This window comes from Bilifractor sp. LCP19S3_H10 (genome assembly GCF_052119185.1).
Classification (GTDB): domain Bacteria; phylum Bacillota; class Clostridia; order Lachnospirales; family Lachnospiraceae; genus Bilifractor.
The window spans coordinates 1-115,343 of record NZ_JBQKFT010000002.1 but is presented as its reverse complement, the minus strand read 5'-3'; the positions used below and the strand labels follow the sequence as shown (position 1 = coordinate 115,343).

77 protein-coding genes and 2 pseudogenes are annotated in these 115,343 nt (G+C 50.1%); 14 read left to right on the top strand and 65 right to left on the bottom strand.

The genetic code is table 11. The features are described 5' to 3' along the window. Positions 1-20: 20 nt before the first annotated feature. Positions 21-1,121: a class B sortase gene (locus tag ACTQZS_RS02280; RefSeq protein WP_441474389.1), complete on the bottom strand. Its 1,101-nt coding sequence runs from the start codon at positions 1,119-1,121 to the stop codon at positions 21-23. A gap of 218 nt (positions 1,122-1,339) precedes the next feature. Further along, on the bottom strand, positions 1,340-15,367 hold the full coding sequence (locus tag ACTQZS_RS02275; RefSeq protein ID WP_441474388.1) for a VaFE repeat-containing surface-anchored protein: 14,028 nt from the start codon (positions 15,365-15,367) through the stop codon (positions 1,340-1,342). A 337-nt stretch (positions 15,368-15,704) separates the two neighbouring features. Here ACTQZS_RS02275 and ACTQZS_RS02270 point away from each other — a divergent pair, with 337 nt between their 5' ends. The 3 genes from ACTQZS_RS02270 to ACTQZS_RS02260 all read left to right on the top strand — a co-directional run bounded on the left by ACTQZS_RS02270 (position 15,705) and on the right by ACTQZS_RS02260 (position 19,012). Beyond that, entirely contained in the window at positions 15,705-16,820 is a 1,116-nt protein-coding gene (locus ACTQZS_RS02270; protein ID WP_441474387.1) for a hypothetical protein, read from the top strand. A 103-nt stretch (positions 16,821-16,923) separates the two neighbouring features. After that, the gene (locus tag ACTQZS_RS02265) at positions 16,924-18,039 is read left to right on the top strand and encodes a hypothetical protein (RefSeq protein WP_441474386.1); all 1,116 of its coding nucleotides are present in this window, start codon (positions 16,924-16,926) and stop codon (positions 18,037-18,039) included. Positions 18,040-18,139: 100 nt separating this feature from the next. Further along, positions 18,140-19,012: a hypothetical protein gene (locus ACTQZS_RS02260; protein ID WP_441474385.1), complete on the top strand. Its 873-nt coding sequence runs from the start codon at positions 18,140-18,142 to the stop codon at positions 19,010-19,012. Between the two features lie 121 nt (positions 19,013-19,133). Here ACTQZS_RS02260 and ACTQZS_RS02255 read toward each other — a convergent pair whose 3' ends face one another. From ACTQZS_RS02255 to ACTQZS_RS02235, 5 genes are all read right to left on the bottom strand, one after another. Further along, on the bottom strand, positions 19,134-19,820 hold the full coding sequence (locus ACTQZS_RS02255; protein WP_441474384.1) for a metallophosphoesterase family protein: 687 nt from the start codon (positions 19,818-19,820) through the stop codon (positions 19,134-19,136). Between the two features lie 99 nt (positions 19,821-19,919). Next, complete coding sequence (locus tag ACTQZS_RS02250; RefSeq protein ID WP_441474383.1) at positions 19,920-20,759, bottom strand: class C sortase; 840 nt, start codon at positions 20,757-20,759, stop codon at positions 19,920-19,922. 216 nt (positions 20,760-20,975) lie between these two features. After that, positions 20,976-23,135 carry a C40 family peptidase gene (locus tag ACTQZS_RS02245; protein WP_441474382.1) on the bottom strand — a complete coding sequence of 720 codons (2,160 nt, stop codon included), beginning with the start codon at positions 23,133-23,135 and terminating at the stop codon, positions 20,976-20,978. Positions 23,136-23,283: 148 nt separating this feature from the next. Beyond that, positions 23,284-29,472 (bottom strand): SpaA isopeptide-forming pilin-related protein, encoded by a 6,189-nt coding sequence (locus ACTQZS_RS02240; RefSeq protein WP_441474381.1) that lies wholly within the window; start codon positions 29,470-29,472, stop codon positions 23,284-23,286. Beyond that, on the bottom strand, positions 29,469-30,611 hold the full coding sequence (locus ACTQZS_RS02235; protein ID WP_441474380.1) for a DUF7601 domain-containing protein: 1,143 nt from the start codon (positions 30,609-30,611) through the stop codon (positions 29,469-29,471). Before ACTQZS_RS02235 ends, ACTQZS_RS02240 begins: the two co-directional genes overlap by 4 nt. A 408-nt stretch (positions 30,612-31,019) precedes the next feature. On the opposite strand from ACTQZS_RS02235, the gene ACTQZS_RS02230 reads away from it, so the two are divergent. After that, positions 31,020-31,217 (top strand): hypothetical protein, encoded by a 198-nt coding sequence (locus ACTQZS_RS02230; protein WP_441474379.1) that lies wholly within the window; start codon positions 31,020-31,022, stop codon positions 31,215-31,217. Between the two features lie 153 nt (positions 31,218-31,370). Here ACTQZS_RS02230 and vapB read toward each other — a convergent pair whose 3' ends face one another. From vapB to ACTQZS_RS02215, 3 genes are all read right to left on the bottom strand, one after another. Next, positions 31,371-31,604 (bottom strand): type II toxin-antitoxin system antitoxin VapB, encoded by a 234-nt coding sequence (gene vapB / locus ACTQZS_RS02225; RefSeq protein WP_441474378.1) that lies wholly within the window; start codon positions 31,602-31,604, stop codon positions 31,371-31,373. Positions 31,605-31,723: 119 nt separating this feature from the next. Then, complete coding sequence (locus ACTQZS_RS02220) at positions 31,724-32,149, bottom strand: hypothetical protein (RefSeq protein ID WP_441474377.1); 426 nt, start codon at positions 32,147-32,149, stop codon at positions 31,724-31,726. Further along, on the bottom strand, positions 32,146-32,805 hold the full coding sequence (locus ACTQZS_RS02215; RefSeq protein ID WP_441474376.1) for a DUF3990 domain-containing protein: 660 nt from the start codon (positions 32,803-32,805) through the stop codon (positions 32,146-32,148). The genes ACTQZS_RS02220 and ACTQZS_RS02215 overlap by 4 nt, the downstream gene beginning before the upstream one ends. 268 nt (positions 32,806-33,073) lie before the next feature. On the opposite strand from ACTQZS_RS02215, the pseudogene ACTQZS_RS02210 reads away from it, so the two are divergent. After that, a pseudogene (locus tag ACTQZS_RS02210) lies at positions 33,074-34,128 on the top strand (IS1182 family transposase); the annotation flags it as partial. 148 nt (positions 34,129-34,276) lie between these two features. Here ACTQZS_RS02210 and ACTQZS_RS02205 read toward each other — a convergent pair. Continuing rightward, on the bottom strand, positions 34,277-34,504 hold the full coding sequence (locus ACTQZS_RS02205) for a hypothetical protein (RefSeq protein WP_441474375.1): 228 nt from the start codon (positions 34,502-34,504) through the stop codon (positions 34,277-34,279). Between the two features lie 639 nt (positions 34,505-35,143). Here ACTQZS_RS02205 and ACTQZS_RS02200 point away from each other — a divergent pair. After that, positions 35,144-36,013 (top strand): hypothetical protein, encoded by an 870-nt coding sequence (locus tag ACTQZS_RS02200; protein ID WP_441474374.1) that lies wholly within the window; start codon positions 35,144-35,146, stop codon positions 36,011-36,013. Positions 36,014-36,170: 157 nt separating this feature from the next. Here ACTQZS_RS02200 and ACTQZS_RS02195 read toward each other — a convergent pair whose 3' ends face one another. From ACTQZS_RS02195 to ACTQZS_RS02070, 26 genes and pseudogenes are all read right to left on the bottom strand, one after another. Next, positions 36,171-40,787 carry a VaFE repeat-containing surface-anchored protein gene (locus ACTQZS_RS02195; protein ID WP_441474373.1) on the bottom strand — a complete coding sequence of 1,539 codons (4,617 nt, stop codon included), beginning with the start codon at positions 40,785-40,787 and terminating at the stop codon, positions 36,171-36,173. Continuing rightward, positions 40,784-42,055 (bottom strand): DUF7601 domain-containing protein, encoded by a 1,272-nt coding sequence (locus ACTQZS_RS02190; RefSeq protein WP_441474372.1) that lies wholly within the window; start codon positions 42,053-42,055, stop codon positions 40,784-40,786. The genes ACTQZS_RS02195 and ACTQZS_RS02190 overlap by 4 nt, the downstream gene beginning before the upstream one ends. Further along, complete coding sequence (locus ACTQZS_RS02185; protein ID WP_441474371.1) at positions 42,052-42,903, bottom strand: class C sortase; 852 nt, start codon at positions 42,901-42,903, stop codon at positions 42,052-42,054. The genes ACTQZS_RS02190 and ACTQZS_RS02185 overlap by 4 nt, the downstream gene beginning before the upstream one ends. 90 nt (positions 42,904-42,993) lie before the next feature. Further along, complete coding sequence (locus ACTQZS_RS02180; protein ID WP_441474370.1) at positions 42,994-45,201, bottom strand: SpaH/EbpB family LPXTG-anchored major pilin; 2,208 nt, start codon at positions 45,199-45,201, stop codon at positions 42,994-42,996. Between the two features lie 204 nt (positions 45,202-45,405). Further along, positions 45,406-46,350, bottom strand: coding sequence for a class B sortase (locus tag ACTQZS_RS02175; RefSeq protein WP_441474369.1), 945 nt, complete (start codon positions 46,348-46,350; stop codon positions 45,406-45,408). 518 nt (positions 46,351-46,868) lie between these two features. Continuing rightward, positions 46,869-48,092, bottom strand: a complete 1,224-nt coding sequence (locus tag ACTQZS_RS02170) for an NAD(P)/FAD-dependent oxidoreductase (protein ID WP_441474368.1) — start codon at positions 48,090-48,092, stop codon at positions 46,869-46,871. Between the two features lie 6 nt (positions 48,093-48,098). Beyond that, positions 48,099-48,167 (bottom strand): annotated as a pseudogene (locus ACTQZS_RS02165) (hypothetical protein); the annotation flags it as partial. Positions 48,168-48,281: 114 nt separating this feature from the next. Beyond that, positions 48,282-49,547 carry a methionine gamma-lyase family protein gene (locus tag ACTQZS_RS02160; RefSeq protein WP_441474556.1) on the bottom strand — a complete coding sequence of 422 codons (1,266 nt, stop codon included), beginning with the start codon at positions 49,545-49,547 and terminating at the stop codon, positions 48,282-48,284. 43 nt (positions 49,548-49,590) lie between these two features. Beyond that, a complete protein-coding gene (gene miaA, locus ACTQZS_RS02155; protein WP_441474367.1) occupies positions 49,591-50,574 on the bottom strand; it encodes a tRNA (adenosine(37)-N6)-dimethylallyltransferase MiaA in 984 nt (327 codons plus the stop codon). Between the two features lie 240 nt (positions 50,575-50,814). Continuing rightward, entirely contained in the window at positions 50,815-52,959 is a 2,145-nt protein-coding gene (gene mutL, locus ACTQZS_RS02150) for a DNA mismatch repair endonuclease MutL (protein WP_441474366.1), read from the bottom strand. Positions 52,960-52,965: 6 nt separating this feature from the next. Then, positions 52,966-55,629 carry a DNA mismatch repair protein MutS gene (gene mutS / locus ACTQZS_RS02145; RefSeq protein ID WP_441474365.1) on the bottom strand — a complete coding sequence of 888 codons (2,664 nt, stop codon included), beginning with the start codon at positions 55,627-55,629 and terminating at the stop codon, positions 52,966-52,968. 171 nt (positions 55,630-55,800) lie between these two features. Continuing rightward, entirely contained in the window at positions 55,801-57,267 is a 1,467-nt protein-coding gene (gene miaB / locus ACTQZS_RS02140) for a tRNA (N6-isopentenyl adenosine(37)-C2)-methylthiotransferase MiaB (protein WP_441474364.1), read from the bottom strand. A 116-nt stretch (positions 57,268-57,383) separates the two neighbouring features. Beyond that, complete coding sequence (locus tag ACTQZS_RS02135; RefSeq protein ID WP_441474363.1) at positions 57,384-57,947, bottom strand: 5-formyltetrahydrofolate cyclo-ligase; 564 nt, start codon at positions 57,945-57,947, stop codon at positions 57,384-57,386. A gap of 12 nt (positions 57,948-57,959) precedes the next feature. Further along, a complete protein-coding gene (proB, locus tag ACTQZS_RS02130) occupies positions 57,960-58,832 on the bottom strand; it encodes a glutamate 5-kinase (protein ID WP_441474362.1) in 873 nt (290 codons plus the stop codon). A gap of 196 nt (positions 58,833-59,028) precedes the next feature. Then, the gene (ybeY, locus tag ACTQZS_RS02125) at positions 59,029-59,550 is read right to left on the bottom strand and encodes an rRNA maturation RNase YbeY (RefSeq protein WP_441474361.1); all 522 of its coding nucleotides are present in this window, start codon (positions 59,548-59,550) and stop codon (positions 59,029-59,031) included. A gap of 44 nt (positions 59,551-59,594) precedes the next feature. Beyond that, positions 59,595-60,614, bottom strand: a complete 1,020-nt coding sequence (locus tag ACTQZS_RS02120; RefSeq protein ID WP_441100097.1) for a PhoH family protein — start codon at positions 60,612-60,614, stop codon at positions 59,595-59,597. A 214-nt stretch (positions 60,615-60,828) separates the two neighbouring features. Continuing rightward, on the bottom strand, positions 60,829-61,377 hold the full coding sequence (locus ACTQZS_RS02115) for a DUF2284 domain-containing protein (protein ID WP_441474360.1): 549 nt from the start codon (positions 61,375-61,377) through the stop codon (positions 60,829-60,831). Positions 61,378-61,421: 44 nt separating this feature from the next. After that, complete coding sequence (rlmH, locus tag ACTQZS_RS02110) at positions 61,422-61,901, bottom strand: 23S rRNA (pseudouridine(1915)-N(3))-methyltransferase RlmH (protein ID WP_441474359.1); 480 nt, start codon at positions 61,899-61,901, stop codon at positions 61,422-61,424. Positions 61,902-62,131: 230 nt separating this feature from the next. Further along, positions 62,132-63,535 carry an NADPH-dependent glutamate synthase gene (gene gltA / locus ACTQZS_RS02105; RefSeq protein WP_441100093.1) on the bottom strand — a complete coding sequence of 468 codons (1,404 nt, stop codon included), beginning with the start codon at positions 63,533-63,535 and terminating at the stop codon, positions 62,132-62,134. Then, the gene (locus ACTQZS_RS02100; RefSeq protein ID WP_441474358.1) at positions 63,535-64,422 is read right to left on the bottom strand and encodes a sulfide/dihydroorotate dehydrogenase-like FAD/NAD-binding protein; all 888 of its coding nucleotides are present in this window, start codon (positions 64,420-64,422) and stop codon (positions 63,535-63,537) included. The genes gltA and ACTQZS_RS02100 overlap by 1 nt, the downstream gene beginning before the upstream one ends. Positions 64,423-64,705: 283 nt before the next feature. Further along, complete coding sequence (locus ACTQZS_RS02095; RefSeq protein ID WP_441474357.1) at positions 64,706-66,151, bottom strand: FN3 associated domain-containing protein; 1,446 nt, start codon at positions 66,149-66,151, stop codon at positions 64,706-64,708. 3 nt (positions 66,152-66,154) lie between these two features. Continuing rightward, the gene (locus ACTQZS_RS02090; protein WP_441474356.1) at positions 66,155-69,256 is read right to left on the bottom strand and encodes a DNA translocase FtsK 4TM domain-containing protein; all 3,102 of its coding nucleotides are present in this window, start codon (positions 69,254-69,256) and stop codon (positions 66,155-66,157) included. Between the two features lie 26 nt (positions 69,257-69,282). Continuing rightward, complete coding sequence (locus ACTQZS_RS02085) at positions 69,283-70,152, bottom strand: undecaprenyl-diphosphate phosphatase (RefSeq protein ID WP_441474355.1); 870 nt, start codon at positions 70,150-70,152, stop codon at positions 69,283-69,285. A gap of 87 nt (positions 70,153-70,239) precedes the next feature. Next, positions 70,240-70,983 carry a YebC/PmpR family DNA-binding transcriptional regulator gene (locus ACTQZS_RS02080; protein ID WP_441474354.1) on the bottom strand — a complete coding sequence of 248 codons (744 nt, stop codon included), beginning with the start codon at positions 70,981-70,983 and terminating at the stop codon, positions 70,240-70,242. A gap of 321 nt (positions 70,984-71,304) precedes the next feature. Further along, on the bottom strand, positions 71,305-72,825 hold the full coding sequence (locus ACTQZS_RS02075) for an NAD(P)H-hydrate dehydratase (protein ID WP_441474353.1): 1,521 nt from the start codon (positions 72,823-72,825) through the stop codon (positions 71,305-71,307). A 165-nt stretch (positions 72,826-72,990) separates the two neighbouring features. Then, positions 72,991-73,632: a redox-sensing transcriptional repressor Rex gene (locus tag ACTQZS_RS02070; RefSeq protein WP_441474352.1), complete on the bottom strand. Its 642-nt coding sequence runs from the start codon at positions 73,630-73,632 to the stop codon at positions 72,991-72,993. Positions 73,633-73,817: 185 nt separating this feature from the next. Between ACTQZS_RS02070 and ACTQZS_RS02065 the strand changes: the two genes are divergently transcribed. After that, positions 73,818-75,854, top strand: coding sequence for an ABC-F family ATP-binding cassette domain-containing protein (locus tag ACTQZS_RS02065; RefSeq protein WP_441474351.1), 2,037 nt, complete (start codon positions 73,818-73,820; stop codon positions 75,852-75,854). Between the two features lie 110 nt (positions 75,855-75,964). Here the strand turns inward: ACTQZS_RS02065 and ACTQZS_RS02060 are convergent, their stop codons facing one another. The 12 genes from ACTQZS_RS02060 to ACTQZS_RS02005 all read right to left on the bottom strand — a co-directional run bounded on the left by ACTQZS_RS02060 (position 75,965) and on the right by ACTQZS_RS02005 (position 87,963). Next, positions 75,965-77,176 carry an NADP-dependent isocitrate dehydrogenase gene (locus tag ACTQZS_RS02060; protein ID WP_441474350.1) on the bottom strand — a complete coding sequence of 404 codons (1,212 nt, stop codon included), beginning with the start codon at positions 77,174-77,176 and terminating at the stop codon, positions 75,965-75,967. Between the two features lie 219 nt (positions 77,177-77,395). Further along, on the bottom strand, positions 77,396-78,610 hold the full coding sequence (locus ACTQZS_RS02055; protein WP_441474349.1) for an LL-diaminopimelate aminotransferase: 1,215 nt from the start codon (positions 78,608-78,610) through the stop codon (positions 77,396-77,398). A gap of 3 nt (positions 78,611-78,613) precedes the next feature. Next, positions 78,614-80,230 carry a CTP synthase gene (locus ACTQZS_RS02050; protein WP_441474348.1) on the bottom strand — a complete coding sequence of 539 codons (1,617 nt, stop codon included), beginning with the start codon at positions 80,228-80,230 and terminating at the stop codon, positions 78,614-78,616. Between the two features lie 142 nt (positions 80,231-80,372). Further along, a complete protein-coding gene (gene purF / locus ACTQZS_RS02045; RefSeq protein WP_441474347.1) occupies positions 80,373-81,806 on the bottom strand; it encodes an amidophosphoribosyltransferase in 1,434 nt (477 codons plus the stop codon). A 202-nt stretch (positions 81,807-82,008) separates the two neighbouring features. Continuing rightward, entirely contained in the window at positions 82,009-82,668 is a 660-nt protein-coding gene (locus ACTQZS_RS02040) for a CinA family protein (protein ID WP_441474346.1), read from the bottom strand. A 120-nt stretch (positions 82,669-82,788) separates the two neighbouring features. Further along, a complete protein-coding gene (pgsA, locus tag ACTQZS_RS02035) occupies positions 82,789-83,319 on the bottom strand; it encodes a CDP-diacylglycerol--glycerol-3-phosphate 3-phosphatidyltransferase (protein WP_441474345.1) in 531 nt (176 codons plus the stop codon). Positions 83,320-83,333: 14 nt separating this feature from the next. Next, entirely contained in the window at positions 83,334-84,695 is a 1,362-nt protein-coding gene (rimO, locus tag ACTQZS_RS02030) for a 30S ribosomal protein S12 methylthiotransferase RimO (protein WP_441474344.1), read from the bottom strand. A 4-nt stretch (positions 84,696-84,699) separates the two neighbouring features. Beyond that, positions 84,700-84,969 (bottom strand): DNA-directed RNA polymerase subunit omega, encoded by a 270-nt coding sequence (gene rpoZ / locus ACTQZS_RS02025; RefSeq protein WP_441100066.1) that lies wholly within the window; start codon positions 84,967-84,969, stop codon positions 84,700-84,702. Further along, on the bottom strand, positions 84,966-85,598 hold the full coding sequence (gene gmk / locus ACTQZS_RS02020) for a guanylate kinase (protein WP_441474343.1): 633 nt from the start codon (positions 85,596-85,598) through the stop codon (positions 84,966-84,968). Before gmk ends, rpoZ begins: the two co-directional genes overlap by 4 nt. Further along, positions 85,595-85,882, bottom strand: a complete 288-nt coding sequence (locus ACTQZS_RS02015) for a DUF370 domain-containing protein (protein ID WP_441474342.1) — start codon at positions 85,880-85,882, stop codon at positions 85,595-85,597. Before ACTQZS_RS02015 ends, gmk begins: the two co-directional genes overlap by 4 nt. 103 nt (positions 85,883-85,985) lie before the next feature. After that, the gene (locus tag ACTQZS_RS02010; protein WP_441474341.1) at positions 85,986-86,873 is read right to left on the bottom strand and encodes a YicC/YloC family endoribonuclease; all 888 of its coding nucleotides are present in this window, start codon (positions 86,871-86,873) and stop codon (positions 85,986-85,988) included. A gap of 190 nt (positions 86,874-87,063) precedes the next feature. Further along, positions 87,064-87,963 carry a TIGR01212 family radical SAM protein gene (locus ACTQZS_RS02005; protein WP_441474340.1) on the bottom strand — a complete coding sequence of 300 codons (900 nt, stop codon included), beginning with the start codon at positions 87,961-87,963 and terminating at the stop codon, positions 87,064-87,066. 452 nt (positions 87,964-88,415) lie between these two features. On the opposite strand from ACTQZS_RS02005, the gene ACTQZS_RS02000 reads away from it, so the two are divergent. Further along, positions 88,416-90,155: an Rqc2 family fibronectin-binding protein gene (locus ACTQZS_RS02000; protein WP_441474339.1), complete on the top strand. Its 1,740-nt coding sequence runs from the start codon at positions 88,416-88,418 to the stop codon at positions 90,153-90,155. A 96-nt stretch (positions 90,156-90,251) separates the two neighbouring features. Beyond that, on the top strand, positions 90,252-92,735 hold the full coding sequence (locus ACTQZS_RS01995; RefSeq protein ID WP_441474338.1) for a cation-translocating P-type ATPase: 2,484 nt from the start codon (positions 90,252-90,254) through the stop codon (positions 92,733-92,735). 446 nt (positions 92,736-93,181) lie between these two features. Here the strand turns inward: ACTQZS_RS01995 and ACTQZS_RS01990 are convergent, their stop codons facing one another. From ACTQZS_RS01990 to ACTQZS_RS01915, 16 genes are all read right to left on the bottom strand, one after another. Then, a complete protein-coding gene (locus ACTQZS_RS01990) occupies positions 93,182-94,597 on the bottom strand; it encodes an oxaloacetate decarboxylase subunit alpha (protein ID WP_441100054.1) in 1,416 nt (471 codons plus the stop codon). A 178-nt stretch (positions 94,598-94,775) separates the two neighbouring features. Continuing rightward, the gene (locus ACTQZS_RS01985) at positions 94,776-95,930 is read right to left on the bottom strand and encodes a sodium ion-translocating decarboxylase subunit beta (protein ID WP_441100052.1); all 1,155 of its coding nucleotides are present in this window, start codon (positions 95,928-95,930) and stop codon (positions 94,776-94,778) included. Between the two features lie 40 nt (positions 95,931-95,970). Then, positions 95,971-96,363: a biotin/lipoyl-containing protein gene (locus ACTQZS_RS01980; RefSeq protein ID WP_441474337.1), complete on the bottom strand. Its 393-nt coding sequence runs from the start codon at positions 96,361-96,363 to the stop codon at positions 95,971-95,973. 85 nt (positions 96,364-96,448) lie between these two features. Beyond that, positions 96,449-97,270 carry an OadG family transporter subunit gene (locus tag ACTQZS_RS01975; RefSeq protein ID WP_441474336.1) on the bottom strand — a complete coding sequence of 274 codons (822 nt, stop codon included), beginning with the start codon at positions 97,268-97,270 and terminating at the stop codon, positions 96,449-96,451. A 14-nt stretch (positions 97,271-97,284) separates the two neighbouring features. Beyond that, positions 97,285-98,718 carry an acyl-CoA carboxylase subunit beta gene (locus tag ACTQZS_RS01970; RefSeq protein ID WP_441474335.1) on the bottom strand — a complete coding sequence of 478 codons (1,434 nt, stop codon included), beginning with the start codon at positions 98,716-98,718 and terminating at the stop codon, positions 97,285-97,287. Positions 98,719-99,351: 633 nt separating this feature from the next. Beyond that, positions 99,352-99,621: a kinase to dihydroxyacetone kinase gene (locus ACTQZS_RS01965; protein ID WP_441100046.1), complete on the bottom strand. Its 270-nt coding sequence runs from the start codon at positions 99,619-99,621 to the stop codon at positions 99,352-99,354. A gap of 316 nt (positions 99,622-99,937) precedes the next feature. Beyond that, entirely contained in the window at positions 99,938-101,542 is a 1,605-nt protein-coding gene (locus ACTQZS_RS01960; protein WP_441474334.1) for an ABC transporter substrate-binding protein, read from the bottom strand. Continuing rightward, complete coding sequence (locus ACTQZS_RS01955) at positions 101,539-102,300, bottom strand: ABC transporter permease (protein WP_441474555.1); 762 nt, start codon at positions 102,298-102,300, stop codon at positions 101,539-101,541. The genes ACTQZS_RS01960 and ACTQZS_RS01955 overlap by 4 nt, the downstream gene beginning before the upstream one ends. Positions 102,301-102,335: 35 nt before the next feature. Continuing rightward, positions 102,336-103,121, bottom strand: coding sequence for an ABC transporter permease (locus tag ACTQZS_RS01950; protein WP_441100043.1), 786 nt, complete (start codon positions 103,119-103,121; stop codon positions 102,336-102,338). 101 nt (positions 103,122-103,222) lie between these two features. Beyond that, entirely contained in the window at positions 103,223-104,665 is a 1,443-nt protein-coding gene (gene potA, locus ACTQZS_RS01945) for a polyamine ABC transporter ATP-binding protein (protein WP_441474333.1), read from the bottom strand. Positions 104,666-104,703: 38 nt separating this feature from the next. Then, positions 104,704-105,261 (bottom strand): cupin domain-containing protein, encoded by a 558-nt coding sequence (locus tag ACTQZS_RS01940; RefSeq protein ID WP_441474332.1) that lies wholly within the window; start codon positions 105,259-105,261, stop codon positions 104,704-104,706. Positions 105,262-105,707: 446 nt separating this feature from the next. Continuing rightward, positions 105,708-108,029 carry a preprotein translocase subunit SecA gene (gene secA / locus ACTQZS_RS01935; protein ID WP_441474331.1) on the bottom strand — a complete coding sequence of 774 codons (2,322 nt, stop codon included), beginning with the start codon at positions 108,027-108,029 and terminating at the stop codon, positions 105,708-105,710. Next, positions 108,026-108,475, bottom strand: coding sequence for an accessory Sec system protein Asp3 (asp3, locus tag ACTQZS_RS01930; protein ID WP_441474330.1), 450 nt, complete (start codon positions 108,473-108,475; stop codon positions 108,026-108,028). Before asp3 ends, secA begins: the two co-directional genes overlap by 4 nt. Positions 108,476-108,544: 69 nt before the next feature. Further along, positions 108,545-110,044 (bottom strand): accessory Sec system protein Asp2, encoded by a 1,500-nt coding sequence (asp2, locus tag ACTQZS_RS01925; protein WP_441474329.1) that lies wholly within the window; start codon positions 110,042-110,044, stop codon positions 108,545-108,547. Next, positions 110,034-111,707, bottom strand: coding sequence for an accessory Sec system protein Asp1 (gene asp1 / locus ACTQZS_RS01920; protein WP_441474328.1), 1,674 nt, complete (start codon positions 111,705-111,707; stop codon positions 110,034-110,036). Before asp1 ends, asp2 begins: the two co-directional genes overlap by 11 nt. Before the next feature lie 25 nt (positions 111,708-111,732). Further along, positions 111,733-112,932 (bottom strand): hypothetical protein, encoded by a 1,200-nt coding sequence (locus tag ACTQZS_RS01915; protein ID WP_441474327.1) that lies wholly within the window; start codon positions 112,930-112,932, stop codon positions 111,733-111,735. A gap of 434 nt (positions 112,933-113,366) precedes the next feature. Between ACTQZS_RS01915 and ACTQZS_RS01910 the strand changes: the two genes are divergently transcribed. Genes ACTQZS_RS01910 through ACTQZS_RS01890 form a run of 5 tightly spaced genes read left to right on the top strand, consistent with a single transcriptional unit; the run spans position 113,367 to position 115,058 of the window. Beyond that, positions 113,367-113,840: a hypothetical protein gene (locus ACTQZS_RS01910; protein ID WP_441474326.1), complete on the top strand. Its 474-nt coding sequence runs from the start codon at positions 113,367-113,369 to the stop codon at positions 113,838-113,840. 57 nt (positions 113,841-113,897) lie between these two features. Continuing rightward, on the top strand, positions 113,898-114,140 hold the full coding sequence (locus ACTQZS_RS01905) for a hypothetical protein (protein WP_441474325.1): 243 nt from the start codon (positions 113,898-113,900) through the stop codon (positions 114,138-114,140). 57 nt (positions 114,141-114,197) lie between these two features. Continuing rightward, entirely contained in the window at positions 114,198-114,350 is a 153-nt protein-coding gene (locus ACTQZS_RS01900) for a hypothetical protein (RefSeq protein WP_441474324.1), read from the top strand. A 57-nt stretch (positions 114,351-114,407) separates the two neighbouring features. Next, the gene (locus ACTQZS_RS01895; protein ID WP_441474323.1) at positions 114,408-114,686 is read left to right on the top strand and encodes a hypothetical protein; all 279 of its coding nucleotides are present in this window, start codon (positions 114,408-114,410) and stop codon (positions 114,684-114,686) included. 57 nt (positions 114,687-114,743) lie between these two features. Next, positions 114,744-115,058 carry a hypothetical protein gene (locus tag ACTQZS_RS01890; RefSeq protein ID WP_441474322.1) on the top strand — a complete coding sequence of 105 codons (315 nt, stop codon included), beginning with the start codon at positions 114,744-114,746 and terminating at the stop codon, positions 115,056-115,058. Positions 115,059-115,343 lie beyond the last annotated feature (285 nt).

Genomic DNA, 115,343 nt, shown 5'->3' with positions numbered 1-115,343 from the left:
TTGACTGTCATCCACTTGTCTTACGACTCCTCCTGCCATACCCAGATCCCTTCTGCATCCGCTCCGTTTTCCTCTGCCTTTTCCGCTGATTTCGGGACTTTTTTCACCGCATATAAGTGGTTGTCCTGCGAATCCACGAAAAGGATGTAGGAAGAATTGTCCGTGCCATCCGCCGTGATCTGGAATCCGCGATCCGTCTGCTGCGTCGCGAAGGTGAAAATATTCATATCCGTTACCGCGTTCTCCACGAGCACGTCTTCGATTTTTTCCGCCTGCTTCTGCGTAAGGCCGATCTGCTTCAATTTTCGAATCGTCTTTTTTTGTGCGATGTTATATTTGGAATCCGTCTTTAGAACATACCAGCTTGCCGCATCCTGCGTTTGTTCCACCGCAGTTTCCGCTCCCTGAACGATCAGGCGCTGGCTGGTTCCTTCATATCCGTTACAGGTGGAAAGAGACACCAGACGGTTGTCTTCGCTTACGACAGGACCCGTCTCGTACAGCGATTTCTGCTTCATTTCCTTCTGATATTCCACAAACGATTCTTTTGACCCGAAGGAATACGTATAGGCCGGATCCTTTTTATTCACCGACAGCACGCTGAAAAAGGTATACGTATGACGGGTGCCGTCCGGAAGATACAGGTAAAACACATGATCCTTATACTTCGGATCCCGATATCGTTTCAGCTTTCCGAACATGGATCCGTCCGCCATGTTGTGGCCGTAAAGAAACGAATTCTCATCCGCAAAATACGGGTCATTGTCCGAATAAAGGAAAATGCTTCCGCCGTAGTTGTAAGATTTATCCGGAAGGTGATGCAAATACAGCGTATTATTATCCGTATGCATGACGGGATAGCTGATATCGTCCAGAACCAGCCATGCCACACAGTCCGTACCTTTTAACGCCTCCCAGTCGATATGCATCGCATCGGAAACCGTCGATTCATCGCTTGAAGAGGGCGGATCCGGTTCTTTCACCGCCTCTTTCCGGATACGCTTATACGTGTCCTTGCTTTCCTTGTATTCGTGTAATTTGGGTGTCATCTGCATCAGGCAGTAAACCAAAACCGCACCGGCTGCGGCAATCACAATGCCTCTGACAATCTTTCTTTTCATCGTTTTTCCCTTCTTTTTCTGGTTAAGGCTTCTTCTATATATTTGCCTGTTTTTCGAGGAGATTTTTAGAATTTTTTGCTTTTCCGCAGCATAGTCCGGGCGCACCTTTTCCAGCAGGACGCGCGCCCGGCAGGCTCACTGTTTGCACAAAAAAGGAGCGCAGCCAAAAGGTCTGCGCCCCTCTTTTTCAGCAGATTCTTTTCAGAATCCGCTTTTGTTTACTTTTCGTCCGTTTTCTTCTTTCTGCCAAGCAGCACGGCTGCGAGGATGGCAACCACCGCCACGCCTGCGGCAATCGGAAGTACCGGACTCATCGGACGATCCGATGTCTGGATTTCCGGTCTTGTCGGTACGGTTACGGTCTGAGACTTGTCGTTGATGTCTTCATGCTTTGCGATCTCCGCTTTGCTTTCCGCATCATACAGTTTCTCGAATACGACGTAATCTCCCGATGCAACACTGGTGACGTCGAAGGTGAACTCCATATTGATGGACCCGTTCGCCGCGTTCGGCGTAAAGGTGTTCTCAGAAGTTACTTTCTTGCCGTTCACTACCAGTGCCTCGCCGGTCTTCTTATCCATCAGAGTACCGGATACTTTATACTTCTTACCCGGAATCAGGTTCTTGAAGGAAACCTTGTCGTTAACGGTTACGGTGCCGCTTGTTGCAAGCGTCTTGTCGCCGTCCTTCTTGTCGGTTGCTGTCGTCTGGATCTCAATGTAGTGAACGCTCTGCGCCTCATCATTGATATCCTCGTGATGTGCAATCTCCTTCGGTGTTCCGTTCTCCGGATTGGTATACAGCTTCTCAAACGCTACCAGCGTATGTCCGCCAAGCTTGGATGCATCTACCGGGATGATCACGTATACGCTTCCGCTTACACGGCTCACTCCTGTTTCTGCATCTGCAGGTGTCTGATCTGCTGCTTTTGCTGTCTCCTCTGTTTCGGAAGCTGCGGTTACGGCGTCTTTTCCATCTTCGACGGAAGAATTAGTAACTGCTTCGTCAGCTGCCGTCTCTTTCTCCGGATCTTCCGGAAGATCTACGGTAACATCGGTATCTGCTTCCTTGGTCTCTGTTTCTTCAACGGTCTTATCCGTCTGGATATCCGCATCTTTCAGAGCCTTCATGTCTGCGTCATAGATTTCCTGCATCTGTGTTCCGTCATAGGAAGGAACCTCAACCTTGGAGTTCTTCTTCAGGGACACATTGAAGTATTCCAGGAACTGTCCATCGCTCAGCGTGATCGCTGTCTCCGGATTCTGGTCATTCACATCTGCTGCAAGAACCAGTTTGCCGCCATCTGCCGGGTCTTTGTCATAGACATGTACAAATCCCCATTTTCCTTCTGTCCACTCGTTCGGGGTCACCACGTAGGTTCCCTTCGCAATGCCGTTTCCAACTTCTGCAGCGGATACCGTAAGCTCTTCCTCTTCGGTCGGAGTCTCCGACGGATTCTCCTTTACCGGCTCTACGGCTTTTCCGTTCAGTGCTTTGTGAGAAGCACCGTTCGTTTCCGCTGTCAGCTGTTTTCTCACATCTTCCATGGTGCTGATGACAGTGCCATCTTTGGAGATAAACTGATTCTCCGTTCCTGCCACGAAAGATCCTTCAATCGTTACGTTGTCCACCGCTTTTCCGGTTGCCTTGTCCATAAGCTGTGCGTGCAGGGAGTAGGTTCTTCCTTCTTCCAGATTCTCATAGGAAACTTCATCAATGATGTAGTCTTTTCCTACGACGCCGTTATGGTTTCCGGTCACTGCGCTTGTCGCGTTGGTGTGAATGGACGGGATGTAGTCCGTCTGCGGGGTATCATTGATGTCGTGGTGTACCATGACATCCTGCTCCTCGCGGGTGAACTTCTCAAAGGCTACCGTTGTCTTACCCGCAAGGCTTACGCCCTTAAAGGTAAACAGTACCGGTACATAGCCGCTGACAGAATCCTGTCCGTCTTCGTCTTCCGGTGTCGTAAAGGTTACGGTCTGCGTAATCTCCTTGCCATCGTCATCCAGTGCGGGCTCCCACTTCACGGCTTTGCCGTTTTCGTCACGCTCGGTAACGGTCTGCAGAGCGCCGGTTACGGTGTACTCGGTTGCCGCGTGCAGGTTGCTGTAGGATACCATATCGAGAATCTTCATGGTATCGGTTGCTTCTGCCTCGTGGCTGTCAATGTCTACTTCGCTTTCGTGATCCGCAGCGATCTTCGCGAGATCTTCCTGCGTCAGCGCGGAAAGCTCTTCCTGTGTCAGTTTGCCATCCGTGTAGTCCGTTGCATGTGTGCGTCCCTTCGGGAACCGGATATCCTGCTCCTGATCGTCCACATCATGATGGACTGCGGTATGGTTGTTTTCGGATGTCTCTTCACCTTCCGGCACCTGGTAAAGGTCTTCGTAAACGACGATGGATTTTCCATCCAGAGTGCAGTTTCCGTCTTTGTCGATGAAGTCCGCCGCGTTCAGCGTGAAGGTTACATCGACGGTTCCGTTCTCTGCATCCGGTACGAAATGAACGGAAGATTCATATTCGTTGCCGTTTACATCGGTGATTGCCTTTCCTGTCGCCTTGTCAATCAGCTTTCCGGTCATGGTATATTCACCGGTCTCATTGATGTCATAGACAGGCGTATGGTCGGAAGGTACGATGATTCCGTTGTCTGTAATTGCAAGTCCTTCTTCATGGAGTTTATCCAGAAGCTCTTTTGTCCACAGATTCTCATAGGATACGGTATCGGTGATGGTGATCTCCTTCGGAGTGCCGTCTTCGTTATAAAGAGCGGTCTCGTCCAGTTCTCCGGCTTTCGCCGTTGTGCCGATCTTCGGAATCTTGATTGTCTGCGGAAGATCTTCCAGATCTTCATGTACGAAGATTTCTTTGCCTTCATTTGTAAACTTCTCGAACGCTACCAGCGTCTGGCCGGCAAGCTCGCTTGCGTCTACCGTGAAGGTAAGAGTGACATAACCGCTGATGGTCTTTGTTCCATCAAAGTGCTCCGTTACCTTGAGGTCGGACACTTTTGCGGGTTCTGCTGTCTGTTCGGTTTCGTCATTGTCATAGGCTGCCTGTGCAAGGTCTTCTGCTGCGGTAAAGGTGACTTTGCGTGTCGCTCCTTCATCGGTAAGGGCCTCGCCCGTTGCCTTGTCATGAAGGGTGCCTTCCACGCTGTAGGTCTTGCCTACAAGGAGATTCTGGAAGTACACCTTGTCTTCAATGGTGCGTGTTCCGTCTGCCACGGTGCTGTGGATGTTCTCCACACCGTCGGTTGCGTTGGTCTTGCCGGTCATGTAGTGAACGGTCTGTGATTTGAATTCCTCTTTATCCCATGTTTCGGGTGTGTTCTTCGCCGGATGGCTGCTGATCACGATTCCGTTATGGAGAATGTCTTCAAATACCGTTACATCTTTGCCCTGTACAAGGCTTCCGCTGACGGTCAGCTGAAGTTTATGGGTTTCTTCCGAAGCCTGTGCTTCAAACTCATCGCTTGTGACGGTAACTGCCTCGTCAATGTTGTCTGTTGCGGATCCGTCCGATTTCAGGTAAACCACTTTGCCGTTCTCAAAATCAGAATCGGTAAGGTCTACCAGACGTCCGCGGATCTGATACGCCTGGCCCGGAACCAGCTTTGCAAGTTCCACGGTATCCTCAATCACGCTGCTGGTAACATAGCTGTTCGGTACGACACCCTGGTCGTTTCCGGTTGCCAGATCAACGGCTGTGGTATGAATACCAACTTCGCTTACGCTCTGTCCGTCGTCATTTGTGTCTTCGTGTCTGTTGATAAGATGGGTCTCATCCTCCCAGTCCGGAGTCTGTGTATCGGAAGTGTAGCCATCTGCATGGTACAGTCTCTCGAATACGACGGTCTCCACACCCTGAATCTTCGAGGAATCCAGAGTAAAGGTCAGATCAACCGATCCGTCAACATCATGATTTGTGCTGTCAAAGTTGTCAAATACGGTCTTGCAACCGTTCGAGGAGCTGATTCCGTTTTCGCTTGCCGTGATGACTGTTGAAGCAGTAACTTCTTTTCCGTCAATCACAACCGCTTTTCCGGTATCTGCGTCCATCAGCTTTCCGCTGACGACATAGCTCTTTCCGGGTACAAGATTTGCCAGAGTTACGGTGTCTACAATGTTCTGCTGTCTGTCATCCGCAATTCCGTTGCCGTCCGCGTCGGTCTGACCAAACATCTTGCGAAGACCGTTGATCAAAGCACCAAAGATGCTTCCAACATGATCTCCTGTGGTCTTGTCAACCGCGGTGGTGTGGATTTCCGGATAATGCTCACTCTGGCTTTCGTCATAGATGTTGCTGTGTGTTGCTACCTTGACTCCGTTATGCTCCAGATCCTCAAAGGCAACGAGTGTCTTTCCGGCAAGGAGACTGGAATCAAAGGTAAAGGTCAGGTCAACCGTTCCGCTTACTGCGGTTCCGGTCTTGGTTACAGTTACTTTCTCGCCGTTCTTCGCGGTGATGTTCTTTCCATCTGCGGATACCGTGATTTCTGCCTTCTGTGTGACTGCGTTTCCGTCTGCATCCTTGAAGATGTCGCCGGACTTCTGGTCATGAAGGGTTCCGTTCACGGTGTAGTTCTTTCCGGGTACAAGGTTGGTCAGCTGTACCGTATCGACGATGACTGCGTTCTTGTGAACCGTACCAACATCATCCTTCGTATCTTTATCGATCGCGGAGGTCTTTACGTCCGGATAGTGCACGCTCTGATTCTCATCGGAGATATCGGAATGTGTGCTGATCTTGACGTTGTTGTGATACAGATCCTCGAATACAACGATCGTCTTTCCGGAAACAAGGCTGCTCTTTACCGGGAAGGACAGTGCTACGCTTCCGTTTGCAAGGCTGTTCGCCTGCTTCGTGAAGTTCTGCATGTTCTTTTCGTCCGCGGTGAAGGTCTTCGTTGCGGAAATTGCTTCGCTCTTGTTACTTGTGGTGTTTCCGTCCGCTTTCAGGTATACCGGATGATCCTTGGAAGATGCATCCTGTACCACCAGGTATCCCTTTACGGTATACTCTGCTCCCTGAACCAGTTTTGTCATGTTCACCGTATCGGTGATCACGGTTTCTTTTTCGTCTGCAACGGAGCTGTGGGTTTCTGCCTTTCTCGGGCTGTCACCGACATGATCACCGGTTCTGCTGTCAACCGCGGTGGTATGGATTCCCACATCGCCTACGGTCTGTCCCGCATCGCTGATGTCATGATGTACGTTTACCGTTACGCCGTTGTGAATCAGGTCTTCGAATACGACGATTGCTGCGCCGTTCTCAGATTCGCTTCCATACTTTACAAGCTTGGAGGAATCGAGTTTATATGTCAGGTCTACGTATCCGTCCACTCTGTGATTCTGTGCGTCATATGCCGTCACGCTGGTCTTCTCGCCGTTCTTCGCGGTGATCTTTCCGTCTGCGCTTGTGGTGATGACTGCGGTTTGTGTAACCTGCTTGCCGTCAATCTCGATGGCTTTTCCGGTACTCTGATCCATCAGGACACCGGATACTGTGTACTCTTTTCCAAGAGCAAGGTTCTCCAGTTTTACATGATCGACGATGGTCTGCTCTCTGCTGTCCTTGATGCCGTCTCCGGATACATCCTCGTCACCGAGCATTGCGCGTACCTTGTTGATCATCTCTCCAAAGATGGTTCCCACATGATCTCCCGTCTTCTGGTCGGTCGCTGTGGTCTGGATCTTCGGATAGTGCTCACTCTGACTTTCGTCATAGATGTTGCTGTGTGTTGCGACCTTGACTCCGTTATGCTCCAGATCCTCAAAGGCAACGAGTGTCTTTCCGGCAAGGAGACTGGAATCAAAGGTAAAGGTCAGGTCAACCGTTCCGCTTACTGCGGTTCCGGTCTTGGTTACAGTTACTTTCTCGCCGTTCTTCGCGGTGATGTTCTTTCCATCTGCGGATACCGTGATTTCTGCCTTCTGTGTGACTGCGTTTCCGTCTGCATCCTTGAAGATGTCGCCGGACTTCTGGTCATGAAGGGTTCCGTTCACGGTGTAGTTCTTTCCGGGTACAAGGTTGGTCAGCTGTACCGTATCGACGATGACTGCGTTCTTGTGAACCGTACCAACATCATCCTTCGTATCTTTATCGATCGCGGAGGTCTTTACGTCCGGATAGTGTACGCTCTGGTTCTCATCGGAGATATCGGAGTGTGTGCTGATCTTGACGTTATTGTGATACAGGTCCTCAAATACAACGATCGTCTTTCCGGAAACAAGGCTGCTCTTTACCGGGAAGGACAGTGCTACGCTTCCGTTCGCAAGGCCGTTGGCCTGCTTCGTGAAGTTCTGCATGTTCTTTTCGTCCGCGGTGAAGGTCTTTGCTGCGGAAATCGCTTCGCTCTTGTTACTTGTGGTGTTTCCGTCCGCTTTCAGGTATACCGGATGATCCTTGGAAGAGGCATCCTGTACCACAAGGTATCCCTTTACGGTATACTCTGCTCCCTGAACCAGTTTTGTCATGTTCACCGTATCGGTGATCACGGTTTCTTTTTCGTCTGCAACGGAGCTGTGGGTTTCTGCCTTTCTCGGGCTGTCACCGACATGATCACCGGTTCTGCTGTCAACCGCGGTGGTATGGATTCCCACATCGCCTACGGTCTGTCCCGCATCGCTGATGTCATGATGTACGTTTACCGTTACGCCGTTGTGGATCAGGTCTTCGAATACGACGATTGCTGCGCCGTTCTCGGATTCGCTTCCATACTTTACAAGCTTGGAGGAATCGAGTTTATACGTCAGGTCTACGTATCCGTCCACTCTGTGATTCTGTGCGTCATATGCCGTCACGCTGGTCTTCTCGCCGTTCTTCGCGGTGATCTTTCCGTCTGCGCTTGTGGTGATGACTGCGGTTTGTGTAACCTGCTTGCCGTCAATCTCGATGGCTTTTCCGGTACTCTGATCCATCAGGACACCGGATACTGTGTACTCTTTTCCAAGAGCAAGGTTCTCCAGTTTTACATGATCGACGATGGTCTGCTCTCTGCTGTCCTTGATGCCGTCTCCGGATACATCCTCGTCACCGAGCATTGCGCGTACCTTGTTGATCATCTCTCCAAAGATGGTTCCCACATGATCTCCCGTCTTCTGGTCGGTCGCTGTGGTCTGGATCTTCGGATAGTGCTCACTCTGACTTTCGTCATAGATGTTGCTGTGTGTTGCTACCTTGACTCCGTTATGCTCCAGATCCTCAAAGGCAACGAGTGTCTTTCCGGCAAGGAGACTGGAATCAAAGGTAAAGGTCAGGTCAACCGTTCCGCTTACTGCGGTTCCGGTCTTGGTTACAGTTACTTTCTCGCCGTTCTTCGCGGTGATGTTCTTTCCATCTGCGGATACCGTGATTTCTGCCTTCTGTGTGACTGCGTTTCCGTCCGCGTCTTTGAAGACGTCGCCGGACTTCTGGTCATGAAGGGTTCCGTTCACGGTGTAGCTCTTTCCAGGTACAAGGTTTGTCAGCTGTACCGTATCGACGATGACTGCGTTCTTGTGAACCGTACCAACATCATCCTTCGTATTTTTATCGATGGCGGAGGTCTTTACGTCCGGATAGTGCACGCTCTGGTTCTCATCAGAGATATCGGAGTGTGTGCTGATCTTGACATTGTTGTGATACAGGTCCTCAAAGACAACGATCGTCTTTCCGGAAACAAGGCTGCTCTTTACCGGGAAGGACAGTGCTACGCTTCCGTTTGCAAGGCTGTTCGCCTGCTTCGTGAAGTTCTGCATGTTCTTTTCGTCCGCGGTGAAGGTCTTCGTTGCGGAAATTGCTTCGCTCTTGTTACTTGTGGTGTTTCCGTCCGCTTTCAGGTATACCGGATGATCCTTGGAAGATGCATCCTGTACCACCAGGTATCCCTTTACGGTATACTCTGCTCCCTGAACCAGTTTTGTCATGTTCACCGTATCGGTGATCACGGTTTCTTTTTCGTCTGCAACGGAGCTGTGGGTTTCTGCCTTTCTCGGGCTGTCACCGACATGATCACCGGTTCTGCTGTCAACCGCGGTGGTATGGATTCCCACATCGCCTACGGTCTGTCCCGCATCGCTGATGTCATGATGTACGTTTACCGTTACGCCGTTGTGGATCAGGTCTTCGAATACGACGATTGCCGCACCGTTCTCGGATTCGCTTCCATACTTTACAAGCTTGGAGGAATCGAGTTTATACGTCAGGTCTACGTATCCGTCCACTCTGTGATTCTGTGCGTCATATGCCGTCACGCTGGTCTTCTCGCCGTTCTTCGCGGTGATCTTTCCGTCTGCGCTTGTGGTGATGACTGCGGTTTGTGTAACCTGCTTGCCGTCAATCTCGATGGCTTTTCCGGTACTCTGATCCATCAGGACACCGGATACCGTGTACTCTTTTCCAAGAGCAAGGTTCTCCAGTTTTACATGATCGACAATGGTCTGCTCTCTGCTATCCTTGATGCCGTCTCCGGATACGTCCTCGTCACCGAGCATTGCGCGTACCTTGTTGATCATCTCTCCAAAGATGGTTCCCACATGATCGCCTGTCTTCTGGTCGGTCGCGGTGGTCTGAATCTTCGGATAATGTGTTGTCTGTCCTTCGTCTTTGATATCGCTGTGCGCGGCGACTGTAACCTTGTTATGCTGCAGGCTCTCAAACGCTACAACGGATGTTCCGGCAATCGCGGAGCTGTCAAAGGTAAAGGTAAGGTCTACGGTTCCATCTACCCGGTTCTGATCTTTGTTCCATACTGCGGTTACTTTTTCTTTGTTTTTCGCTGTGAGTGTTCCATCTGCATTTACGGTGATGTCTGCACTCTGTGTCACGGTCTTCCCGTTCACGGTAAAGTCCGCGCCGGTCTTCTGATCTTTCAGAATTCCGTTTACGGTATAGGTCATTCCCGGTACAAGGTTCTCCAGTTTTACCGTATCCACAACCGTTGCTTTTGCACCGATGGTTCCTACGGAATCCTGTGTGTAACCGTCTTTTGCGCTTGTACCGACTTTCGGATAATGCACGCTCTGGTCTTCATCTTTGATATCGCTGTGGGTATCCACTTCAATATTCTTATGAAGAAGATCTTCAAACGCAACAACCGTCTGTCCCTCCAGAACACTGGAGTTGAAGGTGAAGGTCAGATCTACGGATCCGTCCACGCTATGATTGCTGTTCTTTGCGTTCAGCACTCCCTGTGCGTTGGAAGCGGAGCCTGTTACTTTTGCTTTGCCGCTTGCGTCGAAGGTTACGGTGCCTTCCGCGGTAATCTTCTTGCCGTTTTCAAGAACGGGTTCACCGGTCTGCTTATTCATAAGGGTTCCGCGAACCGCATATTCTTTTCCGACAACTACGTTGTTCAGCTTGACGGTATCCACCAGTTTTGCTGATTTACCGGATGTTCCAACATGATCACTGGTCTGTCCGTCTTTCGCGGTCGTTCCGATCTTAGGGAAGTATACGCTCTGTGCGGTATCTTCCAGATTCTCATGCTGATCCAGTTCGTAGAGGTCTCCGTCATCCGATACATGATACAGCTTTTCGTACGCAACGACTGTCTCGCCGGCAAGCCCTGTCGAATCGAACTTGAAAATTACATTCTTTGTTCCATCCATGGACTTTGCACCGACAGAGAATTCACCGGAATCTGCTGTTGCAAGGACTTTTCCGGTTGATTTCTGGATCAGCTGTCCTTTAATAAGGAAGTTTTCATGCGGAGCAAGATTCCAATACTGTACAGCATCAACAAAAGTATCTTCCTTGCTCTTTACTCCGACTTCATCTTCTACAGACTGATCGGTAAGGGTTGTCCTGAGTTTCGGAACATAAACTGTCTGGCTGGTGTCGCCCGTCTCTTCATGTTTCGCGATTTCGATTCCCTTCCAGTTCAGATACTCGAAAGCAACGAGTGTCTTTCCTTCCAGATTGGAAGCGCTGAAATGGAAAGTAACGTTTACCGTTCCGTCCTTCTGGGACGGGGTGAAGGAAGCCTGCGCTTCGGCGACTGCAACCGTCGGATTGTCTTTGTCTACGAGTTTTCCTTTCAGAATATAGGCATCCCCCGGAGTAAGATTCTCATAGGACACGGTATCCACAACGGTTGCGGTGTCTGTCAGAGCGATGTTCTTGGAATCAATGTCAGCATTTTTTGCCGTTGTTCCAAGTTTCACATCCGGGTTCTCCCATACTTCCGGATCAAGGCTTACATTCTTGCCGTTGGTGTCAATGACGACTCCAAGGACAGATCCTGCCTTGTTTTCCTTTGTGTCATTCTTGCGCACATTGGAAATGTTTTTGCCGTAGTTCAGGTTTTTCACGAAAACTTCGCTGATTGTGTACTTATCAAACAGCAGGGCCATCTTGCTGTCATCCGCAGGAGCCTCGCCGAACCAGATACCGGCATTGGCATCCAGCTTGGAAGGATCGTCGCAGACATAAGCGCCCTCTGCTGTTTTCCGAATCAGGGAATCATTTCCGTTGGTGTTGTTGGAGTGCTTGTTTGCCTCCGTATTCACACGTCCGTTCGCATCCGCAATAATCACGTGGCTTTCGCCGGTTGTTTCCGATGTGATCACGAACGGGATTCCTGCCATCGGCTTGTTGCTGGTGTCGTATTTCAGGAAATTCAGTCCGCCACGCTGCGGAGATTCCAGAGCTTTCACTTCATCAGCAGCGTCGTTGTCTGCATCAATTTTCTTTACGTCCGCCTGAACGTTTCCGTTTTCGTCAGGATTAAAGTGGATTGTATAAACCTTATTATTGAGCCGATATCCATCCGGAGCCTTGGTTTCCTGGATCAGGATGGTACCGATTGGCATGCCCGCCAATCCATCATCCATATAGAAATCGTCACCGGCAACTTTATATTTACTAGCAAGACGTGTCCTTCCCTTCGCATCAGTCACCAGTACCCATGTCCTGAGCGGGGTTTCGTCTTTCAAAGAAGCCTCATCGCCGTTCTGCACATCATAATATTTCACTGTGTACTGCGCTCCGGCAAGAGATCCAGCGCCCTGCGGAGTTTCTTTTCCGGTCTCCGCGTCTCTCTTATGCAACAGGATGGGTGACGGGTCGAGTGCGGGTTTATCCTGCACCTGGATATGGTATGGATTGTTTTTGACGTTATCCTCTGTTACTTCAATATCCGGAATGTCAGTGTTCTTCAGATACCCGTGTGGAGCAGTTTTTTCTGTTACATGATACGTGCCAATCTCTACCTGGATCGTCGGCGTATTGCCGTTCTCATCTGTCGTCACGGTATACGTCTTGCCGGTTTTGGTATTGGCGAGTTCAAAGATACCATCCTTCAGGCTGTAGCACCGATTGTTATGCGTAACATCCGTATTGGATGACGCTTTTGTCAGATATACATAAGTCTTCGGCGTATCACTGGTATTGACTACCAGCGGATTGCTGTTGCTGGTATGGTCTTTTATCTGGTCCGCCGTCACCTTATACCAGGTATCATCCAGTAAATAACTGCCATTACTTGGTGTGCCGCATTCGTGGTAATAATAGGTATGTCCCGGTTCCACCTTCACAACATTGGAATATTCATCGTTTCCAATTGTGAACTTCAGTCCCGTTCCTTTTCCGCCATCGGCTCCGCCTTTTCCGTCATACCAGATCTCGTACTCCGCTCCGGCTGTGCTTCCGGCTGCCTCTGTACCTGTTTTATGAATTCGGAGATAAACGTAAGGCGTATCGCTTGTCTGAAGAACCAACGGATTATTCGCATCGGTATGACTTGCGATTTGACTTGCAGTAAATTTATACCAGGTATCATCCAGCGTGTAATTGCCATTACTCGGCGCGGCGAATTCGTGGTAATAATAGGTATGTCCCGGTTCAAGGTCTACAACATTGGAATTTCCATCCTTTCCAATTATGAAGCTTTTTCCGGTTCCTTTTCCGCCGCCGGCTGTTCCCTTTCCATCATACCAGATCTCATACTGCGCTCCGGTGGTAGCGCCGTTCGAACCGCTCTTATGAATTTTGGCATAAACTTTTGATGAGCTCCAGCGATACAAAATGTATGCGCTGTCACTTTTTGGCGTTAATTTGGAAATAATATTTCCGCCTTTTCCAATAATTGTAGGAACATCAATGGTCTTTTTCCACTGGCTTCCCGGTGCATTTGCATTATCATGCGTCTTATACCATGTCGCATCTGCTTCATGAATAGCATAGGATCTATACTGATCTTTGCCATGTATCGAATGCCAGAACAGATCATCGCCAGGCGTATCTCCCCAGTAAATTCCAATGTGGCTGTCACCCAGGTTGCCGAACTGGTCCGTACCGGGCATCATATTCACATCTTTTCTGGGATTCATGATGATAATATCGCCTTTTTCAGGTTTTGCCGCAAGGAGTTCTGCTTTGGTTGCATACAGTTCTGCATGGATACCATTATCATGGAAATAATTCATATATGGAATAATCGTTGCCCAGTTTGGATAATTATACGAATTTGCTCCGATCGGTGCGTTTTTTGCTCCCGCATCGTGCAGTGCCAGTCCCACAAAAAAGCCGCAATTCATGGTCTTGAGGTTATAATCAGCAGGACCATACGGTACGCCAAGATATTTGGACTTGTGTGAATTCAGACTGTCAACAAATTGTTTTCTTGAAATCCCGTACAAATCGGACAATGTTTTTTTGGACGACCGATTATCATAATATGAAATGTTGCTCCATGATCCCTCAATGGTAGCCGCCTGAAGGTTTCCGGAAGCACTCTCTTCTGTTTTATCCTCGTCCTCCGCAGTACTATCCTTTGCGGATACAACATCTTTGAACACCTTTTTGTTGTCCGCTGTAATCTTTCCTTCTTTCGAGAAAATACCGGAAAGTCTTGCTGCGGCCTCGGAAGTGGATGCAGATACTACATAGTAATCTACGGTATCGCCATAGTTCGAGGAGGAAAGCTTCTTCCCTTCTCTATCTACGGATCCGGCAATCACTGCTTCCGCAATTTCTCCGGGAATGTAATACTTTGCATTCTTTCCGTTATTGCCCGCTGCGCCGATTACCGTGATTCCCGCATTCACGGCTTCTTTCACGGCTTCCTCTACTGCAGAAGACTCTGCGGTTTTGGTTCCGGAAAGGGAAAGGTTAATGACGCTTACTTTTCTTTCCATCGCGTAGTGGATGGCCGCTGTTACTGAAGAAGGAGTTCCGTTTCCGTTTGCGTCCAGTGCTTTGATGCTCAGGATTTTTGCATCCGGATCTTCTTCTGTAATATACTGCACCATCTGAGAACCATGTCCGTTATCGTCGGACGCGTCATCGCCGAGCATGGAAACTGCTTCTGTGACATTGCCTTCTTGGGATGCGCCGGTATCAATCAGGGCAATTGTTCCCTTTTTCACCTTATCGGTTGGCGCATTTGCCAGCTCGGTCAGAGGGTTGCTGTCCTGTGTCATCGCACTGGCTGCGGTGACGTCGGTGATATCCGCGTCATCTGCGGCACTCAGTGTTGCGTTATCGATATCGACAAAATCCGCTGTCTTTGCGTATCCGGCGTAAGCCACTTTTGCGAGCCTTACATCCGGGTACTGAATCAGGTACAGGCCGTCATAGGAAGAAAGGATGTATTCCTGATCTCCTTCTACCACAGAAGCATTGTCTGTACCAACCAGAAGTCTTGCAGATGTGAAGTCCATGTCGTCATATGCGCTGGTATCGATCTGCTTGTCTTCGGCTGCAGGCGTAGTTGTTTCTGTCTGTGCCTGTACTTCTGTCTGTGCCTTTGCTTCGTCTTTCTTTGCAAAGTCAACTTCGATGGTCTTGTCCTGATCCGCCGTCAGGTTGTACGAGAAGGTATCTCCGGATACAAACCCGGTATCTTCCGAACCGCCATCCATCGTTACCGTGTATGTACTTACCTCATACCCGTCGGAGGCTGCTGCTGTAACCGGCACCGTGGCCCCCTTTGTCTCTGTGAGGGTTAAGGCATAAGGATGCGTATTGTCAATAGCGGCAACCGTTTCGTTTCCTTCTGCATCCGTGGTCTTTACGGTACCATCGTCCTGCATCTGAACCGTCTTTTTGTCGCTATCATTTCCGACAGCCACGCTTCCACCCGCATTGTCAATCTTAACGTTAATCACTACGGTTTCTGCTGTCTGTTTTTCAGACGTGCTTGCCACATTTTCCGTCTGGACGGTTTCCGCCCATGCGGGAACTGTTCCGGCACATGTAGTGACCGCTGTCAGTACTGACAATGCCAGTGCCATAACCCGGTTTTTTAAACTACTCATTCTTTTCTCCTTTCCTAAGAATAAAGATAAACTCTTGTAGATATGTCCACGCTTTATATATGTCAGCTTTTGAATTTATTTTTTATTTTTTTTCCTTTTTTGCCCGGTCATCAGAAAAAAAGGTGAAAAAGTTATTGCTTTTTTCGTGTCTTCATTTTTTGCGCATACAAAACACACTTGAAAACACAAAAAAATCCTTATAATATAAGGCTGACAAGGCATAAAATCGTCGTGTGTCAAGTAAAAAGTTTTTTTGGATGCTTCGTCCATATTTGTGGTATGAAACGAAAAAGAACCTGCATTTGTTAAACGCATTATTTAATAGGAGAAAAAAGATATGAAGAAGAGAATGTTATATTTATTAGCGGCCGGGATCCTTTCCCTGTCCACGCTTGTCGGATGCGGCAGCGTCAAAACTCCGCCGAAGACGGAAACTTCTGCTTCGGTATCCACAGAGACAAACACAGAAAAAGACCGTCCTGCAACAAAGTCTGAAAACAAGTCCGATACAAAAACAACAAAGAAATCCGATACTTCTCTCAAAGCGGATTCCGTGAAAGATGATTCGTCCAAAAACAAGTCCGATACAAAACCGGATGTAAAATCTACAAGTACAAAATCCGATAGCGCAAAGTCTGATACAAAATCGGATTCGAAGACAGAAACAAAAACCACTTCATCTGGTGACAGCAAGGCTTCCGGATCGGACAACAGCAAGACCTCCGGATCCGCATCCAGCAACAACAAGACCACCGGATCCGCTTCCAGCGGAAGCAAAACCGGATCTTCTGCAGCTGCTTCGTCCGGCGGAAGCAAGACTTCCGGATCGACATCAGGCAGCAGCAAAGCCACCGGATCGACATCCTCAAAGGGAAATACGTCTTCGCAGCCAACGAAAAATACATCGTCCACGAATACGAACACGACGAAAAATACAGGGAAGAGCTCCGAAACAAGTTCGACGAAGAAGGGACATTACGTAACAGTTACTGTTACAGACAAACCCGCGTGGACCGAAACCGTCGTGGACAAGGCTGCGTGGGATGAAACCGTTGTAGATACGCCGGCTTGGGATGAAACCGTTGTAGATACGCCCGCAACAACGAAAACCGTTGTAGATAAAGAGGCGTGGGACGAGACAACGTATACGTCAGAATCGCATAATTTTTGCAATGAATGTCATCAGGATTTTCATGGATGGACAGAAGACCAGGTGATTGCCCATGAAGATGCCCATCTCGACGCTGGTGGATATGGCGGTTGGCATACAGAACTTGTTCAGGTTCCGACCACCGTTCATCACGATGCCGTGACGCATCAGGAAACCGTTCCTGCTGTCACGCACGTTGTCCATCACGATGCTGTGACACACGTTGTTCATCACGATGCCCAGACACATGTTGTTAATCATCCCGCAGAGGCGCACGGTGAACGGAAATGGGTAGAAGGGTGATTTTGCAAGAGTAAAAAGAAGGGAGCCGCTGGGAAAGTGGTTCTCTTCTTTTTTGCAGGAAAATCAGTGCGATGGAAAGCATTATTAATAGGAGAAAAAAGATATGAAGAAGAGAATGTTATATCTATTAGCGGCCGGGATCCTTTCCCTGTCCACGCTTGTCGGATGCGGCAGTGTCAAAACCCCGCCGAAGACGGAGACTTCCGCTTCTGTATCCTCAGAGACAAACACAGAAAAAGACCGTCCTGCAACGAAGTCTGAAAGCAAGACCGATGCAAAGACAACAAAGAGATCCGATACCTCTCTCAAAGCGGATTCCGTGAAGGACGACTCGTCCAAGGGCAAGTCTTCCACAAAACCGGATGTAAAATCTACAAGTACAAAATCCGATAGCGCAAAGTCTGATACGAAATCAGAATCGAAGACGGAGACCAAAACCACTTCATCCGGTGACAGTAAGGCTTCCGGATCGGACAACAGCAAGACCTCCGGATCCGCATCCAGCAACAACAAGACCACCGGATCCGCTTCCAGCGGAAGCAAAACCGGATCTTCTGCAGCTGCTTCGTCCGGCGGAAGCAAGACTTCCGGATCGACATCAGGCAGCAGCAAAGCCACCGGATCGACATCCTCAAAGGGAAATACGTCTTCGCAGCCAACGAAGAATACATCATCCACGAATACGAACACGACGAAAAATACAGGGAAGAGTTCCGAAACAAGCTCTACGAAGAAGGGACATTACGTAACGGTTACTGTGACGGACAAACCCGCGTGGACTGAGACCGTCGTGGACAAGGCTGCTTGGGATGAAACCGTTGTCGATACACCTGCCTGGGATGAGACTGTTGTTGATACGCCGGCTACAACAAAGACTGTGGTAGATCAGCAGGCATGGGATGAGACAACGTATACAACAATTGAACATGACATTTGTGATGGCTGCGGACAGGATCTTGCAGATATGTCAGAAGATCAAATTATCGCCCACACAGAAGCTCATCTCTTAGCTGGCGAAAACGCAAGTTATTATACTACTTATGAGCAAGTCCCCAACACCGTTCATCACGATGCTGTGACGCATCAGGAAACCGTTCCTGCTGTCACGCACGTTGTCCATCACGATGCTGTGACACACGTTGTTCATCACGATGCCCAGACACATGTTGTCAATCATCCCGCAGAGACACACACTGAACAGAAATGGGTAGCTGGTTGATTTTGCGAGAAGAAAAAGAAGGGAGCCGCTGAAAGGTGGTTCTCTTCTTTTTTGCAGGAAAATCGGCGTGATGGAACATATTATTGGTAGGAGAAAAATTATGAAAAAAAGAATGTTATATCTTTTAGCGGCCGGGATTCTTTCCCTGTCCACGCTTGCCGGATGCGGCAGTGTCAAAACCCCGCCGAAGACGGAAACTTCCGCGTCGGTATCCACAGAGACAAACACAGAAAAAGACCGTCCTGCAACGAAGTCTGAAAGCAAGACCGATGCAAAGACAACAAAGAAATCCGATACCTCTCTCAAAGCGGATTCCGTGAAGGACGACTCGTCCAAGGGCAAGTCTTCCACAAAACCGGATGTAAAATCTACAAGTACAAAATCCGATAGCGCAAAGTCTGATACGAAATCGGATTCGAAGACAGAAACAAAAACCACTTCATCTGGTGACAGCAAGGCTTCCGGATCGGACAACAGCAAGACCTCCGGATCGACCCCCTCAAAGGGAAATACGTCTTCGCAGCCAACGAAAAACACATCGTCCACGAATACGAACACGGCGAAAAATACAGGGAAGAGTTCCGAAACAAGCTCAACGAAAAAAGGACATTACGTAACAGTTACTGTGACGGACAAAGCCGCGTGGATCGAGACCGTCGTGGACAAGGCCGCTTGGGACGAAACCGTTGTAGATACGCCTGCAACGACAAAAACCGTGGTGGATAAAGAAGCGTGGGACGAGACAACGTACACGACCGAATTACACAATCTTTGTAGTGTATGTGGACAGGACTTTGAAGGATGGACAGAAGACCAAGTTGATGATCATAAGACCGCTCACCTTCTCGCAGGAGAAGGTGGTTGGCATATAGAACCTGTTCAGGTTCCGACCACCGTCCATCACGATGCCCAGATACATGTTGTTAATCATCCACGTGAGGTGCGTACCGAACAGAAATGGGTAGAAGGGTGAACTACCCGCAAATTGAATTTGCGGGTAGTTCACTCATTGACAAGCGAAGCGCCTGTTTGTAGAATCCGGGACGTATAAGGCGTTTTATATTATTCTGGCAGCATGTATGTGGAATGCGTATTTAGCCGTCCATTTCTCGCAAAAACGGCACCCACTCATCGGTTTTTGTGTTCAACATGGACGCGACATAGGTGCAGATGCAGTCGGTATGCCCGATCCTTTTCCTCCCGCTTTCGTGGAGATGTCCGAAGAGATGGTATTGCGGGCGACACCTCCGTATATACTGATCCAGGCAGTGATAGCCATGGTGCAAAGAATGTGTTTCTTTTTTTTGATAAGAATACGCGCAGGTATGCGTGCACAGGATATCGCAGGCCGGAAGCTGTCCGGCTATCGCGGCAGCCTCTTCCTCTGTCCGCATCACCCTTTTCGGGCTGTCCGAATACCGGTTTGACCCGGAAATCCCGCCGAAGCGGATGCCGTTGATCTCGATTACTTTGCGGTCCAGCGGCTGGAGACGGGGAATCCTCCTATATTCCGACCAGACATTGTGGTTTCCAAGAATGTACAGCATTGGGACATCCGGGGGTGCGGCTTCCGTCAGCGCCTTCGCGTCCGAATACCCGATATCCCCGAGCAGCAGGGCAATATCCGCAGACGGCAGCCGGGAGCGTATCTCGCCCCATTCCGCCCGCAGCCTGTAATGCCAGTCGGCGATGATAAGAATGTTGTTTTCCGGCAATTGACGGAACGGCAATGCCTGGCGCATGGCATTTGTGATTTTTCGCGGTTTGAGATCGTGGAACATTTGCTCTTTCCTTTGCTTTGCCTTTCTGTTTCGTAAGGCCCCTCCCGGGCTTGCTCGGTTGGGGCTGTGAAAGCGGTTCTCTTCTTTTTTTGTACAAAATCACCTTTTCCTTTTTCGCAAAATTGTAATTCCTATGACTGGTATTGCTATCGGAATCCCTGCAAACAGGATCGTTTCTATAACCGCCATGATACTGTGATCCCGCAGGGTCAACACGGTGTCGCCTTCGTTATTTTCCGTATCCTGCCTGACGCCTCTTACCAGTAGCCGATGATCATTTACGCCATACGGCGTACAGGTATAGAGGGTTACGTAATCTTTGCCGTCTTCTATCCCAAGATATTTGTCCGCGTCTTCTGGTAAAACCGTCCGAATGTCATCCACGACATACCGATGCGTTTCGCCAAGAACATAGATAAAAAACGCATCCCCGGTTTTCATTTTGTCCACATTATCAAACAGTTTTGCACTTTGCAGTCCCGTGTGTGCCGTGATCACGGCATGCGTGTTTTCCCCGCCGGTAATCAGACTGGTTTCATACATATGCCCTGCCATGACGTCCAGTGTCGAATCTGATGTGCCATGTCCGATTGGCAGATAAATATCCGCAGACGGAATCTCAATATACCCCATGATTCCGTCATGATCCGGGTTCAGCAAAGATTCGTATTCCGGATCCCGGTTCGTCTGGCTGCGGTAATGGAAAGGGCTTGTTTTCTGTTCTTTTGCGATTTTTTCATTATATTCGATGCAGGCATTCCACTGGTCGGAGATGTCCTGCTCTTTCATGCTTTCTACGTTATCCTGATATTTCTGCATAGACGCTGACTGTTGCATTCCGTGGACCGCGTTGGATAAAAACGGAAGGCAGAACCAGACAATTCTTACGGTAATGGCGGCCAAAAGTAAAACCGGAATTATTTTTTTCCATTTGCGCATGCGGTATTTCTCCTTCTACAAAAGAGTTTCCGAAATTTTCGCAACTTTTTTTAAAAAAACATCCGGGACGGACACCGTTTGCCCTCCAACAATCTGACGGATGGGTTTCCCTGTCTATCCCGGATGTATTTTTTTTGCAGCCCTCAAGTCTGATTCAGGAGGTCTGTATCCTGTCTCCGCCAGGAAGCGGGATCTTCCTTTTTCAGGAATTCGTGATTATCCAAGAATGTTGCCGTAGTTATATGCTTTTACCACGTGTTTTCCGCCCCATTCCGGATGATTGTCGGCATTGCCCGGATTACTCTTTTTTCCATACCAGGTGTCGCCATTTACGATAAACTCAATAACATTGGTTCCATTCAAATGACCGTACAGATTACACCCTGCGTCATTCTGGTTCTTGGCATCTCCCATGACCGTCTTGATTACGGTGCCGTCGTCGAGTTCGAAATCAATCAGGTCTCCGACGCGTCCGAAGGTTGTTGTGCAGGCGATCACATATCTGTCGCCAATTTTTCCAAAGCCTTCTTCATCATAATTCTCGTACTGATCGTGCAGGGCTTTCTGGTAGGTTCCCGCCGTCCAGTTGGTGTTCCACTTTTCGTAGCTGTACACCCCGCCAATCGTCTGCGTCGGAGTAATCTCCGCTGCGTCTTCCGTGTTGACGATATTCGGTACATTGGCCTGATCCAGTACCCTTACGGCATAATCCAGACCGCTGTTGTAGTCGTAGGTTCCGCTCACAATGCCTGTCGCGGAGCTCTGCGCTTCTACCGTCTTTCCGTTACCGGCATATATCATAACATGGTAGACGCCTTCTTTTGCATTGCTGTAGAAGACCAGATCGCCCGGCATGGCGTCCTTTATCGGAATGGCGGTCCCCGCCTGTGCCTGATCCGCGGCTACCCTTGGAAGGGAAACTCCGTACTGTGCGTAAATACTCTGCACAAAACCGGAACAATCCGCGCCGTTTGTCAGACTGGTACCGCCCCAGACATAAGGATTGCCGATGTAGTTCGACGCATACTCGACAACGGATTCCCCGATCTGCCCGTTCGGTTTCCCGGATTCACAAGAGGTCAGCGTGTAATAATACGCGCTGTTTTCTTCCGGTTTTACGATGGTTTCCGCTTTTTGATATTTGCTCTCTCCGTCGGCTTCGATCTTTGCGGTTACGGCGTCGCTGTCATCCACATACTCCTTATTGACGAATCCCCGCGCATCTCCGGATTCCACGTACAGCCATCCGCTTCCGTCGTCCAGAAGCACGTACATGTATCCGTTCTTGGGAATCTTTCCGACCGACTCCGCGTTTACGCTTTCCGCTTCCCGGATGTTGATATAGGACTGTACCTTCGCGTTGGGTTCCGCGTATTTCTTATCGACCACAACTTTCTGTGTCGTTGCCCGGTAATAGGTGTATGCTTTGTTCTCTGTTTTTGCCACTGTCGTCTTCGCGGTTCTGGAAGACCAGTCATAATTGGCCTTCTCCTCGTCCGTGGAAACCCCGGCGATCTTCATCAGGCGGTTTGCAATCTTGTCGGCCTTTTTCCCCTGGTATACCCTGGATGCTTCGACAAATCCCCGGACATCTCCGGATTCCACATACAGCCATCCGTCGCCCTCGTCCTTGATGCGGTACATCAGATCCAGCCGTTTTGCAGTCCCGACGACCTTTGCGTCCTCTTTTTTCTCTTCCAGGATGTTCAGATCCTTTTTGGCAAACAATTTTACTTTTCCAATCTGCCAGAAATGATCATCGGTAATGGTGGAAGGTTCCACAATCACGCGGGATCCCGTCCCGGGCTTCACTTCCGGTGCAGATGACGTTTCTTTTCCGTCCTTTGCTGCACTGGATGCGGATTTTCCTTGCGTGTTTCCTGTCGGTTTATTTCCCTGACCTGTGCCGCTTTTTTGATTATTCTTTGTGTCCGGCGTATTTATCTGCTGTCCGCTCTGGTTTGACGGCTTGTTTTCCGTCGGGTTGGACGGTGACGCGGGCTGTGTCGGCTCGGGTGCTGTCGGTTCTGTCGGCGTTGGCGTAGACGGCTGTGTCGGCTCCGGCGAGGGGGTAACGGACGGATCAGCTGTCTCGGAAGGTGTTGTTTCCGTTCCCTGTCCCGGGCTCTCTGCCTCCCCAGAGCCTGACGCCTCTCCTCCCGGCTCTGCCGCCGGAGCTTCCTCGGCGCTTTCCTGACTGCTCGCTCCGGAAGAATCCGTATTTACGGCCTGTTCGGAGGAAGGCGGCGATTCTGTACTTTGTGCCTGTCCTGCCGGCAGTTCATCCGCGTGAACAACCGCCGGTGTCCCGATTCCTGCCGCAACCGTGATGGTCACAGCCGTCATCAATAGTTTGTTTATAAATTTTCGTTTCACGAAAGGCCTCCTTTTCTATCCGAAAATATCTCAATTATGTCTAGCTCTTTTTCATATATGGAAGAAAACGAATTCATTTTTTATTTTTTTTGCAAAAACAGACGCCCCGCATACACGGAGCGTCGTGTTTCTCTTTCCTAATCGAACCTTACTTCCTCTTATAAATGAGTTTTTTGCTTGGTACGCTGCTAAACGCGCCTTTCTCAGCATCCCATTCATAAATATAGAATTCTGTGCCGTCCGGGAAGTCGTTCAGGTACTGCTCGGTTGTATCTTCCTTCAGAACCCTGAGCAGTGTCTGCCGTGTATTCACACGCGTCACCTTCTTGTAAGGCTTTCCTTCGATGGTTCCGTCCGGCGAAACCGTGAAGTCGTAAATGTTATTGTCTACGTTAAAGCCATGCGGAACACTGACCTCTTGATAGTGCCATGTACCCGGACGCAGCGCATACATTGCACAATCATTGTTGTCGTTGGTCTGCAGAATCACTTCGCCGTTGTCCGAACCTCCGTCAAGGGGATCCATCCATACGCGGAACTGACATCCGGCAACTTTGTTACCATTGGTATCAATCTTATTGATGGAGAATTCGTTCGTCGTATTGGTGAATCGTACTTCCCGCAAACGTTTATACTGATCCTGATCCGGTGCTGCCGGAATGGTCACGTACTTTGCGGAAGAATCCCGAAGATAGCCTGCCGTTGTGGCGGTTTCTTTCACCATGTATTTACCCTGATTGTCAGGCGTGTAGTTTATGGTAACTTCTTTCGGATTGTTTCCGCTTGCGGTCTGTTCATCGACAAACATTCCCGCTTTTTCACTGTACGACAGAACCGCGATCGGGGTTGTCTTGTAGCCGTTCCCATCCACGGATTTGCTCGTCTTGGAATATTCATAGACGGAGAATTTCATGCCATACGGGAATTTCTGACCGATTGTCCATGGCCGCTGACTCTTGATGCTTCCATCCTCATTGTAGGTATAGACAACACTGTTCAGTACAGCTTTTACACTGTCGTCGGTGATGTCTGCATACGTATCCTTTTTCACTGAAGGATCGTGCAGAACGTTTGCACCGTAGTCTGTTTCCCCGATCTTCTGCTTGTATCCATCCGCCGTAATCGTATACAGTTTCTCGCTCAGCTTCGCGTACTTGGTCAGGCGCAGCGGGTACTCCGCGTAGTTCGTCATGCGGAATACAAGATAGTTGCCCCATTCCGTATCAGTTGATCCGTTTTCCTTTTGTCCGTTCTTTCCAACCGAAATATTGCCGATCTTGTTGGTTCTCACCAACGTGCTTGACGCGCTTTTCAAAAGTCCGTCGCCGCTTACATAGAACTTGTTCCATGTATCATCCAGATGGTATCCGCCCGGATCACCGATTTTAGTTCCCTGATGATTTTTATCATACGCCTGGGCTTTTGATACGTCCGTTTCCTGGATCTGCCAGGTTCCGGCAGTGAGTCGCTGGATTTTGATAATGCCATCCATCATCGTATCCGCTTTTCCGTCCGCATCGGTATCTACTTTCATGGATGCGCTTGTTACGCTCTTGTATGTACTTTCATCACCGTTTGCGTCTCCATAACGGAATACAACACCATTCATCGGATTTCCGTTCGCGTCTACCTTCTGCATGTACACGCTTGTCGGCGCATTCACGGCAGACAGATTCGACAGCTGAATGACGGTTTTCGGTGTTTCCGTATTGCTGAAGCTTGCATCCCAATACCTGTATTTTACTCCGGTATCCGGATTTGCAAAGCCATCCGACGGATGCTCCGTCACGTAACCGGTTGGAGCCTTTTCCTCTACGACGACATACTTGCCGTTGTTGTAATGTCCGTAGTACTTATAAGCGGCATCGCTGCTGTCGTAATATCCCAACAGGTCTATTCCTTCCGGCAGTTCATACTGCTGTGTTGTCTTGTTCCAGACCATGGTTGTGTAATAAACCCACTTATTTGCCTTCAGGTCATGCTCATAAACCTTGAATGTCGCGCCCTCGATCGCGCTTCCCGATTCGATGTCCGTCTTTTTCATGACGATTCTCGCGTGCTGGGGCTCGATATGGTTATAGCATGTCCAGTTATACGTTTCCTGCGTCGAGGCAGAGCTGATCGTATGCTGCTGATCGACATGGCCGCTGTATTTGACGGGCAGTTCGTTCTTATCCTGAATCAGCTTTCCGTTTGACAGATGGCCTTCCACGATTCTGATCTTTCCTTCATTCGTTGTATCCGTCAGAAAATCGCATTCATAAACGCCGGTTGACGTCTCCTGTAAGGTGATCGCTTTGCTTTCATCAAATGCATTCTTCTGATTGTTCCACGGATACAATCTTAAAGTCGCTCCGGTAACTTTTGTTTCCGGATGAACCTCGTCCAGCTTTGTGATCTGGATATGAACCTTCGTATTCTTATTGTTGGCGGTAATATACGATACAACCTGATTCACATCTCCGGAAAGAGTGAATTCCTTCACAAACTGGGAATCGGACTCTTTTGCCAGGTTTATATTTCCGGCCTTGTCTCTGTGCGCGTATGGAGCCTTCGTCTCTACAATTTTATACTCCGATCCATATTTATTGTTGTTTGGGGTTTCATGGATCACATCGGTCCAGAAATGGTTGCCCTTGCTGTGCAGCAGTCCCCTGCTGTCCCATCCGCCGGAGCTGTTTCGCTCATACAGGGTAAATTCCGCTCCCGTAAGTTCATAGCCGGTAATCGCGTCTTTTTTGTACAAGTGAATCTGGCCGTGTTTATAATACGGTTCTACGCTGATGAAGGTTGCGCTTTGTCCGGCTTTGATCGTTAGCGTGTGCTTCGTCCCTGAAGGGCCTGCATTTGCATCCCGGCCATCATCCAGTCGGAATCCGTGTGGAGCAACCTGTTCTATCGCTGTATAGGTACCCGGTTTCAGCTTTATTTTCGAGGTATTACCGTTTTTATCCGTGGTAAGTGTAGCTACGCGGTTCCCTTTCCCGTCGTATACGTAATATACCGCACCTGCAAGCGAGTAATAGCTGTCTCCGTCTGTATAACGACTATTTGACGATCTTTTGGATAATGATGCGTATGTATCTATATTGCCTGACCAACGGATAACAGATGCCTGAATAGATGTTGTTTTTCCTTCCGGCTGAATTGAAATTTTGATACCCGCTGGATTTCCTGTGACGACTTGCGTATGTGCGGAATCACTGTTGTGCAGCCATGTATTATTGTACGTTTTTCCTGTTTTGGGGTCTGTGTAGGTTCCCCAATATATACCAATATGATGCAGGTTTGCCATAGAATTCCATGGTGTTGAAGAAGCTGATGAGCCATACACACCCGAATAGGATCCATCATATTGTGCGCTTGTCCAAAACCAGATAATATCGCCTTTTTGCAGCTGCCATGATGATACATCTGGTGCTACAGTATTAGGATTAATTGTATATGTATCTACATGGAGATCAGGATTTCGATTGATAAAACTGCCCCAAGCCTGACCGCTCTGCGCCCATCCGGCTGGTATTGTATTGTATGCGTTTGTCGGTCTGTGTCCTGTTGCTGCCATAGCATCTGCCATCACATTATGAACAAAACCATCACAAAACTGATTTGCCGCATATCCGCCACCCAGGTATTTATTCAGATGAGTATCAATATAATTGACAAACTCCGCCCGCGTCATACCTCCCATATAATCAGACAGGCTTTTTGTTCCTCGACTATATGTCGCATTATGGTCCGCAATTTCGAATCCTTCGGAATCTGATGTACTCACGTCAGATTCTTTAATATCTGTATGTTCAGACGGAAAAACTTCATTGTTCTTTTGTAAATGTCCGTCACGCGAATAAATGCCGCTGGCTTTTGCTGCTGCTTCCGATGTGCTTTTTGCCGTAATCCACCAGTCTACCAGATTACCGTAGTTGGAGCTTTCCAGTTTATTGCCATTCGTGTCTGCAGCACCGATTGTCTGTACTACTTCAAGGCTTCCCGGCAGATAGCCTGATACATTCGCACCATTATTTCCGGCCGCTCCTATAACCGTTATACCATTTTTATTGGCTTCTTTAATGATTTCTTCAATGACAGCGTTTCCACTCTGTTTTGCTCCTGAAAATGAAAGATTAATAATTCGTACCTTTTTCTCGATTGCATACTGAATGGCTGCATACACTGATGACGGTGTACCTTTTCCGTTCTTATCGAGCGCTTTAATACTGAGAATCCTGGCATTTGGATTTTCTTCAGTAATTAATTTTGCCATCCTTGTTCCATGACCGTTTTCGTCTTTTCCGTCATCGCCAAGCATAGACACGGATTCAACTACGTTGTTTCCAGACGCACCAGTATCGATAAGGGCAATTGTCCAGTCGTCTGATTTACCTTTATCCGTATGATTTAAAGCATTCAGTGGATTATTTTCCGCAGTAATATCAGAGACGTCGTCTGATATCTCTGCATTATCAGCAATAGAAAAGACTGCATCATCCATTTGAATCTGATCGCTGTCCGAAAGCGTTTCGGCTGCATCCGCTGCTTTTTTTTCTGTTTTGTACTGTATCAGATATACGTCATCATACTGACCAAGAATTTCACCGCGTGTTTCTTTAATCAGCTCTTCTGTAACAGCCTTGTCTTCTGCTTTTACAAGGATTCGTCCCTTCGTATTCGTTGTGTCGAGTTTTTCTGTTTCAGTCGTATCTTCCCCGGTACCATCCACATCCGTATTCGATGGCTGTGTATCGGAAGAATCAATACTTTTGGCATCTGTACTGTCAGATGTCGATGCAACATTTTCGTTGCTGTCTGATGTCGACGTACTAACGGAAGATGTAGTTTCCGTATTTGAAACAGATGATACTGATGAACTCGATTTAGTCGTGATATCAGAATCACTGCTGTACGTAATTTCCTTGTCGTCTTTAACATCTTTTTCTGTTTCGGCGGCATCTATAGAAACGGAGGCTCCGCCTTTTATATGCCTTGTATTAAATGTATAATCCGCTTCCGCCTGTCCCTTTTTGGTGTCGGCAGTTACATGGAAGGTGACTTCCGAATTTTCTCCGTCATTCTGGATTTCTGTCGGTGTAACCGTAATTTCTCCGGTTCCATTGCTTTCTGTCCCGTTCAGCTTTAATCCGATGACATTGGAACCGGTCCTGGATCCGGTTATGGTGAAGTTCTGTCCCTCCATACTGGAAGGCAGAGAAACCGCTGCATCCGCGTCAATGCCCGCGTACTGCTTTGCCGCGTCTTTCACACTGTCTGTCAGGTCCGCGTCAGAGGTAAAACCGGAAATCGAAACGCCTTCACTCAGTTCATCGACATCCGTATCGAGCAGGCTTCCGATCTTGTCGCCAGCGTCTGCTTTTTTCACCGCCTGACCGTCCGCGGAAAACACGGTTTTATTGTCAATTACCGCTCCGTTTTTGGAAACGTAGCCTGCCATTGTGGCTGCCGCTTCCGCGGTATTTCCGCCTACCACATTGTAATCCACGCTCTGCCCGTAGTTGGAAGAACGCAGCTTTTTTCCATTATCGTTGCAGGCCCCGACCACCAGTGCGGACTCATCGGATCCCGGCATGGTATACAGGGCTTCGATATCCTTGTCTCCTGCTGCGCCGATGACGGTGACTCCTTTTTCTGTCGCGTCCTTGATGGCTGCGTTGACCGCAGCGGTGCCCGGAAGATTTGTTGTGGAGAAAGGTAAAACGATCGTGCCGGCCCCTTTGTTGATCGCCGTCTCGATCGCGGCGTAGAGGGATGCGGAAGTTGCAGTCCCTTCTTTGTTGAACGCCTGTACGGAAATCAAATCAGCCTTTGGGTTCTGCTTGCGGATCAGCATCGCGAGCCTTGTGCCGGTCTCGGATTCTGTGTAATCATCGATGACGGAAACTTTGTCGGCTTCTCCGGTAATTCCGGTACTGATCATGGCAATGCTGTTCAGGGATCCGTTTTTACCGCCTTCGGTAATCTCTTTGAGCGTTTGGGAATCGTCCGGCGTTCCTTTGCTTCCTTCCAGATAGACATAAGCGTCGGTATCCACGAAGTTGGCGGAATTCTTATATTCTTCATAAGCGTTCCGCGTTTCTTCTTCGGAATCGAAGGAAAGCAGATAGGTATTGCCATATGCGCAGATCACATTTCCTCCTGCGCTCAGATTTTTTTTACTGTCAACGCCGACCAGCAGTTTCTTTGTGGAAAAGTCCGGCTCTGTGTCCGGTTCCCTCTGTTTCATACCAAAGAGGCAGAACAAAGTAATTCCGGTAAAGACAACTGCTGCGAGGGCAATCACAAGAAAAAGGCCAAGTTTTCTTTTCTTTATGCTCTTCATCATTTTTTCTCCTTCTTCCGGCTGCTTGCAAAAACAAAAAGAATCAGTACCGCTGCGGCGATTCCTGCAAGCATGTACCATGGATTGATCCGGTAATCCGAGGTCTGTACCTTCGGCTGATTTCGTTCATTTACGAAGGAAACCGTCTGGACATCTTTTTCACGGATCGTGCCGTTTCGCTTTGTAACATGCGTGGTATAGCCATCCTGATTGGCTTCTTTTTCCGACACATTGTAAGCCGTTCCAATCGGGATTCCCTTGATGGTTGCGCTCTCTCCGCCCTTCAGAGCAATGGTGTCCCCGGAACGGATGGTCCCTGTTTTTCCCGACGATGTTTCGTAGGTATATGCGGCAGACAGCCGGTCATAGGTCATCCCGTAATTCGGATTTGAGGAGGAAGCGATGTTGTTGGTATCAAACCGGGAATCCGAGGATACGGTTCCTGTTTTCCGTTCGGTACCATCCGGATTCGAATCCGCGAAAGCCTTGTCCAGAAAAACCGTGAAATGCCACTGCCGGTTTCTTTCGGTATGATCGCCTTTTAGTTTCTTTGTGATTTTCAGATCGCCAAGCGGGAGGACTTTCGGATAAACGGTAACATCATAGTTCCACGCGTCCGGACTTGTGTCTTCCTTGTTATTGAGTCCTTCCGGAACGGATACAAGGAACGGAATGGACGCCGCGTATTCATTTGCCGGATGGGTTTCTACCCCAAGATAGATGCCAAGATCCACCTGGTCGAGCTTCCCGATTCCGTCATTTTCGGTCATGACCGGGTAGATCGCTCCGCCTTCCGGGATTCCGTTCTTATAAGCGTTCTCCACGTATTCTTCAATACTTTCCGGATCGGTATCTGATGTGATTTCCAGATCGGGGAAAATGGATTTCACCGGGGTTCCCACGGCAGCCTGTCCTTCTGTCGTTTCCTGTATTTCTGAGGTAAAGGCCGCCACTTTATATAGGGTAAAGTTCGCGCCGCTTACCGGCGATTCCGCGTCGGCGTCTTTATAATCAATCGTTACGGATCCTGTCCGGTCCGGATTGAACGTAAATTCCGTCGATTCTGTGTCCGCCAACACCGGCTGCGGTATCAGAAGACACATGGATAGGACGGCAGCGATCATTGTCCTGATTTTTTTCATCTTTTTTTTCTCCTTCCACTACGACTGCTACTGTTGTCCGAATGGCCGCACAAAATGAGCCATGCATATTTTCCATCTTTTTTATATATGTCTGTTTTTGTTTTTATTTTTTTCTTTTTCTTGTAATAGGGAATTGTCGTGGGTTGTCATGGGCAAAATACTGAAAAAATGTGGACGGAATCCTTGCGTGAAAGGAAAAAGCGTTCTGTTTATGCGGGCTTTTGGGGAAACAGATGCGGAAACAAAATACGTGCCGGACTGCATTCGGCCGATATGAGTTGTGATAAAATTATAGAAAGACTGTCCACGTTTTTATCGAAGAAAATTACTCCGGAAGACAAAATACAGGATTTGGAAGAAAATCACGACATACCAGTCACAGAGGCAACCCGCAGGGAGGGGAACAGTATGTGTAACTACAGCAGTTATGTTTTCTCAGAAGGGGAAAAGAAAGGTCTGGAGCAAGGAATTATCCTTGGCGCAATCGACACGATGAGAGATTACGGGGTTTCGGAAGAAAAGATCCTGCAGCGGATCATGAAGAAATACCAGATCTTGGAAGAGGACGCAAAACATCTGATGGAGGAAGCAAAAAAGCTTGTCTGATCTACAAAGACATTGAAAAAGGCCGCCGCACTGTTTTTTTCGTGCGGCAGCCCTTTTCTTGTCTGCAACTATTCAAACCCAATTTTTTAATTTTGGTACATGCTCGAACTTATTGATGTTGTTCGTTACATTCGCCAAGCGTATACTCTGTGTTTATATTGATTCCCTTTTTTCGGCGATTAATTCCCCACGGCCGTCTTCCATAAAATCATCTGTAAACAGATCTAATGACTGAATCAGACCCTCCCATCTATTTTCTTTTGGGACAAGAATAACAATATCGCCTATACGATTAATATTCACTTCATCCGTGTTAAATCTGAAATTTTTAGGGAGGCGTACTGCCTGACTTCCGCCATTTGAAAAAACCTTTCCAGTTTCGACCATAAAATCACCTCCATTCGATTTTAGCATATATCTGTGTATATACATTTGCAAGGGGTATTTTATCGCATACAAAAACCGCCCCGGAAGGGACGGCTTTCGTTTTTTCATCAATGGATCGATTATACCTGTTTTTGCAATTCCTGCACTGCGTCTTCTTCGGCAATCGTGTGAAGCCCCGGATAAACGGCGCACATCGTCGATAGTGGAATTTTGTCCGCCAGGGCGGCGCTTGCTATGCCCGTCTGTATATACAATGCACGATACATGAACCCGATCCAATGCGCAGCGGCGTTGTCGAAGACCTGATCATTTTCTTTTGCCTCTGTCCACGGAAAGCCTGTCAGCTCCGGCAGGATAAAATCCAGGTTTTCTTCAGGAGTGTGCATCTGATATCGCGAATACTGCGTATCCCATTGCCGTTTGCAGAAGTCAGAGTGTAGATAAGCGGGAACAAACGCTACAAATGTATCGTATACATAATGATTGGCAACATATTCGAAAATGTTGCCCTGCACATTGCAGATTGCATATTCTACGCTTGTCATTCTTTTTTCTCCTCTTCGATAATTTCTGAAAGAAATTTGCCGGCACGATTATACCTTGCTGCCATCTCGTTCACGACGTTTTGGCCTTCCTTCCTTTTCTCATCCGAAAATCGCAAGGCGTTTTCTGCCTCTTTTCCGCAGATCACGCGTTCGGTCAATATTGTGATCTGTTGGCACGCGAAGGGTGTTTTTGCTACGGCCTGCTCTCCGTAATCAACGCTGTCCAGACAATGCATCAGTGCAACATCGGTTAATCCGTTTTCTTCAAAACGTCGAATTGCTTCATTCATCCGATCATCGGCAATTGGACCTACTACAAGGTCCACCTGCTCCAATCGTGCCTTCGCCTGCTTCGCCAACATTGATTTTGCAAATTCTTTCGATTGTCTTCTACATGCCAGAACTGTCCACAGCCAGTCTTTTCCGGTCAAATACAATCGACGGGTCGTTGGTATTTTTCTCAGATCGAATTTCAGCTCATAAAAAACCGGATTTCGATCTGAAACCACCAGCCCCTTAATCTGATTCGGATTTGTCCCCATGTAAAATCCGCGACCAAAATCACAACTCTCACGACTGCAAGGGCGAATTTCGCCCTTTAGTCCGCCACGTGATCCATGTATAAGAGAGAGCTCCTGTTTGTGGCAAATATCCATACTGTTTCCTCCCTCTCGAATTATACCATGTCTGCCGGTATGCCGTTCACGAATTTACATCAGGATTCTTTCTGTAATTTACCGCATACAAAAACCGCCCCAAAGGGACGGTTCAGACTGTAGACAAAGTCCGAAGCACAACGCCTCGGATTTTTGCTTTTTTGAGACAAATAAAAAGTTAAAATTGTCAGTATCCGTGCGGTTTGTTGGCGTTTCTATGGTAAAATATAAGTGTCGGATTTATAAAAATGTTCCCCACAATCAGGAGATGCAAATGCTGACACAGAATGCCGATAAGAAGCGCGAGCAGATTCAAATGTTTTGTATGGATGATCTCGTTCCACAGGATCATCTTCTGAGACTGATTGACAAATCCATTGACTGGTCCTTCATTTATGATCTTGTAGAGGAAAAATATTCCCCTGATCAGGGACGTCCAAGCATAGATCCTGTCATGTTGATAAAGATTCCGCTTATACAGTATCTCTACGGCATAAAAAGCATGCGTCAGACGATCAAAGAGATCGATGTCAATGTTGCGTATCGCTGGTTTCTGGGTCTGGACATGTATGATAAAGTTCCGCATTTTTCTACTTTCGGCAAGAATTACACACGTCGATTTCAAGATACAGATCTTTTTGAACAGATTTTTTCACAGATCCTTTCCAAATGTTATAAATACAAGCTGGTCGATCCGAATGAGATTTTTATTGATTCCACGCATGTAAAGGCAAGGGCGAATAATAAAAAGTGGAGAAAGAAGATAGCTGAACAGGAAACGTTATTCTATCAACAGCAGCTCCAGAAAGAGATTCAGGAAGATCGTGCAGTGCATAATAAAAAGCCCCTGAAAGACAAGGATGACAATGATCCTAACAGCCCTGGTTCTGGCACTGGACATGAGATCAAGGAAAGTACAACGGATCCGGAAAGCGGATGGTTTCACAAAGGCGAACATAAGCAGGTTTTTGCATAATCCGTAGAAACGGATGTGACAAAAATGGTTGGATTCTGGGATATGATGTAAGTCCCGGAAACCTGCATGACAGCAGAACTTTTAAGGGAATCTATGACAAGATAAGAGACCAGAAACCTGAAATGATAGTTATGGATGCAGGTTACAAGACACCGGCGATTGCCAAGCTGCTTCTTGATGATGGAATAAAACCGCTGTTTCCTTACAAACGGCCAATGACGAAAAAAGGTTTCTTCAGGAAAAATGAATACGTTTATGATGAAGCCTATGATTGCTATATATGCCCGAATTATGAAATCCTGAAATACAGCACCACAAACAGGGAAGGCTATCGAGAGTATAAAAGTAATCCATCCATTCTCTTTTTCCATCAGAATTCTGTTTCACATAATTTTTAACGATAAAACAGGCTCCAGGGGCTTGCCCCAAAGCCTGTTTGTCTACAGTCTGATCAAAATTTTTCTTTCTTTTTTGCGCGAAAAAAATGGTGTACTGTTATTCTTTCTCATGAGCATAATCGTGATTCGTTTTTTCTGTAACCCGGCTATCCTTCCCTTCTCTTTTTTTGAAATCAGATGCAAGGCAGAATTTAACATCCGGGGTACGAATGGCAGCAGGAAACAAATCCCGGCGCAGAACTTCTACATAGAATCTCGTGATCTTCGCGACGGAAATCTCTTTGCTCATGAGATCCAGCGGTCTTGTATCGTTTACCGCCCTCATTCTTTCTGTTGTTCACAAAAAATACACACTTATTATGCCACAAATATCGGAGATGGGCAATTGGCGGATGCGGATTTTTGTGACCTTTTACAGTGATTTTACAAGGTTTTGCGGTTTCGGAAATCCGGAATCTCTGCCTCAGATCTCGGAAGATTGCCGTCGTTTCATTCGCGCCATCTGGCGTTTCATGGCATATCATCTTCATCACTGTCTTTTACCTGTCAGTTGCGGCACGCCTGGTATTAAAGATCCGCTGCCCAGTTACAATTCCCATTTACAATTGCTCGAGATGCATGTGAAAACCTACTGCTTTTTGGGCGTTTCTTCTTCTTCTTTTTGGACGTTTATTCTTCTCTTGTAAAATCAGCAAAATTTTTATAAAATAAAATTATATTCTTTCACTCACGTTGCTGAGTGTGGCGTTATTTTATATCATTTTCACTCATTTCCTGAGTATCTGATTTATATCATTTCCACAATCGGATTATTTTCCACAGAGAACAAAAATGTATAAAAGGATTTACGGAACTTATTCCTGCGGTTCCCGCGGATGAAACCGTAACCAATTAGAAACTCGAAGAGCACTCACAATATTTCAAATTTCAAAAGAAAAATCTAAAAATAAGGAGAGGTTTGCTTATGGTAAGACGTAAGAAAAGAATGCTGGTGATTGCAATGGCAGCAGCGGCGGTGATGATCAGCTGTTGCGGTTCCCCGGTAAAAAAGAACACAACAGTGGATCAGAATGCCATTGTCAAAAACGGCAGTTTGGACAACAAATCAGAATCGGAAGAAACTGCCATTACGAAGGAAGTGACTGTTCCGGCATCTGTAGAAACCACTCGCGGAGACATCGGGAATGCTCCCACCTATAAGAAAGTTGAGGTGATGACCGAGGACAAGAAAGAAGAAACATCCGTCCAACCGTCTCCTGAAAGGACGGATACCGATATAAAAACAAAAGAGAAAAAATACGAAAAGAAAGATACTTTTCCTGAAAAGTCCGATACAAAGGTAGAGACGAATACCAACACCGATACACACAGCACTGATACATACAGCACTGATACACACAGCACTGATACACACATTGCCGCGAGTATGAATACAGATACTTTTAATGATATTCAGCCCAGTCATACCCACAACTGGGAAGCGGTCACGAAGAGCGTTCATTATAATGCTGTCACGTATCAGGAGCCTGTATACGAGCAGAAATGGGTTGAGGATACTCCGGCATGGGATGAGACAATGGTTGTTAGTAATTCATACTACAAATGCAATTATTGTGAATTTACTACCGCTGACGTAGAAATAATGGGAGACCATTCTATAGAAGAAGGTTACGGATATAGTTTTATACCAGAGCAGACACAGATGGTTCACCATGATGCAACCGGACATTATGAGCAGGTACAGACTGGAACAAAAACCGTTACAGATCAGCAGGCGTATGATGAAACCGTAACGATCGGATACAAATGTTCAATCTGTGGTGCAACAAAATAATCCTCAAAGTAACTTTTTCTTCATTAAAAAAAGCTGTCGCACTAAGTAATTAGTGTGGCAGACTTTTCTAACGTATGAAATCCGGCCAGCAGGCCGGATTTCTCACATAGAGCCAAAGGGTGCCGCGGCTTCTGATGCGATAGCCCCTCTTCGCTTGTTACTTTCTGTTTTCCATTTTTCTCTGTCGTTTCATAACCACGAGCAGTGCACATACCGCAAGGGCAATTACCGCAATGGACAGAATCGTCAGGATGGCTCTTCCGGGTCCTCCGGTCTGCAAAACCATTTTTCCACTGTTCGCGACCCGGAATACCGGATTTATGACTTTTGTATCATTGACGCTGACAACCTTATGGTCTTTCAGCACTACCTTGATATCAACCGACTGCAGTGCCTTTTCGGGCGGTGCCGCTGTTTCACGGATATAATAAGTTCCGTCTTCCAGTCCTGACCATTGAACATAGCCATCAGTTCCGGATACCTGTTCCGGATAATCCTTCGGATTTGCACCAGTGCTGTCATTTTGTTGATATCGGGACTTGTCCTCGTTCAGAAGAACAAATTTTGCTCCGGCAAGGGACTGATGGTTGTTGTCAATCTTCATGATACGTACAGATCCGGAAGCTACATGATCATTGCCATGCATCACGAGGACTTTTCCGAGATCATCCCAGCGGATTTCCACTGTATTCGGAATGTCTGCCCCATCTTCAGGTGTGATTACAGCTGTCTGGTTGATCAGCGTGTCAAAACGGAGTCTTAAATAGCCTATACCTTCATACTGCTTCTTGGAAATCTTTTCCAGTCCGCTGGTTGTCAGAACTACTTTCAGCGTTCCGCCTGCGGTTCCTTCTGTTGCTCCGGATACAGTATAATCCTCGTTACCCAATGTCAGAAGAACATTTGCGTTTGTTTCCTGCGAATCGATGACATCCACTCTTACATTTCCCTTGTAATCCAGACGGGAGTCAATTGCATCCGTGAAGGATGCTCCCCTCTGTTCCGGCCTGGAATCTTCCATTCCGGATGGGATCTTCGTTGTGATGCTCCATGTATGGATCTCATAACGGTTGTTGCTGACCTTGGAGACCACTTTCTTTGGTGTTGCCACCAGGATACGTATCCTCTGTGCCTCGATGTTTTCTTCTTCTCTCGCCGATGCGGCTTTACCGGAAAGATTCAGTGTTTCAAAAGCAACCAGCTGGCAGTTCTGATACTGCATGGCATCAAAGCTGTAATGAATGTCCACGCTTCCAGAAGCTGTAAGATTTCCGCTTGTCGCTGCTCCGGAGATAAACGAGGTTTCCTTTGAACGGATTCCGGTATCAGTGAGGCTTCCATCCGCATTCACTTTCATCAGCTTTCCGGTTACTTCGTATACCTTGGATGGAGCGAGGTTTTCATAGATTATCTGATCGGTCAGGGTGACGTTGGTATCAAATGCCTTCGTATCATCCGCTGTCTGTACCGGTTTTCCGTTCTTATCCAGATCAAAGGCGATCATTTTCTCTCCGTCACCCGAGGCCTTATCTCCATTGACATCCTGGTACAGAATGGTGCTGATTTTCGGGAAGAAAACCATCTGCTCCGTATCATTCAGATCTTTGTGAGATGCAACCTCTTTTCCATCGACAAAGATGGACTCTGTTGCCACCACGGTTTTTCCCGTCATGCCTGTCGCGTCGAACGTGAAGACGTTCTTCACTTCTCCGGTTTCGCTGGTTACATTCAGAGTTGTCGAAGCGGTTACCGTTTTTCCGTTAATGGTGAGCGGCTGTCCGGACTGTTTGTCGTACAGAGTTCCGGATACCGTGATCGTCTTTCCAATGTAGGAGTTCAGGTTCTTAATACTAATAGTATCTGTGAGTTTGACTTCCTTCTTTGCTTCTGTGTACTGCGACCCTTCCTCATCGCGAAGACTGGTGGACGGTACTGGAATCAGAGTATCGTTAACGTCCAGTGATGTATCAGATAGGCTGTTTCCTGTTTTCACGGAAACCAGTTTGCCGCTGTCATCGACTCTTGCCAGGACGACTGAGCCGTAGCTGGTTCCGTCGGATCCGGTGAATGAGGCGTTATTGTCATATCCGCTGGCGGCTTTGGTTTCCTGAATGGTAATTGTGCCGTAAGGGACCACTGTGTGTGTTCCGGAAGAATCAGTTACTGTGTACAGCGCATCACCACCAACCTTATAAGTATTGTCGAAAAGAACTCTGTATTTTTGTATATTTTGTCTCCACTTAGCCGCAAACACCCATGTTCTTGTTGCCTTCGCCGGGAGTTCCGCCTGGCTGCTGTAGTAATTATTGTAGTACTTTACAGTAAATTCTGTTCCTTCCAGTGATGGTATATTCGCAGCAGCATTCGGCGTATTTTTATTGATCGTAATACCAATCGGGTCGGTTCCGGGCAGATCTGTTACACCTACCAGCACGGGTACACTTGCCGTACTTCCTTCTGTCACCGTTCCGGGATAAACTGTACTTGATAAATTGTACCCTTTGGGAGCCGTAATTTCCTTAATGTAATAGGTCCCAAGAGGCATTTGCAAGGTATTGGAATAACCATTTTCGTCGAGGGTAAAGGATTTTCCTGTACCCTGTGTACAAGCTGCATTTTTCCAAATTCCATACCAACCTCCCTTAAAGGAATAGCAGGGGTTTCCATTTGTGATTTCCGGATTGGAAGATGATTTATGGATACGGATATAACCATATTTCGGGGTATCCGTCACGTTTAATGTTAAAGGCTGATTCGTTGTGGATCCGGCAGTTACCTTTAATGGATAAACAGTTCCTGAGTATTCGTATCCTTTCGGAGCTGTAATTTCTCGGATGTAATAAGTTCCGGCTGGAAGTTCAACGGTATTGGAATAGCCATTTGCGTTTAGTGTAAACGACTTTCCTGTACCTTGTGTGCAGGCTGCATTTTTCCAAATTCCATAAAAACCACCTGAGAAGGAATAATTGGAATTTCCATCAGTCGCACCGGGATCCGAAGAAGATTTATGAATACGAACGTAACCATTCTGTACTGTAGGTTCATCTTCCGCTACTGCATAAACGATTACGGTTGTTCCAAGGAATCCAGCTGAACTGCTGCGAACTTTGTTTAAACCATATTCATACAGCCACTGCCGCCAGTTCTGGTTGGTAGCCTGTCCATTATTGTAATGAACAGAATTCCATGAAATAGAATCAGGAAGCCCTGATCCGTCATCAGCACGCATGTTTGTTAATTCTTTCCACGAACCATAGTATCCCGCTGTCGGAGTCTCCGGAAAGCTGTGTATCGGATAGGCAGTGCTTCCGTCCAACCCTATCGTATAAATACCAATCGCACCGACGACTCTGGCTTTTTTGGTTTTGGAACGTTTGGCAGCATCCTTCAAAGCGGCCTGTGCTGCTGTCTTATACAGGGTGCGGTAATCTGTTACATCGCCGTCGTTTACGGAACTCAGTGCGCCGCTGATTGCATGATGTTCAATCTGCTGTGTCCTGAAATTCGTAATATTGCTGTTTATAGCATTGTCGTTAGATACGTCGACACTTGTATTCTTTCCGCTGTCATGCCATACAAAGAAACCATGCACGTTTCCAATTGCTCCGCCTCCGGTTGCTCCTGAACTTCCGGATCCTCCATTGGCTATTTTGATGTCATCGGATGTGCTAACCGTATTGTCTTCATCCGTCTCACTGTTGTCTGCTGCGACGGTTGTGAAGATCGTTTTGTTATCGGCTGTAATCTTTCCTTCTTTGGAGAAGATACCAGAAAGCCTTGCTGCTGCTTCAGAAGTCGATGCGGCTATCACGTAATAATCAACGGTATCGCCGTAGTTGGTATCCTTGATTTTCTTTCCTTCAGCATCAGCGGCGCCGGCGATTACGGCTTCGTCAATTCCGCCGGGAATGTAATATTTGGCATTTTTGCCATTATTGCCCGCGGCGCCAATCACGACAATTCCGGCTTGAACCGCTTCTTTGACGGCCTTTTCGACCGCGGAAGTCTCTGCGTTTTTTGTTCCGGAAAGGGACAGATTGATCACACTTACCTTTCGTTCCATGGCATATTTGATGGCCGCTGTTACCGAAGACGGGGTGCCGTTTCCGTTTGCGTCAAGAGCTTTGATCGAAAGGATTTTGGCATCTGGATTCTCTTCGGTGATATACCCCGCCATCTGTGTTCCGTGGCCGTTGTCATCGGAAGCATCGTCGCCAAGCATGGAAACTGCCTCTGTAACATTGACTTCTTTGGACGCGCCGGTATCAATCAGGGCAATTGTTCCCTTTTCGACCGTGCCGGATGGCGCATCGGCAAGCTCTGTCAGAGGGTTGCTGTCCTCTGTCATCACGTGATCTTCTGTGACATCTGTGATGTCCGTGTCTGCATCTGCGGCACTGAGACACGCATTATCGATATTTACAAAATCCGCCGTTTCCAGATAACCGTTATATGCCTGTTTCGCTGCTTCTTCGCTCGGATACTGAATCAGGTACAAACCGTCATACGAAGACAGGATATGATCCTGATCGTCCGCTACGACGGAAGCGTCGTCTGTTCCGACCAGAAGGCGGGAAGACGAAAGACCGGTTTTTTCCGTCACTGTATCCTCTGCCTCATCCGCGTTGTTCATAAGGATAGATGATCCCGATGCGGATGAAACGCTTGCGGAAGATGATTTTACTGATTCTCCCGCAAAGGTTGTCGCAGGAAAGCTTGTGACAGCCAGCGCAGCCGCCAGAATGACGTTCAGTGCTTTCTGTAATTTTTTCATTTTTTCTTCCTCCTGCGTGTAAAAAATAAGACGATTCCAATGACACACACCGAAGCGGCTGCAAGGATCATATACAGGATCGGCAGAGTATCACCCGTCGGAGTTCCTCCGGTTTTGTGCACTGTAGGCGTTGGCTGCTTGTCTTTGCGGTTAACAAACTTTACCTCTGCCGGGACTTTCCGCACGATGCGTCCGGACGCGCCCTCTGATGTGGTCTTGTATCCATCCTGGTTCGCTTCCACCTCGGTTACCTTGTAATCCGAACCGCATGGAATCATCGTAATGGTTGCGATTTCTCCGGATTTCAGCTGAATCTTGTCTCCGGTTTTGATCGTTCCTTTCGTTCCATTGGAAATCTTGTAGGGAACCGAAAGGTCCGCGTCCGTCGTCTTGAAGGTGACGACAAAGTTGAATTTCTGATTTGTGTCTCCGGCACTGCCGCTTACCTGCTTGCTGATGACAATGTCGCCTGCAGGCAGGGATTTTGGCTCCACTTTCAGCTCGTAGTTCCAGAAGGTACGGTCGATATCCTCGCCGTCACTATAGGGCAGCTGGAACAGGAACGGGGTTGACGCATAATGCTCCGGTGCCGGAGAAGTCTCCATCCCAAGGTAAACCCCAAGCTCCATCCCGCTGATCGCGAGTTTTCCATCCTCTCCTGTCTTGCCGGTATAACTCGGCCCGATTTCCGGATGATCCTTGTAATACGCCTGTACTTTTCCCGCAATGGCTTTTGTGTCCGTATTCTGATCGATTACAAGATCCGGAATGATGGAAATGTACTGGTTTCCTACGGACGTGACGGTATCTGATCCGGATGCAGATGGTTTTTCCGCCTCCTCTTCCGGTCTGGTATCCGTCACAGAACTGGAGCTTACCGCTTCCGTTTCCGTCTTTGCATCCGTATCTGCCGCAGAGTCTGTATCTGTGGCAGTCGCTGCGTTCACGCCTGTGTCCGTTTTTGTTCCTGATCCAGGAACCGCCGTGGCATTTTCGTCTGCCAACTTCTGGGGCAAGTCCGCGGCATCTTCTGCCGTGATCTGCATGTTCAGGTCCGCGATTTTGTAGAACGTGAATTCCGCGTCCGTGACCGGATCGTTTCCGTCTATGGTGTCCTGGTAGTCAATGACAACCGTTCCGGTCTGTGACGGATCAATAACGGATGACCGGCTGTCCGGATTCTGTTCGGCAGAAATCGGAACCGCTGACAGGCCAAGAGCCATACAGCAGGACAGGCAGAACAGTTTTTTCAGAAATGTTCCTTTCATCCTTCGCTTTCTCCTTTCTTTTTCTTCAGGATGCACACGCATCCGATCGTTCCAAGGGCAGCAGGAATCGAGAGTATCAGCGCCATTTTGATCCATGGAAGCTTATCGTTATTCTTCAGGAGAATTGTTTCTCCTTCGGATTTGACGGGGATGTCCGGATAAGCCCGCTTCCCGGTGACAAGAAGCCTGTGATCGTTGATGCCGTAAGGCGTACAGGTGTACAGCGTAATGAGATCCTTCCCGTCTTCTACCTGCATGTAGGGATCACAGTCGCCCGGCAAAAGGACACGGATGTTTTCCACCGTGTAGACATGTTCATTATCCAGAATGCGGATGTAGAACCTGTCGCCTTTTGCAAGCTTTGTCAGGTCGGTGAAAATCCGGTTGCTGATGAGGCCCGTGTGTCCGGCAATCACCGCGTGGGTGCTTTTTCCGCCATAGGGAAGACTTGTTCCATACATGTGCCCGGTTTTGTATTCCAGCTCACTGTCCTTTGTCCCATGCGCCACCGGAAGATAAACGTTGATTTTCGGAATAATGATGTAGGCCATCACGCCGTCTTTCTGGTTCAGGATGGATTCATATTCCGAATCCGTGGCATCCGCGCCCTGATAGCTGAAGAAGCTTTCCTGCTGCTGACTGGCGATTTTCTGGTTGTATGCTTTTATTTTATCTTTTTCTTCCGCAACCTCTGACTTGTTCATGCCATCAATTTCGCTGCTGTAGCCGGTATATTTCGTTACCGCAGTTGCCAGATGGTACTCGTCAAGGATCAGGGGAGAAAGAAGTCCTGCGACTCCCGCTGTAAGAATCAGCCATACGAAAAGGAGCAGTATTTTTCGCTTCATCAGGGTGTCCTCTCTTCTTTTCTCTTCTTCCCGCTGCAATTGGATGATCCGGCAGGGCATTTTCCATGCCCCGCCGGGCGCAGGATTGTGTCAGGACTTATACGGTTTTCTTTTCTTTCTGGCAGCCAGAACAAGAACGCTGCCCGCGCCGACAACAACCAGAAGCGTTGCGCCATAAACCATTGCACGTCCCTCGCCGCCGGTCCGAAGGTTCAGGGACTCATAGTTCTCGACATTGAAGGATGCGGCTCCCTTGTCTACCGTGATTGCGGCGGTATTTCCGTCCGCGGTAATGGTGGTCTTGTCTGTATCCAGAGCGCCGGTTACGCCATGGTTGGAGTTGGAATCGTCGGTCGGAACCGAAGTCAGGGCGATCGTCACCCTGGACTTCAGAAGCTCGTGGCTCTTTGCGCCGCTCTCATCTTCTCTTCCCTCGGTTGCGGTCTCGGTCATGATGTAGTGCTCTTCATCGAGACCCTTGATGTACAGCTTGCCGTCGGAGCCCGGATGTACGGTTGTCACAATGTTTTTCGCGTCGTCTGAGGTGCGGTCATACAGATGGTAGATGCCGTCTCCCTCTTTTACGAACTGCACATTGCTGTCCTTCACGTGATTCTCATTGCCGCCTGCTCCGGTTCCTTCTCTCTTGAAGGTGAAGGAAACACGGGTCGGATCCTTCACCCCGTTTTTCTTTACATTCAGCTTGTAGGTATAAACGCCAACCTTGTTGCCCTTGATGGAATGATCGGTATCCGTTTCGCCTCCGTTATCGGAAGTGTTCCAGGTCAGGGTCGGCTGGTTCTCTTCCTCCACCTGATCGCCGACATGTGTGGTATCCTTGTTCAGAACGGAATCAAACAGGATCATCACCTGACTGTCCTCGGTAATCGCGTTCAGCTTCTCAAGTCCGAAATTGGTCAGAGCAACCGTAAACGAACTGTTTCCGTCAGCATCTTTTGCTCCCTGCGTCAGGGTGTAATCGGTATCTTTTGTCAGCTCGACCGCGCTTCCGCTCTGAAGCTGGAAGCTGTCATTGAGGGTGCCGTAATCGGTCATCTTCTCCGGGTTTGCGATACGGGGAACGATATAGATGCCGTTGATCTTGTCAAAGGTAAGACCATTATCCATGGTATCGGTCTCGACAAATTTGGTGTACGCGTTGCCGTCCTGCAGCATCGGAGCTTCCGGAAGAAGGACCTGATGAACCGTCTCGCCGATTTCATAATCGCCGTGATCAATCAGTGTGTTCCTATCATCTTCCTTGATGATCCGTTTCGGGTTGTTGATGGTTTGGTTCTTCGGATAAACCGTGATGTCATACTGCCATGCGGTACCCGCCGCATTATTGCCGATGGCCGTCTGGTTGGTCATCGGAATGGAAACGAGAAGCGGGCTGGACTGGTTGGCAACGGCCTCGTCACGGGTGATTTCTCCAACTGTCTTGTCCTGACCGGTTGCGCTCTGGTGCGGATCCACGGTGATCTGGCCGCTCTTGTCGCTGTAAGTACCGCCAGATGCGATCTGAGCCGCTGTTGACTGGTCAGCTACGGTCTGCGGGTCGTACCCGGAAATGTCGGTCTCGCATACAAGGTACAGGCCGAGCGGAAGATTATCCAGTACGATTTCTCCATTTGCGTCGGTTGTTCCGGTATAAATAGATTTTGCCTTGTTGACGCGGTTGTTGATCACAAAATCATTCAGGGATTTCTCTCCGCCCTGCGCCGCGTTGATGGTGTCCATCACCTTCTGCATGGTTTCCGTGGTGTACGCCTGGGTATCGCTGCTTCCGTCCTGACGCTGTACAATCGGATCGGAACCGTTGGCTACGACTGTTCCATCCTCGTCTGCAGCGGCGGTAAGCTTGTCCTTTGCCGCGGAATTCAGAATCAGGCTCTTGAAATCCTGATCGAGGTTGTCGAAGTAAACGCCGGCGCCGTTCTTTGTGGTCAGGGTTTCGATGTCCGCTACCTTGATGGCGGAGAATTCCACTCCCTTCATCGGGGTCTGGGTAGAGCTTGTCGCTCCCTGTACTCCTTTGTTGTCGATGGTTTTGCCGTTGTTTTCCTTTACCTTGAAGATGGTGATGCTTCCGCTCTTCGTGGTATCAATGGTTGAAGCGGTGGTGATTGGGTTCGCGGAATCCGCAAAAGCCGGAGCCGCCATGGAGGTTATAGCCATTGTGGCGGCCATGCTGACCGCTGCCAGATAAGTGATTCTGGGCTTTGGATTTCTTACGTTTCTCATCCCTTTTGTTCGGGGCGTTGTATCTTCTTTGCTTGCCCCTTCTCCTTTCTTCATTTTTGTTTGCTGCCGCGATGAATATCGCTGTCAATACAATTTACGGGCTCTTGGCCCGTATCACCCATCTTTTTTTGCGTTCAGTCATGTTTCCTCCTTTTTGCAGCGGGTAGAATGGTGAAAAAATCTATGAGTATCGAAATCGTTGATCTTGAGAAATGGTTTTGGAATTGATTTATCCGTCAAAATGGTATTGGAATCAATTTATCCATAAAAATGATTTTGGAAAAGATTTTGCCTTATGAGTGTATTGATATTTTCAGTGGATCCGTGTCCGGGATCTTTCTTTTCCGGCGGTACGTACCAGGATGCCGGTTGCTGGATCGTTTCCAGGTCTGTTTCTTTTCCGATGATTACCAGACGGCGGGTTGTTCCAGCCATTCCGTCACAGGTGGAAAGAGAAACAAACCGTGCGTTTTTGTCCGGCTTTGGGGAATTTTCGTATCTGGTACTGCTCTTCAGCATGTTCTGCCAGTTCAGAAAAGAGGGGCTGTTTTCGAACGCATATGAATAAACCCGGGATCCTGCCTCTGTTGTCAGAACGGAGAAAAAAGTGTAGGTGCGTCTGGTACCGTCCGGCAGATACAGGCAGAAGGTGTGATCTCTGTATTCGGCATTGATATACCGGGAGTGAAATTTTCCAAACATCGATCCATCCGCCATGTTGTGACCATAGATGATGGAATTCCGGTCGCTTAAGTATCTGCTGTTTACAGAATCCAGAAGAATGCTGCCGCCGTAGTTATAGGTGTGGTCAGGAAGGGCGTGAAGGTATTCGCTGTTGTCATCGCCCTGAAGAACCGGATAACTGATGTCATCCAGCATCAGCCACGCGACAACATCCATGTCTTTGAACAATTCCCAGTCGATTGTGTCCGTATCAGGAAGAGTCTTATTCCCGGATCCTATTGAGCTTTGATCTGGAGAAGGTGTGATGACTGCATCTTCCCGGATCTCCCTGTAGATTTTCGCGGATTTGTGGTACTCTGCCGCCTTCGGCAGGAGCTTATACAGACAGAAAACAAGGACAGCGAGGCAGATGAGGATGAGGATAATTCCCGGCGGGGAAAATTTTCTCTCCTGGGAAGCTCTTTTCCTGTGCGAAGTCCCCCTCTGTGAACGTGTGAATTCAGGCTCTTTCGAATACATAGATTTTCCTCCGGAGCAGATGAAGAATTGAGAAATAAACTGAGAAATGCAGATTTTGAAATGAAAATATCCTGTAACAGAAAAAAGGTTATAACAGAAATCAGGATGCAGCAAAAAAATCATGAGTAAATAAAAATGACAAAGATTTAGCTGAGTATTAGAAAACGGATAGGCTATAGAACAGAAATGATCAGAAAAAAGACAGACCTGCAGAAAAGATGTTTGGAAAAAATATTGTGAAATGAAATAAAGAAAAACTGATCAAAGCAGATGATGCGGAAAATAAATACTGAAAAATGTGTGGTAAATATGAGCTTTGAAGAAATGAAGTTAAGAATTGTCTGTGAATATATGCATTATAGCATAACAATGTCTGCCTGTAAATATAAATGAGACTAAATTTATTTGATATCGTTTTGCCGTTTTGAAAGATTTTTCAAATTCACCACTTTTCACAAGGCACAAACCACAAGTCTGAACTACAGCCTTGAAAGGTTTTAAAACAGAGCTGAAAAATTTCAGCTCTGTCGGCTGCAGGCTTTTCCGGCTACATAACCGCTTGACCATGCCCATTGCAGATTATAGCCCCCACACTCTCCGTCTACATCAACGGCCTCGCCGGTGAAATACAGTCCGGGGATCTTGCGGCATTCAAGATGATCCGTCAGTTCTTCCAAGGGGATTCCTCCGGAACAGATCTGTGCCTGCTTCAGGGATGCGGTTCCGGTGATGGTAACGACGTAATGCTTGATGCGCCGGGCAATATCCGGATAATCGTTCTGTCTGTTTTCTGAAGAAGCGTTTTTGGACGCGTGTCCGATTTTGCCGTTGAACAATGGGATGAGCCTGTCGGGAAGAAGGCCGATGAGAAGCTCCGAAAGGGGCGCTCCCGGTCGCAGTGCGGCTCTTTTTTCCAAGTCGGCGGCAAGATCATGTTCCGAGAGATCCGGCATGAAATCGAGCACTGCCCTCACCTTACGTCCGCTGCTGATTTGCTCCGCCGCGTACCGGCTGACCTGAAATACGGGAATGCCGGAGATTCCAAAATCTGTGAGCTGGACTTCGCCGGTATCTGTAGCCACGCATTCCGAATCTGTCAGGATTGAAACAGAGGCGTGAACCCGGGTTCCTGCCCAGCGGTTCGTTACATCTTCGCGGATTCGGAGCGGTACAAGCGCAGGAAGAAACGGGACAGTGTCAAGGCCAAGATCGAAGGCAAATTGTATGGCATCACCGGAGGAACCGCGCACCGCAGACGCCGGGCTTCCCGTAGCGATGATTACGGAATCGGCCTCATAGGTCCAGGTGGATGTGGAGACAAGAAAATGACCATTCCGCCAGGCTATCGCCGTCACCTGCTCTTTTGACTTGATCTTTACCCGGTATTTCTCCGCCTCCAGCAGGAGCAGATGAAGAACCTGGGATGCCTGTTCGGTGTAAGGATAGACCCAGCCATTCCTGTCAATTGTCTTCAGACCGATTTCGTGGAAAAAGTCAAGCGTATCCCGGTTCGAGAAGGCTGTGAAAATGCGGCTGGTCAGACTGGAAGCTCCGCCCCGGTAGTGAGCGGGCGACAGATCCAGATTGGTCAGGTTGCATTTGCCATTTCCGGTTGCCAGAAGCTTTCTGCCCGGTTTTTCATTCTGCTCGAGAACGGTCACCTTCCGCCCGCTTCGCGCGGCGGTGATGGCAGCCATGAGACCGGAGGGCCCGCCTCCGATTATGATGAGCTGTTCATCCATTGAAATCCTCTTTTCTGCTTCAGGTCTGCTGTTTTTGTTCTGTATTGCACGGTAGTTGTCGGATCCTCTGACAATCTGACGATAATTCGCCTTTTGGGAAAATGTTCTGTATCACATGGTGGTTTGCGGATCTTGTGACGCATATCCCGAATTTCGCGGATATGATTAGCACCGAAGCTCCGCAGGCACTTACAGGCTCACAAGCCCCGCATCAATCACCTTCTGCAGGCTCATGATGATTCCCAGTTTACCGTGGGGCCAAGTGAGACCGCCCTGGAAGTAGACGGCGTAAGGCGGCTTGATTGGTCCGTCTGCCGAAAGCTCAATGGAGGAACCCTGTACAAAGGCTCCGGCGGCCATGATGACATCGGAATCATATCCCGGCATCGGCCAGGGTTCCGGAGTGACGTAGCTGTCTACCGGGGCAGCGGCCTGAATGCCCTGGCAAAAGGCGATGACGCCTTCCGGTTTTCCGAAGGTGACGGCCTGAATGATGTCGTGACGGTTCTCTGTCGCATTCGGAACCACAGGGAAGCCGAGTTTTTCATACACATTTGCGGCAAAAATCGCGCTCTTCAGCGCGCTTGCTGTGACTGTCGGGGCGAGGAAAAAGCCCTGATAGAAGGCAGGGTTGGTGCCGATGGAGGCGCCGACTTCTTTGCCCAGTCCAGGCGTGGTCAGACGGAAGGCGGCATTTGCCACACATTCTTTTTTTCCGACAATATATCCGCCGATGGGGGCAAGTCCGCCTCCCGGATTCTTGATCAGGGAACCGACCATCATGTCTGCTCCGACGTCCGTGGGTTCGATGCGTTCCACGAATTCTCCGTAGCAGTTGTCAACCATGCAGGTGACATCGGGGCGAATGGACTTGATGAAATGGATCAGATCGCCGATCTCCTTTACGGAGAAGGTATGCCGGGTCTGATACCCCTTCGAGCGCTGGATGGTGACAAGCTTTGTGCGTTCGTTCAGTGCGCTTCGGATGCCCTCGTAGTCGAAGGATCCGTCCGGGAGCAGATCCACCTGACGGTATGTGACGCCGTATTCCGCGAGGGAGCCCCGTGACGGGCGGATTCCGATGACCTCCTCCAGAGTATCATAGGGCTTTCCGACAGGGGACAGAAGCTCGTCTCCCGGTCGGAGATTTCCGGAGAGGGCGATTCCGAGGGCATGGGTGCCGCAGGCAATCAGAGGGCGGACCAGTGCGTCCTCGGTGTGGAAGGTGGAGGCAAATACTTTTTCGAGCGTGTCCCTGCCCAAGTCATTGTAGCCGTATCCTGTGGAGGGATAGAGGCAGGCTTCGCTGACACGGTTTTCCTGCATCGCGCGGATCACCTTCAGTTGATTATATTCTGCGGTTTCATCGATCTTCCGGAAACGTTCACGCAGAGAATCGGCGATCTCCGCGCAGAAAATTGCGGTTTTTTCGGCGATGCCGAAGCTTTCATACATCTTTATTTCTTCTTCTGTCATTCTTAACCTCTGTTTCTGATAATTAAAGTATCTGTTTGTCTTCGTTTAGTTTTTTGCGCCACAATGCCAGCATATAATTCAGAATGGTGTCATCCTTATAGTTGAATTCATTCTTATTGATCCAGATGATGCCGCTCTCCCGCTTGAACCAGGTGATCTGGCGCTTCGCAAAGTGACGGGTGTCACGCTTGATGATCTCCACCGCTTCGCTTAACGTGCATTTCCCGTCCAGATACGGAAACAGCTCTTTGTATCCGAGTCCCTTCATCGAGACATTGTTCTCCGTTAGACCCCTTGCCTTCAGACTGCGAACCTCATCGACAAGGCCGGCCCCGATCATCTGATCCACTCTCCGGTCGATCCGGTCGTAGAGCTGTTTCCGCTCGTCATTGAGTACAAAATAAAGGTAGCAGTAAGGGGAATCCTTCGCCCGCTGCTCCTCATTATGTCTGGATATCGGAGTGCCGGTCTGGTCATAAAATTCGAGAGCCCGGATGACACGCTTGAGATTGTTCGGATGAATCTCCCGTGCCGCCTCAGGATCCTTTTCTGCAAGGATAGCGTGAAGAGCCTGCGGACCTCTCTCTTCTGCCAGTTTCTCATACGCGGAACGGATGTCGGATTTTCCTTCGCTTTCGGAAAAATCGATGTCTCTCAGCACCGCCTGGATATAAAATCCGGTTCCACCGGTGATGATGGGAACCTGGCCGTTTTTCCAGATCTCCTGCATTGCGCGGAGGGCCATGGCTTTGAAAAGAGCAACATTGAAATCCTCTTCGGGTTCCAGAACATCGATCAGGTAATGCGGAATTCCCTGTCTTTCTTCCGGCATTATCTTCGCGGATCCGATGTCCATGCCCCGGTAGACCTGCATGGAATCGGCGGAGACGACCGCTCCGTTTACCGCCGCAGCCAGCTTCAGGGAAAGGGCGGTTTTGCCGACCGCCGTTGGACCGGTAAGTACAAGGACCGGTTTTTTCTTCAGCTTTCCGTAATCAAATGACATGGATGATTCTTTCCCTCTTAATATGAATGATTTATTTATCCTTGATCATAACTGCCAGATCACACAGATCTCCGGGATTCTTTTCGTGTATTGTGTCACTGGAATTTTCGGGATCCCAGTCGAATATCAAATCACACGATTTACCGGGAATCTATCAGCGTATCCTGTCACACGGTTCATGAGGAGCCTCACAGTGTGTCGGATTACGATGCACACCGGGGTTCGATGCGGCGTATCCAGTCACACGATACGCTTGAACTTTCTGTCCAGATCGTACTTTGTCATTTTGATGATCGTAGGACGGCCGTGCGGACAGTTATAGGGATTTTCCAGGGTCAGGAGTTCGTCGATCAGGGCATCCGCCTCCTTCAGGGACAGCATGCTGTTCCCCTTGACGGCTGCCTTACAGGACATGGAGGCAATTTTTTCCGGAATGCTTTCCGGAGCGGCGTCTCCGATCTCTGTCAGCTGATCCAGGATTTCCGTGAACAGGCGGTCGGACGCAATCGAATACAGATTATCCGGAACGGAATTGATCTTGAAGGAGTTTCCTCCGAAGGATTCAATTTCGAAACCGAGCTTTGCGAAAACGTCCAGGTTCTTCTCCAGAATCCCCGCTTCTTTCGCACTCAGATTCACGACAATCGCCGGATACAGCATCTGGGCATTGATTTTTTTCTCCCGGTAATTCTTCATCATCCGTTCATAATTGACTTTCTCGTGAGCGGCATGCTGATCGATGATGTAGAGAGCATCCTGATATTCGATGATCCAGTAGGTGTCAAAGATCTGACCGATGATGCGGAACTGCTTTCTGGAGCCGGGAGACAGAACTTTTTCCTTCGAGGTAAAGAAACTCATCTGCTCCGGGGCGGAAAAATCCTGTTTGCGGGGAGCAGCTGCCCCGGAGTTTGCCGCCGCAGGCTGTGACACAGCAGTCTCATCAGCAATACCCGGCGTCGCAGGCTGAGCCTCAGCAGTCGTATCGGCAGTACCCGGCGTCGCAGGCCGAGCCTCAGCAGTCGTATCGGCAGTACCCGACAGAGAGGACAGCGCCTCGGGAGATTTTGCGTTGTCGGCGGCAGCTGACTTGGGAAATCCGCCGACCGGGTCCGTGTCCTGGCGGGGCGATGCGTCCGTATTCGTACGGTCAGAAGTGTTCGTGCCAGAGACACCGTACGTGGGAATGTCCGTGCGGGGGGAACTTCGATAGTTCCCGTTCTCATCGCGGACCGATGACACGCCACCGACTTTCGTGGGTGCCGCACTTTCCGCAGCATCCATCCGCCGGACGCGTTCGAAGGGCTCCGGCGCAGATTTCGGAAGAACCGGAAGCTTTCCCGGCCGGTCTGCGCTGCGCCGCGGCTCATGTCCAACCGGAACCTCGGGGATCCGCTCGCGGTTCATGAGCGTATTTTGAATGGCCAGACAGAGCTGATGGTAGATGTCCTCCTGGCTGGAAAAACGAACCTCCATCTTCTGCGGGTGCACGTTCACATCCACCTTTTCTCCGTCAATATTCAGGTACAGCAGAGTGAAAGGATATTTGTGCTGCATGAGAAAGCCATGGTAGGCATCCTCGATTGTCTTTGCCAGAAGGCGGCTTTTCACATATCTTCCGTTCACAAAGTAATATTCATAGTTCCGGTTGCCGCGCGCTACATTCGGATTGCCGATGAATCCGTCGATTTCCATCAGGTCAGTCTGTGCGTGAATCGGGATCAGCTCTCTGGTGAGATCCCGGCCGAAAATCTGATAGACGATTTCCTTCAGATTTCCGTTTCCGCTGGTGTACAGACGGTTCTGTCCGTTCTGAATGAATTTGAACGAAATCTCCGGGTGAGACAGGGCAAGCTCTTCCACAAAGCTGCTGACATGATTTCCCTCGGACATGGGAGATTTCAGAAACTTCGCCCGGGCAGGGGTGTTGTAGAAGAGATTGCGGATGATGAAGGTGGTGCCCTCAGGCGCCCCGATCTCCTCATACTCCTTCTCCTCTCCGCCTTCGATCGTGTAGCGGATGCCGGTCAGTGCTTCCGGCGTTTTTGTGATGCATTCTACCTGCGCGACTGCGGCGATGCTTGACAATGCCTCGCCGCGAAAGCCCAGCGAAGATATGTTGGTGAGATCCTCCACCTTGCGGATCTTGCTCGTCGCATGGCGCAGAAAGGCTCTCCGGACCTGGTCGGCGGGGATGCCGGCTCCGTTGTCCGTGATCCGCATGAAGGTGGTTCCGCCGTCCCGGATTTCGATGGTGATTGCCGTAGAGGCGGCATCGATGGCGTTCTCCGTGAGCTCCTTGATGACGGAGGCAGGGCGCTCGACCACCTCTCCTGCGGCGATTTTGTCTATTGTAGCTTTATCCAGTAATTCGATTGATCTCATATGTGCTTACCAGCGGTTTTTCACCTCGTTCTGCAGATGGTTCAACATGTTCAGCGCGTCGAGCGGCGTCATGGTGGAGATGTCAATCTCCCGGATTTCATTGATGATCTTGTCGTTATCGGTCGTATCGAAGAGTGACATCTGCTGCATGTCGACCGTATCGTAATGGCGCGGCCTGCTTTTCTTTGCACGGGATTCCGTTAGATTCTTGATGGCTGCCGTGATGTCGGCGTCGGACAGCTGATCCAGAATTTCCTTTGCCCGCGCGAGGACAGCCTCGGGAACACCGGCGAGACGGGCAACCTGGATGCCATAGCTCTTGTCGGCACCTCCCTTTACGATTTTCCGGAGAAAAACGATGCCGTCTCCTTTTTCCTTCACGGCGACGCAGTAGTTGTTGACGCCCGCGATCTTTCCCTCCAGCTCGGTCAGCTCGTGGAAATGGGTCGCGAAGAGTGTCTTGGCTCCGATCTTTCTTGGATCGGCGACAAATTCGGTGATTGCCCAGGCCAGGGACAGCCCGTCAAAGGTGCTGGTCCCTCTGCCGATTTCATCGAGAATCAGAAGACTGTCGGAGGTCGCGTTCCGAAGAATGTTCGCCACTTCGCTCATCTCAACCATGAAGGTGGATTGTCCGCTTGCCAGATCGTCCGAAGCCCCGACACGGGTAAAGATACGGTCCACAAGACCGATATTGGCCGATGAAGCAGGAACAAAGGAACCGATCTGCGCCATAAGAACGATCAGGGCGGTCTGACGCATGTAGGTGGATTTTCCGGCCATATTCGGTCCGGTAATGATCGCGACGCGGTGCTCCTGCTGATCCAGGTAGGTGTCGTTGGAGATGAACAGATCGTCAGGGATCATTTTTTCAACGACGGGGTGACGGCCGTCCTGGATATCAATCTTCCCGCTTTTGTTCAGTTTGGGGCGCACATAGCGATTCCGTTCCGCCACATATGAGAAAGAACAGAAGACATCAAGACAGGCGATGGCCCTGGCGGTGCGCTGTACGCGGGCGACATTTTTTCCGATGGTGTCCCGGATATCGGAAAACAGCTCATATTCCAGGGAACCGAGCCGGTCCTCTGCTCCGGTGATCTGCTCCTCAATCTGACGGAGCTTATCGGTGCTGTAGCGCTCGGACCCGGTCAGGGTCTGTTTCCTCTGATAGTAGTCGGGGACTTTGTCCTTGAAGGAATTCGTTACCTCGATGCAATATCCGAATACCCTGCTGTATTTAACCCGGAGAGTGCGTATTCCGGTCTTTTCCCGCTCCTCAGCCTCCAGATCGGACAGCCATTTCTGTCCGTCTTTTTTTGCTGCCCGGTATTTGTCCACCTGCTCATTATAGCCGTCCTTGATGATGCCTCCGTCCTTCATGGCCATCGGAGGATCATCGATGATGGCGTCGTCAATCGCGTGAAACAGATCCTCCAGAGGATCCAGATCATTCTGAACATTTTTCAGAAGATCCCCCTGAAATCCGGTCAGAAGCTGACGGATAAAAGGAAGCATCTGAAGGGAGGACTTGAAGGCGATCAGATCGCGGGGGTTGGCTGTCTGATAGGCGATGCGGCTGGACAGCCGTTCAAGGTCATAGACCGGCTGCAGATATTCACGGATTTCATCCCGGATCATCGGCATGCCTGTGAGCTCCTCCACGGCGGTCAGACGCTTTTCGATTTCCTCTTTATTGATGAGCGGCTGTTCGATGATGCTTCTGAGCATTCGTGCGCCCATGGCGGTCTTGGTGCGGTCCAGAACGCCGAGAAGAGATCCCTTTTTCTGTTTTTCCCGAAGCGTCTCCACCAGTTCCAGATTTCTCCGGGTAGAGCTGTCGAGAAGCATAAAACGGTCGGAAAAATAAGGGGTGATGGAGGTCATCTGCTCCATGTTGTTCTTCTGCGTCTCATAAAGGTACTGGAACAGCGCACCGGCGGCGATTGTGCCGCAGCTGAAATCGTCAAGCCCCAGACCCTTCAGTGAGGAAACATGGAAATGCTTCTTCAGTATTTTCTGGCAGGAATCATCATCAAAATAATAGTCATCGAGCGCGGAAACAGAGATCCGGAGTCTGGTTCTGAGATCCTCGAGATCGAGACCGGACACCATCAGGCTCTGATTGCAGATGATTTCGGAAGGCATGAATTTCTGAATTTCATCCTTCAGCTTCTGCGCGGTGTCCGTCTCGGATACCAGGCACTGTCCGGTGGAAATGTCCGCAATGGACATGCCGTAGCGGTCGGAGGTACAGACGATACACATGAGATAGTTGTTTCTGGTCTCGTCCAGCTCCTCCTGACTGATCACGGTGCCGGGAGTGACGACCCGGATGACCTCACGTTTTACCAGGCCTTTGGCCAGCTTCGGGTCTTCAACCTGTTCACAGATCGCGACTTTGTGACCCAGGGCAATCAGTTTTGTGATATAGGTATCCGCGGCGTGAAAGGGAATGCCGCACATGGGAGCCCGTTCCTCCAGACCGCATTCCTTTCCGGTCAGCGTCAGTTCAAGTTCCTCTGACACCATTTTCGCGTCGTCATAGAACATTTCGTAGAAGTCGCCGACCCGGTAGAAAAGAACACAATCCTTGTATTCTTCCTTTGTGGCCAGATAGTTCTGCATCATTGGAGACAATGCCATTTTCGATAGAAACCTCTCTTTCATCGGACGAACGCCCCTGCTGCATGAGCACGAACCAGCTGTAATAAAAAAGCTGATCCTACTGCTATAAAAATCAGTCCGGCAGTTATAAAAAGTTGATCCGGCAGGATATAAAAGTTTATCCGGCAGGATCTAAAAGTCGGTCCGGCAGTTATATAGAGTCGTTTCGTTGTCTCAAACCGTTTCGATCCGGTGTCCCATATAATAGAAGCCGTGACATTCATCGAGATGAACGGTCACGATTTGTCCGATCAGACTGCCGTCACCGGGAAAATGTACGACAATGTTGTTGTCCATGCGTCCGGTTACAAGGCTCTCATCCTGTTCGTTGATCTGCTCCACGAGAACGTCCTTGTCCTGACCGGTGAATCGGGAGGTCTGTTCTCTTCCGGTTTTCTGAACCAGGGCGAGAAGACGGTCAAAGCGGTCCTTTACGACATCCTCCGGTATCTGATCTTCCATGGAAGCGGCAGGTGTTCCGCTTCTCCTGGAATAAATAAAGGTGAAGGCACTGTCATAGCGGACCTTCTCCACGACATCCAGCGTTTCGAGAAAATCATCCTCGGTCTCGCCGGGGTATCCGACGATGATGTCGGTTGTCAGGGAAATATCCGGAATCGCCGCCCGGATGCGGTCAACGAGTGCCAGATAGGACTCCTTTGTGTAGCGGCGGTTCATGTCCTTCAGAATCTTTGTGCTTCCGGACTGCAGCGGAAGGTGAAGATGACGGCAGATCTTCGGATATTTCGCCATTACCTCAATCAGCTCGTCCGAAAGATCCTTGGGATGCGAGGTCATGAAGCGGACCCGGTCAAGACCGTCAATCTGCACAACCTGCTCGAGGAGCCTGGCGAAGCTTACGGGATTCTCAAGGGTTTTGCCATAAGAATTGACATTCTGTCCCAGCAGCATCACTTCACGGACACCATCTGCGACGAGGCCCTCGATTTCCTGTATGATTTCAATCGGTTCACGGCTCTTCTCTCTGCCGCGTACGTACGGAACAATACAGTAGCTGCAGAAGTTGTTGCAGCCGTACATGATATTTACACCGGATTTGAAGGGGTACTTCCGGTCAACGGGCAGCTGCTCCACCATGCGGTCGGAGCTCTGCCGGATGTCTATGATCATTCGGTCCGGATGATCCAGAGCCTCGGAGATCAGCTCCGCAGCCTTATAGATATTGTGCGTACCGAAAATCAGATTCACGAAGCGGTAGCTTTCCTTCAGCTTCGTCACGACGTGATCCTCCTGCATCATGCAGCCGCACAAGCCGATCATCATGTGCGGATTTTTCTTCTTATAGGAGTGAAGCTTTCCAAGTCTGCCGTATACTCTGGTGTTTGCATTTTCACGCACGGTACAGGTATTGTAGAGAACAAGGTCGGCATCCTCTGTTTCAACCTTTCTGTACCCGATTTCTTCCAGTATACCGCGAAGCTTTTCGGAATCCCTCGCGTTCATCTGGCATCCGAAGGTGACCACATTGAAGGTGAGCGGTCTTCCTGCCTTACCGGAAATCTCCGCCAGCTTCCGGCGCGCTCTCTCGATAAAATAATACTGCCGGAAGGGTTCGTTTTCCGGCGCGGGTTTTCGGGTATCTATACTGTTGATGATCTGTTCGTAACTCTGATTATTCAAAATTCTGTTTTCCTTTCCTGATTCACCGATATAGTTCGACTATCCGGAAGCTGCGAAGCACGGAGCAATCCGTAGCTTACACAGTTTGTGGCGCTCCGCCTGCGGGGTATGGTGTTTTAGTGAATCACACGTTTTTCGGTCACAAGATATTGTGGGCAGATATCATGTGCGTCGAAGGGAACCGCGTCAAAGATCTGAAATTCAAATGCGACTGCCATGGTTGTATGTTGCGTATGCTCAGCCTGATATTTGTCGTAGTATCCGCCTCCGTATCCGATGCGGTGCCGTTTTTCATCGAAGGCAACGCCCGGGATGATGAACAGAGCGTGCTCATCGTGATCCGCGTTCCGCACGATTCCCGGACAGTGGGTGATTGGCTCCAGAATGCCCATGATTCCGGGCTCAAGCTGCCCGAAGTATTCGATATAGTAGAAGTTCATGATGTCGCCGTTTACCTTCGGGACAGCGACCTTCTTGCCGTCGTTCCAACACTGTTCGATAAATTCACGCGTCATGACCTCGTGCTTGTGATCCATGTAGCAGAACACGGAGGAAGCATTTCGATAGGAATCATTCTGCGTGATCTGTTCAAAGATAGCGCGGCTTTTTTCCCTTATTTCCAGGTCGGAAGCTTCCCTTCTTCTGGAAAAAACAATTTTTCTGAGTGATTTCTTGTCCATAGCTTATCCTCATCAGGTATCCATCTGTTCCAGGTAATCCAGGAGATAGAACTCGTCCTTCGGGTCTGCCAGAAAGAGAGTTCCGATCTGCTCTCCGCGGATAATTTCATGTATAATATGAAAATCCTCTCCGCTTGCGATGATCATGTCGCAGCCGCCCATCGTGGCGACCCTCGCGGCGGAAAGCTTTGTCGCCATCCCGCCGGTGCCGGCGTTGCTGCCTGTCGTGGATTTTCCCATATGCATCAGATTGTCGTCAATCCGGTCCACCACATCGATGAACTTCGCATTGGGATTCGTATGCGGATCATCAGTATACAGACCGTCGATGTCGGACAGCAGGATCAGAAGATCCGCGTGAATCATCGCTGCGACAACGGCGGACAGATGATCATTGTCTCCGAAAACGGAAAGGGAGTCAATTTCATAGGTGGCAATGGTGTCGTTCTCGTTCACGACAGGGATGACGCCGGCCTTGAACATCTCCCGGAAGCAGTTGACCGTGTTGTAGCGGTTCAGGGTATCGAGCATGGTATGCTTCGTCATAAGAATCTGTCCGCACACGTGATTATACTCGGAAAAAATCTTCTGGTAGATCATCATGAGCTTGGCCTGTCCGACAGCGGCGCAGGCCTGTTTCTGTGCGATGGTCTCGTCCTTCTTGCTGATTCCAAGCGTCCCGCGTCCGACCATGATGGCTCCTGAGGAGACGAGGACGACCTCTTTTCCCATGTTTACCAGATCGCAGATCTCTCGGATCAGAACCTCAACCTTGATGAGATCCAACCGCTGTGTCTCTCTGTGTGCCAGTGAGGAGGAGCCGATCTTGATTACAATTCTCTTTTTGTCCTTCAGTTTTTTTCTCACTTCTGCGCTAATACCCATCTCTGCTCTCCCATTAATGATATCCGAATCCATGTGGCAGCTGCGGGAGCTGCGAAGCAACGGAGCAGCTGGCTTGATACAGCTTGTGGCGCCGCGCCCGCGGTGCCCAATGCAATCCAATCCGCGGATGAAACCGGTCAGAAGGCCGGAGCAATCCATGCCTGATCCATGCTCCGGCAATATCCGCGGAACCGTTTCATGAACGGACTTCAGGATCCCGTGTGATTCCGAGCGCCTGAAGAATTGCCTCCTGCTTCTGCTCCATTACTGCCGCTTCCTCCGGAACCATGTGATCATATCCGAGAAGATGCAGCATGCTGTGAGCAATCAGGAAGGAAATCTCCCGTTTCAGTGAATGCCCGTATTCCTTCGCCTGTTCGTTTGCTCTTTCCACCGAAATTACAATATCCCCGAGAAGAAGCTCTCCGGTCTCCGGGTTGAAGGATCCCGCGGCAGTCTCATCATCCTCGAGACAGCTGTAATTCGCGGGGCTCTCCCAGTCCGTCATAGGAAAAGACAGGACGTCGGTTGCCCGGTCAATCTGCCGGAACTCCCGGTTCAGGCGGTGAATCTCATCATTGTCCACAAAAGTCAGGTTAACCTCCGCCTCGTAGGGACAATTCTCGGAAGCAAGAACCTGCCGGATGACCTGCCTGGCGGTTTCCTCGCAGTCGGATGGAAGCTCATGATTCTGCTCATTTTCTAGATTTAATGTCATAATCTGCACCTCTGAAACTCCTGCTGTCAATGAACAGCAGCTTTCTATTTCCGGGAAGAAGGCCGCACCTGTCTGGATCCATGGGTATCCCTGCGGGATCTGGCCGTATCTTTTTTCTCGTACTTTTCGTAGGCTTCTACGATCTTCTGTACCAGCGGATGACGGACGACATCTCTGCTGGTAAGTTCACAGAAGGAAATTCCCTCAACTTTGCGGAGAACCTTTGCGGCAACATCGAGTCCGGAGGTTACGCCGGCGGCGAGATCCTTCTGGGTCATATCACCGGTGATGACGACCTTTGAGCCGAAACCGATTCGCGTCAGGAACATCTTCATCTGCGCGGGGGTGGTATTCTGCGCTTCATCGAGAATGATGTAGGCGTCATCCAGTGTGCGGCCTCGCATATAGGCAAGGGGAGCCACCTCGATCAGGCCCTTCTCCATATTCTTCTGAAAGCTCTCGGCTCCCATGATCTGATAGAGAGCATCATAGAGAGGACGCAGATATGGGTCAATCTTACTCTGCAGGTCGCCCGGAAGAAAACCGAGCTTCTCACCCGCTTCAATAGCGGGACGGGTCAGGATAATCCTGCTCACCTCGTCGTTTCGAAAGGCAGTGATCGCCATCGCCATGGCCAGATAAGTTTTTCCTGTGCCGGCCGGGCCGATGCCGAAGGTGATCATGTGATTCCGGATGGCGTCCACGTACTGCTTCTGACCGACAGTCTTTGGCTTCACTGCCCTGCCGTTTATTGTGTGGCAGATCAGATCACTGTCCAGTTCCAGAACATCAGATTCTCTGGATTCCATCGCCATTGACAGCATGTAATTGATGTTCTGTTCCGTGATTTCGTTGCCGCGCGTGGAAAGCTCGATCAGATCCTCCAGCATGCGGCGGGCCGCCGCTACGTTTGAGGCGGGACCGACGATCTTCAGGGATCCGTCTCTGGACAGAAGGGTCACCCCAAGGGTTCGTTCTATTTTCTTTACATTCTGATCGAATTCCCCGTATACATTCTTCTCATGTTCTGCGGGAATTTCCAATTGTTCCTCAATAACTGCCAATTTATCATCCTCAGCTTAAATGTATGATGGTGCCCCTGCTTACAGGGCGTGTACGTTTCTGCAGAATCTCCCGGCGGAATGACTCTCTGGTGACAGAGAGAAGGTACCGACGAAAAAATCTCCTTCTGACAGAGAAAAATTTCCGGCGGAATGACTCTCTGGTGACAGAGAGAAGGTACCGGCGGAAAGACCTCCTCGTGATAGAGAAAGCATCTCAGCGGTAAAAAATGAGAGAAAACCACAGCTGTGTGTGTTCATCGATATAGTACTCCATGCCGCAGGACTCGGCAAGCTTTGCAACGACGATGCCGTGGCCTTCAATGCAGGGGTGCATACGGTCGGGAAAACGGCATGGCCTCTCCGGATAGGTGCATTCCTGGCAGATGCTGCAGGAATCCCCGGAGAGGCGGTAGGTCTCCAGACCGGCTTTCCGCATTCTCTGCTCTACAAGGCCGGTTGTCTGCTCATGGGAACGCTTCGTCTGAAAAGACTCTGTGAGGTTCATGCTGTCCCGGACCTCGTGTACGGTGGAGAAGAAAAAAGCTCCCCGGTAAGCCATGCATCTTTCCCGGCATTCCGGAACGGTACCGACCGCCGGCGGACAGGACCAGCTGCTCCCATATCGCTTGCATTCCAGCCGGCAGACCGACCGCACCTTTTCGGTAAACGGGATCTGTTCCGGTGTCAGAAAACCATATTCAAATACGGGAAGATCCTGAATCAAAGTTTCTATATGATTTTTAATATTTTCAAAATCTGTCATGGTATTTGCAGCCTGCCCTTCCGAAGCTGATACAAACACTGAACTCACTTGTGATACGGCTCATGATGCAGAATGCGGAAACTGCGGTAAATCTGCTCGAGAAGAATCATGCGCATCAGCTGATGCGGAAAGGTCATTTTTGAGAAGCTGAGCTTCCGGTCCGCTCTTTGCAGAACCTGCGGGGAGAGTCCCAGCGAGCCGCCAATCACAAATACTATATGACTAATTCCACGTACGGTCAATGAAGAAATCCGTTCGGAAAGCTCGATAGAATCCAGCATCTCCCCGTCGATGGCAAGCGCGATCACAAAGGCATTGTCCGGGATGAGCTTCAGGAGTCGGTCTCCCTCCTTTTCCCGGATCGCGTCCTCTTCCGCCGCGGATGCGCCCTCAGGAGTTTTCTCATCCGCAGCCTCCAGGATCTGAAGCGTGCAGTAGCGGCTGAGCCGCTTACTGTACTCGGCGATTCCCGCCGTCAGATATTTTTCCTTGATTTTTCCGACACAGGCAATTGTAATTTTCATAAGGTATGTTCCTGAATAATTTGTCTTTAAACCGCGGCAGATCAACGAGGCCGGTCATCTGCAGGATTCCGGGTGAAAAGGAAAAAATTACAGTGCCGGAAGTCCTGCGAACAGAGAACGTTTTCCAGAAGAAACGAAAACATCCCGGAGAACTCCGGGATGTTTCGAAACGAGATAAAACGCGCTTCGCGGACGTTGTCTCGATATCGCGACGATCGCGTAAATCAAAATCACTTTGCGGATTTGGATCTGATGAATTCGTCAATTCCCTTCGCGGCCGCTTTACCTGCGCCCATGGCCAGGATTACGGTCGCCGCGCCGGTAACCGCGTCGCCGCCGGCAAATACGCCTTCCTTGGTCGTCTGGCCGTTCTCCTCGCTTGCAATGATACATTTTCTCTTGTTCACGTCGAGTCCGACTGTGGTAGAGGAAATCAGAGGATTCGGAGATGTTCCAAGGGACATGATGACGGTATCACAGTCCATGTTGAACTCAGAACCCGGGATCTCAACCGGGCGGCGTCTGCCGGACGCATCCGGCTCACCGAGTTCCATGCGGATGCATCGGATGGATTTCACCCAGCCGGTCTTCTCATCCGCGATGATTTCCACCGGATTTGTCAGAAGATCAAAGATAATGCCCTCTTCCTTCGCATGATGAACTTCCTCGCGACGTGCCGGAAGCTCCTCCTCGGAACGGCGGTATACAATGTGTACCTCGGCACCGAGACGCAGTGCGGTTCTGGCAGCATCCATGGCAACATTTCCTCCGCCGACAACGACTACCTTTTTGCCCCTGTGGATCGGAGTGTAGTAATCGTCGCGATACGCCTTCATGAGGTTATTCCGGGTGAGGTACTCGTTTGCGGAGAATACGCCGAGCGCGGTTTCACCCGGGATATTCATGAAACGCGGAAGTCCTGCGCCGGAACCAATAAATACAGCCTCAAAGCCATCTTCGCCGAGAAGCTCGTCGACCTTCTCGGACTTGCCGATAACGACATTTGTATCGATCTTGACGCCGAGACTCTTTACATTCTCGACTTCCTTCTCAACGACCTTGTCCTTAGGAAGACGGAATTCCGGAATTCCATAGGCAAGAACGCCGCCGGCCTTATGAAGCGCCTCAAAGATCGTGACATCATAGCCGAGCTTTGCGAGATCTCCGGCACAGGTCAGACCCGAAGGACCGGCTCCGATAATCGCAACCTTGTGGCCGTTCTTCTCCTTCGCGGGAGTCGGCTTGATTCCATTCTCCTTTGCCCAGTCCGCCGTAAATCTCTCAAGCTTTCCGATGGAAACCGCCTCACCCTTGATTCCGCGGATACATCTCTCCTCACACTGTGTCTCCTGAGGACATACACGTCCGCAGACAGCCGGAAGAGAACTGGATTCACTGATGACATCATAGGCGTGCCGGAAGTCACCGTCCTTTACGCCGCTGATAAATGCCGGAATATTAATATGAACAGGGCAGCCTTCTACACATCTGGGCTTCTTGCAGTTCAGACATCTGGTGGCCTCAGCCATCGCCTCTTCCTGATTATATCCAAGGCAGACCTCATCGAAGTTAGTGGCACGAACCTTGGGATCCTGCTCTCTGACAGGAACTTTCTTCAGCATATCAACTTCCATCACTTGTCACCTCCGCACATTCCGCAGCCGCCGTGATGGGTATCACCCTCCTGAGCCTTCAGGATCGCACGGCCTTCCTCTGTCTGATACATTCTGTTTCTCTGCATGGCCTGATCAAAATCGATGAGATGGCCGTCAAACTCCGGTCCGTCTACACATGCGAATTTGACCTCTCCGCCGACCATGACACGGCAGGCGCCGCACATGCCGGTTCCGTCGACCATGATCGGATTCATGCTGACTACTGTGTGGATGCCGTATTCCTTTGTCAGCTTGCATACGAACTTCATCATGATCATCGGTCCGATTGCAACGCACCAGTCGTAGTGCTTACCCTCTTTTTCGATCAGATCCTGAAGACATACGGTGACCATACCCTTGCGCTGATATGAACCATCGTCTGTGGTGATGTAAAGGTTGCATACGGATTTGAATTCATCCTCAAGGATGACAAGATCTTTATTCTTGGCGCCGATAATGACATCCGCGGTCACGCCGTGCTCATGGAGCCATTTAACCTGCGGATATACCGGTGCGGTGCCGACACCGCCGGCGATGAAGACAATGCTTCTCTTCTTGAGCTCTTCAATCGGCGTGTCGATCAGATCGGACGGACGTCCGAGCGGTCCGACAAAATCTTCGAAGGAATCGCCTGCTGTAAGCTCGGCCATTCTCCGTGTGGAGTTTCCGATTGGCTGGAATACGATAGTAATCGTTCCGTTTTCCCGGTCGTAATCACAGATAGTCAGAGGAATACGCTCTCCTACTTCATCAACCTTGGCAATGATGAACTGCCCGGGCTGACAATGCTTTGCTACCATTGGCGCCTTAACTACCATACGGTAGATATTTGCGGCCAGGTTGTCTGCAGACAAAATCTTATACATGTTGTCCTCCTGATATAAAAATATATTCGCGCAATTCAAGTATATCATGATTCTTCATATACAATGATATCGTGACCACGCATCCTCACGGAAAACAGAAGCCTTCCGTAATGATCGGTATTAGATCATCTGAATCGGGATGCATCCGGAACGCCGTCGAAATGCATCAGAAGCAGATTCTGTAATAGTTTACCATAAATCAGAAACTTTGTGAGGATTTTTTTAAATTTTAGTGTAGGATTGCGGGAGTGCGAAGCACGGAGCAATCTGCAGCCAGACCGGCTCAGTTCGAGTTCTCTTCGGAAGCTTTATCGCTCTCCTTTCCGGTACTTTCAGAACCGGTCTGTTCCCTGTTTTCCGAGTTTGCGGAGGAGGTTGATGAAGAAGCTTCCGGAGTCGGCGTGGCAGTCGGTGTCGGTGTTGCCGCTTCCGTTGGTGTCGGTGTGGCTACCGTCTCCGAATTATAGGCATTAGCCGGGTTGTAGGTGTTGCTTGCCTCCTGTGTCGGTGTGGCAGTCGGTGTCGGTGTTGCTGTCGGGGTAACAACTGAGTAAATATAGGTTGCGGATGCCACCTTTCCGAGTTTTCCGTCCTTGCTGCACAGCACCGCGTAGAAGATATGTTCCCCCTGACGCATACTCACTGGTTTGGTATACTTGTTGCTGCTTTTGGTCGGTGTCTGGTCAAAGGCATAGTAACATGTATAACCATCCGGAACCGTAACCGTAATATGGGTGACATCAGTGTCTGTGTCATTGCCGGAGGAAGACGAAACCGATTCGGTGCTGCTGCTCTTCCCCTTCAGGTGCGTATAGGTACCTGATTCCGGTGTGATCTTCGGAGCGGAAGGGGTATCGAGCTCGATACTGAATTCCTGGCTGGAAATCTCACTGGTGAGCCCCTTGTTCGTGACAACGATTGCCTTGACCGTTGTGGTTCCCTCCTTCAGTTTAAAGGAGCCGGTATACCTGGAAGATGAGAGATCCGGCGTGGAATCATCCGTCGTGTAGTAGATGGTTCCGTTGTCAGAGGACTCGATCGTAATGGTCTGGATATCATTGTAGGTACCGCCTTCAGGGGTGATGGTCGGCGCCTTCGGAAGGTAATTCTCATATTTCGCCAGTACCTTCTTGTTTTTGCAGTTCTTCAACAGGGTGCGTATCGCGTCCGAGTTCCTGTCGGCAGTATATAATTTGATCAGAAGATCATATGCTCTGGTATAGTCGCCGTTTCCGGAAATCAGCTTCTCCAGAACAGATTCTGCGTCACTGTTTTTCTTCAGGGCAGCATAGATTTCTGCCTCCAGATAAAGCCCGTCGTCATTGTCAGCGTCGATTTTCAGAGCCTTTGTGATATAAGACAGGGCATCGTCATAATCGCCGATTTCATAGGAGCTCTGCGCTTTTTCATACTGATAGGCAAAGGACCCGTGCTGTTTGCTGAGATGAAGCGATACCGATGTTATGATGACAGCGGCAGCAGCCGCGGCAATCAGCACAACCAGCAGGAGGATCTTGCGGCGGATCTGCTGCTTCCGTTTTTCGATCGCCTGTTCCCGTTCCATCTCTTCACGGCGTCTCTGTTCTTCATCCTCTTTTCTTTTTTTGTCTTCCTGAATCTTGCTTTCAATCGTGACATAGTCAGGCACGAGCTGTACCTCGTGTCCGCATACGGGGCAGATCAGTTCATCATCCGGAAATTGCGCGCCACAGTTTGTGCAAGTCCTCATTGATCAATTCTCCTCCAGGTAATTCTCAAATTGTTCCATCGACATCAAGACTTTGCGTGGTTTTGTTCCTTCTTCTTCTCCGACGACACCGGCATCACAGAGCTGATCCATGATCCTGGCAGCGCGGTTGAATCCGATCCGGAATGCCCGCTGAAGCATACCGATCGAAGCTTTATCCTTTTCGATAATCAGTTTTCCGGCATCCGTGAAATAGGAATCCGTGTCCATCGCGTCTCCGCTTGGACTGACAGATCCGGCGGCGTTTTTGTCGATTGCCTCCTGAATCTGCATCATGTTCTCCTGTGTAAAGTGCAGGACCTTGTGGTTCTCCTTTAAATAATTGACTACGTTTGCGATCTCTTCATCCGTCAGAAAAGCACCCTGAATACGGGCGGGCTTCTGGTAGCCCTGCGGGTAAAAGAGCATATCACCCTTTCCAAGAAGCTTCTCCGCGCCATTCATGTCAATGATTGTTCGGGAATCAACACCCGAGGTTACGGAAAGAGCAATTCTCGAAGGCATATTTGCCTTGATCAGTCCGGTAATGACATTGACGGAAGGACGCTGGGTCGCGATGATCAGATGAATGCCACAGGCACGGGCCAGCTGAGCCAGACGGCAGATCGCATCCTCCACCTCATTCTGCGCGACCATCATAAGGTCCGCAAGCTCGTCCACAACGATTACGATACGGAACATCTTCTTCGGCTTTTTACCGTTTTCATCCGGCGGCATCGCTTCTACCTTTTCATTGTATCCCCTCAGATCGCGCACGCCCATCTCTGCGAACTTCTGGTAGCGGTCCGTCATCTCTGAGACGGCCCAGTTCAGAGCGCCCGCAGCCTTCTTCGGGTCTGTGACGACCGGGATCAACAGATGCGGTATCCCGTTGTATACGGAAAGCTCAACGACCTTCGGATCAATCATGATGAATTTCACCTCATCCGGTCTGGATTTGTAGAGGATGCTCATGATGAAGGTGTTGATACAGACCGATTTACCGGAACCGGTGGCTCCGGCGATCAGCAGGTGCGGCATCTTCGCGATGTCGGCGATAACCGGCTTTCCGGCGATGTCCTTTCCGACACAGATCGCGAGCTTTGATTTGGCTTTCTGGAAAGCCTCGGATTCCAGAAGCTCCCGCATGCTGACTGTAGTATTTGTCTTGTTCGGGACTTCGATTCCGATCGCGGCCTTGCCGGGAATCGGGGCTTCAATCCGCACATCGGTGGCGGCCAGGTTCAGTTTGATATCGTCCTGAAGACTCAGGATCTTGCTGACCTTCACGCCCATTTGCGGGGTCAGCTCATACTGTGTGACGGTCGGGCCACAGCTGATGTGGTTGATGGTGACTTCCACGCCGAAATTATGAAGTGTCTGCTGGAGCTTTGCGGCTGTCGCCTTAAGATGCTCGTTCGAGTCGCCTCTCTGATTGGGCTTCGGAGGATTGAGCAGATCAATGGGGGGAAAAACATATTCCTCCGCGATTTCTTCCTCTTGTTCCGGGACCTGGATTTCTTCTGCGCCGCCTGCGGAGGTCCTTGCCTTACGGCCGCTCTTCTCTTGAGAGGTATTTATCGCCTCAGGTTCTGTGTGCTCTTCCGGATTTACGTGCTCCTTCAGAACTCCATTCTCTTTCGAATGGGTCTTCTGTTCTGTCTGTTCTCTTTCGTTCTCGGCAGAAGCGGTATCAACAGCCGTGCCGCGTGATGGACTGCCCGCGGCTTCATCGAAATGGTTTCCCTGACCGGCGGATGGCAGAAGAGACTCTCCTTCCGGTGCGGAGGAAGCTTCCATTCTGCCTGTTCCATTGCTGATGATGTCATCCGGAATTGCCTCAGGTGTAATCAGAAAATCATCTTCCAGGTTATCTTCGTCTTCAATAATCTCCCCGGTCTCAGGATCAAAGGAATGGTCCGGTTTATATCTGTCCTTGCTGCTGTTATTGCTGCTTTTATTGGTATTGTCATCTGTTTTACGGATGGCCTTGTTATTGGTTTTGCTGTCTCCACTGCCGGTAGTGCTGCTGTCCGGCGTCTGAGCGGTCTGCAGTTCCGAGATGATCGGCGCAAGAGATGCCGCGTCAATGGTTGTCTTTGATACGGGCGCAGATAGCTTCGCAGCGGAATCCGTATCTCTGTCAGGATGCGGAATCGTCTGAGGCTCGACACGGCGGGCCATACGGGTTGTCTCCTCGGCCGCAGCCTGTCGTTCTCTGGTCTTCATGCGAAGCGCCGCCTCCCGCTCCTTTTTCGCGATCGCCGCATCTCTTCTTTCCTGACGGATCAGCCGGCGCTCTTCTCTCTCCTGTTCACGAATGTCGCGGGTGTCATAGAGATAGTCGCTGCGGTCACGTATGAGCGAAAAAAGAGATTTCTGCGTAAGAAGAAGCGCAAAGATTATCAGCGCCAGGATCACAATGACATAGGCACCGATCATACCGAAGCCCTTTCCGAACAGCAGAACCAGTATTCCTCCGATGATTCCGCCTCCGGTGTGGTATCTGGAACACTCGCGGAAGATCTGCGCGGGTCCGGCACTCTTCTCATATCCGCTGAGGATCAGCTGCGCAAAAGCACAGATAAAGATATACAATCCTGACAGCGAGGTTACCCTTCGAGTGACATCCGGAGAAGCTGTGTTTGCCATCAGGAAAATCACCAGATAGAGAAGCAGAAAAGGAAAAATATATGCGGTGATTCCAAAAAGGCCGAATGCCAGCGATGCCAGAGCGGATCCGACCGGACCGGCGAGACCGATACAGGAAAGAAACAGAAGAATGCTGATGCCGAGAGTCAGGAGAATCCCGACGTCACGTCTGATTTCTGTTTCACGCTTTGCCTTGGCTTTCGTGGAATAACCGGATGTCCGGTATTGTGATGCGGACCCGCCGGATGTTCTTCCGGAGGAACGCCGTCTGGAGGAACCCGTTCCTGAAGTGCCCTTTCCAGAGGAACTTCTTCCGTACGCGCTCCCTCCGGAGGATCTGCCCGACGAAACGGAAGTTCTGGATGATTTCAGCTTCCCCGTCGCTGAAGTCTTCCGGACTCTGCTTTTTGCGGAAACGCCGGACGCGGTTTCCTGTCTCCCCTTACTACGTGCCAATGATTACACTCCTCTTATCATTTGTCTCAGTGCAGGTATGCAATGATGGATAATACACCTGCCGCCAGACAATAAACTGCAAAAAAACGATTTAAATTTCTGTTCAATAACCGGATTGTATAACGGAGTACCAGGTATCCGACTGCTGCAGCGACAAGTATCCCTGCGATACACGGTCCAATGCCGACGGTCTTCCCGACAGATACCGGCGACGGCCCCTCAAGAATCAGTCCGCCCAGAATCGACGGAATGCTGATCAGCATGGCATACCGGATCGTGTATTTTCTGGAAAAACCAGCGAGACTGCATCCTGCCATGATCATGCCGATTCTGGACACCCCGGGAACCGCTGATATTCCCTGGAATGCGCCGATGATTAAGGCGTCGGAATACTTCGTGCCTTTCGGTTTCTTCTTCCGGTCATCCGAGAACGAGGATACCATCAGCATCAGTGCGGTAACCATAAATCCCATGGCGGTGATCAGAAGATTCCGGGCGCCGATTTCGGCGAAACGACGAAGAATCAGGGCAATCAGAAATGTCGGAATCATGGAAACCGCCATATACACCACAAGTCTGCGGTAAGCGGATTTCAGCATCGGACGGTATTCTCCATCCTCCGGATGTCCAAAGTTTTGTACATAGGTGATCAGATTGAATATGCCGTCCCGGATGAGACCGGTGAGCGCGTTCCACAGACGGAAAAGATCATCCTTCAGAACGAGGCATACCGCTGCCAGAGTTCCGATATGCATCAGCGTCAGAAACTTCAGCGAAAGCCCGGTGCTGATTCCCATAAAACTGCCGGCCAGCACCAGATGTCCGGAGCTGCTGACAGGAAGAAAGGATGCAATACCCTGAATGCACCCCAGAATCATCGCCTGTAGAATAGACATCGTTTACTCCTTATTTGTTCAGAGTTATAAGAAACCGGTCCGAAAAAATCTGCAGGTCGGGACCGGTTTGTGATCATATCAGTTCAATTACTCCTCGTCGAGCTCTCCGTCGAGGTTAGTGTACACATTCTGAACGTCATCGCTTTCATCCAGAAGATCCAGAATCCTCTGAAGCATCTTGCGGTCATTCTCATCCGTCAGCGCGGTCTTTGTCTGCGGCAGCATGACGACATCCGCCTCAGACATGATAATGCCCTTCTTCTCAAGAGCTTCCCGAACCGCAGAGAAATCATTCGGAGCAGTCAGGATCTCATAGTAATCTTCCTCTTCATTGAAATCTTCCGCGCCGCAGTCAAGAGCGAGCATCATAAGATCATCTGCGGAACCATCATAATCCTCTTTGCTGACAATGATCTGTCCCTTCTCATCAAACATAAAGGAAACACATCCGGGTGTTCCGACATTTCCGTTTCCCTTTGAAAATGCGCTTCTGACATCTGCTGCCGTGCGGTTCTTATTGTCTGTAAGTGTCTGGACAATTACGGCAACTCCGCCGGGACCGTAGCCTTCATAGGTGATGTGCTCATAGTTGTCCGCGTTCGCGGCACCTGCAGCCTTTTCAATACCGCGCTTAATGGTATCGTTCGGCATGTTGTTGGCCTTGGCTTTTGCGATTACATCACGAAGCTTGCTGTTGTTGTCCGGATCCGGTCCGCCCTCTTTCACGGCAATCACGATTTCACGGCCGATGATGGTAAAAATCTTACCCTTAGCCGCGTCGTTCTTCTCCTTCTTGTGCTTGATGTTCGCAAACTTTGAATGTCCTGACATAAAATTTCACTCCTCATTAAATTGTAAATAGTATATGAATTCAGCGCCGGATACGGTAACCGGCCATACTGTATACAACACCACAAGCTGTATACAAAGTCCGGCGGTTTTCATAACTCGCGCTAATTTTAACATTACTTTAAAAATATATCACTGAATGGATGGATCGTCAACCGGCTGCAAAGAGAGTCAAGGCGGCTGCAAAGAGAGTCAAATCGGCTCAAAGCAGATACAAAGAGAGTCAAAGCAGCAAAGAAGCAGAAAATTTCAGAGCTCTGTCTCCCTTTGAGGTGACAGCGGAAAAGGCGCGGCGCCGGTTCATCAGAGAAATTCGTGGATGAATTCGAGAATGTTTCCGGCAGTCGCGGAGGCCTCTGAATATTTCTCGGATGCCCGCTCTCCGCATTTTCCGTGAATGTAGACTCCGAGTGCGGCAGCGACACCGGTATAATCTCCGTGCTGCGCGGTCAGACCGGCAATGATTCCGGTCAGGACATCTCCGCTCCCGGCTGTGGAAAGTGCGCTGTTGCCGGACCGGTTCAGGAAGCAGCTGCCATTCGGGAGCGCTGTGATGGTTGCGGCGTCCTTCAGAACCACCGTATTGCGGACCTCCTCGGCAGCATGCCTTGCGATGCTGACGGCAGATGACTTGATATCCGAAGGTGCGATGCCGGTCAGACGGCTCATTTCACCAACGTGTGGTGTGAAAACGGAGGGAAAGCGGATTTCCCGAAGGAGGTCGCTGTGCGCCGCGATGAGATTCAGCGCGTCAGCGTCAAAAACTGCAGGTATTTTTCTTTCCTGATTCAGACGAAGGAATTCCCGCATAAGAGAAAGCGCCGTATCGCCGGTTCCAAGTCCGGGACCGATCAGTACAGTATCCGCCCATTTCATATCCGCTGCAAGCTGTGGAAAGTCTTTTGCACCATCCCGGTATGTGGAAATGAGAGCTTCCGGGAACATTGCGCAGATCGGAGTGCGGTTATTTTCTTCTGTAAAGATTTTCACCATTCCGACACCGGTCAGAAGTGCGGCCTTTGCGGAAAGATATGCCGCCCCGCAGATATTCCGTGATCCGGCGATGACGAGGATCTTCCGGAAGGTTCCCTTGTTTCCGGATTCATCACGCTTCGGGAGATAATCAAGATCACTGTGTTCGATGGTATACAGCTGGCAGGCTTTTGTGATCTTTCTGGAAAGCGGAATGCCGATTTGCTTTACCTTGACCTTTCCGGCACAGGCTGCTCCGGGATAGATGTAGAGCCCGGCCTTTCCGGTTGTGAAGGTGACGGTGAGATCCGCCCGGACAGCCGTCCCCATGATCATGCCGGAGTCGGTGTTGACACCGGACGGCATATCGACAGCGGCGACAGGAAGCTCGGAATGATTGATCCGGTCAATGAGTTCGGCATAGATTCCGGTGATGTCACGCTTGAGTCCGATTCCAAAGAGAGCGTCTATGATAAGAGAATAATCCTCCGGATGGAAATCCGCCAGCTCCTCGCCAGGCGTCCTGCGTGCGCGGATGACCGGAATCGGAAAACCCTCGATGATGTGAAGCTGCTGTTTCAGCTGTTCGCTGAATTTTTCCTCCGGTCCGGCAAGAAAAACCGTGCAGCTGTATCCTTCCTCGCAGAGAATGCGGGCAACGGCGACTCCGTCTCCGCCGTTGTTTCCCGTTCCGCAGACGACGAGGACCCGATCCATATCATACTGCCGTTTTTCAATTTCTGATGCACAGGCAAGTGCCGCCCGCTCCATGAGGACCATGGAAGGCATCCCCGCCGCGACAGCGCTTCGGTCTGCGTCCTGATGCTGCCTTGCACTCAAGATCAGTTTCATTCTGTATCCTCCCTTTCTGCTGAAGGACAGCGCAATTCATGAGATCCAATAACCGTTCTCTTCTCTGCCCCAATTTATGTGATCCGATAATGTTTCTCTTTTCTGTTCCAAAAAGAGCCCCCATCTACGCGAGGGGCTCTTGTATCGTCTTGTATCGGCAGGTGTCTACTTCTCTTCGAGTGTCTTGAGGTTGTAGGACAGCCGCATCAGACTTTCGGACAGATGAACATTCTGAACAGCCACATTCTTCGGCACCACAAGGTTCAGATCGGTGTGCGCAAAATTCCAGATGGCGTGAATGCCGTTCTCGATCAACATCTTGCTCACCTCAATGGCATACTCCTTCGGAAGCGTCAGCGTCGCGATTTCGACATCATTCTCCCGGAGAAAGGCCGGAATCTCTTCCGTCATACGGATTGGAACACCGCGGATGACCTTGCCCTTCAATTCGGGATTATTGTCGAAGAGCCCGATGATACGGAAACTGTTCTTCTCAAAGTTCGTGTAATTCGCGAGAGCCTGTCCCAGATGCCCGACACCGATAATAATAATATTGTGTATGCGGTCCAGTCCGAGAATTTTGGCAATCTCCTCCCGAAGATACTGCACATTATAACCGTAGCCCTGCTGCCCGAAACCGCCGAAATTATTCAGATCCTGCCGGATCTGAGAGGCGGTCACCTTCATCTGCTGACTGAGTTCACCGGAAGAAATCCGCTCAACGCCGGCCTCCTGCAGTTCACCGAGATACCGGTAATAACGGGGCAGCCTCTTGATAACGGCTTTCGAAATCTCTTTCTGACTCATATAAGAAAACCTCCTTGAAGCTACTACCATTATATGTAATTGTCTAATTTTTGTCAAAGTATTTCTCTTTTTCCTGCCGCCCTTGCTTTGTCGGTTTTTTTCGGTATAATTGGAAGGTAAATGCTCCGCCAGAGAGGCGGCGGGGCGCAAACAGGAAAAGCTACGAATGTGTGAGGTGGACAGATATGATTCTCTCCTGTCAGAATATCAGCAAGACATTTGGATCAGAGGAAATCCTGAAGGATATTTCCTTTCATATTGAAGAAAGGGACAAGGCCGCTCTGATCGGTGTGAACGGAGCGGGCAAATCGACGCTGCTCCGGATCATTACCGGGGCTCTCAGCCCGGACACCGGAGAAGTCACCGTCACGCACGGCAAGACCATGGGATATCTGGCACAGTACCAGGACATGGAATCAGACGAGACGATCTACCAGGAGGTCCGGAAGGCAAAGCAGGACATCCTTGATATGGAGCAGCGCCTGCGGGAGATGGAGCGCCGGATGGACACGGTCACGGGCGAAGAGGCCGTTTCGCTGATGAATCGCTATACAGAGCTGATGCATGAGTTTGAGCTTCAGAACGGATATGCGGCGGAGAGCGAGATCACAGGCGTCCTGAAGGGACTCGGATTTGAGGAAAAAGATTTTGACCGCCGTCTGGGCTCCCTCTCCGGCGGTCAGAAGACACGGGTCGTTCTGGGAAAGCTCCTGCTGACAAAGCCGGATATCCTGCTTCTCGATGAGCCGACCAACCACCTGGATCTCTCCTCCATCGAGTGGCTGGAGAATTTTCTTATCAATTATCCGGGAACTGTGCTCATCGTCTCTCATGACCGGTATTTCCTGAACCGCATCGTCACGCGGGTTATCGAGATCGAAAACGGAAGATCCATGAGCTTCGAGGGAAACTACAACGAATACAGCCGGAAGAAATCGATCGTGCGCAAGGCACAGTACAACGCGTGGGCGAAGCAGCAGGCTGAAATCCGTCATCAGGAAGCGGTCATCACGAAGCTGAAACAGTTTAACCGGGAGAAGTCCATCAAGCGCGCGGAATCCAGAGAAAAAATGCTCGATAAAATGGAGGTACTGGAAAAACCGCAGGAAGTCAGCGCGGATATGCGCATTGAGCTGAAGCCGAGGACGGAAAGCGGCAAGGATGTGCTCACTGTGACCGGTCTGTCCAAGTCTTTTCCGGGGCTCCTTCTCTTCCGGAATCAGTCCTTTGAGATCAAGCGTGGAGAACGGGTCGCAATCATCGGTGACAACGGAACCGGAAAGTCCACGATTCTGAAGATGATCAACGGCCTTCTGACACCGGATGAGGGAAAAATCGCACTCGGTTCCAAGGTCCATATCGGGTATTACGATCAGGAGCAGCAGCTGCTTGACCCGGAGAAGACGATTTTTCAGCAGATCGCAGACGACTACCCCTCTCTGACCGAAACAGAGATCCGCAATGTCCTCGCTGCCTTCCTGTTTACCGGCGATGATGTGTACAAAAAGATCTCTTCGATCAGCGGCGGCGAGCGCGGGCGTGTATCCCTGGCAAGACTGATGCTCTCGGAGGCAAATTTTCTGATTCTGGACGAGCCGACGAACCACCTGGACATCATCTCCAAGGAGATACTGGAAGATGCCCTGAATGAGTATACCGGAACGGTGCTCTATGTGAGCCACGACCGTTATTTCATCAATCAGACGGCGACCCGCATTCTGGAGCTGACCAATCATACTCTGGTCAACTATATCGGCAACTACGATTATTACATGGAGAAAAAAGAAGAGCTGACGCGTGCCTATGCTTCCTCTCCCGCGTCTGACGGCGCGGGAGGAAAGAATTCCGGCGCGGCAGGGACAGCGTCTCTCTCCTCTTCCGGCTCCGAATCAGGAGTCTGCGGATCAGCGCCGGCCGGACAGACCGCCGCAGATGGAAATCCTGCGGCAGCCACGGATTCCTCCGGCTCCGGAAAACTGGACTGGAAAGCACAGAAGGAAGAACAGGCGAGACTTCGGAAAAAGGAAAACCGGATCCGTAAAATTGAAGAGGAAATCGAGAAACTGGAGGCGAGGAACAAGGAAATCGACGAAGAATTTCTGAAACCGGAGACCGGAACGGACCTGCAGAAATGCCAGGAGCTCGCGAAGGAACAGAACGCGAACAACGACAGGCTTCAGGAACTCTATGAAGACTGGGAGACAGCTTCCGACGAAGAATGACCGGAATGAATCCTATAATGGCCGGAATGAAAATATGATTGTAAAATACAGGAACAGCCGCTGTGCAGAGCTCTGCACAGCGGCTGTTCCTGTATTTTCCGTGTAAGTATTTACAGCATGGAGTCCAGTGTGTCGCGGATGGCGAGGATGAAATCCTCGGAATTCAGCGTCTTCACATTCGGAAGTGTTGTGATTCTCGCGAGATCTCCGGTCATTTTTCCGGACTCAATGGTGGTGATGGTGGCCTTCTCAAGCTTATCCGCAAAATCAACAAGCTCCGGGAGCTTGTCCAGCTCTCCCCGTTTGCGAAGAGCGCCGCTCCATGCGAAGATAGTGGCTACGGAGTTCGTCGAAGTCTCCTCGCCGCGCAGATGCTTGTAATAATGTCTCTGAACGGTTCCGTGAGCAGCCTCGTACTCAAAATATCCGTGCGGGGATACCAGAACAGAGGTCATCATCGCGAGGGAACCGAAGGCGGAGGACAGCATATCACTCATGACATCTCCGTCGTAGTTTTTGCAGGCCCAGATGAATCCGCCCTCCGATTTCATGATTCGGGCAACCGCGTCATCGATCAGTGTATAGAAGTAGGTGATGCCGCAGGCCTCAAATTTTTCCTTGTAGTCGTTGTCATAGATCTCCTGGAAGATATCCTTGAAGCGGTGATCATAGGTCTTGGAAATCGTGTCCTTTGTGGCAAACCAGAGATCTTCCTTTCTGGAGAGGGCAAAATCAAAGCAGCTTCTGGCAAAGCTGGTGATGGAATCATCCAGGTTATGTGTGCCCTGTACGACACCCGGTCCGTCAAACTTGTGAACCAGCTCTGTCTTCGTGATTTCACCGTCGTCGGAGGTATACACCAGTTCAACCTTACCTGCCTTCGGAACACGGATCTCTACGTTGCGGTAGACATCTCCGTAAGCGTGACGGGCGATGGTGATCGGCTTTTTCCAGCAGCGGACTACCGGTTCAATTCCCTTTACGATAATCGGTGTGCGGAACACGGTGCCGTCCAGCATGGCACGGATGGTTCCGTTCGGGCTCTTCCACATCTCCTTGAGATTGTATTCCTTCACGCGCGCGGCATTCGGCGTGATGGTCGCGCATTTTACGGCGACGCCGTATTTTTTTGTCGCCTCAGCGGAATCTCTGGTGACCTGGTCGTTCGTCTCATCGCGGTGCTTCAGCCCGAGGTCATAGTACTCGGTCTTGAGATCGATATACGGAGTGAGCAGATCATCTTTGATCATCTGCCACAGGATCCGGGTCATCTCATCTCCGTCCATTTCAACGAGAGGCGTCTTCATCTGAATTTTTCCCATTATTTTGTACCTGCCTTCTATTTCGGATTCTTTCGCGATATTCTGCGGGGTGCATCCTGCGCGTTCCGTTTACACGGCATGTCGCGGGATGCGTATTCTGTGCGTTCAGTTCATGCGGTATCCGGATAGATGCGTGCGCTGAATCCGGTTTCGCATCCCTCTTGCCTGTGTCTGTGCTGGAATCATCGTCCATGAAGATTCCTGACGGATCCTTCGTTATTACATGGACTTGATACGATCAATCGCCTCCACGGTCTTCTCATAGGTGCCGAATGCCGTCAGACGGAAGAAGTGTTCGCCGCTCGGACCGAATCCGGAACCTGGTGTTCCGACGACATGAACATCTTCGAGAAGATGATCGAAGAAATCCCAGGAGGTCATGTTGTCCGGGGTCTTGAGCCAGATGTACGGAGCGTTCACTCCGCCGTATACAGTGTATCCGGCATCCTTCAGTCCGTCATAGATGACACGGGCGTTTTTCTGATAATAGCTCACCTGTGCGCGGATTTCCTTCTGCCCTTCCGGTGTGAAGACGACTGCGCCGGCCTTCTGAATGATGTAGGGAGCGCCGTTGTACTTGGTGCCGTGGCGTCTTGCCCAGAGATCGTGGAGAGAAACGCCGTCCGCGTCACGGAGATCCTTCGGAACAACGGTGAAGCCGAGACGTACGCCGGTGAAACCGGCATTTTTGGAGAAACTGCGGATTTCGATGGCACAGGTCCTCGCTCCCTCACACTCATAGATCGAATGGGGAACATCCTTCTCTGTAATGTATGCCTCATAGGCGGCATCGTAGAGGATGACGGCTCCGATCCGGTTTGCGTAATCCACCCACTCCTGAAGCTGATCCTTGCTGATGGTCATTCCGGTCGGGTTGTTCGGATAGCAGAGGTAGATGATATCCGGATTTTCCTTCGGAAATTCCGGTGTGAAATTGTTGGCTTCGGTACAGGGCATATAGATGAAATTGGAGTATCTCTGCTCGGAAGGAATCCACTCGCCGGAGCGGCCTGCCATGACGTTGGAATCCACATATACCGGGTAAACCGGATCGCAGACGGCAACCTTCGCGTCCTCACTGAAAATCTCCTGAATGTTTCCGGAATCGCTCTTGGCTCCGTCCGACACAAAGATTTCATCCGCGCTGATCTCGCATCCTCTTCCCTTGTACTCATCAGCAATCGCGTCCCGGAGGAAAGCATATCCGAGATCCGGAGCGTAACCGTGGAAGGTCTCCTTTTTGCCCATTTCATCTACAGCCTTGTGAAGCTCGTCGATAATGACCGGAGCAAGAGGCTGTGTGACATCGCCGATCCCGAGACGGATGATATTCGCGTCCGGGTTGGCCTCGGTATAAGCCGCGACCTTCTTCGCGATGGTGGAAAAAAGATAGCTTCCCTGAAGTCGGAGGTAATTCTGATTTGCTTTAAACATCGGTTATTTCTCCTCTCTGTATTTTAATGCGGCGGCTACAAATCCGCGGAACAGCGGATGCGGGCGGTTCGGACGGCTCTTGAACTCAGGATGTGCCTGGGTTCCGATATAGAACGGATGATTCTCTTTCTTAAGCTCGATCATTTCCACAATGTGGCCGTCCGGTGAAATACCGGAGAGCACCATGCCGGCGTCCGTGAGCGGCTTGCGGTAGTCGTTATTGACCTCATATCTGTGTCTGTGACGCTCGTGAATCAGGCTGGATCCATACAGCTCTCTCGCAATGGTGCCTTCCTTCAGCTCACAGGGGTAGGAACCGAGTCTTAAGGTGCCGCCAAGATCCGTGACATCATTCTGATCGGGCATAAGGGCGATCACCGGATGCATGGTGTCAGGATCAAGCTCAATGCTGTGGGCGTCGTGATATCCGCACATATTCCTTGCGTATTCGATAATCGCAACCTGCATTCCGAGACAGAGACCGAGGTAGGGAATCTTGTGTGTCCGTGCATACTCTGCGGCAGCAATCATTCCGTCAACGCCTCTGCCGCCGAAACCGCCGGGAACAATGACGCCGTCTACATCACCAAGAACCTCAGCCACATTGTCCCGGTTCAGCTTCTCGGAGTCGACCCAGGTCAGATCTACCTCCGCGCTGTTCTTGATTCCGCCGTGCTTTAACGCCTCGACAACGCTCAGATAAGCGTCATGAAGGGCAATGTACTTCCCGACTAGGGCTATGGTGACGTGGTGCTTCAGATTCCGGAGGGACTCTACCATATCGGTCCAGTCGGAGAGATCCGGCTCCGGGTCTGAGAGATGCAGACATTCAAGCACAACGTCGGCCAGATTCTCCTTCTCCATGGCAAGCGGTGCCTCATAGAGATATTCCACGTCCAGATTCTGAAGAACATGGCTGCTCGGAACGTTACAGAACAGGGCAATCTTGTCCTTGAGACCCTGACTGAGCGGGTACTCGGAACGGCATACCAGAATATCCGGCATGATTCCAATGCTCTGCAGAGCCTTTACAGAAGTCTGCGTCGGCTTGGTCTTCAGCTCTCCGGAAGCCTTCAGATAAGGAATCAGGGTGACATGGATCATGATGGCGTTTTCATGGCCGATATCATGCTGGAACTGACGGATCGCCTCAAGGAACGGCTGGCTCTCGATATCGCCGACCGTGCCGCCGACCTCGATGATGGCGATCTTCTCTTCATCCTCTGTCTTCGCGCGGTAGAACCGGCTTTTGATCTCATTGGTGATATGGGGAATAACCTGAACCGTACCGCCGCCGTAATCGCCGTGGCGTTCCTTCTGCAGAACGGTGGAATATACCTTACCGGTGGTCACGTTGGAATTGTGATCAAGGTTCTCGTCGATAAAGCGCTCATAATGCCCCAGATCAAGATCGGTTTCTGTTCCGTCGTCGGTGACGAAAACCTCACCGTGCTGGATCGGGTTCATGGTTCCCGGATCCACATTGATGTAGGGATCAAACTTCTGCATGGTGACACTGTAGCCTCTGGCCTTCAGAAGCCTTCCCAGTGAAGCAGCCGTAATTCCCTTTCCAAGGCCGGATACAACGCCGCCGGTTACAAATACATATTTAACAGACATTCACTCCTCCTCCTGCCGGGCATGCGTGCCGCAGCGTGTATATGGTTGCGCCCTTTCCCGCGAAGCCAGTAATATTTATGGCGCCGCCTGCAGCAGGGCTGTTTATTGATCGATTGGACGGTATCAGACACCTCGCCTATGCTCAGCTGCCTTCAAAGGCATCGCGGATCTCATGGTCAGGAACCTCCATGGGATAGTTGCTGTCAAAACATGCCTTACAGATCGGAAGGTCGCCCACCATGTCCTGAAGCTCGCTGATCTGCATATATCCCAGCGAATCAGCTCCGATGCGCCGGCGGATTTCCTCTGTGGAATTCTGCGAAGCAATCAGCTGCTTGTTGGACGGCACGTCAACACCGAAATAGCAGGGATGAAGAAATGGCGGTGAACTGATCCGCACATGAACCTCCGTCGCTCCGCATTTCTTCATGGTGTGAATCAGATTGGTGATTGTGGTGCCGCGGACAATCGAGTCATCTACGAGCACGACTCTTTTCCCCTTGACAACGGACTTTATGACGCTCAGCTTGATCTTAACACTGGATTCACGCTCATCCTGACTGGGCTTTATAAACGTCCGGCCGACATAGCTGTTCTTGTGAAAAGCGATGCCGAATGGAATGCCGGATTCCATCGCGTAGCCCTGCGCGGCTGCAAGTCCGGAATCAGGTACGCCGACAACGATATCTGCCTCTACGGGGTAGGTCTTTGCGAGAGATGCGCCCCCGCGGATTCTCGCGTCATAGACGGCGATGCCGTCAATCTTTGAATCGAGACGGGCAAAATAGATATACTCGAAGATACAGCGCGCCTGCTTCTCTCTCGGAATGACACAATCCATGAACTCTGAATGAATCTCTCCGTTCTTATCGATGGTGACGATCTCGCCCGGCTTCACGTCGCGGATAAATTCCGCGTCAATGGAATGAAGAGCGCAGCTCTCGGAGGCAAGAATGTAAGCCCTGTCTCTCTTTCCGATACACAGCGGACGCAGTCCCCACGGATCCCGGACACCGATCAGCTTGCGCGGACTCATCATGACAAGCGCGTAAGCTCCTCTGAGCTGTGTCACCGCTTTTTTGACCGCGATTTCAATGCTCGGCGTTTTGACGCGTTCCCTGGCGATGCAGTAGGCAATGACCTCGGAATCAATGGTTGTGTGAAAAATCGCGCCGGTGTTCTCCATTTTTTCCCGAAGCTCATAGGCATTTACAAGGTTTCCGTTGTGTGCCAGAGCAAGAGAACCCTTGATGTAATTCAGGACAAGCGGCTGTGCGTTGTTCACGTTGAGCGCGCCGGAAGTGGAATAACGGACATGGCCGACACCGATGTTTCCCTTCAGATTCTGAAGCTCATCTCCCTTAAATACCTCGTTCAGAAGCCCCAGTCCGCGGTAGGAATTCACGCGTCCTTTCGGCCCGTTGGTATTGGACACCGCAATGCCGCAGGATTCCTGTCCGCGGTGCTGCAGAGCTTCCAGACCAAAATAGATGGTCCTGCTGACATCTCCGCCGTCCGGATCATAGATTCCGAACACACCGCACTCCTCTTTTAAGCCGGATTCATAATTTGTCATCAGCTTCCTCCAGTTTCTGCTGTGTGAAAAATGAATAGCAAAAATAAAACCACTCTATTATACTACATATTCTCTGCGGAGTAATCGCACAAGTTCGCTAAAATGCAAAAATGGATTAACCGAAAGAAAAGCATATTTTACAAACGAAAAACTCACCCTCCGCCGGGGAAGGAAAGATCCCCCACAGACAGTGAGTCAGAACTTATGGAGCGACTCCCAGACAGGAAAGCGCGAGATTCAGGGATTCTCTCACCGCCTGTCTGCGTACCTCGTTTCTGGATCCTGTGAAATTGTATTTTCTGACCTCGCATCTGCCGTCAAAACAGCAGCCGAGATAGACAAGACCTGCCGGAAATTCCTCTGTTCCGCCCGGACCGGCCACACCGGTAGCGGAAAGGCAGAGATCCGCTTTGGCCGTTCTGGCACCGCCCTTTGCCATCTGGCGGCACACCTGCGGGGAAACCGCCGTGTATTTGCGCAGGGTCTTCTTTTTCACTCCCACGAGCTTGTGCTTCGCCTCGTCGCAGTACGTGATAAAAGCCTCCTTCAGTACATCCGATGCGCCGGGCACATCGATGATTCCGGAAGCAATGCCTCCTCCGGTACAGGACTCCACCGTTGTGATCAGAAGCCTGCGCTCCCGGAGAACTGCCACCAGTCTCTCCGCAGCGGAAGAATATCCGGTATCCTCCATATTATCTGTGGAAATACTATCTGTATTATCCGTGAAAACAGTGTCTGTATTGTCCATGGAAAGATTATCCGTATTATCCGCGGAAATACTATCTGTATTATCCGTCGAAACATTATCCATACCCCTAGAGGATTTTTTTTTCGTAACAGCATCATCAAGATGATTCATACCGGGATTTCTCAGGCCTCCTCTACAGTCCGCTCTTCTTTCTAAGAGACAGAATAATCTCTCATAAACGACACAGAATGATCTCTTATTAATGACACAGCTCTTATTAATGACACAGAATTATTTCTGATTGCCGAGTACCGCCTTGTTCTTGATCAGATAATCCAGAAGCGAAATCACAGTGAGAACAGTCGCGATGACAATCAATACGATCTCAAACGGTCTCCAGGAAGGAACATTCAGCAGAAGCACGATAATCATAACCATCTGCGAGATTGTCTTCGCCTTGCCCCAGTAGCTGGCGGCTATGACAATGCCGTTGTCCGCGGCAATCAGACGGAAACCGCTGATGATAAACTCCCTTGCGATGATGATGACCACGACAAATGCAGGAATCTCACCGGATCCGGCAAACAGAATAAGAGCCGTGCAGACCAGAAGCTTGTCCGCCAGAGGATCCATGAACTTTCCAAAATCCGTGATCAGGTTATATTTTCTGGCAATGTAGCCGTCGGCAGTATCTGTCAGACTGGCCGCGATGAAGATAATCAAAGCGATATATCTGGCCCAGTTCTGAGGAAGATACATAAAGATCACGAAGAAAGGAATCATGACCATTCGAAGACAGGTCAGCTTGTTGGGTAAATTCATATTGTTTTCCTCCCTCATCCCTCTGATTTGCTCAGAAGATCCATGGTATCCTCGTCGATCAGTTCACCAATCAGATCATATTCGAGAGCGCCGGTCACGGTCGCTTTCACAAAATCACCGGTATTCAGCGTTTCCGGAGTCTGAATGAAGATCAATCCGTCAATGTTCGGCGTATCCGCGTAGGTGCGTCCGACATAGGCGTTTTCATCGCTCATGTAGCCCTCGATGAAGACATCCAGCGTGCGGCCGATCATATTTTCATTCCGCTGCTTTGATACTTCCTGCTGCAGGGTAAGGAGACGGTCCTGTCTGTCCTTCCTGATTTCTTCATCGATCTGACCGTCAAACGATGCGGCAGGTGTTCCTTCCTCTTGTGAGTACGTGAAGACGCCGAGACGGTCAAATTTCATCTCGCGGATAAAGTCACAGACCTCCTCATGCTGTTCCTCGGTCTCTCCGGGAAAACCGGTGATCAGAGTGGTCCTGAGCGCAATGTCCGGAATCTCGCGGCGGAGATTTTCAATGATCCGCACCAGATCATCATGGCTTGTCCTGCGCCCCATCCGCTTCAGAATCTCGTCATTGGAATGCTGAATCGGAAGATCGAGATAATGACAGACCTTAGGAAGGGTCTTCATCGCCTGTATCATCTCCGGGTAGATCTCTTCCGGATAGCAGTACAGAATCCGGATCCAGCGGATTCCGTCAATTTCAGAAAGCTTCTCTAGCAGGATGTGAAGAGACTTCTTTCCATACAGATCGATTCCGTACCGGGTCGTCTCCTGCGCCACGAGAATCAGTTCCCTCACTCCGTCCTCCGCGAGCTGACGCGCCTCCCGGATCAGATCCTCCATGGGAACACTCCGGTAGGGACCCCGCATTCCCGGGATCGCGCAGTAGGTGCAGTGCTTGTCACAGCCCTCGGCGATTTTCAGGTATTCATAGAAGCCTCCGGTTGTCATGATCCGTTTATCCGCGTCTTCCGGAATCCCGTTCAGGGGCTCCAGGATCGACGGCCGTATCCCGTTTCCGACCTGAAGAATCGCATCCTCGATCTTGTTGTAGCTGTTCGTTCCGATGATCGCGTCAACCTCGGGGATCTCGTCCAGAACCTCCTGACGGTAGCGCTCCGCCATGCATCCGGTGACAATCAGCGCGGTGCAGCGACCCTCGGTCTTATACCTGGCCATATCCAGGATCGTCTGAATGCTCTCTTCCTTTGCGGAATCGATAAAGCAGCAGGTATTGATAATGATAATATCCGCCTCGGTCTCGTCGTCCGTCATCTCGTAGCCATGACCGGCAAGCTTGCCGAGCATACGCTCGGAATCCACAAGATTCTTGTCGCAGCCAAGAGAGATAAATAAAATCTTCATTGAATTATTCGGCTGCGTCATCATCTTCCTCTTCATGCGGGAGAATATTAACCTTTCCCTCATAGAGCTCATCCACAGCTATGGAGAGCGGCTTTCTCTCTTTTCCGTTCCGGTCAACAGCCGCAACCTTCGGCTCTGCACCGTCAATCAGCTGACGCGCGCGCTTGGAGGTTGCAAGGACGATGGAATAACGGCTTGTGACAAGCGGCGCTTCCTCCTGATCCTGACCCTTGTTAATCTTCTCAATCATTTCCACATAGGAAGGATGTATCATTTTCTGTGCTCCTCTCTCTCTTTCAGCTCTCCGCGGATCTCGCGGATAAAATCTCTCTGATGATTGGTCTGCAGATGCTGCGACTGAATCAGCAGATGCAGCTGATCAACACATTTTTCAACGGTATCATTCACCAGAATATAATCATAATGTTCCATGCTCTCAGCTTCCTCGACCGCCCGGGCCATCCGCTGCTGAATTACTTCCTGCGTTTCCGTCCCTCTGTCGGTGAGCCGTCTCTCCAGCTCTTCGGCGCTCGGAGGCGTTACGAAAATCAGCACGGTATCAGGCCGTTTTTTCTTAACCTTCAGAGCACCCTGAATCTCGATCTCCAGGATGACATCCTTTCCAAGGTTCAGCTGCTCATCCACATATGCCGCCGGTGTTCCATAGGAATGGTTTACATAGCGCGCATACTCCAGAAATTCATCATTTCTGATCATCCGTGAAAATTCTTCCTCGGTCTTGTAGAAGTAGTCAACGCCGTCCCTCTCGCCCGGTCTCGGGCTTCTGGTTGTCGCCGACACAGAAAGCGCGTAATTATCATATTTCTCCAGGAGCCTCTTCATCAGAGTTCCCTTCCCGGATCCGGAAAAACCGGAAAGAATCACCAGTATTCCCTTGCTCATGCCAGATCATCGGTCCTTTCATCAGATATATCATTGGAAAAATCACTGCCGGCGTTGAAACGGCGCGTTATCGTTTCGGGCTGCAGAGCGGACAGAAGAATCCTGCCGTCCTCCAGAACCAGAACCGCCTTGGTTTTGCGTCCCTGACTCGCGTCAATCAGAAGCCCGTTATCCCGGGCGTGTGACACCATGCGCTTGATCGGCGCTGCCACCGGACTCGCGACGGCAAGAACCTTGTCGGTATTCACCGCGTTTCCAAAGCCGATATTGATCAAACGTGCCATTAAACACCTCCGTGCCCTGCATTTTCAGGCTTCTTGCATTATATCCTTGCAGTACAAAAAAAACAACAGAAAGATATAAGCATCCGCGCCATGTTCCGGGAGATCACTCCACGTTCTGCACCTGTTCGCGGATCTTTTCGATACCGGTCTTCAGATCCACACCAGTATTCGAGGTTTCCAGATCGTTTGCCTTCGATAGGATGGTATTCGCCTCCCGGTTCATCTCCTGTGCCAGAAAATCGAGCTTTCTCCCGATTCCGGTTCCGAGGATAAGCGTGTCCCGCATATTCTGGATGTGACTCTTCAAACGGACTGTTTCCTCATCGGTGCAGATCTTATCCGCAAACAGAACCACTTCTGCCGCGATGCGGCTTTCATCGATCTGGGAATCCTCAAGCAGATCTTTGGTTTTCTCTTCCAGACGATTGCGGTATTCCGCGATAATCATGGGTTCCCGTTCAATGACCTTGTCCACATCCGCTTCCAGCTCATCGAGCTTGGACAGAAGATCTCTGCGGAGATTCTCCCCCTCCAGATTGCGGGAATGCCGGAAGTTCTCCGCTGCCTCCCGGATGACGTTCTCCAGATCCTTCCAGAGTTCATCCTCGTCCATCTCCTGCTCTTCCATTGTCAGAACATCGGGAAGATTCATCATCTTTGAGACCGTGAGATCATTCGGAATCGAGAAGTCTCTCTCGATCTCCTCCGCAAAGTTCATATACTGCTTTGCAAGCTCCGGGTGGTACTTCAGAGTTGCGTTGCCCTCTGTGAAATCCTCATAGGTGATAAAAATATCGATCTTGCCCCTCTGCGCGTATTCCTTGATCAGTGTGCGGATCTTCGATTCAAATGCGCTGAACTTTTTCGGGGCTTTGACATTGAGTTCGAGAAAGCGATGATTGACCGATTTCAGCTCGACACTGATTTTCCATCGGTCATTCTGGGCTTCCGCCCGGCCAAAGCCGGTCATGCTGTAAATTTTTTCGGACATATTCTCTTTACCTTTCGGGTAATCTTCCTTGCACATACAAAAAACGGATGCGGCGTTCCGGCTGCTGTCGCATATATCTGTCCGTGCGGCTGCGTCCGTATCTGAACACACAAATATATGTTAAGTATAAGTCAATTCCCGCTGTTGTGTCAAATTGTATTCGGATTACCGAAAATAGACAGGTGTATTGTCAGGCCTCTTCAATGAGACGGTTCATCATATTCAGAACCCGCTTCTTGTCGGCGCTCCACAGTGGAGCCAGAAGCAGCTTTTTTGGTCCGTCCCCGGTTAACCGGTGGATGACAACCTCCGGCGGAAGGATCTTCAGACATTTTACGACAAGCCTGCAGTACTCCTCCATATCCGGGAGCGGAAAAGGATGGATCCGATATTCCTCCGCCAGACGGGTGCCCTTCAGAATATGAAGAAGCTGCAGCTTCACTCCGTCCGGAAGCGGACAGAGTGATGCAAGATACCGGACGGTCTGCAGCATCATCTCCTCCGTCTCTCCGGGAAGCCCCAGTATGACATGAACGATTACGGTAAGTCCCGCATCCTTCAGGCGGCGGTAGGCATCCTCGAACACCGGGAGACTGTACCCACGGTGAATACGTTTCGCGGTTTCTTCATGTATGGTCTGAAGACCGAGCTCAACCCAGACCGGTTTCCGTTCGTTGAGTCTCTTCAGCATGGATATTTTGTCGTCCCCGAGGCAGTCCGGTCTTGTGCCGATTGACAGACCTGCAATTTCCGGCTGCTCCTCCGCCTCGGAAAAGATACGTTCAAGTCTTCGGGTATCTCCGTACGTATTGGTAAAGGACTGGAAGTAGGCGATAAACCTGCGGTCTTCCATTGCCAGAGTCTTCGGGAGCTTCGGATCAATTCTCTTCCTGGCCGCCGCAATCTGCTCTCTCACTGGAGCGGGATCCGCGGCAAAATCGCCGGAACCGCCTTCCGAACAGAACGTACAGCCCCCGAATCCAAGAGTTCCGTCCCTGTTCGGACAGGTGCATCCCGCCGAAAGGGACAGTTTGTAGATTTTCTGACCATAGGTCTTCTTTAATTCTTCAGAAATTCTTCGTATTTTCATCTTTTCATCACACCCCAGCGATATTCTTTGCATAAGCGTGCGAGCCGATAAGCACCAGCGACAGCACTGCAATCCACAATCAACTGCGATACTCTTTGCGTATGCGTGCGAGCCGATAAGAAGGGCTGTCTGCGTGGATCCAGCATCACCTGAAGATATTCTTTGTGAATGTGCAAATTCTGACATATTATCCCTGGCGAGGCAGTTGGATTTCTTTCGTTTGTTGTGTATAATATCCTGTAAACGCTTACGCTCCACAAGCAAGCCGCGGCAAACGGAATAAGCTGCGGATTGCTTCATACCTTGCAGGCGTGGCGCGGCAAATTGTATAAGCTGCGGATTGCTTCATGCTTCGCAAGCGGGAACGCGGCAATATCTGAATAATTTTAGTATCCTGCGGTGCCATCAGGGGTAAAGCCAGCGCATCGCGGACAGGAATTTGAGGAATCAATATGGCTTTAGACGGTATCACAATATCAAATATCCGCTCCGAGCTGGAGCATACGCTTGCGGGAGGACATATATCGAAAATCATCCAGCCCGAGCCGGATGAACTGATCTTCACGATAAAAAATAACGCGAAGACTTACCGGCTTCTTCTGTCGGCAAGTGCTTCTCTTCCGCTGGTCTATATCACGTCTTCCGGGAAGCAGGCGCCGATGAACGCGCCGAATTACTGTATGCTGCTGAGGAAGCATCTGGCCGGCGGGCTTCTTGAATCGGTCACCCAGCCCGGACTGGAGCGTGTGCTTTCCCTGAATGTCCGGCACAGAGATGAACTCGGAGATCTCCGGAGCTGGCGTCTGGTCATCGAGCTCATGGGAAAGCACAGCAACATCATCCTGATCAGCGATCAGAACAAGATTGTGGATTCCATAAAGAGGGTATCCTTCAATGTCAGTTCCGTCCGCGAGGTTCTGCCCGGAAGGGATTACTTCATTCCGGAGACACAGAACAAAAAGGATCCGCTCGACATCAGCGAAGAGGATTTCAGCAGAGTCGTTTTTTCAAAGGATGCGCCTGTCATGAAGGCAGTCTACGGCGGTCTGCGCGGCATCTCCCCCGTCATGGCTGAGGAAATCTGTTACCGGGCCGGCATTGACAGCGACGCTTCCGCCTCGGGACTTCAGGATGCGGAACGGGTACATCTGTATCATACCTTCTCACGAATGATGGACGATGTAAAGAACGAAAAATTTGAGCCGGCAATCTATTATAAAGGAAAAGATCCCTTCGAGTATGCTTCTGTTCCGCTGACGCAGTACGGAAATCTCAGGAAGGAAGGCTTCGATACAATTTCATCACTGCTGGAACAATATTACGCGGAGAAGGAACTCAGGACCAGGATCCGGCAGCGTTCCATTGATCTGCGGAAGGTTGTTCAGACAAGTCTGGAGCGCAGCGGGCGAACCCTGCAGCTTCAGGAAAAACAGATGCATGATACCGAAAAGCGGGAGAAATACCGCATATACGGAGAACTGCTGAATACTTATGGATACAGCCTGACACCGGGAGCGAAGGAACTGAAAGCAGTCAATTATTATAACAACGAACCCACCACGGTTCCGCTGGATCCGACGATGACTGCAGCACAGAACGCAAAGAAATATTTTGACCGTTACAACAAGCTCAAGCGCACCGCAGAAGCGCTGGAGCAGCGGATCAAAGGCACAGAAGCGGATGTGGAGCATCTCGAGAGCATTGCGACATCTCTGGAGATCGCCCGCGACGAAAAGGATCTGCAGGAAATCCGGCAGGAACTGGAAGACTACGGCTATCTCCGCCATCACGGACCTTCGGGAAGAAAGAAAAAGCAGGAGGCCGCACAGCCTCTGCACTACCTTTCGTCTGACGGCTTTGACATGTACGTTGGAAAAAATAACTTCCAGAACGAAATGGTTACCTTCAAAATCGCCTCCGGCAGCGACTGGTGGTTCCACGCGAACGACATTCCGGGCTCCCATGTGATTGTCAAAACAAATGGAAAAGAGCTCCCGGACCGCACCTTCGAAGAGGCAGGCAGACTTGCCGCCTATTACTCCAAGGCGAAAAACGCGCCAAAGGTAGAAATCGATTACACGCTTCGGAAGAATCTTCACAAGCCGAACGGCGCAAGACCGGGATTTGTCCTGTACCATACAAACTATTCGCTTATGGCCGAACCGGATATTTCCGATCTGAGGGAGGTATAGAGATTCGTTTTTGTGGCACTGGTTTTCAGATAACGGTTAGCAGGGAAAGTATAATGATATATTTGGATTTTTGAATCATTTGAATAAGGGGATATCATGACAGACACAAAGAAATTGCCCTCTTCCTTGCAAAGGGGTCGGAAGAAGGTCAGATCGACGGCAAATATCGGCTTTGATCAGCCGGTCCGTACAAAATTGAAGCATCGATATATGGCGGATGTCCAGACCGGACTGACGAAGGAACAGGTTGAGGAATATACCAGACACGGCTGGGACAACCGGTCGGTCGCACCGCCTTCGAAGACGGTAGGACAGATCATCAAGGGGAATACGCTGACTTATTTTAACGGAATATTTCTGCTGCTCTCCGTACTCCTGATTATCGCCGGCTCGTATCGTGACCTGTCCTTTCTGCCGATCATTATCGCGAATGCGATGATCGGTATCGTTCAGGAGATTGCAGCCAAAAATACACTGGATAAACTGAACGTCCTGAACGCTCCGAAGGCAAAAGTCGTTCGTTCCGGCAAGATCAGAACAATACCGGCGGAAAAGCTGGTTCTTGATGACATCGTTATTTTTTCCGCGGGAAATCAGATTCCCGCAGACGCTGTAGTTGTCGACGGGCAGGTGAAGGTCAATGAATCGCTGCTGACCGGTGAATCAGACGAGATCTCCAAGAAACCGGGGGACAAGCTGATGTCCGGATCCTTCATCGTATCCGGAAGCTGCTATGCCCGACTGGAAAAAATCGGTGAGGACTCGTACATCAACAAGCTGACGACCCAGGCAAAGACAGCCCGGGAGGGAGAACAGTCGGAAATGATCCGTTCACTGAACCGGATCGTTATGATTGCCGGCATCAGCATCGTCCCGATCGGGATTCTCCTGTTCTATCAGTCCTACTGGCAGCAGGGTCTTGAGCTTCAGGAAAGCATAACTTCCATGGTAGCCGCCGTGATCGGAATGATCCCGGAAGGCCTCTATCTGCTCTCCAGCGTCACCCTTGCGGTCAGTACCGGAAGACTCGCGCTGAAAAAGGTCCTGGTGCACGATATGAAGTGTATCGAGACACTGGCAAGAGTTGATGTTCTCTGTGTCGATAAGACCGGAACAATCACCGAGAACAAGATGCTGATTAACGACGTGATCACACTCCCGCCGTATGAGGAGGACGCGACGATACCGGCAATCGAGGAACTGCTGAGCGACTTTTCGGCGGCACAGAAAGCGGACAACATCACGATGCATGCGATGAAGGATCATTTCACCAGCACCTCGGGCGCACGTCCGCTCGCTGTGACCGGATTCTCTTCCGCCTGGAAGTATTCCAGCGTTACCTTCCAGAGCGGCGCGTACGTGCTCGGCGCACCGGAATTTGTTCTGAAGGAGGACTACCACCTGTATCAGGACACCATTGAGGAGCAGAGCCGGAAGGGCTATCGCGTACTTGTGTTCGGGAAATATCAGGGCACGCCGGACGGAAATGAGCTGACCGGGAAGGTTACCGCGCTCTGTCTGGTCGTCGTGAAGAACAAGATCCGCAAGGATGCGGACAAGACCTTCCAGTTCTTCCACCGCCAGAATGTTGAGGTCAAGGTCATCTCCGGAGATAATCCGGTAACGGTGTCCGAGGTTGCGAAGCAGGCGGGAATCGCGAATTCCGACCTGTACATCGACGCGACGACGCTGAAAACGAAAGAAGATATTTATGACGCGGTGACCCGTTACACAGTCTTCGGCCGCGTGACGCCAAACCAGAAGCGTGAATTTGTCCACGCGCTGAAGGCGCACGGACGCACCGTTGCGATGACCGGTGATGGTGTCAATGATGTTCTCGCTCTGAAGGACGCGGACTGCTCCGTTGCCATGGCTGCGGGCTCTGACGCGGCGGCTCAGGCCTCCCAGCTTGTTCTTCTCGACAATGATTTCGCGCATATGCCGGAAATCGTTATGGAAGGACGGCAGGTTGTCAACAACATGGAGAGATCCGGAAGTCTCTTCCTTGTAAAAAATATCTTTTCCCTGCTGCTCGCGGTCTTCTCGATCATCGCCGGATTCACCTATCCTCTGAGGCCGTCACAGATCTCCCTGATCAGTATGTTCACCATAGGCCTTCCCGGATTTCTGATGTCACAGATTCCGGATCACACCCTGATCCACGGAAGATACATGAGCAATGTCCTGCTGAAGGCAATGCCGGCTGCGCTTACTGATTTTATTGTCGTCGCGAGCCTGGTTGTATTTGGAGAGGTCTTCGATGTAAGCTCGGTGGATATTTCGACAGCCTGCGCGATTCTGATGGCAATTGTCGGATTCATGATTCTGTTCCATATCATCAAGCCGATGGACCGGTACAAAACCGCGATCTGGCTGGTGTGTGTGGCGGGTATGACCCTGTTCCTCCTTCTCTTCCATTCCTTCTTTGGCATTACGGGAATGTCAATGCGCTGCATCATGCTGTTTGTGGTCTTCTCGATCACGACAGAACCGATTCTCCGATATCTGATCCGACTCATAAGACTCGTGAACATCGGATACAACCGGCTGCGGGACCGCCTCTCGGAGAGATTTTCCTGATTGGAAATAAGGAGCATACATTTTCAGGATGAATGCTTCTCAGGACGAATGCTCCTCAGGATGAATGCTTCTCAGGACGATTGCCTCTCAGGGCGGTTGCCTCTCAGGACGAATGCTTCTCACGGCGGATCCTTATTACAATTCACATAAATGAAGAGACCGCAGATAAACAGTCCATGATCATTCATGGCGGTTCATCTGCGGTCTCTTTATCCTTATACGGAAACGAGGACTGCTGCCCTGCAATGCGGGAAGCAGTCCTCGTCTCATCAATTTACGCGAACAGTGAGGCGCAGCCGAATGCAAAGTATTCGTGTGCGGCGAGCGTCGCGATAGCGAGATAAAACTCGCGCAGCGTGTTTTATCTCGTTTACAGGTTCTGCCGGGATTGCCCTGCACAGAGCATCCAGGTATGCACAGGGCAGCCAGGTATCAATCTTGTCCTATCAGACAGGGTAAGCCTTGTCTTCCTTGTCGCCCTTGGAAGCGTCCACGCCGGTCTTCTGCGCATCTCTGTACTTGAAGAAGTCCATGGCAACCTGCGGGAACAGCGCGTAGCTGAGGGTGTCCTCAGGCTGCTCCTTGTATGCGGCAACCTCTTTTTCGAGCTTGTCCATCTCAGGAGCAATGTCATCTGCAGGACGATGCGTGATTGGCTTCGTATCGCCGAGTGCTTTCTTCTGCAGTTCCGGATTTACCGGATCCGTGGTCTTGCCGTATTTGCCGGCAAGGATATCCTTCGTCTCCTGTGTGATCATCTTGTAGCGCTCTCCCATGATCACGTTGAATACTGCCTGTGTTCCGACAATCTGAGAAGAAGGAGTAACCAGCGGCGGATTTCCGAGATCCTTACGAACCTTCGGAACCTCTTCCAGAACATCGTAATATTTGTCTTCTGCGTGCTGCTGTTTCAGCTGACTGGTCAGGTTCGAAAGCATGCCGCCCGGTACCTGATATACGAGAGTCTTGATATTAACGCCCATATTCTTCGGGTTCAGCAGTCCGTTGTCCAGGCACTCGTCTCTGTACGGACGGAAGTAATCGGCGATCTCCTCCAGAAGCTTCATGTCAAGGCCGGTATCATAGGGCGTGCCCTGGAAGGTCTTGACCATAACCTCTGTAGCCGGCTGGGAGGTTCCCATCGCAAACGGTGACATTGCAGTATCAATGATGTCAACGCCTGCCTCGACTGCCTTCAGATAGGTCATGGAAGCCACACCTGAGGTGTAATGGGTGTGAAGCTCGATCGGAAGGCTCGTTGCCTCCTTCAGAGCGGTTACAAGTTCTGTTGCCTCATAAGGCAGAAGCAGACCTGCCATATCCTTGATACAGATGGAATCTGCTCCCATCTCCTCGATTGCCTTTGCCTTGGAAGTCCAGTAATCCAGTGTGTAGGAATCTCCGAGAGTATAGGACAGGGCGATCTGTGCCTCCGCGCCTTTCTCCTTCTTCGCTGCCTTTACACAGGTTTCCAGGTTGCGGAGATCGTTCATGCAGTCAAAGATACGGATGATATCGATGCCGTTTGCAACAGATTTCTGTACAAAATACTCGACCACATCATCTGCATAGGGCTTGTATCCGAGGATATTCTGACCACGGAACAGCATCTGCAGCTTGGTGTGCTTGAAGCCGTCACGCAGCTTGCGGAGTCTGTCCCACGGATCCTCGTGAAGGAAACGCAGACAGGAATCAAATGTCGCGCCGCCCCAGCACTCTACTGCGTGATAGCCGACCTGATCCATTTTATCTACGATTGGAAGCATCTCAGACGTGGGCATACGAGTCGCAATCAGTGACTGATGCGCATCACGAAGAATTGTCTCCATGATTTTAACCGGTTTTTTCTCAATTTCAGCCATTCTAAGCTCTCCTATTTGTTATGACCCCGCAGACCATGACATGTATCCGGTCATGTTCTGCGAGTAAACTTATACAGTTTATAGTATTGATGTATACAATGTATCGTACGGCGGCCATGTACATATCACAGTGCCCCGCCATCGGGGCATGGCCGTCTTCTGTCTTCAGGATCCGGTATTACTTGACACCGTATACAGCCATGAAGGTACCGGCTGCTACCGCGGTACCGATAACACCTGCCACGTTTGGTCCCATCGCATGCATCAGCAGGAAGTTGGTCGGATCTGCCTCCGCGCCGACCTTCTGAGATACACGGGCTGCCATCGGAACGGCGGATACACCGGCGGATCCGATCAGCGGGTTGATCCTGCCGTGGGTCAGGAAGCACAGAAGTTTACCGAGAAGAACACCTCCGGCTGTACCGAAGATAAATGCCACGAGTCCGAGAACGACGATCTTCAGCGTATCCGCGTTCAGGAATGCTTCGGCACTTGTTGTCGCGCCGACTGAAGTACCCAGAAGGATAACGACGATATACATCAGTGCGTTGGAAGCGGTCTCTGTCAGCTGCTTAACCACTCCGCTCTCACGGAAGAGGTTTCCAAGCATCAGCATACCGACAAGCGGAGCGGTCGTCGGAAGAATCAGACATACGACTACGGTGATAACGATCGGGAACAGGATCTTCTCCAGTTTGGAAACCGGGCGAAGCTGTGCCATCTTGATCTTGCGCTCCTTCTCTGTGGTCAGAAGCTTCATGACTGGCGGCTGGATGATCGGAACCAGTGACATATAGGAATATGCTGCCACGGCGATCGGTCCCATCAGCGCGGTCTGTCCGAGCTTTCCGCACAGGAAGATGGATGTAGGACCATCCGCACCGCCGATGATGGAGATGGCTGCCGCAGCTTTTCCGTTAAAGCCCATGAAGATGGCCAGGAAATATGCGACATAGATACCAAGCTGTGCCGCAGCGCCCATCAGGAAAGAAATCGGGTTTGCGATCAGCGGACCGAAGTCTGTCATTGCGCCGACACCCATGAAGATCAGGGACGGCAGAATTGACCATCCGTCGAGCTGGAAGAAGTACCAGAGCAGACCGCCGGCCTGGCTGGAGCCGGAAGCTGTTACCGTCGGCGCCGCCATGATGTCGGGATAGATGTTTACAAGGAGCATTCCGAATGCAATGGGAACCAGCAGAAGCGGTTCAAAATCATGAGCGATTGCAAGGTACAGAAATACAAACGCAACAACGATCATGATGACATTGCCCCAGGAAATATTAAAAAATGCAGTCTGATGAATCAGATTGTTCAGGGTTGTTGCTATCATTTTATTACCTCCGGGTGATATGTGCAGAATCTTGCGGGAATCAGTTCATTGTAGCGAGAACGTCACCGGATTCTACCGCATCACCAACGGCAACGTTAATGGACGCAACGGTGCCGTCCTTCGGAGCAACGACCGGGATCTCCATCTTCATTGCTTCCAGTGTTACAATCGCATCGCCGGCGGATACAGATGAACCTACAGCAGAATCCACTCTGACGATTTTTCCGGGAACAGAAGCGGTAACCGGTGTAGATCCCTGTGAGCCGGAAGAAGCGGGAGCTGCTGCCGGTGCCGGTGCGGGAGCCGGTGCTGCAGCTGCTGCCGGTGCTGCTGCGGGAGCCGGTGCTGCCTGCTGAACCGCACCATTTGTAATGCCTTCCTCAACGGTAACCTGATAAACGGTACCATTCACTGTAATTGTGTAATTCTTCATAATTGGAATTTCCTCCTTAATTAACGTCAATGAAACGTCAGTAATTAAACGTCAGTCAAGCGTTCCTCTTCGAGAACGAAATCTTTTATACACGCTTCCATCTTCTGGTACCGACCTTGCGTACCGATCGAACTACATATCCGCTTCCGGAAGGATTGTCCTCCATGGCAGCTGCAATTGCTGCAGCAATTACTGCGGCGATCTCGGGATCATTTGCGTCAAGCCTGGCTGCAGAATCTGCTGTGCTTTTTTTGCCAGCCGGAACGGCCGCAGATCTGGTTGCCGCCGGCTGTTCAGCTTTTTTTGGGGTTGCTGCCCCTGCGCTCTGTTTCGCTTTCTTGGCGTTTGAATCCGGGATAAAACGGAACAGGCTGATCACAACAATCAGGATGATCAGAATCGCAAATACGGTGATCAGACCGACGGCCATGTTCTCAGCTGCAGAAGCCATTTTCTCTCCGAGCGAGTACTGCGTCGTCATTTCATAATTGACAAGCCCTGAAGGAACGATGTTTCCATTTACAACAGTTTCAGCGGTGTTGAAATACATCGTGACATCTGATTTGTAGTGTTCAAAGGAAACAACCGCGTTTACGACAATTGTCTTGTCACTGGAGTCGTTCTGATTTACGCTGACGGAGTCAACGCTCTTGAATGCTCCAAGCTCGTCTCTGTCTTCCATCCAGGCATCATACAGAACGGAGTATCCCTGACCGTTCTGGTCAAGGCTCTTCAGATCATCGTCGCTCAGTGTGTATACCTGATTCAGGAAGGAGGTAACCGAATCCACATACTGGGAGGCGGTGTCCTCATCCACGCTCGCAAATACAGGCATCGCGCTGAACAGGAAGGTCATGCATAATGTCAGGAGAAGGAGCACAGATATTTTTTTCTTCATTGTTTTCATATCTTCAACCTCTCTTATACAGTGCCGTGTTTCTTGTCCGGGCGGAACTCTCTCTTCGTGAAGAGCATATCGAACGCTCCGATCAGATACTTTCTCGTCTCGGAAGGATCAATCACAGTGTCCACATATCCCCGAGCCGCGGCGGATTTTACGCTGTTCTGAAGCTCATCGTACTTCGCTGCCTCTGTCTTGATGGTCTCGCCATCCTTGCCGTCATACATGATCTTTGCAGCTGCGAGAGAATCCATCATGCCGATTTTCGCGTCCTTCCAGGCATATACGAGATCTGCGCCGATGGACTTGCTGTTCATGGTCAGATATGCGCTGCCGAAAGCCTCGCCGGTGATGACATTGATCTTCGGGGTCGTTGCGTTCGCAAATGCGAAGGTAAGCTTTGCTACCGCGTCAGCCATGTTGTTCTCGGAACACTTCACCGCCTTGAAGCCGGTAACATTTGTGAAGGTAACAAGAGGAATGGAGAAGGCATCGCAGAAATTCACGAACTCCGCCGCTTTCTTCGCGCCGCGGGCGCTGATCACCTTTCCGTATTCTTCTTTGCTTCCGTCTTCCGCGTATTTTGCGGACCGGTTCGCGACAACGCCGACGGTATAGCCGTTCAGCTTGATGAATGCCGTTGTCATATCCGGGCCAAAGGCAGGTTTGGATTCAAAAAATACACCATCGTCACTGATGCGAGGAAGCATAAGTGCAGGATCCTCGATGCAGTTTGCGAGATCCGCGCTCACACGGTTCAGATCATCCGTCGTCTCTGCGTAGGACATATCATCTTCATTATTAGAAGGAAGCATATTCACCAGAGCGCGCATCTGTGCGATGATCTCCGCCTCTGTGCCGGTTCCGTCAACATTTCCGGTCTCGGAAGCCTGATAGTCTGCTGCGGAGGTATCACAGGAAGATTCGTTGTTGCCGGCAAGAGCGTTCGGAGAATTCACAAACAGCTTTGCTTTTCCGGACTCCATGAATGTGAAGTCACCCATTGACGGAACAATCGCCATACCGCCGCCGCAGGTACCGAAGATACCGGTGATCTGCGGAACCACGCCGGACGCGTCCGCCTGTGCCATGTAAATCTGACCGAAAGCGTTCAGACCATCGGTTGCCTCTTCCAGCCGAAGACCTGCGCAGTCGATCAGTCCGATTACCGGAGCGCCTGTCTTGATGGCAAGCTCATATATCCTTACGATTTTCTTTGCATGCATCTCACCGACAGTTCCCTTCAATACGGAAGCGTCCTGACTGTAGACGTATACAGGGTTGTTGTCGATCAGACCGTAGCCCGTGATTACGCCGTCTGAAGGAGCTTTCTTCTCAGACATGCTGAAATCGGTACTTCTGGCGGTGACGCCGGCTCCGATTTCAACAAAGCTGCTCGGATCAAGGAGGGAATTAATTCTCGTTCTTGCCGCGCTTTGCGTACTGTTGCTCATATCTTTACCTCCATAAATGATTAAAAAAACCAAATTTTTTCACAAATACTACTATAACTTGTTTTTATTGTTATTTCAACACAAATGGCGGGATATGTTCTGTTCACGACATAGAAAAAGATCCTGAAATCGTTTCACTTTTTGTTAGCTTTTTCACAAAAAAAAACGTTGACTTTTCATAAAAATATTATACATGAAGTGGCGCAAGAACGTTCATAAATATCACGAGAATAATCGAACGAATATACGGGGCTGCTGCATATGATGCACAGAAGAACAGAGAGAAATTATGAACGTCCATATTCATAGGAACATATTTGGACACAACGGGCCTCATATATCAGAAATGTTCAAAAATATGTACGCATTAATGGATACATATGTAAATGGGTCAGAAGCTGAAAACTAGTAGATGTTAATCAGCATAAAATATAAAACGAGATAAAACTCGCGCAGCGTGTTTTATCTCGCTATCGCGACGCTCGCCGCACACGAATACTTCGCATTCGGCTGCGGCTCACTGTTCGCGTAAATAAAATGAGAGCAGAAAACCGCTCCATTCGGATAACTGATCTTCTGCTCTCATCAGATTAGTATTCTTCTTTTTGTGACGGAAAATACTTCTAAAATCGTTCAGCCCTTCAGTCCTCGTGTCTGACGGTCCATATCCTCCACCACAATATCAAAAATCTCACCGAGAGATCTTCCGTATTTCAGAATATCCCAGGGCTCATTTGTGTGGAAATGGATCTTGATAAGATCCTCATCGCCCGCGGCAATCAGACTGTCGCCTTTGAAATGCTCAGTGATATACTCAGAGATCTCATCCTCATCCAGATCCTCGCCCTCAATCAGGAGCTGGGTGTCATAGCGGAATTCAAGTGTCTGTTTTGGAAGTTTCATGTTCTTTCTCCTTACATATTTATTGTCCCTTACGCTTTGCGACAGGCGGCCTGTCTGCGGTTTTGAAGAGCTTTTTGTATTACGAACTGTATAAGCTACGGATTGCTCCGTGCTTCGCACTCCCGCAATCCTACAGGTATGAGCGTTTTCGCCGTGTTTCACACGGCTTCACGCTCATACCTGTTGCCTTCGAAATCGCATACAGTCTCTTACACACGCTTCGCGTGTGACGATCCTGTCTGCGTTTTCGAAGAGCTTATACAGTATTATATCATACTTCTTTGTGAGGGTGTAGGACTGAAAAAGGAGAACGGTATTATTTGTCCATTCTTCTTTTCCGGATCCGGAGGGCGCTGAGCCAGGCGATTCCCGCTACTGCGGCGATGGTAAGTATCCATCCCCATATCGGCATCTTGCGGATATTGAAGCACCGGACATTGACCCACATCTGGTTGATTACGCTGTTTTTCTGAGGGTTAAAGTAGATCATGATTGAGGATCGGCTGATGGCATCGCTGCTCGGGTATTGCGCGGAGAGCTGCCTTTTCGTCTGCTCTTCCGGAACCTTCAGGACATAATCTCCCGTTCCGTCCGGAGAGAAGAAATAATTGACATCATAATCCACAGTGTCCTTTTCATCCGGTTCCGCCCCGTAATTCCATTTCAGATACTCAAAGATCCTCGGATCCGTACCTCCGGAGATGACCGAAGTGTATCCGATATAATACATATTCCGGATTACATTGTCCGGCCGGGAGAGGAAATTGATGAAGGCTTCGGCGGCCTGCTGCTTCTGCGTATCTTTGCCGATTCCCCTCTTGAGCATTACCCACCCGTCGAAATAGATGTTGGTAGCCTCTCTGGGCACGGCAAAGTTGAGGGTGTAATTGTCTTCGTCCGCCTGGTCCATCGTGTAGACCGCATCTCCGGACCACTGGTAGTTCGCAAGCACCTTTCCGGTGATCATATCCGCCTTGCCGGCGTCGGTCTCAAAGGAGTAAACATTGTCCTTCACATCCTGGAGGTAATCCTGAACTTCGGCGATCATCTCCGGAGAAGTGTCATTCATGACATCCTCCAGGTTCTGATGATAGTCCGGATCATTCACAAAAGCCGCAGAAGTAAGCTTTTTTGATTTCAGGGCACCGATTGCCATAAAATAAGAGTCTCTTACATTGTCCTTGATCGTCAGCTTCCGTCTGAACTTCGGATTATCGAAGAGCGTCCATGTGGAAGCCTCATCCTCGGTTATGTATTTCGGATTATAGACAATACCGGTAATGCCCCACATGTATCCTGCCGCATATTTGCCCCAGGTCTCTCCGTTGATTTCCTTTGACTGAAAAATATTGTTGATATAGGGGGATACGCCGCGCGTATAGTAATTATTTGTATCACTGGTATCATAAAAGTGATCGGAAAGCGGAACAAGCTGGTCCTCCGACATCAGCTTCATGATCATGTATTCAGAGGGACAGATCAGATCGTATACATCTCCGAGCGTAAGCATGTTGTACAGATCCTCATTTGTGCCGAAGGTCGAATACTCAACCCGGACCTTTTTGCCGTAGGTCTGGTAGTACCAAGTTTCAAAATCATCGATCAGCGAGTTCTTTCCGAAGATATCTCCGCTGTCCAGATCGATGGTCTCATCCTCACTCCAGTCTCCGGTGTCAATATATTCTTCCCAGTTGCAGACGCGGAGTGTAATGACATCGTCCTTATCTTTTGCGTCTGTTCCGGAGACGGAGCTGCCTGCGGCTTCTGCATCCGTTCCAGAAGAAGGGCCGTTTATTGCGACGGTATTTTTCTGAGTGGTCTTCTCTTTCGAAGCAGCTGTCTGAACCGCGTAGACAGGTGTCGGCATATATAACGTACCTGCCAGAAGACCGGCGAGAAGAAATGCAGTTATTTTTTTCATGCTCTTTGCGCCTCCTCTTTTTTCGCGGTACGGACATTTACAATGGCCACGAAGAGAATCACGACGGCAAAAATAATCGTCGAGAGTGCCCACAGAGCGGTCTTGATCGTCGTCTGTGAGCCCTTTGTGGCATTGACAACATAGGTGCTGATCGTATTAAAGGTAGCCGGCTTGGTGTACGTCGTGATGAAATAATCATCCAGCGACAGGGTGATCGCAAGACCAAACCCGGAAATGATGCCCGGAACGATCTGCGGGATCACTACCTGCGTCAGGGCGCCGAACGGAGTGGCGCCGAGATCCAGCGCTGCCTCATACAGCGCGGAGTCCATCTGCCGGATCTTCGGCATGACAGACAGGTAGACAAAGGGCGCGCAGAGGGTGACATGCCCGATCACAAGCGGAACAAAGGTGTCCTTGGAGACGCCGAGCACGACAACAAGCAGAATGCAGATGGAGAAACCCGTTACCACATCGGCGTTGATGACCGGGATCTGGTTGATCGTAGAAATCGCGGCATTCACTTTTCTTTTTGAATAGAAGGATCCGATCGCTCCGATCGTCCCGAGAAAAGTGGCAAGCACAGCGGAGCCGACTGCCAGAAGCAGCGTTCCGCCGATCATCTGCAGGAGCTCGGGTGTTGTGAACAGCGTCACATAGTTGTGCATGGAGAAACCACGGATGGAGCCGATATTTGCGGCATCTGTGAAGCTGTACACCGCGAGAATGAGGATCGGCAGATACAGAACCAGAAGCATGATGCACAGGAAAACAGACGTTCCGATCTTTTTTTTCACAGCAACGCTCCTCCTCTCTGATTATCTTCCTCGCCGGACCCCGAAAGCAGGGTGAACAGGCAGATCAGACCGAGCAGAATCAGCGCGATCATTGATCCCGCGTGCCAGTTGTAAGCGGCAAAATAGCTGCCGATCAGACTGCCCATGATGTAAGTACTGTTGTTCAGCATATCCAGTACGACATAGTTGGTCATCGCCGGGAGAAAAACCATCGACACACCGCTGATGATTCCCGGAACAGAAAGCGGAAGCGTCACCGAGAGAAAGGTGCTGCGCTCATCCGCGCCGAGATCCATGGCAGCCTCCCGAAGCGCGCCGTCCAGCCTCGAAATCGTCGTATAGATCGGCAGGATCATAAACGGAAGAAAATCGTAGGTCATACCGATCACGGAATTCAGGAAGGGATACATGGAAAGATTCCCCTCCAGGAATGTCAGTATTTCCTTCATGGCGGTGATCCTCAGGGAAAAATTAATCCACATCGGCATCACAAAGATCATGACGATCACTGATTTGGATTTCAGTGAGCTCATAGCCAGGATGTACGCGGTCGGATAAGCCAGAAGCAGGCAGACGATGGTCGTCACCGCCGCTATGGCAAAACTGTATATTAATGTTCCCAGGGCATTCGGATCCGTAAAAAAGCCCGCCAGATTGGCGAAGGTGAAGTGCCCCTGCCCGTTCGTAAAAGCATAGAAAAACAGCACGACAAGAGGCAGCACAACAAACAGGATCAGAAATACCGAGTATGGAATACCAAGGGTTTTTCTGGAAAACTTCATAATAAAATCTCCTGTCAGGAAAAATCAAGTATAAATAAGTCTGGTCGCAATATTTCTGGCCCATGGGGAGCTTGCTCACAAGTGGACCGGAACATTATCCTTCACTTCTTCCGGTCATAGACAAATTTCATCTTGTCGAGAGGCATGATCAGGCTGACCCGGTCACCCATATTCCAGAGATCCTCATCGTACACGACAAAATCCTGCTCGAGATCAGTCTGGATGACATAGCTGTAGTGGTCGCCCTGATAGATAAGGTTGGAAATATTGCCCTGCACCAGACCGGCGTCCTGTTCGTCTGTCATTTCGATATCCTCCGGCTGAATCTCCACCCGGATCCTTGTGCGGTTCAGATCAATGACATCCCCCTGCGCGTCGACCAGAGAACCGTCCTCCAGACGACGGCTTCCGGTTATGATCTTCGTGACGCTGGTCTCAATCTTCTGACCGTTGTATTCCAGACGGAAATCTCTGTTGATATCCGCGTAAAAGACATTTGTATGATCCTCGGCAATCATGACGTGGATTCCGTCCGGCTCGACAAAGAGGCCGACACGGCTTCCGACAGACGCATTCTTTGTAGACTGGATCTCATACTCGTATTTGCCGGCGGTCACCGTGATCTCATAATGAATTCCCTTGAATATGACATTGGTTACGGTTCCCTGTACAATGCCCTTTTCCGGAGCGGTGATCTCGATATCCTCCGGGCGCACGACTGCCGTGATATGCGTTCCCTCCGCCACATCATCGACACAGTCAAATTCACCGCCGCCGAAGCGGACTCTGCGCTTCCCGGTCATGATGCCATTGAAGATATTGGACTCACCGATGAAGTCGGCGACAAAAGCATTGATCGGCTCGTTATAGATATCTTCCGGAGTCCCGATCTGCTGAACCTTCCCCTCATTCATGACCACAATCTTGTCCGACATAGTCAATGCCTCCTCCTGATCGTGGGTGACATAGATGAAGGTGATACCGAGCTTGTCATGCATATCTTTCAGCTCGTACTGCATCTCCTGCCTCATCTTCAGATCCAGCGCCCCAAGCGGTTCATCCAGAAGCAGAATCTCCGGCTCGTTCACCAGAGCGCGCGCGATGGCAATCCTCTGCTGCTGTCCGCCCGAAAGTGTCGATACATTCCGGCGCTCAAAGCCCTCCAGGTCCACGAGAGCGAGGACCTTTTTCACCTTCTTCTCGATGAGATCCTTCGGAGTCTTCTTCTGTTTCAGGCCATATGCGATGTTGTCGTGAATGTTCATGTGCGGAAAAAGCGCGTATCGCTGAAAGACCGTGTTGATCGGCCGGCGGTACGGCGGAAGATCCGTGATGGATCTGCCGTTCAAAAGGATCTCACCGGAAGTCGGAAGATCAAAACCCGCAATCATCCGGAGCGTCGTGGTTTTTCCGCAGCCGGAAGGACCCAGGAAGGTTACGAACTCCCCGCGCTTTACCTCAAGGTTAAAATCCGTCACTGCGCTGAAGCCGTCCTCGAAGGAGCGGGTGACATGTTTTAATTCGATAATATTTGTGCTCTCCATCGTACAAAACCTCTCAAAATGATATAGAAAAACCTGATTCAGAACATCGGCGGCGTGCTGATCCAGATCAGCTTTGCAGGTCTGGCGGATTGATTCGCAATCCGGTGATCCTTCTCCGTCCTGTAGTAAAAGCTTTCGCCCGCTTTCACGTGATAGACCTTGTCCCCGAGATAGAGACTGATCCGTCCGCTGAGGACGTAGCCGAACTCCTCCCCGGTATGAGGCTTGTCCTCATCCAGGCTTTCATGCGGCTGAATGACGACCAGAAGCGGCTCCATCTGAAACTTCAGGGCACCCGGGATCAGCCATGTCCGGCTGTTTCCAGCATCATCCGTCTTGATAAAGTAATCTCCGGCGGAAAAAACAACCTGCTCCTTGTCTCCTTCCTTAAAAAAATCCGCCGGCGTCGTGCCGAGGATTTCAATCAGATTCATCAGCGTCTCCACGGAAGGCGACACCTGCCCGTTTTCCAGCTGCGAGATAAAGCCCTTGGTGAGCTCGGAGCGGTCCGCCAGCTCCTGCTGCGTCAGATCATTCCGGTTTCGCAGATCCCGGATCCGTCTGCCGATGTTGGCATTAATTTCATCTGTATTCATTAAGATTAATCCTTTCGGTTGTCATAGGCGGAGCCCCACCGTCTTCAGGTCGTGAGCAGTTGATGTCATACGCTGCCTCATATCGTGCCATACTCCGCAAGTAAACACAAAGTGTTCTGACGCTAAACCATTTATCCAGAGACGATTATACTAGCAATAAACAAAAAGTCAACTATTAATGATACAGTTAACATTGCAACGAGATAAAACACGCTGCGCGAGTTTTATCTCGCTATCGCGACGCTCGCCGCACACGAATACTTCGCATTCGGCTGCGGCTCACTGTTCGCGTAAAAAAACAGGTATGAGAGTGCAGTGACGCATTAGCGGCACTTGAATGCTCATACCTGTTAGCGGCACGGAAGCTGTGAGGCGTCGGGAGAACACAGGGACTTATACCCATTGTGACACCCCTCCTGATTGCGCTATTTTTCCGCCGCAATAATCTACGGAAATATAATATTCATCTGCCCGTTTGCGTCTGTTTCCGGATCACCCAGGAAGAAATTCCTCGTGATATTCTTCTTCATGGTCTCCTTCATGTCCTCAAATGAATGATAGGCTTCCCGGCTGTACTCAAAGACAGGGTTTCTCTGCGCCGTGCCGCGTGTCGTAATCGCGTACTGCAGCTGCTGCAGGTAGTCCACCTCCTCCACCCATCCGTCGTCAAGCGCGCGGAGGATACACTGGCGCATGTAGTCCTGGGCCTGCTCCTGATGATCAAAAATATCGATTTTCCGGTCATAGAGTTTTGCGGCATACTGCTGCATTCGCCGGAGAAGCTCGTTCGGATCCTTATGAGGTGTCAGAATCTCCGGGTCTATCTCGTAGGAAAGATTGTCCAGAACATACCGGGTAAGTTCATGTTCCTGCAGGTCCGGATGTGATTTCACAAAGGACGTCAGCGCATCGTTGATGATGCCCCACATTGTCTCTCTGTCGATCTGCGCCCGGTCAAGCAGCCGGTTTCTCGCACCGTAGAGAATTTCGCGCTGGCGGCGCAGAATCTTATCATAGCGAACTGACTGTTCTCGGGTAGAGATGCTCTGCTCCTCCCTCGTCTTCTGCGCACTGTTGATCAGATGTCTCAGCTTCCACGGGGAAATCGGACGGCTGCGATCCAGATACTCTTCGGCCTTTTCGGAATACATCGTCATGACAATGTCATCCTCCAGAGAAACAAAAAACTGCGAGGATCCGGGATCTCCCTGCCGCCCGGAACGCCCTCTTGCCTGCCGCTCCAGGCGGAGATTTTCCATGCGGCCGATACCGATGACAGCCAGCCCGCCGAGCCCGGCCACTCCTTCCTCCAGTTTGATATCTGTGCCGCGGCCGGCCATTCCGGTAGACACGGTCACAGCATTTCGCATGCCTGCAGCCGCGATGATTTCAGCTTCCCAGTAGGCATTGTCCGCGTTCAGGACGCTGTGCGGCACGCTCCTTTCCACCAGCATATGTGAAAAAATCTGCGTGTCCTGAATGGTGGCGGTTACAATGAGCACCGGCTGTCCCTTCCTGTGGCACTTCAATGTCTCCTCAAGGGCTGCCTTGAACTGTTCCTGCGCGGTTACAAAATAACGGTCCTTCCGGTCGACGCGGCGAAGCTTTTTGTGCGGCGGAACGACAACAACCCTCTTGTGATAGACCGAGCGCAGCTCCTGCCGGGCATTTGAAATCGTACCGCTCATTCCGCACATTTTGGGGAACATAAGAAACAGGTTCTGATATGTGATGGAGGCGACCGAGCGCTGCTCCTGCGTCAGGGGCACATGCTCCTTCTGCTCCAGAGCCTGGTGCTCGCCGCCGCGCAGCTTCATTCCCGGGAGACTTCGACCGGTGTCATTATCCAGAAGGACAATCTCATCCTGATCGGAAACCAGATAATCCTCCTGCCGTTTCAACAGCACATGCGCCCGGAGAGCCAGTGTGACATGACGGTTGATCTCGAAGTTTCTGTGATCATAATAATCGCTGATGCCGAAAAAACGCTCGGCATAGGCAACTCCGTGATCCGTCAGCCACACCGCCTTATCCTCGGTCAGATAGTCGCGGTCTTCCTTTAAGGTGGATACAAAAAAATCTGTCATCTCATAGAGATTTGACTGCACACGGGGAGAGCCCGAGATCACCAGCGGCATCTGCGCGCCGTCCAGCAGCACGGAATCCGCCTCATCAATGATGATAAAATAAAAATCGCGCAGAAAACGATCCTCCGCGCGCCGGACCAGATTGTTCAGAAGATAATCAAAGGCCAGAGTTCCATGCGTCGTATAGAGAATATCCGCACTGTAATTCTTCCGTTTCTGGTCATTGGTCAGTGTCTGTCCGGGATGCCGCGTTACACCTGCCCGCTCCGTCAGACCCATGAACGAAAATACAGGACGCATCTGGGCCGCATCACGATAAGCCAGATATTCATTTGCCGTTACCAAAATAGTGCTTTTCCCCGTCAGGGCATGCAGATACAGGGGCATGGTCGCCGTCAGAGTCTTTCCCTCTCCGGTATTCATCTCCACGAGGCAGCCGTGATGCATCGCAACAGCGCCGTATATCTGATTGTCATACGGATACTTGCCGAGGACACGGCGGTCCGCTTCACAGATCGCCGCATAGGCTTCCGGGAGAATCTGATCCAGAGTCCTGCCGCTCTTCAGCTGTGATTTTAAATTATTTGTCACCGTCTGAAGCTGTTTATCACTCAGTCCGGCCATCCTCCGGGCGCAGCTTTTGACCTTTTCTGCGATGTTCATGAAATATCTGTTCGTCATAGCGCTTCCGTTCTTTCTGAAATGGTAAAAGAGTGAAAATGAAACGCATGTCCGCCTGCGCAGATCAGCTGCGCCTTGTAACTGTACGTCTTCAGCGGACACCTGAAATTCATCTCCGGCTGATCGACTATCAGGTTTCCTGCTTCTTCTCCGTTTTTTCCGAAAAATACCAGCTGAAGGAAGATGCCTTCGGGAACCTCACAATCCAGATCCACGGAAATGTGATACCTTCCCTCCCCGTCGATAATCGGAAGCGTCGGTTCGATTCTGCCCGCCTGAAAATTTACCATGGAGTACCAGGTCTTGATGGCTGTCCCGGGCGGAATCAGCGCGTTCCGGAAAAATACGTCATCCAGAGACAGAAATTCAATTTCCGATCCGTACAGATATGCGTCACTGGTATATTCCCTCCAGTACACGGTCCATATTTTTCCTTTATTATTCATAGTATCCTTATTGATCTTATCTTCCATAATTCAGGGCTTATTATCCTTACTTTCCTTATCTTCCATAATTCAGGACTCCCGTTCTCTGCCAAAAGCATCCCGTAGAACTCTTCGGAACTGCCTTAAAAACCAGAAGACAATACCCGAGGTATCATCATTATGACGCCCGTGCAGTCCCTTTCCGATCACTTTCGCTCCTCTGCCCTGCATATGCGAGAGCAGATCCTGATAGGCAGCGGCGTCGTAGTCATCTTCGATCATATAAGCAATATAGAACGACCGACCGGTCCAGTCGGTCCGGCAAAAGGTATCCCAGAAGTGCTGATTCATCTGATCAGAAGCTTCCTGATCGAGACGATGATACTGCTTCCACAGCACATCCAGAGAGGTCGGGAAGCCGCCCGGCCGTTGAATGCGTTCGGCCTTCGCCATGCTTCCCAGATTTACCAGAGGCTTTCCCACAATGATATACCCCGGGCGAATCATGGAGCCATAGTACAAGGCCCCGAATGTCCCCATCGAGAGCCCGGAGAAGATCACCTGATCCGGGGAAAAGCCCAGTTCATGCATTGCCTTTTCAATGATCTTCTTCAGACAAGTCTCGTACTCCTCATCTCCGAGATAAAAATCTCCGCCTTCGAGCCTGGCTTCACTAATCAGCAGAAAAGGCGTTCCCATCTGCCGCATCATGTGATAGCCCTCGAAGCCCTCCATGGTTTTATACCCGGAAAAATACACACAGAGCGGAGGCTTGAAATCGCCAGGATCCAGATAGGCAAAGATTTCCTCCCGGTTTCCGGTAACGATCCGTCTGCCCCCGGGCAGAAAACTTCCGGCGCCGCGCCGTGAATAACGGTCATGCAGCGCCCTTACATGAAGCGTGCCCTTTCCCCGGGCGTTCAGAGATACGAACACAGGACCGTCCTTCTTCTTATTATCAATGGTCACCGGCTGCCGCAGTGCCGCCTCATCGAATTTCCAGATTTTCTGAATGGAAGCAACACTGCCCGCAGCAAACTGGACGATCTGCAGCTCGATCCCGACATCACCCTCCGTCTGATATTCAAGCCAGAAATCAATAGCCTGCCCTTCGTCTACGGGAATATTGCCCCGCCAGTAGAGTGCCTGCCTCATATGATCGCCGAAATCGCCCTCCATGACGGTTTCCGTGAATCCGTTCCAGTATACCTGGCCCTGAAAGCCGGGCGCAATTGCCATCGTATGGGGGTCATATTTTTCACCATAGGGACGGCCGAAATAATTCGGAAGCTGTTTTTCCAGAAACGACGGCAATTCATCGCGTGCGATTCTGCTGCCGCACCGGCTGCGCATCAGATATTCCATCCGGTCAGTCATCGGAATATCATCCGGAACAAATAAACTGTATGCGCGCACAATCCTGGCCAGAATATCCGCTTCCCGATCCGTGAGGACACGATCAATGACCGCAACATCATATTCCGCGTCAGAAAGCTTCAGTTCCGGCTCATAATTCCAATCCGTATCCGGAGGAAGTGTAAAACGGTTTGAATAATCAATCCTTCCAAGCTGCAATGCTCTAATGTTCAACGTTCTCTAAAATCTCCTTCCAGGACTGCACAAGCTGCTCCGTCGAAAAACGGCTGCCCAGCTCGTACGAGGCAATCTGCGCCTGATTGACATGCGCGATGCTGCCGAGATAATAATCCAGCGCATCCGGCAGATCCGAAAGATTTCGGACAAGGATTCCGTTTTTGCCATCCGCGAAATAATCGGTTTCCTGACCGGCAATCTGTGGGATTCCCATGCTCATCGCTGAAATCTGAAGGAACTGGTCTGGAACCGGCTGCAGATCTACTACGATTCGCTGTTCCCGCAATTTCTGACTGACTGTCATCTCATCCACACACTGGGCCACCGAAAAAACACAGGCAGCCTGTTCCTGAAAGTCAAGCCTGCTCTCACTGACCTTATCATCCTCTCTTGCCAGTGCCGGATTCATGCGGGCGGCACGAAGCGCCTTCCGTGCTTTATGCATCAGACGGCTCTTTCTGTTGTATGCGGAAGAACGTGTGAACATGCAGACACGGGCACGATGATTCCGGGTCAGAATGTAGTTCGCAAGCAGAACGACAAGTGTGTTGAAATCTTCATCATTGATCTGATCCACAGCCAGCAGAATGTTCTGCACGGGCAGATGAAGGCTGTTGCCGGATTCCTCACGCGAATCATAGGGTGTGATCACGCGGACCGGTTTCTGAAGCCCTGTTTGCTCCTGAATCCTCCGGGCCGTCACATTCTTATCCGCCACAATTGCATCGGCATCCTGCATCAGCTTCCGGTCCATCTCCCCGATGCCGTTTTCGTCCAGTCGGCGCGCAAAAAAGGAAAGAACGGTCTTTCGGTTTTTCATGACCTGCGCCAGAACAGGCGAGTGAAGGTGATGTACCGCGATCACGAAAATATCCGCGTCCGATGTCGTCTTGAGGTTCTCCTGCACAACCTCCGTGATCATCGCGTCTATATCGGGGTATTCCAGTCTCTGATAATTCACCTTCCTGGGATATTCCGGTTTTCTATCCTTTACATTGTTGGAAGATTCCGGTTTCTGATCGTCCGCATGATGGGGATATTCGTGCTTTTGATCATTCAGGTTCACAAAATACCAGCTGCTGTCCGGGTTGATCAGAACATGGCCGTCATCCAGAAAACGGGCGAACTTCCATACACCGTCTTCATTAAAATACTGCTCCCGGTAAGCGATCCCGTCGCGGTAGACGATCTGACAGGACATAAACCCCCGGTCATCATAATAATTGGAGCAGACGCGTTCATCATTTTTGAACATGTCCACACGGAACATGTTGCCGTCTTCTGCAAATTCAATTTGCGCATATTTCTTCTGGTTTCGCCGGACAATCACCGCAAAGGGCGAGTAAATGAATTCCACATCATCCGGCCAGGAGAGATCATGGAAAGAGAAAAGAACGGTGCGGTCCGAAGCAATGCCCTGCATGGCATCAAAGCAGGACCAGTAAGGAGCATGATAGACGCCCTGCCGGTGGAGAAAATGGCGGAAATTCGGCGAAAAGCCAAGCAGCATAATTTTAAAAGGAGCTGCTTTTTTTCGAAAAAACAGCTGAATCTGCTTGACCGTGTCATCGAACTCCGTCACGGTACGGGAACGATACCAGACCTGCTCATTCTCCTTCCAGTCACCATTTTGATACCAGGCAGGAATAAAATACTGCATAAACGATTCCTTTCACAAACTGTGCCTACAGGTATGAAAATCTATACGCGTCATAACGATAATATGTCTGAATTTCCTGAATCAGACTGCAGATAATACTTACCAGGATCATGCCGGACGATGGAATCAGTGCCAGCGATGCAGGAATGTCATGATTCAGAGATAAAATCAAAGAGATTGACATACACCCTGCCTGGAGCAATCCGCTGATCATACTCCATTTCAGGACAATCTTCACCAGATACCGTTTCGTTTTTTCCCCGGCATAGACACCGATGATGCTGTCGCCGTTTTGCTGAAGCTGACGTGCGCTTTCCGCCGGGTTCAGCATGATAAAAGAAAATACAACTGACAGGCAGAAAATTATGATTAAATACAGCGTGGTTCCCGGCAGCTCAGTCATCAACAAGTTCTGCAATATACCGGCAAACGCATGATCAGACGGTATCACATAGGTCAGAAACAGAATCACGTACCGAATAATGACCAGAAAAGAAGACGCAAACATCACGGGCATTATCCCTACAGGGTTGCGCTTGTATGCAATATAGTTCTGGTCGGCGTGAATATTGTGAATGGATACGCGCTGAAGCGGTACTTTAATAATAGAATTCTCCATAAAGATGGTGACGACGACGATGCCCGCAGTCGTCAGAATCAGTACAGGGTATCGAAAAAAATGATACATCGTCAGATTGGAAGCCAGTGACGTGATCACATTTAATAAAATTATGGGCATAGATGCACCGATTCCATGCTTCTCATTTGTCTTGCACAAGAAATATGTGATCATGGCGCCGGCTATCATTTCCAGTATCACAAGCAGCCGGACCACAGATGCCGGACCAGCGTCTTCACGTAACGTCAAATTCAGCGACTGAATAACAGACATAAAAACCGAGAAGATAACGGCCGTGATCAGCATCCATCGATCCTGCTTCTGCTTGGAAATTTTCGTCCGGCTGTTTATATTTTTCAATGAACTAATTATCTGTACCAGCAGAGAAGCGTTGATATAGGGCATGATGCCCAGCGACATAAGCGTCCGCTGATATCGATCACCGCTGAGCATCGTTGTTACAATGGACTGGACATTTCCGGGAGAATCAATAAAACTGGTCGATACTCCATAAAGAGTGATGCTTCTTCCTGCTAAATAAATGATTAAAATCAGAACCGAAAAAAGGATTCTTTTACACAACACATGTGTTCTTGTAGTTCCCATAAAGTTGTATTTCTCTCTGTCTGTAAATCAGGAAGCCTGAACGATATGTAAGCTTTCCAAATTGTTGACGGCCTCTCCAAATAGCATATCATCAGGGTTTGATAACCTGAAGAGGGATTACTTCATTTAACGTCTCAATCTCCGATGTCGCCGCAGCATCACTTTGCGCGCTGCCTCCGGCAGGTGCTGCAGTTGACGCGGCGCTCATATCGGTTCCGGAAGCTGCAGCATCAGCTGCTGGTGTGTTGCTGGATAATGCGCTGAGCGAATCCTCCAGAGACACACTCAAACTGTTTGAGATACTGTTGCTGTTCTCCGTCTCAGATTCCGACGCCGCAGTCGATGCCGAAGCAGACTTGCTTTCACTTGCCGCAGCACTCGCACTGTCACTGGAACTTGCGCGCTGACTGGCTCTTGTTGATTCATCTGTTGAGGTGGAGGACGATTCACTGAAAGAAACAGAACTTGACTCATTCGTTGAACCATCTGCAGAAGCAGACCCGGCATCATTACCTGAAACCGACACACTCTCAGATGTCGGCGTATTCACTGTTGCGGCACTCGCCGTCGCTGTACCTGCTGTTATAGCAGGTGTCGCTGCTGCACTTGTCAAAGCCGCACTCGCTGATATCGTAGCCGACTCAGAAATCGATATATTGGCTGGTACACTAGTACTATCACTAATGCTTGCGACTGCCGATTCACTTGCGGAAGCGCTCCAGGACGTACTCTCACTCTCCGATGCACTTTCTGATTCGGATTCACTATCACTCTTAGAAGTACTTTCTGATTCAGATACGCGCTCACTCTCCGATGTGCTTACCGATTCGAAATCACTCTCGGATGTACTTGCACTGGTCGAAGCACTCAAACTGTCTGACATACTCAACGAGTTTGATATTCTCTGACTCTCACTGTTCGACAAAGAAGCAGACCGGCTGATGCTTTCAGACTGAGATACGGACGTGCTTTCCTTTGTCGAAGCACTTGCACTATCGGAAGCACTTACACTACCAGAAGCACTTACACTACCGAAAGCACTTGCACTACCAGAAGCACTTGCACTACCAGAAGCACTTACACTATCGGAAATTCTTGCACTACCAGAAGCACTTACACTACCGGAAGCACTTACACTATCGGAGGTACTTGCACTGGTCAAAGCGCTCAAACTGTCTGACATACTCAGTGAGTTTGAAGTTCTCTGACTCTCACTGTTAGACAAAGAAGCAGACCGGCTGATGCTTTCAGATTGAGATACAGACGTGCTTTCCTTTGTCGAAGCACTTACACTACCGGAAGCACTTACACTATCGGAAGCACTTGCACTATCGGAAGCACTTACACTACCGGAAGCACTTGCACTGGTCGAAGCGCTGAAACTGTCTGACATACTCAGCGAGTTTGAAGTTCTCTGACTCTCACTGTTCGACAAAGAAGCAGACCGGCTGATGCTTTCAGATTGAGATGCGGACGTGCTTTCCTTTGTCGAAGCACTTGCACTATCGGAAGCACTTGCACTACCAGAAGCACTTACACTACCGGAAGCACTTGCACTACCGGAAGCACTGACACTATCGGAAGCACTTGCACTACCAGAAGCACTTACACTACCGGAAGCACTTGCACTACCGGAAGCACTGACACTATCGGAAGCACTTGCACTACCGGAAGCACTGACACTATCGGAAGTACTTGCACTGGTCAAAGCACTCAAACTATCTGACATACTCAGTGAGTTTGATATTCTCTGACTCTCACTGTTCGACAAAGAAGCAGACCGGCTGATGCTTTCAGACTGAGATGCGGACGTGCTTTCCTTTGTCGAAGCACTTGCACTATCGGAAGCACTTGCACTACCAGAAGCACTGATACTACCGGAAGCACTTGCACTACCGGAAGCACTTACACTATCGGAAGCACTTGCACTACCAGAAGCACTTACACTACCGGAAGCACTTGCACTACCGGAAGCACTTGCACTACCAGAAGCACTGATACTACCGGAAGCACTTGCACTACCAGAAGCACTTACACTATCGGAAGCACTGACACTACCGGAAGCACTTGCACTGGTCGAAGCACTCAAACTGTCTGACATACTCAACGAGTTTGATATTCTCTGACTCTCACTATTTGACAAAGAAGCAGACCGGCTGATGCTTTCAGATTGAGATACAGACGCGCTTTCCTTTGTCGAAGCACTTGCACTATCGGAAGCACTTGCACTACCGGAAGCACTTACACTATCGGAAGTACTTGCACTGGTCAAAGCGCTCAAACTGTCTGACATACTCAGTGAGTTTGATATTCTCTGACTCTCACTGTTCGACAAAGAAGCAGACCGGCTGATGCTTTCAGACTGAGATATGGACGTGCTTTCCTTTGTCGAAGCACTTGCACTATCGGAA

Bases quoted from the DNA above. Each gene is read 5' to 3' on its own strand.
- asp3 (WP_441474330.1), bottom strand. From the start codon at position 108,475: ATGAATAATAAAGGAAAAATATGGACCGTGTACTGGAGGGAATATACC.
- ACTQZS_RS02115 (WP_441474360.1), bottom strand. From the start codon at position 61,377: ATGACAGATTTTGAAAATATTAAAAATCATATAGAAACTTTGATTCAG.
- ACTQZS_RS02190 (WP_441474372.1), bottom strand. From the start codon at position 42,055: ATGAAAGGAACATTTCTGAAAAAACTGTTCTGCCTGTCCTGCTGTATG.
- ACTQZS_RS01940 (WP_441474332.1), bottom strand. From the start codon at position 105,261: ATGAATACAGATGAAATTAATGCCAACATCGGCAGACGGATCCGGGAT.
- ACTQZS_RS02070 (WP_441474352.1), bottom strand. From the start codon at position 73,632: ATGAGTCAGAAAGAGATTTCGAAAGCCGTTATCAAGAGGCTGCCCCGT.
- proB (WP_441474362.1), bottom strand. From the start codon at position 58,832: ATGGGTATTAGCGCAGAAGTGAGAAAAAAACTGAAGGACAAAAAGAGA.
- pgsA (WP_441474345.1), bottom strand. From the start codon at position 83,319: ATGAATTTACCCAACAAGCTGACCTGTCTTCGAATGGTCATGATTCCT.
- ACTQZS_RS02215 (WP_441474376.1), bottom strand. From the start codon at position 32,805: ATGGATATTTGCCACAAACAGGAGCTCTCTCTTATACATGGATCACGT.
- ACTQZS_RS01995 (WP_441474338.1), top strand. From the start codon at position 90,252: ATGACAGACACAAAGAAATTGCCCTCTTCCTTGCAAAGGGGTCGGAAG.
- ACTQZS_RS02250 (WP_441474383.1), bottom strand. From the start codon at position 20,759: ATGCGCAAATGGAAAAAAATAATTCCGGTTTTACTTTTGGCCGCCATT.
- ACTQZS_RS02160 (WP_441474556.1), bottom strand. From the start codon at position 49,547: ATGTATGAAAGCTTCGGCATCGCCGAAAAAACCGCAATTTTCTGCGCG.
- ACTQZS_RS02005 (WP_441474340.1), bottom strand. From the start codon at position 87,963: ATGAAAATACGAAGAATTTCTGAAGAATTAAAGAAGACCTATGGTCAG.
- miaA (WP_441474367.1), bottom strand. From the start codon at position 50,574: ATGTCATTTGATTACGGAAAGCTGAAGAAAAAACCGGTCCTTGTACTT.
- ACTQZS_RS02095 (WP_441474357.1), bottom strand. From the start codon at position 66,151: ATGAGGACTTGCACAAACTGTGGCGCGCAATTTCCGGATGATGAACTG.
- ACTQZS_RS02280 (WP_441474389.1), bottom strand. From the start codon at position 1,121: ATGAAAAGAAAGATTGTCAGAGGCATTGTGATTGCCGCAGCCGGTGCG.
- asp1 (WP_441474328.1), bottom strand. From the start codon at position 111,707: ATGCAGTATTTTATTCCTGCCTGGTATCAAAATGGTGACTGGAAGGAG.
- ACTQZS_RS02240 (WP_441474381.1), bottom strand. From the start codon at position 29,472: ATGATGAAGAGCATAAAGAAAAGAAAACTTGGCCTTTTTCTTGTGATT.
- ACTQZS_RS01965 (WP_441100046.1), bottom strand. From the start codon at position 99,621: ATGAAACTTCCAAAACAGACACTTGAATTCCGCTATGACACCCAGCTC.
- ACTQZS_RS02135 (WP_441474363.1), bottom strand. From the start codon at position 57,947: ATGGACAAGAAATCACTCAGAAAAATTGTTTTTTCCAGAAGAAGGGAA.
- ACTQZS_RS02040 (WP_441474346.1), bottom strand. From the start codon at position 82,668: ATGAATCATCTTGATGATGCTGTTACGAAAAAAAAATCCTCTAGGGGT.
- ACTQZS_RS02075 (WP_441474353.1), bottom strand. From the start codon at position 72,825: ATGAAACTGATCTTGAGTGCAAGGCAGCATCAGGACGCAGACCGAAGC.
- ACTQZS_RS02085 (WP_441474355.1), bottom strand. From the start codon at position 70,152: ATGTCTATTCTACAGGCGATGATTCTGGGGTGCATTCAGGGTATTGCA.
- potA (WP_441474333.1), bottom strand. From the start codon at position 104,665: ATGGAGAGCACAAATATTATCGAATTAAAACATGTCACCCGCTCCTTC.
- purF (WP_441474347.1), bottom strand. From the start codon at position 81,806: ATGACAAATTATGAATCCGGCTTAAAAGAGGAGTGCGGTGTGTTCGGA.
- ACTQZS_RS01975 (WP_441474336.1), bottom strand. From the start codon at position 97,270: ATGAAAACAATGAAGAAAAAAATATCTGTGCTCCTTCTCCTGACATTA.
- rlmH (WP_441474359.1), bottom strand. From the start codon at position 61,901: ATGAAAATTACAATTGCCTGTGTCGGAAAAATCAAGGAAAAATATCTG.
- ACTQZS_RS02170 (WP_441474368.1), bottom strand. From the start codon at position 48,092: ATGGATGAACAGCTCATCATAATCGGAGGCGGGCCCTCCGGTCTCATG.
- secA (WP_441474331.1), bottom strand. From the start codon at position 108,029: ATGACGAACAGATATTTCATGAACATCGCAGAAAAGGTCAAAAGCTGC.
- ACTQZS_RS01950 (WP_441100043.1), bottom strand. From the start codon at position 103,121: ATGAAGTTTTCCAGAAAAACCCTTGGTATTCCATACTCGGTATTTCTG.
- ybeY (WP_441474361.1), bottom strand. From the start codon at position 59,550: ATGACATTAAATCTAGAAAATGAGCAGAATCATGAGCTTCCATCCGAC.
- ACTQZS_RS02205 (WP_441474375.1), bottom strand. From the start codon at position 34,504: ATGAGGGCGGTAAACGATACAAGACCGCTGGATCTCATGAGCAAAGAG.
- ACTQZS_RS02235 (WP_441474380.1), bottom strand. From the start codon at position 30,611: ATGAAAAAAATCAGGACAATGATCGCTGCCGTCCTATCCATGTGTCTT.
- ACTQZS_RS02260 (WP_441474385.1), top strand. From the start codon at position 18,140: ATGAAAAAAAGAATGTTATATCTTTTAGCGGCCGGGATTCTTTCCCTG.
- ACTQZS_RS02015 (WP_441474342.1), bottom strand. From the start codon at position 85,882: ATGGCACGTTTGATCAATATCGGCTTTGGAAACGCGGTGAATACCGAC.
- mutS (WP_441474365.1), bottom strand. From the start codon at position 55,629: ATGAAAGAGAGGTTTCTATCGAAAATGGCATTGTCTCCAATGATGCAG.
- ACTQZS_RS02220 (WP_441474377.1), bottom strand. From the start codon at position 32,149: ATGACAAGCGTAGAATATGCAATCTGCAATGTGCAGGGCAACATTTTC.
- ACTQZS_RS02175 (WP_441474369.1), bottom strand. From the start codon at position 46,350: ATGTATTCGAAAGAGCCTGAATTCACACGTTCACAGAGGGGGACTTCG.
- rimO (WP_441474344.1), bottom strand. From the start codon at position 84,695: ATGAAGATTTTATTTATCTCTCTTGGCTGCGACAAGAATCTTGTGGAT.
- ACTQZS_RS02200 (WP_441474374.1), top strand. From the start codon at position 35,144: ATGGTAAGACGTAAGAAAAGAATGCTGGTGATTGCAATGGCAGCAGCG.
- ACTQZS_RS02055 (WP_441474349.1), bottom strand. From the start codon at position 78,610: ATGTTTAAAGCAAATCAGAATTACCTCCGACTTCAGGGAAGCTATCTT.
- gmk (WP_441474343.1), bottom strand. From the start codon at position 85,598: ATGAGCAAGGGAATACTGGTGATTCTTTCCGGTTTTTCCGGATCCGGG.
- ACTQZS_RS02270 (WP_441474387.1), top strand. From the start codon at position 15,705: ATGAAGAAGAGAATGTTATATTTATTAGCGGCCGGGATCCTTTCCCTG.
- ACTQZS_RS01915 (WP_441474327.1), bottom strand. From the start codon at position 112,932: ATGGGAACTACAAGAACACATGTGTTGTGTAAAAGAATCCTTTTTTCG.
- ACTQZS_RS01985 (WP_441100052.1), bottom strand. From the start codon at position 95,930: ATGATAGCAACAACCCTGAACAATCTGATTCATCAGACTGCATTTTTT.
- ACTQZS_RS02195 (WP_441474373.1), bottom strand. From the start codon at position 40,787: ATGAAAAAATTACAGAAAGCACTGAACGTCATTCTGGCGGCTGCGCTG.
- ACTQZS_RS01955 (WP_441474555.1), bottom strand. From the start codon at position 102,300: ATGCTTCTGGTTCTGTATCTGCCGATCCTCATTCTCGCGGTGTACAGC.
- ACTQZS_RS02230 (WP_441474379.1), top strand. From the start codon at position 31,020: ATGTGTAACTACAGCAGTTATGTTTTCTCAGAAGGGGAAAAGAAAGGT.
- ACTQZS_RS01990 (WP_441100054.1), bottom strand. From the start codon at position 94,597: ATGGCTGAAATTGAGAAAAAACCGGTTAAAATCATGGAGACAATTCTT.
- ACTQZS_RS02255 (WP_441474384.1), bottom strand. From the start codon at position 19,820: ATGTTCCACGATCTCAAACCGCGAAAAATCACAAATGCCATGCGCCAG.
- rpoZ (WP_441100066.1), bottom strand. From the start codon at position 84,969: ATGATACATCCTTCCTATGTGGAAATGATTGAGAAGATTAACAAGGGT.
- ACTQZS_RS01960 (WP_441474334.1), bottom strand. From the start codon at position 101,542: ATGAAAAAAATAACTGCATTTCTTCTCGCCGGTCTTCTGGCAGGTACG.
- ACTQZS_RS02080 (WP_441474354.1), bottom strand. From the start codon at position 70,983: ATGTCAGGACATTCAAAGTTTGCGAACATCAAGCACAAGAAGGAGAAG.
- ACTQZS_RS02275 (WP_441474388.1), bottom strand. From the start codon at position 15,367: ATGAGTAGTTTAAAAAACCGGGTTATGGCACTGGCATTGTCAGTACTG.
- mutL (WP_441474366.1), bottom strand. From the start codon at position 52,959: ATGAGATCAATCGAATTACTGGATAAAGCTACAATAGACAAAATCGCC.
- ACTQZS_RS02060 (WP_441474350.1), bottom strand. From the start codon at position 77,176: ATGGGAAAAATTCAGATGAAGACGCCTCTCGTTGAAATGGACGGAGAT.
- ACTQZS_RS02180 (WP_441474370.1), bottom strand. From the start codon at position 45,201: ATGAAGAAAGGAGAAGGGGCAAGCAAAGAAGATACAACGCCCCGAACA.
- ACTQZS_RS02010 (WP_441474341.1), bottom strand. From the start codon at position 86,873: ATGTCCGAAAAAATTTACAGCATGACCGGCTTTGGCCGGGCGGAAGCC.
- vapB (WP_441474378.1), bottom strand. From the start codon at position 31,604: ATGGTCGAAACTGGAAAGGTTTTTTCAAATGGCGGAAGTCAGGCAGTA.
- ACTQZS_RS01980 (WP_441474337.1), bottom strand. From the start codon at position 96,363: ATGAAGAATTACACAATTACAGTGAATGGTACCGTTTATCAGGTTACC.
- ACTQZS_RS02050 (WP_441474348.1), bottom strand. From the start codon at position 80,230: ATGTCTGTTAAATATGTATTTGTAACCGGCGGCGTTGTATCCGGCCTT.
- ACTQZS_RS02100 (WP_441474358.1), bottom strand. From the start codon at position 64,422: ATGTATAAGATTTTGTCTGCAGACAACCTGGCCGCAAATATCTACCGT.
- ACTQZS_RS02065 (WP_441474351.1), top strand. From the start codon at position 73,818: ATGATTCTCTCCTGTCAGAATATCAGCAAGACATTTGGATCAGAGGAA.
- ACTQZS_RS01970 (WP_441474335.1), bottom strand. From the start codon at position 98,718: ATGAGCAACAGTACGCAAAGCGCGGCAAGAACGAGAATTAATTCCCTC.
- gltA (WP_441100093.1), bottom strand. From the start codon at position 63,535: ATGGAAGTTGATATGCTGAAGAAAGTTCCTGTCAGAGAGCAGGATCCC.
- ACTQZS_RS02000 (WP_441474339.1), top strand. From the start codon at position 88,416: ATGGCTTTAGACGGTATCACAATATCAAATATCCGCTCCGAGCTGGAG.
- ACTQZS_RS02265 (WP_441474386.1), top strand. From the start codon at position 16,924: ATGAAGAAGAGAATGTTATATCTATTAGCGGCCGGGATCCTTTCCCTG.
- ACTQZS_RS02185 (WP_441474371.1), bottom strand. From the start codon at position 42,903: ATGAAGCGAAAAATACTGCTCCTTTTCGTATGGCTGATTCTTACAGCG.